The sequence below is a fragment of the Flavobacterium pectinovorum genome (assembly GCF_022802975.1).
Classification (GTDB): domain Bacteria; phylum Bacteroidota; class Bacteroidia; order Flavobacteriales; family Flavobacteriaceae; genus Flavobacterium; species Flavobacterium pectinovorum_B.
The window spans coordinates 1-115343 of sequence record NZ_JAFEVZ010000008.1; the positions used below are offsets into that span (position 1 = coordinate 1).

At 33.5% G+C, this 115343-nt stretch carries 92 protein-coding genes (1 of these 92 running past the window's edge); 27 read left to right on the plus strand and 65 right to left on the minus strand.

The genetic code is table 11. The annotated features are described in order from the left end of the window. Positions 1–128: 128 nt before the first annotated feature. The 4 genes from FLV_RS12535 to FLV_RS12550 all read right to left on the minus strand — a co-directional run bounded on the left by FLV_RS12535 (position 129) and on the right by FLV_RS12550 (position 2731). A complete protein-coding gene (locus tag FLV_RS12535) occupies positions 129–434 on the minus strand; it encodes a hypothetical protein (protein WP_243234229.1) in 306 nt (101 codons plus the stop codon). A gap of 4 nt (positions 435–438) precedes the next feature. After that, positions 439–891, minus strand: coding sequence for a ubiquinone biosynthesis protein COQ4 (locus tag FLV_RS12540; protein WP_243234231.1), 453 nt, complete (start codon positions 889–891; stop codon positions 439–441). A gap of 249 nt (positions 892–1140) precedes the next feature. Continuing rightward, positions 1141–1629, minus strand: coding sequence for a TlpA family protein disulfide reductase (locus FLV_RS12545; protein ID WP_243234233.1), 489 nt, complete (start codon positions 1627–1629; stop codon positions 1141–1143). Between the two features lie 271 nt (positions 1630–1900). After that, on the minus strand, positions 1901–2731 hold the full coding sequence (locus FLV_RS12550) for a polysaccharide deacetylase family protein (protein WP_243234234.1): 831 nt from the start codon (positions 2729–2731) through the stop codon (positions 1901–1903). A 161-nt stretch (positions 2732–2892) separates the two neighbouring features. Between FLV_RS12550 and FLV_RS12555 the strand changes: the two genes are divergently transcribed. Beyond that, positions 2893–3924 carry a LacI family DNA-binding transcriptional regulator gene (locus tag FLV_RS12555; RefSeq protein WP_243234235.1) on the plus strand — a complete coding sequence of 344 codons (1032 nt, stop codon included), beginning with the start codon at positions 2893–2895 and terminating at the stop codon, positions 3922–3924. Between the two features lie 177 nt (positions 3925–4101). Here the strand turns inward: FLV_RS12555 and FLV_RS12560 are convergent, their stop codons facing one another. The 4 genes from FLV_RS12560 to FLV_RS12575 are packed head-to-tail and all read right to left on the minus strand — an operon-like array spanning position 4102 to position 9387. Next, entirely contained in the window at positions 4102–5109 is a 1008-nt protein-coding gene (locus FLV_RS12560) for an FAD:protein FMN transferase (RefSeq protein WP_243234239.1), read from the minus strand. Between the two features lie 13 nt (positions 5110–5122). Next, positions 5123–7306: a PepSY domain-containing protein gene (locus tag FLV_RS12565; protein ID WP_243234241.1), complete on the minus strand. Its 2184-nt coding sequence runs from the start codon at positions 7304–7306 to the stop codon at positions 5123–5125. 27 nt (positions 7307–7333) lie between these two features. Next, positions 7334–7819: a DUF2271 domain-containing protein gene (locus tag FLV_RS12570; RefSeq protein WP_243234243.1), complete on the minus strand. Its 486-nt coding sequence runs from the start codon at positions 7817–7819 to the stop codon at positions 7334–7336. A gap of 59 nt (positions 7820–7878) precedes the next feature. Continuing rightward, positions 7879–9387, minus strand: a complete 1509-nt coding sequence (locus tag FLV_RS12575; RefSeq protein ID WP_243234245.1) for an ankyrin repeat domain-containing protein — start codon at positions 9385–9387, stop codon at positions 7879–7881. A 278-nt stretch (positions 9388–9665) separates the two neighbouring features. On the opposite strand from FLV_RS12575, the gene FLV_RS12580 reads away from it, so the two are divergent. Continuing rightward, complete coding sequence (locus FLV_RS12580) at positions 9666–10892, plus strand: PQQ-dependent sugar dehydrogenase (RefSeq protein WP_243234246.1); 1227 nt, start codon at positions 9666–9668, stop codon at positions 10890–10892. A gap of 143 nt (positions 10893–11035) precedes the next feature. Here FLV_RS12580 and FLV_RS12585 read toward each other — a convergent pair whose 3' ends face one another. Beyond that, positions 11036–15097: a pectinesterase family protein gene (locus tag FLV_RS12585; RefSeq protein WP_243234247.1), complete on the minus strand. Its 4062-nt coding sequence runs from the start codon at positions 15095–15097 to the stop codon at positions 11036–11038. Positions 15098–15681: 584 nt separating this feature from the next. On the opposite strand from FLV_RS12585, the gene FLV_RS12590 reads away from it, so the two are divergent. The 4 genes from FLV_RS12590 to FLV_RS12605 all read left to right on the plus strand — a co-directional run bounded on the left by FLV_RS12590 (position 15682) and on the right by FLV_RS12605 (position 20605). Next, the gene (locus FLV_RS12590; protein WP_243234248.1) at positions 15682–16086 is read left to right on the plus strand and encodes a hypothetical protein; all 405 of its coding nucleotides are present in this window, start codon (positions 15682–15684) and stop codon (positions 16084–16086) included. A gap of 106 nt (positions 16087–16192) precedes the next feature. Further along, a complete protein-coding gene (locus tag FLV_RS12595; protein ID WP_243234250.1) occupies positions 16193–17848 on the plus strand; it encodes a peptidase domain-containing ABC transporter in 1656 nt (551 codons plus the stop codon). A 2-nt stretch (positions 17849–17850) separates the two neighbouring features. Continuing rightward, positions 17851–19206 carry an HlyD family secretion protein gene (locus FLV_RS12600; protein ID WP_243234251.1) on the plus strand — a complete coding sequence of 452 codons (1356 nt, stop codon included), beginning with the start codon at positions 17851–17853 and terminating at the stop codon, positions 19204–19206. After that, positions 19187–20605: a TolC family protein gene (locus FLV_RS12605; protein ID WP_243234252.1), complete on the plus strand. Its 1419-nt coding sequence runs from the start codon at positions 19187–19189 to the stop codon at positions 20603–20605. The genes FLV_RS12600 and FLV_RS12605 overlap by 20 nt, the downstream gene beginning before the upstream one ends. Before the next feature lie 58 nt (positions 20606–20663). Here FLV_RS12605 and FLV_RS12610 read toward each other — a convergent pair whose 3' ends face one another. Together FLV_RS12610 and FLV_RS12615 are read right to left on the minus strand one after the other, a co-directional pair. After that, a complete protein-coding gene (locus tag FLV_RS12610) occupies positions 20664–21023 on the minus strand; it encodes a hypothetical protein (protein WP_243234254.1) in 360 nt (119 codons plus the stop codon). A 110-nt stretch (positions 21024–21133) separates the two neighbouring features. Next, positions 21134–22009, minus strand: coding sequence for an NAD(P)H-binding protein (locus FLV_RS12615; protein ID WP_243234255.1), 876 nt, complete (start codon positions 22007–22009; stop codon positions 21134–21136). 78 nt (positions 22010–22087) lie between these two features. Between FLV_RS12615 and FLV_RS12620 the strand changes: the two genes are divergently transcribed. Further along, the gene (locus tag FLV_RS12620) at positions 22088–22465 is read left to right on the plus strand and encodes a winged helix-turn-helix transcriptional regulator (RefSeq protein ID WP_243234256.1); all 378 of its coding nucleotides are present in this window, start codon (positions 22088–22090) and stop codon (positions 22463–22465) included. Positions 22466–22633: 168 nt separating this feature from the next. On the opposite strand, the gene FLV_RS12625 is transcribed toward FLV_RS12620, so the two are convergent. Further along, complete coding sequence (locus tag FLV_RS12625; RefSeq protein WP_243234257.1) at positions 22634–22978, minus strand: hypothetical protein; 345 nt, start codon at positions 22976–22978, stop codon at positions 22634–22636. A gap of 427 nt (positions 22979–23405) precedes the next feature. Between FLV_RS12625 and FLV_RS12630 the strand changes: the two genes are divergently transcribed. The 4 genes from FLV_RS12630 to FLV_RS12645 all read left to right on the plus strand — a co-directional run bounded on the left by FLV_RS12630 (position 23406) and on the right by FLV_RS12645 (position 30605). Beyond that, the gene (locus tag FLV_RS12630; protein WP_243234259.1) at positions 23406–25826 is read left to right on the plus strand and encodes a sugar-binding domain-containing protein; all 2421 of its coding nucleotides are present in this window, start codon (positions 23406–23408) and stop codon (positions 25824–25826) included. 129 nt (positions 25827–25955) lie between these two features. After that, positions 25956–27326 carry a glycoside hydrolase family 27 protein gene (locus FLV_RS12635; protein WP_243234260.1) on the plus strand — a complete coding sequence of 457 codons (1371 nt, stop codon included), beginning with the start codon at positions 25956–25958 and terminating at the stop codon, positions 27324–27326. Then, on the plus strand, positions 27326–29893 hold the full coding sequence (locus tag FLV_RS12640) for an alpha-L-arabinofuranosidase C-terminal domain-containing protein (RefSeq protein ID WP_243234261.1): 2568 nt from the start codon (positions 27326–27328) through the stop codon (positions 29891–29893). Before FLV_RS12635 ends, FLV_RS12640 begins: the two co-directional genes overlap by 1 nt. Positions 29894–30203: 310 nt before the next feature. Then, complete coding sequence (locus tag FLV_RS12645) at positions 30204–30605, plus strand: lysozyme inhibitor LprI family protein (protein WP_243234262.1); 402 nt, start codon at positions 30204–30206, stop codon at positions 30603–30605. Positions 30606–30814: 209 nt separating this feature from the next. Here FLV_RS12645 and FLV_RS12650 read toward each other — a convergent pair whose 3' ends face one another. The 5 genes from FLV_RS12650 to FLV_RS12670 form a co-directional block, all read right to left on the minus strand. After that, entirely contained in the window at positions 30815–31543 is a 729-nt protein-coding gene (locus FLV_RS12650; protein WP_243234263.1) for a hypothetical protein, read from the minus strand. Then, complete coding sequence (locus FLV_RS12655) at positions 31533–32648, minus strand: AAA family ATPase (protein ID WP_243234264.1); 1116 nt, start codon at positions 32646–32648, stop codon at positions 31533–31535. Before FLV_RS12655 ends, FLV_RS12650 begins: the two co-directional genes overlap by 11 nt. A gap of 645 nt (positions 32649–33293) precedes the next feature. Then, a complete protein-coding gene (uvrA, locus tag FLV_RS12660) occupies positions 33294–36125 on the minus strand; it encodes an excinuclease ABC subunit UvrA (RefSeq protein ID WP_243234271.1) in 2832 nt (943 codons plus the stop codon). Positions 36126–36254: 129 nt separating this feature from the next. Further along, positions 36255–36509, minus strand: a complete 255-nt coding sequence (locus FLV_RS12665) for a hypothetical protein (protein ID WP_243234272.1) — start codon at positions 36507–36509, stop codon at positions 36255–36257. A 63-nt stretch (positions 36510–36572) separates the two neighbouring features. Then, positions 36573–36788: a hypothetical protein gene (locus tag FLV_RS12670; RefSeq protein WP_243234274.1), complete on the minus strand. Its 216-nt coding sequence runs from the start codon at positions 36786–36788 to the stop codon at positions 36573–36575. 115 nt (positions 36789–36903) lie between these two features. On the opposite strand from FLV_RS12670, the gene FLV_RS12675 reads away from it, so the two are divergent. Beyond that, positions 36904–37824 (plus strand): WYL domain-containing protein, encoded by a 921-nt coding sequence (locus FLV_RS12675; protein WP_243234275.1) that lies wholly within the window; start codon positions 36904–36906, stop codon positions 37822–37824. A 44-nt stretch (positions 37825–37868) separates the two neighbouring features. On the opposite strand, the gene FLV_RS12680 is transcribed toward FLV_RS12675, so the two are convergent. From FLV_RS12680 to FLV_RS12705, 6 genes are all read right to left on the minus strand, one after another. Beyond that, positions 37869–38984: a GTPase gene (locus tag FLV_RS12680; protein ID WP_243234283.1), complete on the minus strand. Its 1116-nt coding sequence runs from the start codon at positions 38982–38984 to the stop codon at positions 37869–37871. 323 nt (positions 38985–39307) lie between these two features. Beyond that, entirely contained in the window at positions 39308–42304 is a 2997-nt protein-coding gene (locus FLV_RS12685) for a histidine kinase (RefSeq protein WP_243234285.1), read from the minus strand. After that, the gene (locus FLV_RS12690; protein WP_243234291.1) at positions 42288–43043 is read right to left on the minus strand and encodes a LytR/AlgR family response regulator transcription factor; all 756 of its coding nucleotides are present in this window, start codon (positions 43041–43043) and stop codon (positions 42288–42290) included. The genes FLV_RS12685 and FLV_RS12690 overlap by 17 nt, the downstream gene beginning before the upstream one ends. A gap of 54 nt (positions 43044–43097) precedes the next feature. Next, positions 43098–44051 (minus strand): Fic family protein, encoded by a 954-nt coding sequence (locus tag FLV_RS12695; protein WP_243234295.1) that lies wholly within the window; start codon positions 44049–44051, stop codon positions 43098–43100. A 63-nt stretch (positions 44052–44114) separates the two neighbouring features. After that, positions 44115–45899 carry a chloride channel protein gene (locus FLV_RS12700; RefSeq protein ID WP_243234297.1) on the minus strand — a complete coding sequence of 595 codons (1785 nt, stop codon included), beginning with the start codon at positions 45897–45899 and terminating at the stop codon, positions 44115–44117. 208 nt (positions 45900–46107) lie between these two features. Next, positions 46108–46692: an ACP phosphodiesterase gene (locus tag FLV_RS12705; RefSeq protein ID WP_243234299.1), complete on the minus strand. Its 585-nt coding sequence runs from the start codon at positions 46690–46692 to the stop codon at positions 46108–46110. Positions 46693–46899: 207 nt separating this feature from the next. Here FLV_RS12705 and glmM point away from each other — a divergent pair, with 207 nt between their 5' ends. Beyond that, a complete protein-coding gene (glmM, locus tag FLV_RS12710; RefSeq protein WP_243234304.1) occupies positions 46900–48288 on the plus strand; it encodes a phosphoglucosamine mutase in 1389 nt (462 codons plus the stop codon). Positions 48289–48370: 82 nt separating this feature from the next. On the opposite strand, the gene FLV_RS12715 is transcribed toward glmM, so the two are convergent. The 7 genes from FLV_RS12715 to rsfS form a co-directional block, all read right to left on the minus strand. Continuing rightward, positions 48371–49150: a superoxide dismutase gene (locus FLV_RS12715; RefSeq protein WP_243234306.1), complete on the minus strand. Its 780-nt coding sequence runs from the start codon at positions 49148–49150 to the stop codon at positions 48371–48373. 7 nt (positions 49151–49157) lie between these two features. After that, on the minus strand, positions 49158–49427 hold the full coding sequence (locus FLV_RS12720) for an acyl-CoA-binding protein (protein ID WP_243234308.1): 270 nt from the start codon (positions 49425–49427) through the stop codon (positions 49158–49160). Further along, a complete protein-coding gene (locus FLV_RS12725) occupies positions 49428–50081 on the minus strand; it encodes a phosphatidylserine decarboxylase family protein (RefSeq protein ID WP_243234310.1) in 654 nt (217 codons plus the stop codon). Next, a complete protein-coding gene (locus FLV_RS12730) occupies positions 50071–50961 on the minus strand; it encodes a phosphatidate cytidylyltransferase (RefSeq protein ID WP_243234312.1) in 891 nt (296 codons plus the stop codon). Before FLV_RS12730 ends, FLV_RS12725 begins: the two co-directional genes overlap by 11 nt. A gap of 1 nt (position 50962) precedes the next feature. Further along, positions 50963–51568, minus strand: coding sequence for a lactate utilization protein B/C (locus tag FLV_RS12735; protein WP_243234314.1), 606 nt, complete (start codon positions 51566–51568; stop codon positions 50963–50965). 114 nt (positions 51569–51682) lie between these two features. Continuing rightward, on the minus strand, positions 51683–53608 hold the full coding sequence (ftsH, locus tag FLV_RS12740) for an ATP-dependent zinc metalloprotease FtsH (RefSeq protein ID WP_243234321.1): 1926 nt from the start codon (positions 53606–53608) through the stop codon (positions 51683–51685). An 18-nt stretch (positions 53609–53626) separates the two neighbouring features. Continuing rightward, positions 53627–53998 carry a ribosome silencing factor gene (rsfS, locus tag FLV_RS12745; RefSeq protein WP_243234329.1) on the minus strand — a complete coding sequence of 124 codons (372 nt, stop codon included), beginning with the start codon at positions 53996–53998 and terminating at the stop codon, positions 53627–53629. Between the two features lie 93 nt (positions 53999–54091). Between rsfS and FLV_RS12750 the strand changes: the two genes are divergently transcribed. Then, positions 54092–54820 (plus strand): biotin--[acetyl-CoA-carboxylase] ligase, encoded by a 729-nt coding sequence (locus tag FLV_RS12750; protein ID WP_243234336.1) that lies wholly within the window; start codon positions 54092–54094, stop codon positions 54818–54820. A 182-nt stretch (positions 54821–55002) separates the two neighbouring features. Here the strand turns inward: FLV_RS12750 and FLV_RS12755 are convergent, their stop codons facing one another. The 3 genes from FLV_RS12755 to pyrE form a co-directional block, all read right to left on the minus strand. Beyond that, a complete protein-coding gene (locus tag FLV_RS12755) occupies positions 55003–55671 on the minus strand; it encodes a hypothetical protein (RefSeq protein ID WP_243234344.1) in 669 nt (222 codons plus the stop codon). A gap of 323 nt (positions 55672–55994) precedes the next feature. After that, positions 55995–56387 carry an SRPBCC family protein gene (locus FLV_RS12760; RefSeq protein WP_243234345.1) on the minus strand — a complete coding sequence of 131 codons (393 nt, stop codon included), beginning with the start codon at positions 56385–56387 and terminating at the stop codon, positions 55995–55997. A gap of 60 nt (positions 56388–56447) precedes the next feature. Then, a complete protein-coding gene (gene pyrE, locus FLV_RS12765; RefSeq protein ID WP_243234347.1) occupies positions 56448–57092 on the minus strand; it encodes an orotate phosphoribosyltransferase in 645 nt (214 codons plus the stop codon). A 7-nt stretch (positions 57093–57099) separates the two neighbouring features. Here pyrE and FLV_RS12770 point away from each other — a divergent pair, with 7 nt between their 5' ends. The 3 genes from FLV_RS12770 (at position 57100) to FLV_RS12780 (ending at position 59920) form a co-directional block, all read left to right on the plus strand. Then, on the plus strand, positions 57100–57702 hold the full coding sequence (locus FLV_RS12770; protein WP_243234355.1) for an NUDIX hydrolase: 603 nt from the start codon (positions 57100–57102) through the stop codon (positions 57700–57702). Positions 57703–57897: 195 nt separating this feature from the next. Then, entirely contained in the window at positions 57898–59247 is a 1350-nt protein-coding gene (locus tag FLV_RS12775) for a DEAD/DEAH box helicase (protein ID WP_243234357.1), read from the plus strand. A 223-nt stretch (positions 59248–59470) separates the two neighbouring features. Beyond that, positions 59471–59920, plus strand: a complete 450-nt coding sequence (locus FLV_RS12780; RefSeq protein WP_243234358.1) for a hypothetical protein — start codon at positions 59471–59473, stop codon at positions 59918–59920. A gap of 81 nt (positions 59921–60001) precedes the next feature. Here the strand turns inward: FLV_RS12780 and FLV_RS12785 are convergent, their stop codons facing one another. The 3 genes from FLV_RS12785 to FLV_RS12795 form a co-directional block, all read right to left on the minus strand. After that, the gene (locus FLV_RS12785; RefSeq protein WP_243234360.1) at positions 60002–60517 is read right to left on the minus strand and encodes a DUF421 domain-containing protein; all 516 of its coding nucleotides are present in this window, start codon (positions 60515–60517) and stop codon (positions 60002–60004) included. Positions 60518–60622: 105 nt separating this feature from the next. Beyond that, positions 60623–61990, minus strand: a complete 1368-nt coding sequence (rimK, locus tag FLV_RS12790; RefSeq protein ID WP_243234367.1) for a 30S ribosomal protein S6--L-glutamate ligase — start codon at positions 61988–61990, stop codon at positions 60623–60625. A gap of 138 nt (positions 61991–62128) precedes the next feature. Further along, complete coding sequence (locus FLV_RS12795; RefSeq protein ID WP_243234369.1) at positions 62129–64675, minus strand: ATP-dependent Clp protease ATP-binding subunit; 2547 nt, start codon at positions 64673–64675, stop codon at positions 62129–62131. A gap of 258 nt (positions 64676–64933) precedes the next feature. Here FLV_RS12795 and gyrA point away from each other — a divergent pair, with 258 nt between their 5' ends. Together gyrA and FLV_RS12805 are read left to right on the plus strand one after the other, a co-directional pair. After that, a complete protein-coding gene (gene gyrA / locus FLV_RS12800; RefSeq protein WP_243234371.1) occupies positions 64934–67582 on the plus strand; it encodes a DNA gyrase subunit A in 2649 nt (882 codons plus the stop codon). 46 nt (positions 67583–67628) lie between these two features. After that, the gene (locus tag FLV_RS12805) at positions 67629–68897 is read left to right on the plus strand and encodes a tetratricopeptide repeat protein (RefSeq protein WP_243234374.1); all 1269 of its coding nucleotides are present in this window, start codon (positions 67629–67631) and stop codon (positions 68895–68897) included. A 541-nt stretch (positions 68898–69438) separates the two neighbouring features. On the opposite strand, the gene FLV_RS12810 is transcribed toward FLV_RS12805, so the two are convergent. From FLV_RS12810 to FLV_RS12850, 9 genes are all read right to left on the minus strand, one after another. After that, positions 69439–71058, minus strand: coding sequence for a hypothetical protein (locus tag FLV_RS12810; RefSeq protein WP_243234381.1), 1620 nt, complete (start codon positions 71056–71058; stop codon positions 69439–69441). 216 nt (positions 71059–71274) lie between these two features. Continuing rightward, complete coding sequence (locus FLV_RS12815; RefSeq protein ID WP_243234384.1) at positions 71275–71781, minus strand: hypothetical protein; 507 nt, start codon at positions 71779–71781, stop codon at positions 71275–71277. A 191-nt stretch (positions 71782–71972) separates the two neighbouring features. Continuing rightward, on the minus strand, positions 71973–73802 hold the full coding sequence (locus tag FLV_RS12820) for a hypothetical protein (RefSeq protein ID WP_243234387.1): 1830 nt from the start codon (positions 73800–73802) through the stop codon (positions 71973–71975). 82 nt (positions 73803–73884) lie between these two features. Continuing rightward, a complete protein-coding gene (locus FLV_RS12825; RefSeq protein WP_243234389.1) occupies positions 73885–74985 on the minus strand; it encodes an AI-2E family transporter in 1101 nt (366 codons plus the stop codon). A gap of 154 nt (positions 74986–75139) precedes the next feature. Then, a complete protein-coding gene (locus FLV_RS12830) occupies positions 75140–75670 on the minus strand; it encodes a mechanosensitive ion channel family protein (RefSeq protein WP_243234391.1) in 531 nt (176 codons plus the stop codon). 10 nt (positions 75671–75680) lie between these two features. Next, positions 75681–76265 carry a Maf-like protein gene (locus FLV_RS12835; RefSeq protein ID WP_243234394.1) on the minus strand — a complete coding sequence of 195 codons (585 nt, stop codon included), beginning with the start codon at positions 76263–76265 and terminating at the stop codon, positions 75681–75683. After that, positions 76258–77184: a geranylgeranylglycerol-phosphate geranylgeranyltransferase gene (locus tag FLV_RS12840; protein ID WP_243234397.1), complete on the minus strand. Its 927-nt coding sequence runs from the start codon at positions 77182–77184 to the stop codon at positions 76258–76260. Before FLV_RS12840 ends, FLV_RS12835 begins: the two co-directional genes overlap by 8 nt. 178 nt (positions 77185–77362) lie before the next feature. Beyond that, the gene (locus FLV_RS12845; RefSeq protein WP_243234399.1) at positions 77363–77890 is read right to left on the minus strand and encodes a KdsC family phosphatase; all 528 of its coding nucleotides are present in this window, start codon (positions 77888–77890) and stop codon (positions 77363–77365) included. Further along, entirely contained in the window at positions 77874–78635 is a 762-nt protein-coding gene (locus FLV_RS12850; protein ID WP_243234401.1) for a Rossmann-like and DUF2520 domain-containing protein, read from the minus strand. Before FLV_RS12850 ends, FLV_RS12845 begins: the two co-directional genes overlap by 17 nt. A gap of 255 nt (positions 78636–78890) precedes the next feature. Here FLV_RS12850 and ccsA point away from each other — a divergent pair, with 255 nt between their 5' ends. Then, positions 78891–82106, plus strand: coding sequence for a cytochrome c biogenesis protein CcsA (gene ccsA / locus FLV_RS12855; RefSeq protein WP_243234410.1), 3216 nt, complete (start codon positions 78891–78893; stop codon positions 82104–82106). Between the two features lie 338 nt (positions 82107–82444). Here ccsA and FLV_RS12860 read toward each other — a convergent pair whose 3' ends face one another. The 7 genes from FLV_RS12860 to glyA form a co-directional block, all read right to left on the minus strand. Then, complete coding sequence (locus tag FLV_RS12860; RefSeq protein WP_243234411.1) at positions 82445–82819, minus strand: DUF4258 domain-containing protein; 375 nt, start codon at positions 82817–82819, stop codon at positions 82445–82447. A gap of 36 nt (positions 82820–82855) precedes the next feature. Continuing rightward, the gene (locus tag FLV_RS12865) at positions 82856–84055 is read right to left on the minus strand and encodes an alanine dehydrogenase (RefSeq protein WP_243234412.1); all 1200 of its coding nucleotides are present in this window, start codon (positions 84053–84055) and stop codon (positions 82856–82858) included. An 85-nt stretch (positions 84056–84140) separates the two neighbouring features. After that, the gene (locus FLV_RS12870; RefSeq protein ID WP_243234418.1) at positions 84141–84614 is read right to left on the minus strand and encodes a GNAT family N-acetyltransferase; all 474 of its coding nucleotides are present in this window, start codon (positions 84612–84614) and stop codon (positions 84141–84143) included. 90 nt (positions 84615–84704) lie between these two features. After that, positions 84705–85112, minus strand: coding sequence for a tRNA (adenosine(37)-N6)-threonylcarbamoyltransferase complex ATPase subunit type 1 TsaE (tsaE, locus tag FLV_RS12875; protein WP_243234420.1), 408 nt, complete (start codon positions 85110–85112; stop codon positions 84705–84707). A gap of 75 nt (positions 85113–85187) precedes the next feature. After that, positions 85188–86741 carry a bifunctional response regulator/alkaline phosphatase family protein gene (locus tag FLV_RS12880; RefSeq protein ID WP_243234422.1) on the minus strand — a complete coding sequence of 518 codons (1554 nt, stop codon included), beginning with the start codon at positions 86739–86741 and terminating at the stop codon, positions 85188–85190. Between the two features lie 115 nt (positions 86742–86856). Further along, entirely contained in the window at positions 86857–87450 is a 594-nt protein-coding gene (locus FLV_RS12885) for a tRNA-(ms[2]io[6]A)-hydroxylase (RefSeq protein WP_243234424.1), read from the minus strand. A gap of 130 nt (positions 87451–87580) precedes the next feature. Continuing rightward, positions 87581–88855, minus strand: coding sequence for a serine hydroxymethyltransferase (gene glyA / locus FLV_RS12890; RefSeq protein WP_243234426.1), 1275 nt, complete (start codon positions 88853–88855; stop codon positions 87581–87583). 108 nt (positions 88856–88963) lie between these two features. On the opposite strand from glyA, the gene fahA reads away from it, so the two are divergent. Beyond that, a complete protein-coding gene (gene fahA / locus FLV_RS12895; protein ID WP_243234428.1) occupies positions 88964–90247 on the plus strand; it encodes a fumarylacetoacetase in 1284 nt (427 codons plus the stop codon). 360 nt (positions 90248–90607) lie between these two features. Here the strand turns inward: fahA and FLV_RS12900 are convergent, their stop codons facing one another. Next, on the minus strand, positions 90608–91648 hold the full coding sequence (locus FLV_RS12900; RefSeq protein ID WP_243234430.1) for an agmatine/peptidylarginine deiminase: 1041 nt from the start codon (positions 91646–91648) through the stop codon (positions 90608–90610). Positions 91649–92219: 571 nt separating this feature from the next. Between FLV_RS12900 and FLV_RS12905 the strand changes: the two genes are divergently transcribed. Beyond that, on the plus strand, positions 92220–93482 hold the full coding sequence (locus tag FLV_RS12905; protein ID WP_243234431.1) for an OmpA family protein: 1263 nt from the start codon (positions 92220–92222) through the stop codon (positions 93480–93482). A gap of 83 nt (positions 93483–93565) precedes the next feature. On the opposite strand, the gene FLV_RS12910 is transcribed toward FLV_RS12905, so the two are convergent. The 4 genes from FLV_RS12910 to FLV_RS12925 form a co-directional block, all read right to left on the minus strand. Further along, a complete protein-coding gene (locus FLV_RS12910; protein ID WP_243234433.1) occupies positions 93566–94453 on the minus strand; it encodes a carbon-nitrogen hydrolase in 888 nt (295 codons plus the stop codon). A 159-nt stretch (positions 94454–94612) separates the two neighbouring features. Further along, entirely contained in the window at positions 94613–95674 is a 1062-nt protein-coding gene (locus tag FLV_RS12915; RefSeq protein ID WP_243234435.1) for a hypothetical protein, read from the minus strand. Beyond that, positions 95658–96194, minus strand: coding sequence for an anti-sigma factor (locus FLV_RS12920; RefSeq protein ID WP_243234438.1), 537 nt, complete (start codon positions 96192–96194; stop codon positions 95658–95660). The genes FLV_RS12915 and FLV_RS12920 overlap by 17 nt, the downstream gene beginning before the upstream one ends. Continuing rightward, positions 96191–96748, minus strand: coding sequence for an RNA polymerase sigma factor (locus FLV_RS12925; RefSeq protein WP_243234439.1), 558 nt, complete (start codon positions 96746–96748; stop codon positions 96191–96193). The genes FLV_RS12920 and FLV_RS12925 overlap by 4 nt, the downstream gene beginning before the upstream one ends. Positions 96749–97033: 285 nt before the next feature. On the opposite strand from FLV_RS12925, the gene lon reads away from it, so the two are divergent. Continuing rightward, complete coding sequence (lon, locus tag FLV_RS12930; protein WP_243234440.1) at positions 97034–99487, plus strand: endopeptidase La; 2454 nt, start codon at positions 97034–97036, stop codon at positions 99485–99487. Positions 99488–99581: 94 nt separating this feature from the next. Here the strand turns inward: lon and recQ are convergent, their stop codons facing one another. The 5 genes from recQ to aroB all read right to left on the minus strand — a co-directional run bounded on the left by recQ (position 99582) and on the right by aroB (position 106058). Then, entirely contained in the window at positions 99582–101693 is a 2112-nt protein-coding gene (gene recQ, locus FLV_RS12935; RefSeq protein ID WP_243234441.1) for a DNA helicase RecQ, read from the minus strand. A 105-nt stretch (positions 101694–101798) separates the two neighbouring features. After that, on the minus strand, positions 101799–102209 hold the full coding sequence (locus FLV_RS12940) for a DNA primase (RefSeq protein ID WP_243234442.1): 411 nt from the start codon (positions 102207–102209) through the stop codon (positions 101799–101801). A gap of 7 nt (positions 102210–102216) precedes the next feature. Then, on the minus strand, positions 102217–103185 hold the full coding sequence (locus FLV_RS12945) for a deoxyhypusine synthase family protein (protein WP_243234443.1): 969 nt from the start codon (positions 103183–103185) through the stop codon (positions 102217–102219). A gap of 105 nt (positions 103186–103290) precedes the next feature. Beyond that, a complete protein-coding gene (locus tag FLV_RS12950; RefSeq protein ID WP_243234444.1) occupies positions 103291–104694 on the minus strand; it encodes an arginine decarboxylase in 1404 nt (467 codons plus the stop codon). A gap of 296 nt (positions 104695–104990) precedes the next feature. After that, on the minus strand, positions 104991–106058 hold the full coding sequence (gene aroB, locus FLV_RS12955) for a 3-dehydroquinate synthase (RefSeq protein WP_243234558.1): 1068 nt from the start codon (positions 106056–106058) through the stop codon (positions 104991–104993). A gap of 303 nt (positions 106059–106361) precedes the next feature. Here aroB and FLV_RS12960 point away from each other — a divergent pair, with 303 nt between their 5' ends. Further along, positions 106362–107531, plus strand: coding sequence for a proline dehydrogenase family protein (locus tag FLV_RS12960; protein WP_243234445.1), 1170 nt, complete (start codon positions 106362–106364; stop codon positions 107529–107531). Between the two features lie 65 nt (positions 107532–107596). Here the strand turns inward: FLV_RS12960 and purU are convergent, their stop codons facing one another. The 3 genes from purU to FLV_RS12975 form a co-directional block, all read right to left on the minus strand. Continuing rightward, entirely contained in the window at positions 107597–108451 is an 855-nt protein-coding gene (gene purU, locus FLV_RS12965) for a formyltetrahydrofolate deformylase (RefSeq protein WP_243234446.1), read from the minus strand. 114 nt (positions 108452–108565) lie between these two features. Then, positions 108566–109285: a DUF4197 domain-containing protein gene (locus FLV_RS12970; protein ID WP_243234447.1), complete on the minus strand. Its 720-nt coding sequence runs from the start codon at positions 109283–109285 to the stop codon at positions 108566–108568. Between the two features lie 264 nt (positions 109286–109549). Further along, positions 109550–110659 (minus strand): polysaccharide lyase family 1 protein, encoded by a 1110-nt coding sequence (locus tag FLV_RS12975; RefSeq protein WP_243234448.1) that lies wholly within the window; start codon positions 110657–110659, stop codon positions 109550–109552. Between the two features lie 238 nt (positions 110660–110897). Here FLV_RS12975 and FLV_RS12980 point away from each other — a divergent pair, with 238 nt between their 5' ends. From FLV_RS12980 to FLV_RS12990, 3 genes are all read left to right on the plus strand, one after another. Further along, positions 110898–111467 (plus strand): Crp/Fnr family transcriptional regulator, encoded by a 570-nt coding sequence (locus FLV_RS12980; RefSeq protein WP_243234449.1) that lies wholly within the window; start codon positions 110898–110900, stop codon positions 111465–111467. Between the two features lie 203 nt (positions 111468–111670). Beyond that, entirely contained in the window at positions 111671–115111 is a 3441-nt protein-coding gene (locus FLV_RS12985) for a methylmalonyl-CoA mutase family protein (RefSeq protein WP_243234450.1), read from the plus strand. Between the two features lie 149 nt (positions 115112–115260). After that, positions 115261–115343 carry the beginning of a hypothetical protein gene (locus tag FLV_RS12990; RefSeq protein WP_243234451.1) on the plus strand. 1627 nt of this gene lie beyond the right edge of the window, so the window shows 83 of its 1710 coding nt (coding positions 1–83); it begins with the start codon at positions 115261–115263; its stop codon lies off the right edge, out of view.

Here is a 115343-nt window from a genome sequence, read left to right on the forward strand (position 1 = left end):
CTATTAAACAAAAAATTGATATAATTTTGTCTTTACAAAGCATTGGTGAGGTTTATTGGTTCGCAAAACAAATTTACTAAACCTCTGCTTTGTTTTTTTATGATATCCAAACTAGCAACTTGAATTAATTATGATTTTATCGCAATAATATAATACAAAAACGCAATAGGAATATTGCTTAACAGCAGCAAAATCTTAATCGCTATATCTTTTCGTTCATCATATAGTTTTATAAAACGGCCTGTTAGATGAAACAACATGATTCCGTTTAGAAGTAAAGTCGAAACAACAAACGGAAAAGCGAATACCAAAACATTAGCGTTTTTGTTTGTAAACATATAAAACGCAAATAAGACAGTGCTGATTATAAAAGTACCAATTACTAATTCAATAGACTGGGTTTCCTCTGAAAGTTTTTTATGGATCGTTTGCATAACTTTAAATATTAAAAATGTGTTGAATCGTTTTAACGGGTACAGAAAGCATATTTGAAAAATTCAGGTAATAAAAAGAATGTGCTTTTTTGCCTCTTTTGTATTGTGCAATAAAATACAGGATCTGTTTAGGGTAGAAGGGAGTACCAGAAAAAATCACCAAAAACAAATACAAACTTCTTTTTCCGTTTCCCAAAAGGTAATATTGCATCCCGATTTCATTTACCACAGAAACCCCAGTATTCGTTAAAACATGAATCACATCATGATCTTCTAATTTGGGCTGCATATCAAAATGATTTTTATCAAGAAAATTTCCTAAGCCCAACCCTAAGCTGCCTTCCGGATAGTTCAGGAGCGTTGCTTTGTCAACTTTCCAGGGTTTGTTTCTTTTAAGGAATTTTTGATAAGGTACTTTGGTGCATTCATAAAGTTTTTCGATTAGATAGTCTTTCATAGTTTTATACTTATAAAGTTCTTTGAATTTCAAAGTTTAAAAATAAATAAAAAAGATTCTGAATATAATTGTAACCAATAGGTGTTTTTACTCTTCATAATGTTTTTTATTTAAAAGTACTTTGAAATACAAAGTAATTAATAAAAAAAATAACTGCCAAATATATTGACAGCTATTTTTGGAAATATAATAAAAGTCGTTTTTAGGTTTAAAATTCTCCTGACAGTAATTATCTGAGAAAGAACAAAATTAATTCCCGGTTAATTCTTTCACCAATTCGTTTAATTTGGTACCATGAATATTTTTTGCCACTATAATTCCGTTTTTGTCCAATACTAAATTATGAGGTAAAGCCTGTACCATATAATCTGCAACAGTAGGGGAACTCCAGTATTTTAAATCACTTACCTGTGTCCATGGCAGTTTCAATTTTGCAATTGTTCCTGCCCAGACTTGTTTTTTGGTATCAAGAGAAACTCCATAGATCGAAAGTTTTTCTGAATAAGTATGGTGTAATTTTAATAATTCCGGCTGTTCTTTGATACAAGGACCGCACCAGGAAGCCCAAAAGTCAATCAATACGATTGTGCCTCTTAAAGAGGAAAGCGCAACTTTTTCTCCTTTGGTATCCGGAAGATCAATTTCAGGGGCAATATCACCAATTTCCAGACCTACAACTTGTGCTTTGATCGTATTGATGCAAAATGTCAACAAAGCAATAAATAATACTTTTTTCATATTCAGTAATTTGGGGATGAATCGTGCAAATATAAATAACACGATTTGAATTTTCTCAATAAAAATCAAGTGTTTCAGCATAATTTTGCGTCAAATATCAAATTTTATTGGTCTCAAAAATAGTTTAAAACTATGTACTTTAGTGCATTTCACTTTCACTTTCTAAAAAAGTTTTTATACCACAAACTGACAAAAATAATTCGTGAAAATTTGTGCAATTTGTGTTTAAAATTAAATTCTTCAACCTTGTATACTTTCATGCCATTGGGGTTTAGTTGTTTTGATTTTCTCTGATATATTTCGCTACATCAACCATTGTGGCAACCCAAATATCTTTTTTTCTTTTCTTTAAATATTCGAGTAATTTTTGGTGTTCTTCCAAATCAATATTCAAAGAATGTTCACCACCAACACCGTGAAACATAAAAACAATAAAAGAACCCATTTTTTCGGCTTCTTCAACTTGAGCAATCATTTGTTCAGCCGTGCTTCCATTTTGAAAAAAGGAATTTACATTAGAAAAATCTACTTCTTTCCTGTTTAAATAGCCGGGTGCAACGCCTCGGGCAGCAACAAAGTCATTCTTTAAAAAATTATAAAAAAGTGTATCCTTAATGGTTAAATCTCCGCAGGGATAGGCAAAAGTACGTTCGGATTTGCCGTCTATAGCTTTTAGTAAAGTATTCGTAATTCTGGTTTCATTGACGGCTCTGGCAATCGTATATTTAGATAAATCAGTTTCTGAGGTTACAAAATCTCTTCCGGGTAAACTGCCGTCACAAGGATGGTTTAAAGTATGATTTCCAAGCTCATGTCCTTGTTTTGCTGCGGTTCTCCATTCTTCAATTCTCTGTGAAACAACAGGCGAGGAGCCTATCAGATAAAATGTCCCTTTAAATTTATAGGAATTCAGCATTGGAATAACCTTGTCCAGATGAATATTTAAGGCATCGTCATAAGTGAGTACAATAGCACATTTTTTACCATTCCAGTCCCTGTTTTGCGTCTGGGCAAAAATGGCAGCAGAAAACAGATAAACAGTTATTAGGGCAATTATATTTTTGAGTTTTTTGTTTGATAGCTGATAAAGAGGACTGGTCATGTTTGTGTGGTTTTATTTGTTGGTTTTCAATTATTTTGATTGGAAATATATAAAAAAAACTTTAGGTAAAGGGGCAAATGGAATTGTTTTACTTCTTCGGTTTTTGAAAGATTGCATCAAACAGAAAATAGCTATATTTACATTTATTTATTATTTATTTCATGGAAGAAAATAAACATGTAACGATATATGATATTGCCGAAAAGTTAAATTTGGCTACTTCAACAATTTCAAGAGCTTTAAAAGATCATCACACCATTAGTGATAAAACAATAAAGAAAGTAAAAAAAACGGCCGAGGAAATGGGTTTTGTGCCTAATACTCTGGCAGCAGGTTTACGCGGTAATAAAACAAAAACCATAGGTGTTTTGATTCCGACAGTTACCCAGCCATTTTTATCTTCTCTGATTAGTGGTATCGAAATTGCTGCTCAAAAATCGGGTTATACGGTCATTATTATGCAGTCGCATGACTCTTCTGAAGAAGAAGCTAATATGGCTAAGTCATTATACAGCAATCGTGTTAGCGGTGTTATTTGCTCATTGGCAATGGAAACCAGGGATACTTCACATTTTAAACAATTTTCAAATAATAATATTCCGCTTGTTTTTGTCGACAGGGTTCCTAAGGATTTTAATACTTTCAGAGTAATTATTGATAATTATTCGGCTGGTTATAAGGCTACTAAGCATCTCATCGAGCAAGGCTGTACCCGAATTGCGCATTTAACTGCGGGATCTGAATTTGGTAATTTATATAATGAAAGAAAGAGAGGCTATACTGAAGCCCTAAGAGATCATAATCTGCCCGTTGATGAAGAACTGATTGTGAATTTGAAATCGGTTACTTATGAAGACGGCGTGAAGGCGAGCAATAAATTATTTGATTTGAACCCAATTCCGGATGGCATATTTGCATCTGGGGATATTATTGCCGTAAGTGCTGTTCAGACGGCTAAAAAGAGAGGAATCAAAGTTCCGGAGGATGTTGCTGTTATTGGTTTTAATAACGACCCTATTTCGCAAATTATTGATCCAAATTTATCAACCATAACACATCCTGCAGAAAAAATGGGTAAAGCCGCCGCCGAAATTATTATTAAAAACCTAAAATCGGCTAAAAGTGATGAGGTTAAAGAAATTACTTTTTTAAATACGGAGGTTTTGGCACGGGAGTCTTCGGCAAGGAAATAATCAAGGGCTATGCTTTCTTAAATACATAGAAACATAGTTTGTAAGAATGCTTAAAGGCGTTTCAATTAACATCAAGTCATATAGCTTTTTGTTTTTTAGATAAGTGAAACGCCTTTTGTAGGTTATAAATAGCTATTATCTATGTGTTTAATTTTTTAGTTCTCGCCTAACAAAATTCTATTTCAATTTAGAATCAATTTTACTGATTTTAAAGTTCTTAGATTTAATGATTTTACCATCATCTGTAATCATGATACAGCTGTAATCAGGGTATTTATTGATGTAATCCATTCCTAATTTTCTTCCCATCACCATTAATGAGGTACTAAAACCATTTGCAATTTCGGCTTTAGGACCAAAAACGGTTACGCTGCAAAGTCCTGTTGCGGGATATCCTGTCGCCGGATTGATGATGTGTGAATACCGTTTGCCATTAAATTCAACAAATTTTTCATAACTGCCTGATGTCGTAACAGCACCTCCTTTTAAAGGAACTTTTGCGAAAATTTTCTCAGGTTCAAAAGGATTTGTAATACCAATATTCCAGTCTTTTCCGTTAGGCTGTCTTCCCCAGGTTGTCATATCGCCGGATGCATTTACGATTCCGGATTTTATACCTTTGGCTAGCATTAGATCCCTGCATCTGTCGGTTGCGTATCCTTCTCCCAAAGCACCGAAACCAATTTTCATTCCTTTTAGTTTTAAGAAAACTGTTGATTCAATACTGTCTAAAAGAATGTTTTTATAGCCGACTTTCTCTACCGATTTTTTTATGGCTTCCGCCGAAGGCATCTGGTTCATGGAACCGTCAAATTTCCAGATTCTGTCCATTGCGGCAAAACTGATGTCAAAAGCGCCATTGGTCAGTTGGGATAATTTTAGGGCTCTTTGTGTTAATTTAAAAACTTCCGGATCAACTTTTACGGGTTTGATTCCGGCATTCTGATTCACTTCAGAAACCTGAGAAGTAGGTTTCCAGTCTGAAATAAGGTTTTCGATTCGGGTTATTTCTGCAATTACTTCGTCTATACTTTGTTCTGCTGTAAGAGAATCGCTGGCAACAATACTAATATCAAAACGGCCACCCATTAGCAAAGTGGTTCTTTTGCGCAGCAGTTGTGAATGTCCTGAAATACTCCAGAAAATTACAAAAAGGAACAAAATTTTAAAATGAGATAACTTCATGGATATAAAATGATTAGTAGCAATCTGTTAATAATTGTCCGTTTTTCTTATAATCATAAAGATTTTTGATGCTGTTTACCAGACATAATTCGTTTAAAATTGCTTCAACATCTTTTTGCATAGCAAGTGAACCACAAATCATAATAATTCCGCCTTCCTGTAATAAACTAATAAAAAATGATGCATCACGTTTTATTAAATCCATCACATAAATATGTTCAGCTTCACGCGAAAAAGCCAGATGAAAACTCGTAAGTTTTTGTTTCCGGATCATTTCATCTGAAAATTTTTTATAGCCTGAAACAGTTTCAGTTTCTATTCTAAAACCGCAGTACAAGTGAGTTTCTGTTTTTTTTCTGTTTTGTTCAATCATTCCAAGGAAAGGAGCAATTCCGGTTCCGTTTGAAATTAGTGCCACTTTTGAAGCTTTGGCAGGAAAATGAAAAGCCTTGTTGTTAATGATTCGGGCTTTAATTGTGTTTCCTGCTTCGAGTTTATTTAAAAATCCGGAGCCTAATCCGTTTGGATGCAGTTTTACAACCAATTGTATGTTTCCGGAATGATTTCCAATAGAGTAGAGGCGTTCGCGGGAATCGTTTACCGGATAAACAGCCAGTAAATCTCCGGAAGCAAATTTCGCCCTTGAATTGGCTCTTAAGGTTAGTATAAAAGTATGTTCAGTATCAGTAATAGCTGTTTTGTCTAAAACCATGAGTTTCTGAAGTCCTTTTGGAACATGGTTGTATAACGATGGAGTAGTGGCCAAAGCAATTCCGGTTTTATCACTCCATAATTTTACCCAGTTTACAAATTCAACAGCCGATTTGTCATTAACCGTTTGTAATTCCAGAACGCGTTCCGTCCAGTTTTTAGTTTCTAAAAGCTGATCGATTTCTATAGCAAATCCGCAAAAATCAGGATATGATTTTGAACCAAAACCTACTACCGAAAAACTGATTTTTTGATGTTGTTGCTGCTTTTGTAAAAGTGCTTTAAATTTATTGGCGTTTGAAGGAGCATCTCCCAAACCGTGTGTCGAAGAAAAGACAATAATATGCTCAGCCTTCGGATAAGCAGAGAAACGATTTAATTCAGTTATAAAAGCCTTGTGTCCCTGATCGTTTAATTGTTTCAGAATGGCATTGGCAAATCTAAAAGAACTTCCGTTTTCAGAACCTACTAAAAGAATTATACTGCTTTCATTGGCGTTAAATTTATTTTTTATACGGCTTGATCGTCGTTTTAAAGTAATGGCAAATCCCGAATAAATAAAGAAAAGGATGTTGATGCAGGCCAACCCCAGAATAATTGCCCAGACACCATTGATTCTTCCGGTATGAAGATCAAGGCTCAACGCCGATAACTGAACCGTTACAGGGGAAAGTTTTTCTGAAACAACAGCACCGGTAACCTGATTTACTTCAACTTCACGATCTTTTAATTCGATAATATAATATTCTTCGGGATCATCCGTAAAAGGGAATTCTATTTTTTTTACGTCTGATAAAAGTGTATTTTTAAAAATTGAAGTTTTTTTGGCTTCTGCCGAAAGTTCCGTTTTTACAGGTTTGGCTTTTTTTTCACCCATAAAAAAGTTAAACCTTTCCAGTGAAAGATAAGTTCCTGTAAGTGCAATAATAATAATCGGAATTAAAGCCAGTCGTCCCAAAACAACATGGTAATATTGGGCAAAATATTCCTTGATTACTTTCGAAAAGAAATTTCGGATGCCGCGTTGTCTTTTTAAAACAAGCACGAAACCCGAAATTGATATTAATACTAAACAAAAAGAGATTACACCAACAAAAAAACGCCCTGTTTCATGAAGAAATAAAGATCTGTGAAAACCCGTAATCCATTGAATAAATTCACTTTTTTTTAAAGGTGTACCTAATGTTTTACCGGTTTTTGGATCGATATAAGCATTGATGTCATTTCCTTCTTCATCAATTGCCTGAAGCGTTATAAACTGATTATAATCGATGCTCAGTTCTGTAATTTCCGGGTACGTTTTTTTTAATACAGGCAGTGTTTCAGCCAGTGTTATCTGATCAAAATTTATTGCTTTGTACGGCAATGTTTTTTCCTGTACCGCATCGACTGCCAGAATTATTCCGGTTACCGAAGCTAAAAGCAAAAAAATCGAAGAAAATAAGGCTAAAGCCAGATGTGCGTAACGCCAGAAAGAAAGAGTCATTGCGTATATTCTAAAAATGTAATCGTATTATATTTTGTTCATTCTTACGTATTTGATATACCCTTTGCCATCAGTTTTATTTGCAAGACCTTCTGTAGTAAGTGGAATTTCAAGATCGTTTACATAATACTTCTGATCTTCAACAGCCGATTCAAAACGTAATTTGTATCCTTTGTTTATTTTAGAGTTTTCAATTGTTATAACGGTAACACTTCTGTCTCCACCTGTAACCGAAGCTCCGGTTTTGGCACTAATATCGTCTGATTTTTGAGCTGCGTGAAAAGTATTCCATTCTTTTAATGATTTGTACCATTTTTTATCGCCTCCCATTACATAAAGTGTTTTTTCATACTCTCCTTTAGCATTAATTAACGACACCACAATATAGGCTCCCTCACCTATGTAATTGTCCATTTGAAGCATGCATTTGTATTTTGATGACTGTGCGTTTATATTAAAAGAAACAAGGCATATAAGGGCGCCCGTAAGAGCAGTTTTAATTATAGATTTCATTTGAAATAGATTTATTTTATTGGAATATGGAATTAAAAAAATTGAGATTTAATGATGGTTTACTTTAAAAATTCAACAGAAATATTACTTTTTACAAGCAAATTATTTTCTTTGGCTAAAGCATAAGCACTTTCATCAAATTCTGTTGTTATATCTTTTTTGGCACCTGCAGAGATAAGATATTTTAAAATTACATCGTCTTTGGCAACCATTGCAGCTTTGTGCAGAGCTGTTAATCCGTCTTTGTTTTTGGCGTTGATATCGATGTTTAAATCAGCTATTTTTTTAAGCAGGGTTAAATCATTTTTGATAATTGCCAAATGGTATAAAGTGTTTCCGTCTTTTTGAGGAGCAGAAAGGTTAAGTCCTTTGTCCTGTAATAATTTTATTTTGGCAGCAAAAGGATCTTGTTTTGTGTTAGTTCCTTCCTGACCGCGACCCATCATTTGAGGACGGTATGATTGTATTAGATAAACCCCCAGATTATTACCGTCTTTATCTTTTACGTTTGCATCGGCTCCTTTGGTTAAAAGTAAACTTACAGCTTCTGGAGTTCCAGATTTTACCGCATTTGTCAATGCAGATTCACCTTTTACATTTTGGGTATTTACATTTTTTGCAGTAGGAAGCAAAAATTCTAAAACAGAAGTTTCTCTTGCAGAGGCAGCAACCATTAAAGGGGTAGTTCCTTCTTTATCTGCTTTGTTAGGATCAACTCCTTTGCTGATAAAATATTTGATGATTTCTATCTGGTTTGGTTTTCCTGCCAAAATATGCAATACATTTTGCCCGGAATTGTTTTGCGCAGTAGGCTTAATTTTAACTTCTTCAATCAGATATTTATAGGTTTCGATTGTATTGCTTTCTCTGCGGCTTCCTTGTGCAGCAGTAAAAAGTGCATTATCATTTGGTTTAACTCCTTTTTCAATAAGTTTTTTCAAAAGCGGAATATTTCCGGATCTTGCAGTATAGGTAAAAGCAGTATTTCCTTCGCTATCAGTGTCTTTTAAAGACATCCCTTTTGTAGCAAAATAATCGGCAGCTTTTAATTCTTTGTCAGATGAAATTGATAATAACAATAAGTTAGCACCGTTTTGGTATTTTTTCTTTGGGTCTATTCCGGCTTTAAAAAAAGTTTCGTAAATCTCTGTATTGTTTTGACCGCTGCTGGCTGCTGCTGTTATAGGAAACGAGCCGTGGCTGTCTTCTAAGTTAATATCAGATCCTTTGGCTATCAAATATTTAATGATTTCCAGATTTCCTTTTCCCGCCGCCCAATGAAGGTAAATTCGGTTATCGTGAGTTGGTTTGTTTACTTCATTACCCGGTTGTTCTAATAAGAATTTGATTGTTTCTGTAGGAGCGTCATTATTAATTGCCATAACAACCACATCAAAAGCATTAGATGTTGCTGCAGATGGGCTGTTGCCTTTTGCTATTTCTGCTTTAACAGCGTTTACGTCTGGGGTAGTTTTCCAAAAGGATTGTTCTAACAGGGTGTTTTTTTGCTGTGCATTTACGAATAATGTAGTCACTAAAGCAAAAGAAAGAAGAAGATTATTTTTCATAAATTTTGTGAAGTAGTTATTAATAGAAATGATAATTTATTTTAGATTCAGATATTCTAAAAAGGTTTAAAGTTAAACTAAAATTTAAATTATTTAGAATAAATAAAAATAACGCAAATATAAAAATAAATACTAAATACCCAATGTTTATTTGCAGTTTAGGTGTTTTTATTTTGAAATTATATAATTTATACAATAAATTTTGTAATTTTTTCTGGTTTAAATTTTAGACTTTTGAGTTATTAGCTAAGAGTTATTATTTTTTTAATCCAAACGCAATGAAAAACACAAATTATATTTTAATTTTTTCGAGTCTCTTATTAACGCTATTTAGCTGTTCGAATGATAAAGATTCTAATAATGATCCGGGGACAGCAACTGATCCGGTTGAAACTAATCCGCCAAATACAAAGTATTCCTCTGCATTCGAAGGCCAGACCCGCATAAGTGGTGTGCAGACAAATACAGCTTATGAAGCAAAAGTTATTACTACAGCCTTAACAAGTCCTTGGGGTATAAAAATGCTTCCTGATGGCAGGCTTTTGGTTACACAAAAATCTGGAAACATGCGTATCGTTAAAATAACAGGAGAGGTAAGTGCTGCTATTACAGGTATTCCCGCTGTTAATGCATCTGGTCAGGGAGGATTGTTGGGTTTATGCCTTGATCCTGATTTTTTAACTAATCGAATGATTTACTGGGTTTTTGCTCAATCGGTAACAGGTGGAAATCTTACGGCGGTTGCGAAAGGAAAATTATCGAATGATGAAAAAACAATAGAAGGAGCAACTGTAATTTATCAGGCCAACCCCGCTAATCCTAGTGATAATCATTATGGCGGACGGATACTTTTTGATAAAACTAGTAATCTTGTGATTAGTACTGGGGAACGTTCTGTAATTCAAACCAGACCTTTGGCACAATCGGTGTCTGGAAGTTTAGGAAAAGTTATCAGAATTACCAAAGAGGGTCAGCCTGCAAATGGTAATCCTGTTTTTAGTCAAACAGGTGCATTACCGGAATTATATTCTTATGGACACAGAAATCCTCAAGGTCTGGCACTTCATCCTGTAACGGGCGAGATTTGGCTAAGTGAACACGGACCGCGAGGAGGAGATGAAATTAATCGATTAAAAGCCGGTAGTAATTACGGATGGCCTGTTATTACGTACGGAATTGAATATGATGGACAAAAGATAGGTGACGGAATCCAGCAAAAAGAAGGAATGGAACAGCCTGTCTATTATTGGGATCCTGTTGTAGCGCCTGGTGGTATGACTTTTTATACGGGTGATCGGGTTCCGGAATGGCAAAACAATCTTTTTATAGCCGCACTAAGTGGTAAGCATATTGTAAGACTTGTTATCGAAAATAACAGGGTTATTGGCGAAGAGAGGTTTTTAGCTAATGAAGATCAGCGATTTAGAGATATTACTCAGGGAAATGACGGAGCTTTATATGCTGTTACCGATGGAGGAAGGCTTTATAAAATTGATAAGAAGTAATAATCTATTTGGTACGAAATTATAATGTAGCAATACAATGCCATTATTCATTAAATAAATGATGTAGCTGAAAAATTAAAAACCCTATCAGAATTTTTAGTTTCTGATAGGGTTTAATGTTAAAAAGTACTTAGGCTAGAAACTTATTCTTTGATAATGGTTTTATTTATAACACCATTTTCGGTAATTATTTTAACTACATATATTCCTGCACTTCCATTAATATTCACTTTTACTGTAGGATCAGGAACTTCGTTTATTGCATAAATCTGTTGTCCAAGCATATTGAATACCAAAATCTGTTTGACTTTTCTAATAGTACCAAGATCTATGTAAAATTCATTTTTAAAGGGTACAGGATATATTTTCACTTCAGTCTTTTCAGCAACAGACTCGTCTATTGTATTATTAGAAAGAGCCATTTTAGATGTACTGCCACAACTAACAGCGATAGGATTAATTCCTTCAACTTCTATTTTATCGATGTTGGCCAAACCTGATGATGTTGTTGCTTCTAATCTGATAGTATGATTACCAGCGGAAAGTGCTACGGTAACTAAAGAACTTGAATTCTCAGCCCAGGTAGTCCAATTAGTTGTAGCGTTAAAGTCTGCAGTAGCCAATGTAAGACCATCAACGATTACTTTAGCAGTTCTTACAGTAGTACCTCCATTAGAATATTTCCAACGAAGTATGTAATTTCCGGAAGAAGTATTCACAGACCAATTGATCCCTGCACCAACTGCATTATTTGCGTTGGCAAAACCATTTCCTTCAAATCCTACATTATTACTGTCAATCGTGCCATCAACAGAGCAGAAGCCTGTTTGATTTTCATTAATAGTAATCTCGGAAATAACAGCATTAACAGTAATTGTACCTGATACAGATGCATTTATTGAGCCTCCGGTAGTAGTAATTGTGAAGTTGAATGTTCCTGCTTGTGTAGGTGTTCCGCTTATGGAAATAGTTTTTGCTGTAGCGTTAACTGTTGCAGTAACCCCGGCAGGTAATCCTGAAGCAGTTGCAGAGTTAGCGTTCGTCCATGAATAATTAAAACCAACTATTGGTGTATTTACATTTACAGTTTGATTTGATGAACCTGCACCATGTTTTACAAGAGTAGCAGTACCAGTCGATTCTGTGTAGTTAGGAGTTCCATTTTGATTTTGATTAGTTGTAATTGTTCCTACTAATCCATTAATGTAAACCTCTAAATTAGTATAGGTTGAGCTCAGTGTATATAATATTCCATCAGAGGCGTTATTACTATTTAAGCCATTAGCACTTTCCCAGCTATTAGGCATTCCGTCATTATCTGTATCTGTTGGTGCTGTAGTGGAATTATAGGCTGGCCATCCTCCAACATCAGATTGTGTGTCTATCAGACCTTTTGTGCTTCCGTTTGAACCTGTGTAAGTAAAGGTTCCATTAGTGGCTTCTGATACGATTCTGTTATCTACCGCATCACGCTTAAGACTGGCTCCAACATAGGCCAATACTCTATTATAGGCATTTGCTGCAGAATGAGTAGTCATTTCACCAAAGTTATATTCAGTATTAACACGAAGTTCCGTTTTGCTTTTTGATGATGGATTAGGGTCAACTCCATTCCAGTTATTACCTGTAGTAGTGGAGTTTGCTGTTGTATGATTTCCATTAACGTAAAAACTGCCCCAAACACCTGCAGACTGATTGTTAGATCCATCATCCTGACCAGGAGATATAATTCTGTCGTTTACGCCAGAACCTGTAGCTGGACCAGCTTTATAATAATTATTGGTAAAGTTGTAGGATCCTCCTTCAGCAGCATAAGCACTATTACCTCCCCAGTTATAAATAACATTGTTTCTAAAATCAACCTGTTCAAGATTGGCAAGTCCCGAGTATCTGCTGCCACAAAAACGGGCATTTCGGCTATCATGGTGTGCTAACATATTGTGATGAAAGGAAGCTTTTTTTCCTCCCCAAATTCCACCATAACCATGGGTTCCCTTACCATGAACAGACACACGTAAACTTTCAGACATCATGCACCATTGCATAGTAAAATTCTCATTATCATAAAATGAAGCACATTCGTCTGTACTCCAGCTCATAGAGCAGTGATCAATGATGATATTCTTATGGTTTCGTCCACCTATAGCATCGCCTTCATGCTGTGTCTGGTCACCCATGCGGAAGCGGATATATCTAATAATAACATTATCAGCATCTATATTTACTGAATAATTTTTAAGGCAGATTCCGTCGCCCGGAGCAGTCTGACCTGCAATGGTGATATTCCCATTGTTGATTCTCAAATCTGAATTAAGCGCAATGATTCCGGACACTTTAAACATGACCGTTCTGGTTCCCGTTGCCGTAACTGCTGCTCTTAAACTTCCTGTACCTGAGTCATTCAGATTGGTAACGTAGATTACTTGTCCGCCACGGCCACCACTGGTATAGCGTCCAAAACCTTCGGCACCCGGAAACGCTGGAGAAGTAACCGCCAGAGCAGCAGTAGTCTTTTGAGTAGAAGCAACTTTTTGGGTTGATGCGGTTACTGTTAAAGTGCCTGATTTTGTTGTATTTGTTGAGCCACCAACTGTTGTAATAGTATAGTTAAAAGTACCACTCACAGTTGGTGTTCCGCTGAAGGTTACAGTTTTTGCTGTATTGTTTATGGCAGCATTGATCCCTGATGGTAATCCTGATACACTTACTGTGGTAGCATTCTGCCAGGCATAATAAAATCCTGTAATAGCGGTATTTATTGCTACTGTTTGACTCGATCCTCCAGCTCCATGTTTTGTCAATGTAGCTGCTGTCTGGGGTACAGAAAAATTGATATAATTAAGATTGTATAAATAGCCGCTTCCACCCTGAAAAACAAGATAGACATCGTGAATTCCTGAAACCTGAGTTACCGGACATGTAAAATTTGTATAGGTTTGCCATCCGCCCGTTGGTGTAATGGTACAAGTTCCGATAAGTGTGCCGGATGTTCCTCCTAATCTGATTGAGATAGTTCCTCCGGTTCCGGCTGTTGCAGCTCTTGCCAGAAAACTACCTGCTCCCGAGCCAAAGTTTATGTCTTCAAACATAATCCAGTCACCGTTATTGATATATCCTACATTATCAGTGCCTTCGGAACTGGCTTCAGTCTGAACGCCTGATTGGCTGTTGTAATTTTCGGCCTGAATGGTCTGGAAAGCAGTTCCTCCACCTGTAACGGAATTAATGATTGTATCCGGATTCCAGTTATCAGTAACCTGAGGATTGGCATTATTAGCTTTTAAAACATTTAATTTTGTGTAAGAAGCGGCCTGAGAAGCGGTTAATTTTTTTGCCCATGAAACTCTGGACGCCGGAACATTTCCTGCTCCTGAGTTATTATATTCTGAGAAACGTGCTGTTCCCTGATTGGCAGCATTCCCCCAGTCATTCCATCCTGCTGGCTTAATTGCATTGGTCATACTGGTGTTCATATAAGTAACCGAGGCATATCCTCCCCAAGGGCGCCCCAAATCTGTAATATTGCTTCCTGAACCTGTAATCTGGCAATTATTGAATACAAATCCATAAGCCAGATGAGATGGAGTATTAGCTGCAGTTACAGAAGTTCCCCCTTTAGTATAAAGCTGGCAGTTTTGAAAATAGGCAATGGCTCCTCCAAAAATAAAGTCTGTAGTGCCTTCGAAATAGCAATTTTCATGATAAGATCTTCCACTGTGTGGGTAATAAGTATCCTGATCTCCTAAAAAACGGCAGTTCTTAAAAACAGCCTTATCTGCTGTAGAGCGAACTGCTACAGCTTGACCTACAGGTCCTGATGAGTTGGCAAATGTAAGATTCAGTGCGTAAAACCCTGCGCCATTTATGAAGATACTGGCTGAATTTGAGGTTCCATAAGCGGTTCCGGTAGCCGGATTGATTTTGGAGGCATAATTATTATAGGTTAAAATCGTTTCGGTCGAACTTTGACCTATGAATGTCAGATTGGTTTTATTTGAAGGAACCGTAATTACTTCATAATAAGTACCGTTTTTAATGTAAATTTCAGTTCTGGCCGAACTGTTAGAAGGAGCTGCATTCACAGCTGCCTGTACCGTGGAATAATTACCACTGCCATCCTTGGCAACTACGATATCGTAGGTTTGTGCTTTCAGCGGCATCGAAGAGAAAGCTAAAAATGTCCATAATAAAATTTTTTGTTTCATGCTTTTTGGTTTGGTTGAGGTTAGTAAATAATTCAACAAGTAAACTACTTTTCTTGTTAAAGTAAAACTATGGAAATCAATTTCTAACGCAGTAGACATATTGCTATTAAACAGGGGAAAAAACACTATTGGTAATTGTTTAAAAATCAACAAATTATTATAGTCTACCCGTTGGGTGAAATTGATAAAAAAAAATGACTTGATTGTAAAAAGTATAAAATTGGTAGTAAAACATGATTATTGCTTAAGGAATCGATGTTATCCTGAGCGAAAACGAATGGACTCAGCGTGACACTGATTCTTAATTTCATCCAACAGGTTGTAATTTATAAAAAAAACGTTTTAATAAAATATGTGGATGACAGTAGTTACTGCTAATTTGCCTATTTGTATCTCTAAGTCTAACAAATAGATTCAATGAAAAATTATTCCTAATTTGAAATAATCATAATCTGAAGATTTTCTTTCTGCTGATTTTGAGTTTCTGTTAAGAAAAAAATAACAGAACAGTCTCCAATTCTAATGTTATTTTAATGTTGACCATAAAATTTCGACCTAACTTGCGCCCTTTAAACAGAGGGAAAATGTTGAGCAGAATTAAAAATAGTATCTTATGTAAATGCCTTCAGGCGTTGCTAATCGGGTACTTTCTAATCAGCAGTATTAATGTGTCTAATAGCTTTGGGCGTATCATAGCCGATAATGCCGAGACAAATACAGTTAAAGGCATTACCTGTAATTTTCTGAAAAAGATATTAAAATGTGACGGTATTCCCGAAGAACTGGACGATTACGAAACAAAAGAATCGAAAACAGCCAAACTCGCAAAAGGTGTTCCTTCATTAGATTATCTCATACCTTTAAATACTTCATTAACTGTTTTGTACTTTAAAATTAGTGCAAAAAGAAAAAACTATGTTGATAATCAAATATTCTCATTTGTTTTTCATGGTAAAATTCATTTACCGCCTCCTGAATTTATAGCATAAATACTGTTTTTTTTTTGAGGGTTAGAAGAAATTCTAATATCCTTAATACGGTTTTTGCCGTATAATTAGTATCTATATATTAATTTTGTATTTATAATATAAATTCATGACACCATTAAAACGTTTTTACAACTTACTTCACCTTGACAAGCGCGATGTATATCAAATCATTTTTTATGCTGCTTTTGCCGGTTTGGTAAATCTTTCACTGCCTTTAGGAATTCAGGCAATTATTAATTTTATCCAGAGCGGACAGCTAAGTGTTTCCTGGATTGTATTGGTAATTTTGGTTACAATTGGAGTTGGTTTTGGCGGAATTCTGACCATTTTGCAGCTTCGAATAGTAGAAAATCTCCAGCAGCGAATTTTTGTTCGTTCTTCATTTGAATTTGCTTACAGAATGCCTTTAATTAAATTCAAGGAAATGTATTCAGAATATGCCCCTGAAAAAGCCAACCGTTTTTTTGATACTTTAACGGTACAGAAAGGAACGGCAAAACTTTTACTGGATTTTTGTACCGCTTTTTTACAAGTTGGTCTTGGTATTATATTATTGGTTTTGTACCATTCTTTCTTTACGGTAATAGGCCTTTTGTTTATCGTGATTTTGTATATCATTTTTAAATTTTCGTATAAAGACGGATTGGAAACCAGTCTTAACGAATCAAAATTTAAATATAAAGTAGCGGCGTGGCTTCAGGAAATAGCCCGTAATCGTGATAGTTTTCGCAAAAAAGGAGGTTTCGAATATGCATTGGAAAGAAATGACGGATATGTAAGTAAATACGTTAATTATCGTGAAAAGCATTTTCAGGTAATGAAAAAACAATACATTCAGCTCACTATTTTTAAAGTTATTGTTACGGCTGCCTTATTGTCTATTGGTGGTTTTCTGGTAATTCACCATCAAATGAACATCGGGCAGTTTGTAGCAGCTGAAATTGTGATCGTTTTGCTGATTAATTCGGTTGAAAAAATCATTTTCGGACTGGAATCTTTTTATGATGTACTAACTTCATTAGAAAAAATAGGTCAGGTGACAGACATGGAAATTGCATGTGTTCCTGAAACATCGGCTGTAACTGAAACAGGAATCAATATTGAAACAGAAAGTGTGGTTTACAATTATCCGGATCACAACAAAAAATCGCTCAAAAATATTAACCTGAAAATAAATCAGGGCGAAAAGATAATTTTAAGAGGAACAAACGGTGCCGGAAAAAGTACCTTATTGCGTTTGTTGTCAGGTTTGCTGGAACCCGAAAGCGGTGCTATGTATGTGACGGATAATTACATGAACCGTTTAACAGAAGATGCATACAGAGCACAGGCCGGAACTTTTTTACAGGGAGATACGCTTTTTGCCGGAACTATTAGAGAAAATATTCTTTTTGGAAACGAAGCATTGAATAATGATGATTTGAAATGGGCTTTAGACAATGTTGGCCTGACACCGGATATCAAAACATTCCCGAACGGTCTGGAACATCAGGTACATCCTGGAGGCTATGAACTTTCGGCTTCAGATATCCAGAAGATTCTTTTGGCTCGTAGTATAGTTCATAAACCTAATATATTATTTCTTGAAGATCCTGTTGATAAAATGGACGAACTGACTTCTGGTAAAATTGTAGACTTTTTACTTTCTGAAGAAAATGACTGGACGGTAATTGTAACTTCTAAAAACGATATCTGGAAGAACAAATGTGACCGTATGATAACGATCGATGACGGAAAAATTATTAACGACATAAAGCTTTAATCATGCTCAATATATCTAAAGATAATAATGTACTTATAACTCCGGGCAAATACAAATCTATTACCAGCGTTGCCCGCAGACCGCATTACAAGATTTTAAACAGAGTTATAATCGGTTTCTTGATTTTTTGTGTAGCCTGTCTTTTTCTGCCATGGACACAAAATATCTCCGGAAGTGGTTCAGTGACAACCTTAAAACCGGATCAGAGACCACAAACAGTGCATAACGCCATTGCCGGAAGAATCGAAAAATGGTACGTGCAGGAAGGTGATTATGTGAAAAAAGGAGATACCATTGTTTTTATTTCTGAGGTAAAGGAAGACTACCTGGATCCTAATCTTGTTGGAAATACAAAGCAACAGGTCGATGCAAAAAAAATGGCTGTAGAATCATACGGAGACAAAGTAAATTCGCTTGAAGTTCAGGCACAATCGCTTAATACGGAAAGAGAATTAAAATTGCAGCAGGCCCAGAATAAAATTAAACAAGCGCAGCTGAAAATTAAGAGTGACAGTATGGATCTTGAAGCGATAAAAACGCAATTAAGAATCTCCAAAACCCAATTTGACCGTTCTACAGCATTGAATAAGGAAGGGTTAAAACCGCTTACCGATGTGGAGCAAAAAAGACTGAAACTTCAGGAATCTGAAGCCTATATAGTGACGCAGCAAAACAAACTTTTGAGCAGTAAAAATGAACTGATAAATGCAAGAGTTGAAATTAACCGAATTACTGCTGAGTACTCGGAGAAAATTTCGAAATCAAGAAGTGATAAATACACCGCTTTGAGTACGCAATACGATACAGAAGCTCAGGTAAACAAATTGCAGAATCAATATGTAAATTACAGCCTTAGAAACGGTTTGTACTACATTACGGCTCCGCAGAGCGGTTATGTGAACCGTGCTTTACTGGCAGGTCTTGGAGAAACAATTAAAGAAGGAACTCCAATTGTAAGCATTATGCCATCGAGCTATGATATTGCGGTAGAAACCTATGTTGATCCTATTGATCTTCCATTGGTACACCGTGGTGCAAGAGTACGTGTCTGGTTTGACGGATGGCCAAGAATTGTATTTTCGGGCTGGCCGGGATTATCTTACGGAACGTATGGCGGAAAAATCGTAGCAATCGAAAACTTTATCAGTTCCAACGGAAAATACAGGGTGCTTGTTTCACCTGACGGTCCGGATAATAAATGGCCGAAAGAACTGAGTATCGGAGCAGGAGCACAGAGTATCGCCTTACTCGAAACCGTTTCTGTATGGTACGAAATATGGCGTAACCTGAATGGTTTTCCACCAAATTATTATATGTCAGATGAAAAAGAGGCTAAGGATGGTAAAGACAAAAAATAAATTAAAATATGCTGTAACGCTATTTTCTCTTTTATTTTTATTCGGCTTTTCTAATGTATACAGTCAGGATTTTAATAAAGAAGAATTGAGTTACAGCGAGTTTTTGGGATACGTAAAAAAGTATCATCCGCTGGTAAAACAGGCCAATCTTGAGATTAGTACTGCTCAGGCGGCTCTGATGCTTGCTCGTGGAGGTTTTGATCCTAAAATTGAAGTCGATTACAATAAAAAAGAATTTAAAGGAACAGAATATTATTCGCTTTTAAACAGCAGCTTTAAAATTCCCACCTGGTACGGAATCGAAATTAAAGCAGGTTTTGATCAGACAGACGGACAGTATTACAATCCGCAGAATCGTACTCCAGATGCGGGACTGACTTCTTTGGGAATCAATGTTGCCTTAGGTCAGGGAATGTTTATCAACCAGCGAATGGCAGATGTCAGAGAAGGAAAATTGCAGGTAAAATTGAGCGATGCACAGCGAAAACTAAAAGCGATAGAGGTTTTGTATAAAGCCAGCGAAGCGTATTTTGAATGGAGAAAAAGCTACAATGAAGCTGAGCTTTATAAAAAATATTTAGGCTTTGCCAGTACTCGTTTTCAGGGCGTAAAAAAACTGATTGAACTGGGCGATTCGCCTGCAATTGACAGTGTAGAAGCCGGAATCACAGTGCGAAACCGTGAATTAAACGTTGAAAACGGAAACCTGAAATTAGCGAAAGCAAAATTGTATCTTTCGAATTATTTATGGATCGAAAATGTTCCTGTTGAACTGGATGATATCGTTAAACCGGAAGAAAATTTAATTAAAACGCTCGAAGAAACACTGCGGACTGATGCCATGATGGTGAATGTTGAAACTTTGGATTCCCATCCGAAAATTCAGGCTCTGGAAACTAAAATGAATATGCTGGAAATCAGCAGGGAACTGAAAGCGAATTCATTGCTTCCAAAGTTAAATGTGGGGTACAATTATATTTCTGAGCCTTCTTATTTTAATTCTTTTAATGCCGACGATTATAAGTTCAATGTCGATTTCAGTATTCCTATTTTTTTGAGAAAAGAACGCGGAAGCTTAAAACTGGCAAAACTTAAAATTCAGGATTTAAAATATGATATTGATCAGCAGCGAGTGGAACTAAAAAATAAAATCAAAGCACAGCAAACCGAAATTGCTTCTTTAAAAAGGCAAAAAGGTGTTATAGATAATCTGGTAAAAGATTATCTAACAATGCTAAATTCTGAAGAGAAACTCTTTTCGTTTGGAGAAAGTTCTATTTTTCTCCTCAATTCAAGGGAAAATAATCTGGTGAGTGCCAAACTATCACAAATAACTATCGAAAACCAGTTTTACATTTCAAATGCCGAATTGTTCAAAATACTAGCAAATCCTGATTGATATTTTTTTTCTTTTTCAAGCCACTTATTTATTCAGGTAAAATAAGTGGTTTTTTATTTTAGTTCAGCCTTTCAGAAGTTGCTGTTCGAAGACAATGCTCGGTTCCCAGAAAGAGTGGGTTTCCATGTTTTTCAGACCAAAATCCTTCCAGTAAATCTTTGGTGATACATCGGTAAACAGCTACTCCTTTGTATGTTTTTTTGTCTTCTCCTTTATAACTAAAATTGATTACCAGAATATTGTCTTTAAAAAAGCCTGACCCTTTTTGTTCCTGACTATTATTGATAATCCATTTGGCTTTAATCCGGTTGTTTTCGTCAAGAGAAAGTGTCAGTGTGCCTTTATAAGTCATTTCATCTGAATCGTCCTGATTGCTTCCTGAGATGGAATAAGTGCCAATTAGATCCTGTATTATCATTGTTTAGGTGTGGTTTAAAAAAGAGAACAAATATATCAAATAATGAGAGAAGGTTAATAAACAAAAAAGCCGTAATTTTTTTTACGGCTTTTGTTTGGTTTGTAAAAGATTTAAAAGCTGGATGCAAATTGTTTTGCAAAATCTTCCAGTTTAATTTTTCCATCGACACTATAATTATTTGTGATGAAATCATTTGCAATTTTTCCGTTGCGCAAACCTGTACCCATTTCAGTATATAATTTTGCAATTTCTTCAGGTATTCCTGCCTGAGTCATCCCCTGAAGCGATTGTTCGTCAGTAAATTCAATCCACGGCAAGTCAGGTTTAGCAATTGCAATTCCTAAAGTAGTTGCAATCTCATTTGGAGTTCTGACATCGCTTATGATGTAACGAACATTTTTACCAGATGGAGTTTTTATTATTTCTTCTGCCGCAGCCTGAGCAATATCTTCAGGATGAACCAATGGTATTTTTACATCTGATGGGAAATTGCCTCCCATAATACCTGCTCCCTGAATCATTGGGACATCATTATAAAAGTTGGTATAAAAATAACCGGCTCTTAAAAAAGTAATAGATGTATTTAATTCATTATACAATTTTTCGATATGATAAAGTCCTGCGATCGGTCCGTTTCCGGTGGGCAAATCAGCCCCAGTACTGCTTAACATGACAACACGTTTAATCTTTGTTTCTGATATCGCTTTTGCGAACGCACGACCGGCTTCAGTTGTGTTTGCAATGATATTTTGACCTCCTAAATTAGGTGGTGTCATTGCAAAAAGAGCATCGGCACCTTTTAATGTTTCAGTCAAAAATACAGCGTCACTTACAGAGCCAATGGCAGCTTTTGCGCCCAAATTTTCGATTGTTGTTTTTTTGTCTGAATCACTGCTGATTACCGTTACGTCGTGTCCTGAAGCAATAAGACTCGTTGCCAGAGGTTTTCCAATGTTTCCTAAAGAACCTGAAATTATAATTTTCATACTATATTTTTTTATTTGTTGAGACAAAGGTATCTTTGTACTTACTTTTATACAAGTACTTACCCTAAAGTATGTATTATGACAGCGATTAAAGAATCATCGACTATTCAGGAAAATAAGCAGTATGCTTTAGAAAAATGCCCGGTTACATTTGTAATGGAAAAAATTGGCGGTTACTGGAAACCTATAATTTTGTATCAATTATCGACTGGGCATAAGCGTTACAGCGAATTGAAAAGAGCCATTCCGGCCGTGACAGAGAAAATGCTGATTCAGCATTTAAAGCAATTAGAGGCTGATGGTCTTGTGATAAGAGAAGCAAAACCGGTTGTACCGCCTTTTGTAACTTACAGGCTCAGTAAAGCCGGAGAAGGGCTGATACCTGTTATTGAGGCCGTGGCTTCCTGGGCTTTTAAGATGAAAGACGGGGTTTTTGATGTAGAATCTTTGGAATAAAGAGTAATACAAAATTTCTCTTTAAGGAGAGGCATTTTGTAGGATAATATCTGTTTTTGTGAGATTATAATTGGTATCGAATTAAATTTATAATCAATTTTGCTTATGTGATTTATTTTAGGATCAACATTCCTTTTTAAATAATATTTATATTTCCTTCTATTTTTGTTATTCAATTTCTATGTATTCAGATTTTCCTTTTTCGTTTCCATTTGTTAGCCATTCCCAATCTAAACTCAATTTCATTTTTCCATTATCTGTTAAAGAAATTTTGGCTATTGCTTTTCCAGCTTTCAATATATTATCTGTCGTTAAACATTGATATAGCATGTTTAATTCATCTCCATTTAAGTCAGCAATAATTTTTCCGTATTTTATTGTTCCGCCAAAGTAGTCAGCAGTTACAAGATTACGATCTTGTTTATATTCAAAAACAGTTTCCGAGTTTACTTGTCCACTTTCCGAGTTTTGAATTAGTGCAAATTTCTTGTTGTTAAAATTGTAATTATTCATTTTTGTCTTTTTTTATGCAGTTTTAATTTTCGAAATATATCGGATAATTAAATGATTATAAGATTTAATTTCGTTATTCCGGTTTTGTGAAAATAATCAAATTTATTTCTTTTTTGTGTCTTTGATTAAACTTTTAAAGAATAGATGTGAACCGTTATTTTATTAGTTTTTTGTTGTGATTTTTAAAAATATTGATAGTTTTATTGTGTAATTATATCTTTCATTTAAACCAAATAAAACCTGAATACTTTTTTTATAAAGTTAATTTAATTTGTAAGTTTTTATTTGTTTTTTTATTAGAAAAGATTCTGGTAGAATTTTTAGCTGCAGAAGCGTTTGTGGAAGAATTACAATATTTTAAAAAATAAGTTCCAGGTTTCAGGTTTTAAATGAACCTGAAACCTGAAACAAAAATCAACTAAAAAACATGTTTACAAAAAAGCTTTTATTACCTGTTTTACTCTTTTCGTCAGTCACAACTTTCAGCCAGATTTCGTTTGGAGATTCTAAAAAAATTAACGACAACTGGAAATTCAATCTTCAGGATGTTTCAGAGGCAAAAAATACAACTTTTGATGACAGTAAATGGCAAAAAATAAATGTGCCACATGACTGGAGTGTAAAAGGACAGTTGAGTCCAACACTGGCAAGCTGTACAGGATACTTGCCTGGAGGAATTGCCTGGTACCGAAAATCAATCAATATTCCGCAGAGCAAATCTGGCGAAAAAGTGTATTTATATTTTGAAGGCGTTTATAACCGAAGCGAAGTTTTTATCAATGGGCATTCTTTAGGCAAACGCCCAAATGGTTATATTTCTTTTGCTTATGATGCAACTCAGTTTGTAAAATATGGAGGAGAAAACACCATTTCAGTTCGTGTAGATCACAGTCAGAGTGCCGATTCAAGATGGTACACCGGTTCTGGGATTTATAGAAATGTCTGGGTTGTGTATGCAAATCCGGTTCATATTGCACAATGGGGGGTGTACGCTTATCCTGAAGTAAAAAAAGGAACAGGAACATTAAATGTTGAAGTAGATGTAGAAAATGGTTCGTCAACAAAAAGCGTTCTTACCGTAATAAACGAATTGTTTTCAAAAGACGGAAAATCAGTGGCAAAAGCTTCTTCTAAAGTTGATGTTGCGTCTAAACAAAACGGAAAGATTTCGACTAAATTAAATGTCAAAAAACCACAATTGTGGGACTTAGACAATCCGAATTTGTATCAGCTTAAAACAACAGTTTTAAAGGACGGAAAACAAATTGATGAAACAGTTACCAAAACAGGTTTCAGGGATTTTACTTTTGATCCCAATAATGGTTTTGCCCTTAACGGAAAATGGATGAAAATGAAAGGCGTTTGTCTTCACCACGATGCAGGAGTGTTAGGGTCTGCAGTGCCTCGTGAAGTTTGGCAAACCCGATTAAAAACATTGAAAGAAATTGGTGTAAATGCAATTCGTACGAGTCATAATCCTCAGGCACCTGATTTTTATGAACTTTGCGACGAATTAGGATTACTGGTTTTGAACGAAGCGTATGATGAATGGGAATTTCCAAAGCGTAAATGGATGACAGGATGGAATGTAGGTACTCCTGAATTTCAGGGGACATCTGATATTTTTGCAGATTATGCAGAAAAAGATCTTGAAGATTTTGTGCGACGTGACAGAAACCACCTTTCGGTTTTTGCATGGAGTATTGGTAATGAGGTAGATTATCCAAACGATCCGTATTCTCATCCGGTTCTGGATAAAGGTAAAGGAGGTTTTGGACAGGCCAATTATGGAGGTTTTAAAAAGGACGCACCAGATGCCATGCGTTTGGGAGCAATTGCAAAGCGTTTGGTAGCAGCCGTTAAAAAATACGATAAATCACGCCCAACAACAGCAGGATTGGCAGGTGTAGCGATGTCTAACGAAACCGAATATCCGGGAGCTTTGGATATAGCAGGCTATAATTATACCGAAAGTAAATACCAATCGGATCATGAAAAATATCCAAACAGAGTGATTTACGGCAGTGAAAATGGTCACGATAGAGAACCCTGGCTGGCGGTAAAAAATAACAAACATATTTTTGGACAGTTTTTATGGACAGGAATTGATTATTTAGGCGAATCAGGAAGATGGCCATCAAGAGGATTTTACTCTGGTTTGGTCGATTTTGCCGGAGTAATCAAGCCAAGAGGATATTTCCGTCAGGCATTATGGTCTGATAAACCAATGGCTTACATTGGAACTTATCCTTTAAAAAATGAAAAAGATATTTCGAAAGATGCCTGGGCAATCTGGAACTACGAATCAGGACAAAAAATCCGTGTGGTTTGTTATACCAATGCTGCAAAAGCTCGTTTGGAATTAAACGGAAAAGTTGTAGGCGAGACTAAGTTATACGACGAAAAAACCGGAATTATATATTGGGATATTCCTTTTGCTTCAGGAAAATTAGAAGTAATTGGTTTAAGTAATAATGATAAAGAAGTGAGTAGTTATGCAATTACGTCTACTCAACAACCTGTAGAATTAACTATTACTGAAAAAGATATCACAATTAGCAAAGACAAAGGTGTTGCCAAAATAATGATTCAGGTAAAAGATCAAAACGGATTGCCGGTAATGCTTTCAGATAATGAAGTAATCTGCACAATCAGCGGTCCGGGAGTTTTATTAGGTCTTGAAGCGGGAAACAATAGTGATATGACGGATTATACTGATAACGTTCAGAGAGTGTATCACGGTAATCTTGTGGCATATATTCAGGCAACCGGAGAAACACAGCCTATAAAAGTTACTTTTACAAGCCAATGGCTAAAACCGGTAGAGGTTACTGTGAATGTAAAATAGAGCAGTTCTTTTTTCTGAAATTATATAATTAACCTGTTTGTTTTTTTATTAAGCAAGCAGGTTAATTGTTGTTATGTCTAAAAGTTTATTATATTTGAAGTGTGATATTGACACTTGTTTTTAATGAATATGAAAATAATAGGCATAAATATTTTAGTATTAGGGATTTTTTTAACATCATTTTTTTTAAATGCTCAAAAATCAGTTTTTAAGAAAGATGAATTCAAGCAATGGGCACAAACTCCTCCTATGGGCTGGAACAGCTGGGATTGCTACGGTCCTACAGTAGAAGAACATGAAGTAAAAGCTAATGCCGATTATATGGCAAAAGAACTGAAAAAATATGGTTGGGAGTATGTAGTGGTTGATATCAGATGGTTTGTAGAAAATGATAAAGCAGGAGGTTACAACCAAAAAGACCCACGTTACGTAATCGATCAATACGGACGATATTTGCCGGCTGTAAACCGTTTTCCATCTGCAAAAGACGGTCAGGGATTCAAGCCTTTGGCAGATTATATTCATAAAATAGGATTGAAATTCGGAATTCACATTATGCGTGGAATCCCGAAAAAAGCAGTTGAAGATAAATTACCAATTAAAGGCGCAAACGGTGCTACAGCCAATCAGATTTATACTACAGCCTTGCAGTGCGAATGGTTAAAAGATAATTATACAATTCTGGCAGATAAACCGGGAGCTCAGGAATATTACGATTCTATTTTTGAATTGTACGCACAATGGGGTGTAGACTTCATTAAAATTGACGATTTGTCAAGACCGTATCATGAAGGCGAAATCAATTTAATCAGAAATGCAATCGACAAATGCGGACGTAAAATCGTATTGAGTACTTCGCCTGGAGAAACACCAATATCAGCAGCTCCGCACGTAACAACACATGCCAATATGTGGCGTATGGTCGATGATGTTTGGGACACCTGGCCGCACATTACACACCTTATGGATGTTGCTCAAAATTGGTATCCGCATATTACTCCGGGCACATGGCCGGATTGTGATATGATTCCGCTTGGCCGCATTTCAGTAAGGGGAGAAAGAGGAAAAGACCGAATGACACGTTTAACAAAAGACGAACAATATTCCTTAATCACTTTTTTCAATATTTTCAAATCGCCTTTATTCTTTGGTGGAGATTTGCCTAGTAATGATGCTTTTACTTTATCATTATTAACAAATAAAGAAGTGGTAAAAATGCACAATGAAAGCACAAATGTAAAACAGCTTTTTCATAAAGACGGAAAAATTGCCGTGACTTCAAAAAATCCAAAAGACGGAAGTGTATATCTGGCATTGTTTAATATTTCGGATACTGATTCTCAAAAAGTTTCCGTAAATCTTTCGGATCTTGGTATTGCCTGTTTTGCTGATGGTATAAATATGTGGACAGGCGAAAAAGGGAATGTTTCTTCCAAAGAAGTTTCCGTAACATTAAAACCTCACAGTTCAGTTCTTTATAAACTAAAAAGCAAAAAATAATGCAGCAATTTTTGAAATATCCTTTTTTTGCTTTGGTCTTGTTTTTTGTATTATCGGGTTTTATTTTGAAACCAACAATAGAAAAACCTGAGAAAGTATATCTTTTTGCTTATTCAACAGTAAAAAATAATGGTAAAAACGGACTCCATTTTGCATGGAGTTCCGACCACAAAAACTGGTTTGCCATTGGACCTGAACATTCTTTTTTAAAATCAGATTATGGAAGTTGGGGACCTACAGGAAAAACTATGTCCGAAGCTTTTTTGTTTAAGGATGATGCCAGTGTTTTTCATTGTTTTTGGAGTGTAAAAGACGATGTTTTGGCTCACGCTTCAAGTAAAGACCTAATCAACTGGAAAAGTCAGCGTTATGTTCAAGCCATGAAGAATCTGAGAAAAAAAACGGATGAAAAACCGGTGATTCAAAGTATAACAGTAAGTGAAAAAGGCAGTCAGTACAATATCCATTGGGTTGTAAATAATACAGGATATTACAATACGACCAAAGATTTTGAAAATTATACTGAGGCAAAAACAGATACAGGCACATCCTCTAAACTCATTGAAGTTACAATACAGGGCGACATTCAAAAAGGTACAATTACCGAAGTTAACTGGAGTTTAGTAGAAATACTGACCAAAACAATGGAATCTGTAAAGTTTAAAGACAAGCAAAACAATACATCTCCAAAAAGTGACAGTTTATTATTTACGGGTTTAAAACCTGTTACGGCTCAAATTAGTATTAATAGCCAGCAGTCCAAAAAAATTAGTAACATGCTTACCGGTGTTTTTTTTGAGGATATTAATTATGCAGCAGATGGCGGTTTGTATGGAGAATTAATTCAGAATCGTGATTTCGAATATGCCGTAAGCGATAAAAAAGGCAGGGACGAAAAATGGAATGCGACGATGGCATGGAGCGGTGATTTTAAAATTGCAAAAGAAAACCCAATTCATTCTAATAATCCTAATTATGCAGTAATTACAAAAGAGACCATCAGCAACACAGGATTTGATGGAATTGCCCTGAAAGCTAATGAAAAGTATGATTTTAGTGTATTTGCGAAAGGAGAAAAATGTATTGTAAAACTAAAAGGAGCTAACGGAGAAACTTTGGCGGAAGCCGTATTAAAACCAACCGCTTCGTGGAAAAAATTAAGTGCAGTTTTAAAACCTTCGAAAACCGTAACCGATGCACATTTAGAAATCAGTACAACTGGAGAAACAGCTGTTGATATGATTTCGCTTTTTCCTCAAAAAACGTTTAAAAACCGTAAAAATGGTCTTCGTGCTGATCTTGCAGAAGCCATTGCAGACATGCATCCTAAGTTTGTACGTTTTCCGGGTGGCTGCGTAGCACATGGTGACGGACTACACAATATTTACAAATGGAAAAATACCATTGGCCCATTAGAAAACCGAATTTCTTCACGAAATATCTGGAATTATCACCAGTCGATGGGATTGGGCTATTTTGAATATTTTCAGTTTTGCGAAGATCTGGGAGCAGAAGCTGTTCCGGTTTTAGCAGCCGGTGTTCCTTGCCAGAATTCCTCTGATGGAGGTGCCGGACAGCAATTCGGAATCCCGATGCAGGAAATGGACGAATATGTTCAGGATGTGTTGGATTTGATTGAATATGCAAACGGAAGTGCAACTAGTGCCTGGGGTAAAAAACGTGCCGAAGCAGGACATCCAAAACCTTTTAATTTAAAATATATCGGAATCGGAAATGAAGATCTTATTAGTGATGTTTTCGAAGAGCGTTACAGAATGATCGTAAAAGCCGTGCAGAAAAAATATCCTGAAATCATTGTAATTGGTACTGTTGGTCCGTTCAATGAAGGAACCGATTATAACGAAGGCTGGAGAATAGCCAATGATCTGAAACTGCCAATTGTAGACGAACATTATTACCAAAGTCCGGGCTGGTTCATCAATAACCAGCATTTTTATGACAGTTACGACCGTTCAAAATCAAAAGTATATTTAGGAGAATATGCTTCACGTGGGAATAAATTTTATAATGCTTTGTCCGAAGCGCTGTATCTTACAGGTGTAGAACGCAATGGAGATGTGGTTGCCATGGCATCTTACGCACCATTATTAGCCCGTGAAAAGCACACACAGTGGAATCCCGATTTGATTTATTTTACAGGAAGCGAAGTAAAACCAACAGTAAATTATTTTGTACAAAAACTATACGGACAAAATCCGGGAGATGTTTATTTGCAAAGCACAGTAAAACTTTCAGATGCTAATAATGAAGTCAGTAAACGAATTGGTGTGTCTGCAGTTCAGGATAATGCCTCTGAAGATTTGATTATAAAATTGGTGAATTTGCTTCCTGTTGCGGTAACTCCGTCAATAGATTTGGTGAATTTTTCAACTGCTGAAAATACCGCTTACATTTTAATGTCAGGCAATCCGGAAAAAACAACCGCCAGACCAGTGACTCAGAAATTATCTGCCAAAGAAGCATTTTCAAAAGAATTGCCTCCATATTCTTTCGCAGTTATACGTGTTAAGATGAGTTCGAAAACACTTTTAAATGAAACTTTTTAAAATTTTGATTTACCATTAGAATGTAAAAACAGCACAATAAAATCAATTGATGATGAAGAAAATATTTTCTAAAAATGTTACAAAAGCCATCTACAATACGAATTTGATTATCGGCAGATAGGGCATCTTCTTAACTAGAAAAATGCATTTGTTGATGGGAAACCCATGATATGTTGCATTCTTGAAAATACGAAAAATCCTGTTTTTAAAACAATACTTTTCTATATTTGTTAGAAACAAAACAGCAGTTTTTTTTACAGACTGGCGTTATGTGACATAGTGCCAAAATTAGGAAAGCAGAAAACAATTTATGATATCAAAATCAATATTATTAATCATTATTACACTTTCATTTAACAGTAATTCGCAAACGATAAAAACAATCAATAAAATAGAATCATCTTATCAAAACTGTTTAGACAAAGGAGATAATATGAAAGGTTGTTCAGTTGAGTATTACTTGCAATCTGACAGTTTACTTAATGTTGTATATAAGAAATTAAAACTGAAACTAAACTCTGAAGAAAAATCAAAATTAAAAAAGGAACAATTGGAATGGTTAAAAAAACGTGACAAATATTTCCAAAAAGTCTATTCAGAAACTAAAAAAAGTGATTTTATAGAAGGAAGTGATGATTTTGACATGATTGTACTAGACAAGAAGGCAGAATTTGTTTTTGAAAGAGTTAAAGAGTTTATTAATAGCTTATAAAATACGTCACATAACAGTTATAATTGGCTTAATAGAAATTTGGTTTTGTATTTGGAAAATTAGTGTGTAACCGAAAAATCCCGCATCTTTAATTCCCGGCCAAGCGCCAGAATTTTATGCCATAATTATACAAAATCGAGATATATAACATTTTGGAGGTCAAACTCAAATGTAAAAATTTCAATCTTGTTAAGCTATTTACTGTAGTATTATATCTTTAATTTAGCAATAGTATTCTTATTACCGTAGTAATCGTGAATAAAAGGAGGAAAAGAACTCAAAATACTTACTTTATTTCCAGGAACAATATATCTCTCTAACTGATTAGTAAAAATTTCTAATTGAGAAATTAAAGTTTTAGGCAACTCATATGAGTTATTGCATATATAATTCATTTTTCTTAAATGTACTATGATTAAATTATTCCAAATATTAAAATCATACTTCGTAAAATCAATTAATTCTTTAATTGCCTCTTCCGAAACAACTTTTTTATATTTAATATTTTGTTTACATTCTATAGTTGAATCTTTAAAACTATCACAATCTGAAATATGTTTTAGAGCTTCAACCATTGGATAACTTATGTAAAGCTTGCCTTTTTCGGTTTCCTCATTGAAAAAATCTAAAAGTTCTTTTAATTTTTCATCATCAGCAATTATTGAATGTCCATCATAATCAAAAAACAAATATATTTCAGCGAAATCGTTTCTAGTATATTCTGCTAATATAGCTTCGTTTTCAGAACTACGTTCTTTAAGTAAATTAAAGGTGTCTAAATCTTCATCGTCTTTAATCTGCTTGAAAATTTGATATATTTCGCCACCATAAATGCAGTGTACATTTAAATTTTCATTAATGAAAAATTTATTCAGATTTTCAATAATCTGAACCTCAGTACTAGATCCTTCAAAAACAAATAAAATATTATTCGACATAGAAAGATCCAGCTTTATACATTTTCTCAATATTGTGAGCTTCTCTTAATTCTTTTGCTGTACTTTTAGAAAGAGAACGGATATTATGTTTACTCATTAAAAAATAGCAATCAGGTCTCAATAAATCGTTTGTGATAACAGAAGTGTTATGAGTTGTTAATATAAATTGAACTCCAGTTTCTTTAAGTTTTTCAATAATTAAAGCAGATAATGAATGATGATAAAAAGCATCAAACTCATCAATAAACACAAATGATACTTTAGAAGACTCTTTAATGTTTTGATACCAAAAATAAAATAAAGCCAATGCAGTTGTTCCTGTAGATGCTACTTCTGGAAATGGAATTTTTTTACCATCGAAATCAAAAGCAATTGTTTTTTTATCTATTTCGTCTACAATTGAAAGATTACATTCAATTCCTGCATTATTTAAAAATAATTCAAAATCTTGTACATTATTTTTTTTAACAATATCTTCAAATATAGGTTTACTGCCAATATCTAATCCAATATATGTTCGATCTAATAATGATCTAAAATATAGCATTTGCTCAACAAATGTAAACAATGACAAAAAAGTATTGTTTATATCATTATGTTCTAAGTCTGAATTATTTTTAATGAATTTTAAAATTGATAATTGATCATTATCAATTTCTGTTTTTAAAGTTTCAGTACCTTTTAAGTTAATTTTGGCTGAATTTTCAGAAATTCTATCAAATAAAATTCTCTCAACGTCATCTATTATTAGTTTCTCATAAATAATTGTCTTGTAATCAGATTTTTTATATTCATAAATTACAATTTTAGAATTTATATAGAATTCATAATAAAAAGAGGCGTATTCGGATTTACAATAAGCATTTAAATAGTTTTTATACGATATTTCATTGCGTTGTTTATCCGTAAGATGTTCAATAATATCAAAAATAGCTAATGCAAGATTTGATTTACCAACACCATTATGTCCATAAACTAGAGCATTATTAATAATTCCATTTTTAACGGAATCTTTATTAAACTCATATCCCTTAACTGCCGTTAAATCAAGTTCAAAGTCTTTTTCAAAACTTTTGAAATTTGAAACTTTAAATTTTCTAAGCATTTTGAATTTATTTTTTTCAAAGGTAAAGAAAAAAGCGTCCGTAAAAAAAATACGGCAACGATTTAAACCTTTTTTGTTAGTTTTACAGCTAATCGTAAATAGTCATTTCATAACACACGCTTCAAACAATTTGGGCAATTGCCTTAATAGGAAAATTGATTTGTATTTGGCACGATTTGCTTCGCCTGTTCGCTAAAGGCTCGGGTGGCAAATCAGAAGAATGGCTTAATTTATTCACAAACTGCTTGTAGTGCGGGAACTTCAGGCTGTGAAGAACCTCTTAAAATTGAGAAAGTATTCGTGCTGCCAAAGAAAAATTTCAAATATGAGATTCTTAAGAGGCTGATTTTAGTTTTTTCACAGACTGACGTTGGTAACAAGCGCATACCAAATCAAAACTTTAAAATATGAAGACTTTTAAAACATTTCTGGTTGTGTTATATCTCATTTCGATGCTATATTTATCAAATAATTTGTAACCAATCCCAAATCCCAAATTACCACCACTATCAAAATCTCGGGTAAACACGCCTGAACGGTCCGCCACTGATTTTTTTTTATAAATCTAAAATAATATTAGAATTTATAATAAAAAAACTGTAGCATATTTTGATTTGCTACTGTTTTTTTATTGGTATAATTTTTTTAAACTAATTCTTTTTTCAAAAATTTAGCTGTATAGCTTTTTTTGTTTTGAGCTACTTCTTCAGGAGTTCCTTTAGCAATTAATTGTCCACCGCCTTTTCCGCCTTCCGGGCCAATGTCTATGATGTAATCGGCTAACTTAATAACATCCATGTTATGTTCGATAACCAGAATTGTATTTCCTTTATCAACGAGTTTATTAATCACATCCATTAAAACACGAATATCTTCAAAATGCAAACCGGTTGTAGGTTCATCCAGAATATAAAACGTATTTCCGGTGTCTTTTTTAGACAATTCTCCTGCCAATTTGATACGTTGTGCTTCACCACCGGAAAGTGTTGTACTTTGCTGACCGAGCGTAATGTATCCTAAACCAACATCCTGAATCGTTTTTACTTTTCTGTAAATCTTCGGGATATTTTCAAAAAACGGAACTGCTTCATCAACTGTCATGTTTAATACATCCGAAATAGATTTTCCTTTATAGCGAATTTCTAATGTTTCTCTGTTAAAACGTTTTCCCTGGCAGGTTTCGCATTCAACATAAACATCCGGAAGAAAATTCATTTCAATTGTTCTGACACCCGAACCTTCACAGGTTTCACAGCGGCCGCCTTTTACGTTAAAACTAAAACGTCCAGCTTTGTAACCACGAATCATACTTTCTGAAGTCATGGTAAACAGATTTCGAATTTCAGTAAAAACCTCCGTATAAGTTGCCGGATTCGAACGAGGCGTTCTTCCAATCGGACTTTGATCAATATCAATAACTTTATCAATATGTTCAAGACCTTCAATCTTTTTATAAGGTTGTGGTTTTTTTACGCCATTAAAATAATACGCATTTAGAATAGGGTAGAGCGTCTCGTTAATCAAAGTTGATTTTCCGCTTCCTGAAACTCCTGTTACACAAGTTAATTGGCCTAACGGAATTTCGATTGAAACATTTTTAAGGTTATTTCCTGTTGCTCCGGTTAGTTTTAAGAACTTTCCGTTTCCTTTTCGACGTTCTTTGGGTATCTCCAGTTTCATTTTACCATTCAGATATTGAGCGGTAATGGTGTTTGATTTTAAAGTTTCTGCCGGAGTTCCAATACTGATGATTTCTCCGCCGTATTTACCCGCTTTAGGTCCAATATCAATAACATAATCTGCTGTTTCAATCATGTCTTTGTCGTGTTCTACTACAATAACTGAGTTTCCAATGTCACGTAATTGTTCCAGCGATTTAATCAGTTTTTCGTTATCTCTTTGGTGTAAACCAATACTGGGCTCGTCCAGAATATACAAAACGCCAACCAATTGTGAACCAATTTGGGTTGCCAGACGAATACGTTGTGCTTCACCACCCGAAAGTGATTTTGAACTTCGGCTTAAAGCCAGATAATTCAACCCAACATTCATTAAAAAGTTCAAACGGTCTTTAATTTCTTTGACAACTTCTGATGCAATTAAAAGCTGTTTGTCTGTTAAATGATTATTTAAATCCTGAAACCAAGCAGTTAAATCAGAAATATCCATATCACACAATTCGGTGATATTTTTTTCATTTACCCTAAAAAACTGAGCTTCTTTTTTAAGACGGGAACCTTCACAGACCGGACAATTAATTTCGTCCATGAAATCTTTTGCCCAACGTTTTAAAGTTGTCGAAGAACTTTCGTCGTATTGATTTTTGATGAAATTTGAAATTCCCTCAAAATCAATTTTATAATCTCTTGTAACGCCAAGATCTTTTGAACTTACGGTAAATTTATCTTTTCCACCATGCAAAATCATTGTCATGGCTTCTTCCGGAATTTTCTCAATTGGATCAGTAAGCTTAAATCCGAATTTTTCTCCAATGGTTTCCAATTGTTTAAAAATCCAGGAAGATTTGTATTCGCCAAGCGGCGCAAAACCACCCGCTTTTATAGATAATTTCGGATTCGGAATGATCTTTTTTATATTGATTTCGTGAACTGTTCCCAAGCCGTTACAATGCGGACAAGCACCTTTTGGAGAGTTGAAAGAAAATAAATTCGGTTCCGGATTTTGATAAGAAATTCCGGTTGTAGGGCACATCAAATTTCTACTGAAATATCGTACTTCATTAGTATCCTGATCTAAAATCATTAATACATTTTCGCCATGATGCATAGCTGTATTAATACTTTCTGACAATCTTTTTTGAGTATCAGGATTACCTTCAATTAACATTCTGTCTACTACAATCTCGATATCATGAGTTTTATAACGATCCAGTTTCATTCCCGAAACCAAATCCTGAACTTCACCATTTACTCGAACTTTCAAAAATCCCTGTTTGGTAATTTGTTGAAAAAGTTCAGCATAATGTCCTTTTCTGGCTTTAATTACCGGAGCTAATATATTGATGCGCTTTTCATTATAATCCTGAATAATCAAATCCTTAATTTGCTCATCAGAGTAGGAAACCATTTTTTCGCCTGTGTTGTAACTGTATGCGTCAGCGCCTCGAGCGTATAAAAGTCTTAAGAAATCATATATTTCAGTAATGGTTCCAACAGTCGAGCGCGGACTTTTACTGGTTGTTTTTTGTTCAATTGCAATAACAGGTGAAAGTCCGTCAATTTTATCAACATCCGGACGCTCTAAACCACCCAAAAACTGTCTCGCATAAGCCGAAAAAGTTTCAACATAACGACGCTGCCCTTCGGCATAAATCGTATCAAAAGCCAAAGAAGATTTTCCCGAGCCTGAAAGTCCTGTAATCACTACAAGTTTTTCTCTCGGAATAGAAATATCGATATTTTTTAGATTATGAACTCTTGCACCAAGAACTTCAATAGTATTGTCTTTATCTAACATAATTTTGAGCAAAACGCAAAGTTACCACTTTGATTTGTTCTTTTAGTGCTACGGTGCAGAAGTTTATGTTAAAAATTGTAACAAAAAACGCTAATCGAAGTTAGCGTTTTTAAATACTTATTTTAGGTTTTACTCCATTCCCAATCCCAGAGTTTGTAAAACTCCAACTATCCATACTATAGGTTTCCAAAGTACAATAAAGCCTATTATTGATAAAACAGAAAAGACTGACCAATACCAAAAACCGCCATCATGTGCGAAAACAGGAAACCATTCGTTTAACAGCATATAAATTCCAAAAGGGATTGCTGCTAATACTAATACTATCCATACAATACATTTTATAATGAAAACAATAAAGTTTAATAATAATTGAAATAACATGATTGTGTAAGTGTTACGACTTTCGTCTGATTAATAATGATTTAGTTTAAATAATTGTGTAGATTAGTTTTTAGAATTAGGAATATAAACTTCATCTTCCAATGCAGTAATTAATCCGGTAACCAAGAGCGAAAGTCCAACGCCAATAAGCCCTCCCGTTTGAGGATTTTTACCAAGGTGATTTGCAATTGCCATTCCTGCGGCAGCAGATGTAGATATAATGGTACTTAAATTAGTAAAGTCCATTTCGGTGTTTTGCTTTTTAAAAAGATTTTTCATGATACTTGTTTTAAATTTAGGCTGTAAAAATATCATTCGTTACTGCCAATTTGTGTCAGTGTTAGATAAAGCCAAAGCGACAGTAATTGTCAGTTTGTTTTTCTATTTTTGAAGTATGAAAAATGAAAACAAAGAGCATAAACCTCTTAACTCAACACAGGTAGCACAAACCAGTATTTTGATTGATACCTTAACTAAAAGACCTTATCAAAAAATAGGACAATTAGTTATAAAGTTAGGTATTACAAAACCCAAGATTAGTGATCGCACTTTTTATAGACTTATTGATAAATTATTTATTATTTATGGAATAAAAATTACATTTGATTATAAAATTGGGGGGTATTTTATTGACGAAAAAGAAAGTAGTAATACGGAATCTTTTTTAAGTCATATTGAGATATTGGCATCAGCTGAGCTTTTTACTTCTAATTTTGAAGATAAAATAAATCCACTTTCTTTAATTGAATTTGAAACAAAGGCTATAACGGCATCTATTCACAATTTTAAAATTGTTTTAAAAGCTATTCAAAAAAGATTACCTATAAGTTTCATGCATGATAGTTTTTATCATCTTAAAAAAGAAGAGTATTTGCTTAAACCCTATTTCCTGAAACAATATCAGAACAGATGGTATGTAGTTGGCGAAACGGATAAAGGCTATCGAACTTTTGGAATTGACAGAATTGAAAATATCAAATTAGGGACTAAGAAGTTTAAAGCGAAAACTGACGAAGCAAAAGAGAAATTTAGAAATGTTATTGGGCTAAACTATGTTGATCATAAATTGCAAACTATAAAACTTTCATTTCATTTCTCGCAAAAACCTTACGTACTTTCACTTCCTATACATCATTCTCAAAAAGAAATCAATATGGATAACGTAGATACTTTTGATATTGAATTATACATTCATCCTAATTTTGAGTTCAGCCAGCAAGTTTTAAAATATGGAAGTTTGGTTAAGGTAATAGAACCAAAATGGCTGGCAGAAGAGATAAAAGAGGAGTTGAGGAAGGGGTTTGGGAATTATTGAAAAAATAAAAGGTTCAACTTGTAATATAGTTGAACCTTTAAAGTTTATCGTGTTATTTCATCTTGACTTTTAATTAAAATTTCTCTTACGAGTGCCTCTGATTCTTCAATTAGATCACAACCAAAGCTATCTGTCATTTTGTATCCTATTCCTGCTGCTGCAATTTGCCCAACAAATGGAATATATTTTAAGACTTCTTTAGACCCAATATTTACAGAAAGTCTTTTTAATAATATCATTATTCCTTCTCTAGCAATGAATTTGGTTGCATATTGCGCAACTTTTGCTTTAATGGCTGTAAAATTAGCAGTATTCCCCATTCTTTTCGATAGCTCATCAATACTCTTTTCATCTAATCCATATATATTTTGAATTTCCGTTGACATTTTTATTAAAATGGCAATGTCAAGCCCAATATCTAAACCTGGAATTGGGTTAATTCCATTTGCAGCAGCTGCATAAGCACCATAACTAACAGCTTTTTGCGCAACAATACTTTTTTCTTTTAAAACTTGTTCATTTAAAGGTGCAACATCAGCTATAAAGCGCTGTTTTTTTATTCCTGACAAGTTGTGTTGTATATCGATCAATAATTTTGACAAATCCATTTTTAAGGGTTCTCTGGAAGAAGTCAAATAAATACCTTTAATGTCAATATTTCCAATATTGCTTTTAATGTCATTTTTTACTTTTTCAAAGACTTCATATTCAGTCAAGTTATCGTCGTGCATTCCATCATTAATTGATGTGTCCATTTTTGTGCGAACTACATAAACAGGTCTTCCAATTCTAATCATTTCTTTAATTAGCCAAACATCATTTTCGTAAAAACGATTTGCGGTTACAACAATTACAGCGTCAAAGCTTTCTAAATTGCAATTTTCTAAATAAGTTTTAATCGGAAATTTTTCCGTACCGCAACCAGGTAAATCTGAAAAATGAATACCATTGCTGACATACTTTTTAATATTCAAAGTTGTCTCGGTAATTCCTACTTCTGCTACTTTTCGTCCAATAATAGCATTAATTAATGAAGATTTTCCGGCTCCACTTTGTCCGGATATTGCTATATTTACTGTTGCATTTTTTATTGAATCATATTCTTTTTTTAAATTTTCAATAATTTCAGAAATACTCAGGTTTTCAAATACTGTTTCCATTTTTTTGTTTTAAAGATTAATAATTAATTCGCAAATGTAATTTGTCAAACTGTCAATTCTTGTCAGTCCTAAATTATTTTAGATACAGGAATAGAGTTCCTCATTAAACGGGAGATACTCGAATTTCTGTACAACAGTATTTGCAATAAAAATTACAAGATTTTGTTTATGGGTTATTCTTCAAAAATAAATCATCACTAATTCCCTAATGGTTTTACCTTATAAACACCAATAAATTTAACATGAAACGATTCTTTTGGTTTATAAACAAAAAAGCACTCGTTAAATGTTAACAAGTGCTTTTCAATAAAGAGTATAATATATTAAACCAGTAACAAAATTGTTACAGTTGTACCCTGATTTTCTGTAAAGGCAATTTCGATTGAATCGGTTTTTAAATCCTGCAAAAGAGAAAGACGTTCTTTTGTTAACTGAATTCCTTTTGATTGGTGTAGTTTGCTTTTTTTAGCAGCATTTAAACTCATTCCGTTATCTATGATTTTGCATTCCAGAATATTTTCTGAAATCAATTGAAAGGAAATAATCAATTTTGGGGCAATACTAGATTCGTTGAAAGCGTGAACAAAAACATTCTCAACAAAAGGTTGCAAAAGCATTGTCGGGATTTTTGTAAAACAAGTATCGACTTCTTTAGAAATTTTAATTTCAAAATCTATCCGATTATCAAAACGCATATTTTCGATTGTAATATAGGCTTCGAGATATTCTATTTCTTCGTCAATCGTAATCAATTGTTTGGATGAGTTTTCTAGTGTTTTTCGAATTAATTTTGAAAATTCGCTTATGTACAGCAACGAGTTATCAATATCGTTGCTTATTATAAAATCCTGAATAGCATTCATAGCATTAAAAGTAAAATGCGGATTCATTTGACTCAATAATGCTTCAAGTTTGGTTTCTGCAATACGACGCTGAATAATCATTTTTTCATTCGATTTTCTTTTTATTCGAATAAAAATATAAATCAAAACTCCAGATAAAATAGTAATAGCTATCGTAATAAACCACCAGCTTAACCAAAAAGGAGGCTGGATTTTAATTTGCAGAATGCTGAAAAATCTTGATTTTCCGGCGTTCATATCAAAAACTTCAATGTCTAAATTATAGTTTCCGGAAGGAAGATAAGGCAAAAATAAATTCGTTTTTTCGCTGTAAGGGCTCCAGCGATTATTTTCGTTTAATCGATATCTGAATTTTAATTTGTTAGGAAATGAATGCCCTTTCGGAACAAAATCTATCGAAAAAGAATTGTGTTTATAATCTGAAATTAATTGTTTTGAATTGTATCTAAACCATTTATATGCTGAAGGTTTTAACTGAATATTATTGATTGCTATTTTGTTGATTTCGATTTCCGAGACAGTTAATTGTGCGGTAATCAAACGGTTTAAATCTATGTTGTAAAAACCTTTTTGCGTTCCTAGCCATAAGGTGTCGTCAAAAATTTGAGAAGTCGTAATCCTGCAATCTTTTAAACCTTGTTCTTTGTCAATTAGTCTTATAACGCCATCTTTATAAATATTGATCCCTTTTTCGGTACCTATCAAAATAAAATCTTTATAAGATTCCAGAAATAAAATAGTACTCCCGCTAATCTGCTTTTTTGAAATCGTTTTTAGGACTTTAAAAGATTTGGAATCGTCAACAACGAAAACATCACCAAATTCTGCCGCTAAAATGAGCTGTCCTTTGTTGTTTTTTGTAATGTGTTTAAACTTTTTTTCTTTCCAGATTCCGTCTGCTAAATACGATTGAAATTGCCCATTTTTATACACATACAAACCATTAAAAACAGATAAAAGATACGTTTTGTTTTTATTAGTTAGAATTTTTACGATGTATTGCGGTGTTTTTTTTTCGAACTTTGAATAATGAGTATTTTCCAGCGTTTTTAAATTTTCATAAACGCGGGTTCCTGCATAAGTAATAGTTTCGATTAGTTTGTTATCGTACGTAAACCCAATTTTTAAACTATGTTTGGGTAAATAATTAATTAGTTTGTAATTTTCATCAATTTCAAAAATTCCGATGTTGCTATTAATCCAGAAAGAATTTTGATTTTTTACAATTTCATAAAACTCAATTTCATTTGCCGGAATATCAAAATTCAATTCAAAATCTCTTGATTCTGCTGATTGTTTACTTAATATGTTTTTTCCTTTTTTGTAAAAACTCATTTCAGTTTTCTTAAAATCTTCGAGTGAAATTGATTTTACAATTTGCTGTTTTGAGTTTAGAACTTTGATTCCTCTTTTTTCTAAAATTAATTTATGATTATTGAAATTTTCAAAATCAATAATAGATGTATTTTCAAAAGAATTGTAGTTGATAATTTGATTTAATCTTACCTGATAAATTCCATTGTTGTTTGAACCCACATAAAGTATGTCATTAAAGTGATCGTAGACAACATTTAGTAATACTTTAGAATCAATTCCGTACGCAACAGAAACATCCGTCATCTTATTTTCTTCAATTGTATAAAGTCCTCCGTCAGGCGTATATACACCCCAAGCCGCAGCAAAAATGGTATGTCTTTTGTCTTTTGCAAATTGCCAGACAAAAGATTTTCCAAAATTTACAGATGATTTGTCTCCTTTTGAGATTTTATTGAAGTCAAATTTGTTAATATGACCTTCATTTCCGCTATAAAGGGTTGAATCAAAGAGACCTAACGAATACGAATTTTTATGCAAAATGACAGGTATAATACGAGGAATAACAGTTGATTCGTCAATTTTAAATAAACCTTGAAATGTAGAAGTAAAATATACTATACCATTATACGCAACAAAGGCTATAGAAATAAAATCTTCTTTATGTGCTGGTACTTTTGGAGTTATGAGTTTGTTTGTTTTAATGTCAATTATAGAAACGCCTTGTTCTGTACCAACATAAACTTTGCCTTTATAAGGAAAAACTTTTCTTGTTTTGTTAGCCAGAAGTCCGTTTTTGGTTGTAAAAACCGTAAACTTTTTACCATCAAATTTACTTACGCCGCCGCCATAACTGGCAAACCACATATTTCCGTCAGAATCTTCGTTAATATCCCAACAACTATTGTGGCCCAAACCGTTACTTTCGTCAATAGTGGTAAAAGTTCCGTTTTCCATTCTTGAAACGCCATTTTCAGTACCAATCCATAAAACATTTTTCGAATCTAAAAAAAGAGAACGAACCGCATTATTGGGCAAACCATCTGAGGTTGTGAAATTTGTAGATGGAAAATATTGACCAAAAGTAAATGATGTAATAAAAAGAAAAAAGAGCTGAAAAAAAATCTTATTTGGTGATCGCATCAATAAGCTCTTTTTTATTGAATGATTTGTCTGAAACAGGAATTTCATCGCCGGAAGTCATTTCTAAAATATAATCGTCAGATTTGAAATTCTTAACATATTCGGCATTGATCAAATAGCTTCGGTGTACTTTTAAAAATCGAATTTCAGATGCTAATAATTCACATACTTCTTTAAATGATTTTGAAGTATGATGCAGCGATTCTTTAGTGTGAATAATGGTATAAGATCCATCAGATTTACAAAAAATGATTTGATTTACATGAATTACTTCAAAACCTGTTTTGGTAGGAAATGCAATTCTTTGTTTTGCAGATGTTGGCTGATTTAAATTTTCAGCCAGTAACTGATATCGGTTTAAGTTGAGTTTGATTTCTAAAACAGATTCAAGTCTGTTAATTGCAGTTTTAAAGTCTTGTACATCAATTGGTTTCACCAGATAATCTAAGGCACTTTTGCGAATTGCTTCGATCGCAAATTCTTTATGAGCCGTTGTAAAAATGATTTCAAACGGAATATTTTCATATTTAGAAAGCAATTCAAAACCATTTTCATCGGGCATCTGAATATCCAGAAAAACAAGGTCTGGTGTGTTCTTTTTTATTGAAATTAAAGCTGAAGAAACAGAATTACACTCATCAACGATTTCGATTTTATCTGTGAAATATCTATTGCATAATTTTTTCAGAAAACTACGTGCATGAGATTCATCATCAACAATAATGGCTTTAATTTTCATGGTTAAAAATTTGAATTATAATCCTTTCAGGTTTTTAATTTGAAAGGATTAATTTTAGCGTTTTCTTTTTCGGGTTGCCATATATTCTTCAATAGCTTCTTTAGTAGTGTACCAGTTTCTGCCTTCTTTATAAGCATCAATTTTTCCGGTTCTGGCTAATAAGCTAACATATTCCTGACCGTACGGAGTTTGTGGTTCGCTAACAATATCAGAGATTTTTTGATAATCATAAACGCTTCCTGGCATTGCGCTTAAATAAATATTTAAAGTTCGCTCTAAAGCCTGGCACATCAAAAGTGTTAGTTTCTGATAATGACCATTATTTGCCTGATTGAGCGCTTCATAATATTTTTTCCTGTCATTTTTAAGAATAATAGCAGGCGGAAAACCACAACGCATTAATAACAGATTCATACTCAAACGAACTGTTCTGCCGTTACCATCAAAAAAAGGATGTATCCATACCAGTTTGTGATGATAAATTGTAGCGAGTTCTATATCATTTAAATGAAGTGGATTTGTATTAATAAAATCAATCAGTTCATCCAGATAATCTGAAACTTTGTTGGCATTTGGAGGCATAAAATTAGCTCCTGAAATTCTAACGCCTCCATTTCGTAATCGTCCTGCAAAATCATCTTCGATAGAACGCAAAACTAATCCGTGGATCGAAAGAATATCAATACTTCTAAGTTTGTAACTGTCATCTACTATCGAATACAAATAATCAATTGCTTTGTCATGATTATGGGTTTCAAAATGTTCTCGAAGCGATTTTCCTTTTATCGTTATTCCTTCCTGAATTACCATTTGGGTTTCTCTCAGACTCATCGTATTTCCTTCAATACTGTTTGAGTTGTATGTCCATTCTAAAGATAAACTTTCGCGAATTTTATGTAAAGCAATATTGGGCAATGGTCTGCTGTTTTGCAAATCCTGCCTTTTTTGATACAATCTGTCAAAAGTTGATTGAAATTCAGCTCTATATGTTAAGTCTATATCCCACATTACACTCCAAAGATACTTCTTAATATCGGATAAATCAAAAAAAACAACTATCCGATATTAAATTTATTCAATTGTCATTGAACGGAGTTTGGTTCTGTAGGCTTCAAGTGCTATAGATTTGGAAATGAAGCCATAATATTTATCATTTCGTATAACGGGAAGAAATGCCGATTTAGATTTTTCGAACTTACTCATTACAATTTCCATACTGTCAAAAGAATAAATGATAGCTGGAGGAGTCTTCATTACATCTTTGATTTGAGTGTATTTAACCCGATAAGTATTAAAGATAATTTCACGAATATGATTAAAATGCACAATACCAACGAGTTTTTTTTCATTGTTTACAACAGCAAAAACTACCTGATTAGAATGTGATATAAGATCAACCAGTTTGCTTAAATTATCATCAGGATAAACGGTTAAATAATCGCACTGAATTATTGTTTCAATGTCTAAAGTCGAAAGGATATTAGAGTCTTTATTGCTAGTGAAAGCGTGACCTTTTTTGGCAAGTCCTTTTACATCAAGCGAATATTTTTCAAAACGTTTTGAAATTGCAAAACTTATCGAAGACACAATCATCAAAGGGATCATTAAGCTGTAACCGCCTGTTATTTCTGCGATTAAGAATATTGCTGTCAGAGGAGCATGAAATAATCCACTCAATATTCCTGCCATACCAACCATAGTAAAATTAGTAATAGGTAATTTTGACAATCCAATGAGTGTAATAAATTTTGAAAAGAAATAACCTAAATAGGAGCCTAAAAACAAAGATGGGGCAAAATTTCCACCATTCCCGCCACTTCCTATTGTCAGTCCCGATGCAAATACTTTAATCATCATTGTAGTTCCAACAAAAAGAAGCAAAATCCATTGATTATTTCTGAAGTCTTCAAATAAAGTATTGTCTAATAATTTTCCAGGATCAGTTTCTGATAAAGTCCTGATGCTTTCATAGCCTTCTCCAAAAAGAGTAGGAAAAATAAAAATAAGTAAAGCCAGAATTGAGGAACCGAATAATGCTTTTTGATAAGCATTCATTTTTAATTTCGAAAAGTAATGCTCGACTCTTTGAAAGTTTCGGGCATAGTAAACAGCCATAAATCCGGTCAATATTCCCAAAAGAACATAAAAAGGAATGTTATGATAATCAAAAGCTTCTTGTTTTTTGAAAGATAGCAGAATGGTTTCATCTAATACAATGGCAGAAACCAAAGCACCGGTAGCTGCTGAAATCATAATAGGAGTGAAGGCAGAAATACTTACATCGACCAATAAAACTTCAATAGCAAAAAGAACTCCGGCGATAGGTGCGTTAAACGCAGCAGCAATTCCTGCTGCCACACCACAGCCAATAAGTAAAGTTCTGTCTTTATAAGGTAATTTATAGTTTTGTGCGAAATTTGATCCAAAGGCTGCTCCTGTAATTACAATTGGACTTTCAAGACCGGCTGAACCTCCTAAACCAACAGTTAATGAACTCGTAACGATTTGAGCATACATTTGTTTTTTAGGAATGATACTGGCTTTCTTGGCTACTGCATATAATATTTGAGAAGTTCCTTTTTCAATACTTCCGTTTAATATTCTATTGACAACAAAAACGGTAAGTACAATTCCGATAATTGGAAAAATACTGGGAATGAAACTTAGTTTTAAAATGTCATTGACATATGTAGCAAAAGAAAAAACACTATGGGCAAAAGTTTTTAAAACAATTACTGCAAATGAACAAGATATACCTATTAAAACACTTGATAAAAAAATAAACTGCTTTGGAGTCATTAAGGATTGAGCCAAAGAAATAATACTTTCTAATTTTCTAAAATATTTATTAAGCATTTTGTTTGTGAAAAATTATGGATATGATATAGCAAATTTAGGCTTTAACATTCAAATCCGGATGATTTAGTTATAAATCTTTGTAATAATTAAAATCCTGGATGGGAGGCTTAGAGGCTTCTTCTCTTGTAGAAAAAAGTAGTATATGATTTTTTTTTTTATTTTTTTCATAATGGGTAAATATTGGTTTTATAGAATCAATTTGATTTTATAAGGAAAGTAATTTTTGTTTGGATTGTTGTTGAATGTCTTCAAAAAAACTAGTGAACTCATCTTCAAAATCAGTATAAAATTCTTTTAATTCTTCGCTGGCAAATTGCATTTTGGATATGTTTTTCGATCTTCGGTCCATTTGAGTTAAAATCTGATGAATTCCTTCTACTGTACGGTAGCTCAGAAGCCAGTTTCTTTCGATCATGTAAGGCATTAAGTCCTGTGTTTTTTCAGTAAGTATAGCATAATTATCATGCAGTGAATTGTAAAAACGATTGATAAAATCTTCTAATTTTTCATCAGAATATTTTGTCCAGTTTTTAGCTAAAAAATGATCGTAAACAATGTCTACAATTACACCGGCATAATGATGGTATTTTTCGTGTAATCGTTTGGTACTTTGCCTGAAAATGTCATGAGAATCGGTATATGTATCGATAAATCGATGTAAAATAATTCCTTTTTGTACATCATAAGGAAAATGCTCAAATTGTTTTCCACGAATACCATCTGCCATGAAATTACCAATTTTAATTAAATCATTTTCACCGGAAAGGTATATATGGGCAAGAAAATTCATTGCTTTTGAGGTATTAAGATTCTAAGGAATTGAGTAGCTAAGATCGTCATTGTAAATGTATAAAAAACTTTTTAAATCATTTTTGTTAAAAAAATAGTAGTTTTTTGTCCTTAACATGTAATGATTATTTTAAAATCTTAATGCTATAACCTCTTAGTAACTCAGCAACTTTTTTATATTTGTAATAAATAACTATAACTCACAAAAATGACTTTAATAAAATCGATTTCAGGAATACGCGGAACTATCGGTGGAAAAGTAGGAGATAACCTGACTCCTGTTGATGCTGTGAAATTTGCATCGGCATACGGAACCTTTTTAAAAAATAATACTTCAAAAGAAAAATTAACCGTTGTAATTGGTCGCGATGCCAGAATTTCAGGGCCAATGATTCATAATCTGGTAGTAAATACGTTGATTGGCTTAGGAATTAATGTAATTGATCTTGGACTTTCGACAACGCCAACTGTAGAAATTGCTGTACCATTAGAAAAAGCTGATGGCGGAATTATTTTAACGGCTTCTCATAATCCAAAACAGTGGAATGCGTTGAAGTTATTGAATGAAAAAGGAGAATTTTTAAGCGGAGCTGAAGGTGCAAAAATTCTTGAAATTGCCGAAGCAGAAGCTTTCGATTTCTCAGATGTAGATAATTTAGGGGAAATTACAGTGAATGATGCGTATATGGATATTCATATCGACGAGGTTTTGAATTTGCCTTTGGTTGATGTTGAAGCTGTAAAAGCAGCAAAATTTAAAGTGGTTGTTGATGGAGTAAACTCTTCAGGCGGAATTATTATTCCAAAATTATTAGAACAAATGGGGGTTGAAGTCGTAAAATTGTATTGCGAGCCAAACGGACATTTTCCTCATAATCCGGAACCATTAAAAGAACATCTGACCGATATTTCAGAATTGGTAGTTAAAGAGAAAGCACATTTAGGAGTTGTAGTAGATCCGGATGTTGATCGTTTGGCATTTATCAGCGAAGATGGCGAAATGTTTGGAGAAGAATATACTTTGGTTGCTTGTGCAGATTATGTATTGAGCAAAACTCCAGGAAATACAGTTTCAAATATGTCTTCATCACGTGCGTTGCGAGATGTGACTAATTTTCATAACGGAAGCTATGAAGCCAGTGCGGTAGGCGAGGTGAATGTAGTGGAATTAATGAAGAAAAATAATGCTATTATTGGGGGAGAAGGTAATGGAGGAATTATTTATCCGGAATCACATTACGGAAGAGACAGTTTGGTTGGAGTAGCGTTGTTTTTGACGCATTTGGCTAATAAAAATATGTCAGTATCGGCATTACGCGCTTCGTATCCGGAATATTATATGAGTAAAAATAAAATTGAACTGACACCACAAATAGATGTTGATGCAATTTTAGTTGCCATGACTGAAAAATATAAAAATGAAGATATTACAACCATTGATGGTGTCAAAATTGATTTTGCTGCGGAATGGGTTCATTTAAGAAAATCAAATACAGAACCGATTATCCGTATCTACACAGAAGCTTCGTCTCAGGAAAAAGCAGATGTTTTGGCTCTTCGTATTATTGATGAAATAAAAGCAATTGCAGGAATTTAAGCTTTAGAATCCCTGGTACAAATAAAAAAGTTTGATGAAAATATTTTCATCAAACTTTTTTATTTTTTTAGATCGGATTTTTTTAATACTTTTTAACCTTAGTCAGAGCGGTTTTGTAATTTTCGTTTACTTTTTCCCAATTGATTAGTTTATAGAAAGCATCAATATAACTGCCTTTTCTGTTTTGATAATCCAGATAATAGGCGTGTTCCCATAGGTCAATTCCTAAAATAGGTGTACCTGGTATCAGGGCGTTTCTCATCAAAGGGTTATCCTGATTTTCGGTAGTTGTAATTTGCAATTTACCTGCTCTGTCTACAACCAGCCAAACCCATCCTGAACCGAATTGTTTAGTCGCCTCATTTTTAAATTGAGTTGTAAGATTACTAAAAGATCCAAATTCTTTATTGATTGAACCTGCTAAAGTATCTTTTGGAGTTTGTTCTTTTGGTGTTAAAATATCAAAATAAAGGGTGTGATTGTAGTATCCTCCTGCATTTTGACGAAGTTTTGCATTGTTCATATCCATTTTTTTTAGGATATCTTCAATGGGAGCATTTTCAAATTCAGTCGAAACAATTTCTTTATTTAAATTATTGGTGTACCCTAAATAATGTTTAGAATAATGGGTTTCTAAAGTCAATGATCTTATAGCAGGTGCTAAAGCATCATACGCAAAAGGGAGTTTTGTGAGAGCAAATGAACCCTCATCTGCTTTTACATCGGCAGGAATACCTATTGTGATTTTTTCTTCTTTTGTAGGTAAAGGAACTTCAACAACTTCGGTCAGTTTATTGTCATTACAGGAAAATAACATCAGTAATGAAGCTGTGAATGTAAAACGTATGATGTTTTTCTTCATGATTTAATTATTTTGATGTTAATGAATTAATTATTTCAATATAATTTTCTTTAGCTTCTTCAATAGATATATGACTAATTTGCATCCAGGCATTTGTTTTGAATGCATCGCGTAAATCAAAATTTTCAGATTGATTATATACTGCAGTTCCAAATGTAGCTTGTTTATAATATGCATAAAGTCTTAACTGCACATCTTGCGGCAGTGAAGCTTGTGTCATTTTCATAGCGGTTTCTACAGCTTCTGAAAAACGAATATCTAAGTCTTTTTTAGTCATTTAAGCTTTTGTAGCAATAATAGTTTTACCTCCAACTGCTTTTTGGTTTAACACCACATTAATTGGAGTACCTAAAGGTAAAAATAAATCTACTCTCGAACCAAATTTAATAAAACCGGCATCAGTACCCTGAATGACCTGCATTCCTTCCTGAGCATAATTTACAATTCTGCGTGCCAATGCACCGGCAATTTGTCTGTATAATATTTGTCCAAAAGAATCATTTTCAATTACAACAGTGGTTCTTTCGTTTTCTTCACTTGCTTTTGGATGCCAGGCTACTAAAAATTTTCCAGGATGATATTTGCTGAATTTTATAATACCATCCATCGCATAACGTGTTACGTGTACGTTAATAGGAGACATGAAAATAGAAACTTGCAAACGTTTGTCTTTAAAAAATTCACCTTCATAAACTTCTTCAATAACTACAACTTTTCCGTCTACCGGAGCAAGAATGTGATCACTATTTCTGATTGCAATTCTTTTAGGATTTCTAAAAAACTGTAAGATGATAATTAAAACTATAACACCAGCAATTTGCACAAGTATTCTTAGCCATGAAATATCAATGAATTTGTCAGCAATTAAAAGTACGGCAACAGCAAAAACAGTACCTAATAAAATGGATGGACCTCCTTCTTTATGAAACATAATATAAAATTTGATAAAATAAAAATATAACGGGTGCTACAAATATAACACTATCTAGTCGATCTAAAACACCTCCGTGTCCGGGCATTATGGCGCCACTATCTTTTACTCCGGCGATTCTTTTAAATTTAGATTCGATTAAATCTCCAATTGTTCCAAAAATGCTGGCAATTAAAGCAATAATCGTCCAAATTAAAATAGATCTGCTACTGAAATCAGGATTGGGCTGAATGTATAATTTTGAAATCAGGAAACCTGCAAAAGCAGCAAAAACTACTCCGCCTAGAAAACCTTCTATAGTTTTTTTTGGCGAAATGCGTTCGAATAATTTATGTTTTCCAATGGATTTTCCAACTAAATAGGCAAATGTGTCATTGGTCCAAATCAAAATAAACAAACCAATTATAATTTTTGGATTGTAATCATTGGTACCAAAGGAAATTTTAATGATAAATAAAAAAGGCAAAGTAACATATCCCAGTAAATACAAATATTTTGATGAAATACTTACTTTTTGCACGTTGTCATAAAATAAAAATAAAATACATTTTATTGAGATTACAAGAGTAACAGCAAGCAGGATTAAATCTAATTGTTGGATATTGGTGTTTAAATTTAATTTTGAATTAAATGTGTCTTCCAAAAATAATGTGGTCTGTTTGTTATAATGACTTATTAATATAATACCTGAGTATAATATAATACCAAAAAGAATTGAAAATGTTTTATTGAGGTTGACTAAATTGCAGAATTCATAAATAGCAATAATTAGAAAAATACCAAAAAGAATAATAAAGCTTTCGGTCGAAAACAGAATAGAAGTTAGTAATAAAGCGATATAAACAGCACCAGAAATGGTTCTCTTGAGTGTTTCATTCATCTTAAAGGTCCTCTAAGAGTAATAAGTATAAGTTTTTTGCAACACTTCCGTATTGAGTAAAATCTTCTTCTTTTGCTTTTTCGAAATATTTAATTGTGGTAATATTCGTAGGGTAATCTCTTTCGTATTTTCTTTTAATAGCGCTTAAGCCGTCACTTTTCATAGGTAATATTTGGCTTGTAGTTGCTATTATAACAATATTAGCTGGCAACTCGTTAGGTTTGTCTTGTCTAATTTGTTTTGATGAAAATAAAATGGATCCTTCATCAGCAATAAGATTTTCACAGGAGGCTAATAAAAACTTTGGGCTTTTTGGTGAAATATAGAGCAGTTTATTTTCTTCTAATAATTGAAAAAGCCCTGGTTCATAGCATAAAGCTTCACTTTCAAACCAGTCATTTTCTTCTAAAATATTTTCAAATTGTTCTTCAACTTCTTGTTTGTTTTCGCAATACAAAAATTTCCCTCCATTCTTTTTAAAATTAAAAATGAATTGTTCATCTATGGATAAATGACTGTTTGGAGCAGAATTGTTTCCATACTCGCTTTCATTCTCTTCATCAGATGAAGCATTGGCAGAACCAAATATTTTTTTGAAAAAACTCATTTTATATGAAATACTTTACATGTTAATTGAAAACGTTCAAAGATAAAAAAATCTTAATTCAAAAGAGGTTTTTGAATTAAGATTTTAAAAAATATTAAACTTTTCCTTGAAAATTTATGAAACTACTTCTCCTAAATTTTTGTCAAAAGTACGTTTTCCAAATATAGTTTCTAAGTCATCTTTAAAAATAACTTCTTTTTCAATCAATATATCGGCAAGTTGATTTAACTTGTCTTTGTTGTCTTCTAAAATTTGAATGGCTCTTTGGTATTGACCTTCAATTAATTCTGAAATTTCAGCATCAATAATTTTTGCAGTTTCATCAGAATATGGTTTAGAGAAATTATATTCGCTTTGTCCTGTCGAATCGTAATAAGTAACGTTACCAATTTTATCATTCAAGCCATAAATGGTTACCATTGCACGAGCCTGTCTTGTCACTTTTTCCAAATCGCTTAATGCACCGGTTGAAATTCTGTCAAAAGTTACTTTTTCAGCAGCTCTTCCACCCATTGTTGCGCACATTTCGTCTAGCATTTGGTCAGTTCTAACGATTTGTCTCTCTTCAGGTAAATACCATGCGGCTCCTAAGCTTTGTCCACGAGGAACAATAGTTACTTTAATAAGAGGAGCAGCGTGTTCAAGCATCCAGCTTACAGTTGCATGTCCTGCTTCGTGAATTGCAATTGCTCTTTTTTCTTCAGGAGTAATGATTTTGTTTTTCTTTTCAAGACCTCCAATGATTCTGTCAACAGCGTCTAAGAAATCTTGTCTGTCTACTGCAGCTTTGTTGTTACGGGCAGCAATTAAGGCGGCTTCGTTACAAACATTTGCAATATCTGCACCTGAAAATCCCGGAGTTTGTTTTGCTAAGAAATCTAAATCAAGACCTTCTACTTTTTTGATAGGAGCTAAGTGAACTGCAAATATTTCAGCTCTTTCACGAATATCCGGTAAGTCAACAAAAATTTGTCTGTCAAAACGACCAGCACGCATTAAGGCTTTGTCAAGTACATCAGCTCTGTTGGTTGCGGCTAAAACAATTACGTTAGAGTTTGTACCAAAACCATCCATTTCTGTTAGTAATTGGTTTAAAGTGTTTTCTCTTTCGTCATTTCCGCCAGACATATTACTTTTTCCTCTCGCTCTACCAACAGCATCAATCTCGTCGATGAAGATAATAGCAGGAGATTTTTCTTTTGCTTGTTTGAATAAATCACGTACACGTGAAGCACCCACACCAACGAACATTTCAACAAAATCAGAACCTGATAACGAGAAGAAAGGCACCTGAGCTTCTCCTGCAACAGCTTTTGCAAGTAATGTTTTACCAGTTCCCGGAGGTCCTACAAGTAAAGCGCCTTTTGGAATCTTACCTCCCAAATTGGTGTATTTTTCTGGGTTTTTAAGAAATTCTACAATTTCCTGGATTTCTTCTTTTGCACCTTCTAAACCTGCTACATCCTTAAATGTTGTTTTGATGTCTGTTTTTTCATCAAAAAGTTTAGCTTTAGATTTTCCAATGTTGAAAATTTGCCCGCCTCCGCCAGCACCTCCGCCGGACATTTTACGCATAATAAAAATCCATACACCAATGATGATGATGATAGGAAGTAAACTAACTAAAATATCGCTCCAGTTGCTTGCTTCTTTAAAGTCATAATCGACTAATTTTTTTTCTGCCTTAGCTTTGTCAAGTTTTTCCTGAAAAGATTTTAGATCACCAAATTTAGTAGTGTAATGAGGCCCTTTGTTGGGGTTGTCAAACATATCTTTGGCTACTTTTTTATTCGCAGGGTCTTTTAATGCTGCATCTGAAAGGTAAATTTCAGCATCTTTATTATTGAAAATAATAACATTTTTTATTTGCCCTTTGGCTAACATGTTGTCAATGTCAGACGATTTTAACTGAGCAGGTTCGCTTAAATTAGAACCTCCTGTTGCAAAACTTATAAATAAAAAAACCAGAAGTATTGCAGTGTATATTAACCAGGGACTTATTTTAAATTTACTCGGATTTGGATTATTATCTTTAGCCATTAGTAGAGAAAGTTTCTTTTAGTATTTGTTTTCGATCGTAGTTATTTTGGCATCACCCCAAAGGCTTTCGATATTGTAGTATTCACGAATGTGTTTTTGAAAAACATGTACCACGATATGTACATAATCAATAAGAACCCATTCGGCATTATCGGTTCCTTCTACATGCCAGGGCTTATCTTTTAAGTCTTTAGATACTGTTTTTTGAATTGAGTTTACAATGGCGTTAACCTGAGTATTTGAACTTCCGTTGCAAATGACAAAATAGTCACAAACTGCCGTGTCTATTTCTCTTAAGTCAAGAATATCGATATCATTTCCTTTTACTTCTTCAATCCCTTTGATTATGTTCGCCAATAGAACATCATTATTAATAGTCTTTTTCGCCATGAATTATTTTATATGAATTTGTAAAGTTACCAAAATTTGTGGTTATTTTTGAACCTTAACAAAATATTAAATTAAGTTATTTAAATTATTTAAATGAAACTAATCAAACTCGATGCCATAGATTCAACAAATGACTTTCTTAAGGCGTTATCAAGTCAGGATGAACTGGATAATTTTACAGTGATAACGGCTGAAAATCAGACAAAAGGGAAAGGTCAAATGGGGGCGAAGTGGGAGTCTGAATCAGGTAAGAACTTAATTATGAGTGTCTTGGTTAAGGATTTTTTGTATGATAATGAACAGGTTTTTAATATGAGTATTATAGTTTCATTAGCTGTAATTGAAACATTAAAAGCATTAAATATTCCTGATTTAAGTGTAAAATGGCCAAACGACATTATGTCATATAATAAGAAAATTGGTGGCATACTTATCGAGAATACCATTAAAAGTGATGGCAGAATCGTGTCAGTAGTTGGTTTGGGGCTAAATGTTAATCAGACTAATTTTCAATATTTGCCCCATGCTTCTTCACTTAAAGTAGTTTGTAATGTTGAATTTGATAAAAATTCTCTGCTTTTTTTAATCGTTGAAAAAATAAAAAGAAATATAGAATTGTGGGAAACCAATTCTACTGCCTTTTGGAAAGAATATTTCAATACCTTATTTCGAAAAGGAGTTCCAATGCCATTTAAAAACCTGGAAAATCAAAACTTCATGGGAATCATTCAGGGAGTTTCTTCTATTGGAAAATTACAGATTTTATTAGAAAATGACTCAGTATCGGAATTTGATATTAAGGAAATTCAGATGCTTTATTAAAAAGGTTCTAAGTTTCGGAAGTCTGAGTTTCTAAGATTTTTTAATCACGAATTTTATAGTTTCAAACCGTTTTATACGGATTTTTTTTAAACAGCAACCAATGTGAGGCTGAACGTCCCGAAGCTTCGGAAGATGTCCTTTTAAATTAAAAAAAAATATGTCTTTGTGAGAGATATTTAGCATTAATTTCTTAATACATTTTCTTGTTGATGTTTTTTCTTCGGACTTAATTTTTTACTCCAATAAAAAGTATAAATTCCGCCTAAGATACCAGGCGCAATCCAAACAATTAAATTCGAAATATTAAGACCGGCAACAATAAAAGCAGTTATAGAAGCAGTAAAAGCACCTGTCATCATTCCGGCATGTTTGACCAGCCATTTTTTATTGTTGACTGAAAAATTCTTATAAAAAATAAAATCTTTAATACTCAAATATGCTCCAATTGCTCCAAAAATTGTAAAAAGAATTCCGTTTACAATATTGTTTATTTGACTGTAAGCGCCAAGCAAAAGCATGATTAAAGAGAAAAATAACATACTTCCTGAAAGTAATTTGTCAATCCATTCGGCATTGGTTTGAAATCTGTAATTGAGAGCTCGATTTCCGGAAAGAACCAGATAAATGGTAAATATTCCAATAAGGAAAAGAAAAATGTTCTGATGTTTTGGCATCCAGCAAATCGGAAGAATAATCAAAGAGTTCACTATCATCGAAACAGAAAATATTTTACCTGCTTTTTGATGTAAAACGTTTCCTTTTTTTAGTAAAATGCTTGCCATTCCGGCAACAAGTCCAATTCCTCCAAAGAAGGCGTGGATATAAATAAAGATTCGGATAACTGTTTCCATTTAGGTTTGTTTTAGTTTAATGATTCAAACTTCTCACAAAAAATTGGTTTGATAAAAAAATCCTGACTCAATTGTGTTTTTCTGAGGATGAGTTGTTTTTTTGGAGGTTCATAGTTACAAAGAGAGATACAGATTTAAAGTTTTTTTGTGTATCGTTTTTCAGGCTGATCGTTGCAATGTTTCGTGAGAATGCTTTATTAAAATTCTAAATTTTGCGCTTTTGTGTTCTTTGTGAGAAATAAATCTGCAACAATCAAAAAAAAAGTCCGATTCGAAAATCAGACTTTTGATATAATTGGTAATTCTCAAATCAAAATGGATAATTACAGTTTGGTCATGTTGTTAGCCAAAGTTTCAATAAACTTACTTATTGGTCCTTTAATCATCATAGCCATCATGGCATTAAATTCTCCTTCAAAAAATAACTGAACAGCGCTTTCTGAATCAGAAACACTATCAATATTTGAAACTAAAGTAAAAGGAAGTTTATCACTTGCAGCTCCCAAAACAATTTTGTTTGGAGCTATCTTGTCTTTCATTTTAAGTTTTATCTCCGGCATCCCTTTTAGTCCAAAAATAAAAGCATCTTCGCCAATTACTTCAAATTTAGCAATATTATCAGGCATTAATTTTTCGAAATTCTTTACATCAGACAGTAAATCAAATAATTCCTGAGCTGATTTCTGAACAGTAACTTTTGGACTTTCTAAGTTCATATGTTTTATTGTTTTTTTATTGTTTTCCAGTAAAGTGACTAAGGTTGATTTAATTATAAACTATTCCTGTCTCCAAGTTGACGGACTAACGCTCCAATCTTGTAAAGCCGTTTGCTGGTCTTCGCTGATGTATTGTTTCTGAACAGCTAAATTAAGTAAATTCTCGTAGTTGCTTAAGGTAAATAAATCAATATTAGCATTCTTGAAGTTTTCTTCGGCAACACCAAAATCGTAGGTGAAAATAGCTGCCATTCCTTTTATATTGGCACCTTCATTGCGTAAAGCCTCTACAGCCATCAAGCTGCTGTTTCCTGTACTGATTAAATCTTCTACAACAACAACGTTTTGACCTTTTTGTAAAAAACCTTCAACTTGGTTTTGTCTTCCGTGTTTTTTAGCCTCAGGACGTACGTAAACAAAAGGCAATCCAAGGCTTTCGGCAACAAGAATTCCAATTCCAATGGCTCCTGTGGCAACTCCGGCAATAACATCTGGTTTTCCAAATTGTTTTTCTATGTTTTTCGCAAATTCATCACGAACGTAATTTCGGATGACAGGAAATGAAAGAATTAACCTATTGTCGCAATAAATAGGTGATTTCCATCCGGAAGCCCATGTAAAAGGATTTTCTGGATTCAATTTAATTGCATTTATTTGCAAAAGCAATTCTGCTGTTTTTTCGGCGGTATCTTTATTAAAAATCATAGTACAAATGTATAAAGTTTTTGTGAACGACAAACCACTTTTTTTGACAAATGAAATCTCAAGAGAGACTAATTTTCAATTATTCTTGTTAGAAAGTATTGATATAGAGCAGCTTATTGTGAAAATATTTCAAAATAAAATTCAAAAGGCATATTTGTACCATCCTGACGAAAAGGAAATCATGAAGACTCTAAAAGCCAAAATACCTGTAAATAAAGCAGGGGGAGGTTTTGTGTATAATAAAAAGGGAGAGGTTTTATTTATTTTTAGAAACGGAAAATGGGACTTGCCAAAAGGCGGAACAGAAAAGGGAGAAGAGATTGAAAATACTGCCATGCGGGAAGTTGAAGAAGAAACCGGTGTCAATCAACTCCGAATTACAAATAAACTCCAAAAAACGTATCATGTTTTTAAACGCAACGGAAAATACAAACTAAAAATCACGCATTGGTTTGAAATGCACACCGATTTTGAGGGAACTCCACAAGGCCAGCTTGAAGAAGGTATCGAAAAAGTAGCCTGGCTGAATCCTGAGCAAATCAAAGAGGCATTGAAAAACTCTTATGAAAACATTAAATTGTTATTTGAAGAAGAAAGTCAATTGAAATAACAATTACAAAAATCAATGGCAATGTCAAATTCCAAATTTTGAATATTTTAATTTTTTGAATATTTAATGAAATTGATTTTTTAATAAAGTCAGACAGAGATTTTATAAAAAATATTTGCACATTTTGCTCTTAAAAATCCTGAAAGCAAGAATAACCTTAAACTTGAAACCACTTTTTTTAACTATTTTTGCAAAATGAATAAAAATCACCATTCCAATAATATACTTTCGAATTTAGGAATTAACAGTCTAAACGAAATGCAGGATGCAGCACATGATGCTGTTTTAAACGAAAATAATGTTCTATTACTTTCGCCGACAGGATCAGGAAAAACACTGGCTTTTTTATTGCCGGTTTTAGAATTATTACAGCCTGAAATCCTTTCTGTTCAATGTTTAATTTTAGTGCCTTCGCGTGAATTAGGTTTGCAAATTGAACAAGTTTGGAAAAAAATGGGAACCAGTTATAAAGTAAATATTTGCTATGGCGGACATTCAATTGATACTGAAACTAGAAATTTAAGCAATCCGCCAGCCGTTCTGATAGGAACTCCGGGTAGAATTGCAGATCATATTGACAGAGAAACTTTTCGTACAGATAAAATTCAGACTTTAATTCTGGATGAATTTGATAAGTCACTCCAATTGGGGTTTCATGAGCAAATGTCATACATAATTGGGAAACTTACGAAATTGAATAAACGTGTTTTGGTTTCGGCAACTTCAGATATCGAAATTCCAAAATACACACGAGTAATCAATCCAACAGTTTTAGATTTTATTCCTGAAGAAGAGGAAAAAACGAATCTTTCGATGAAAATGGTGGTTTCGCCATCAAAAGATAAATTGGGAAGTTTGTTCAATTTGATTAGTTCTTTAAAATCTCAGTCGGCTATTATATTCTGTAATCATCGTGATGCCGCAGAGCGTATTAGTGATACGTTAAATGAAAAAGGGATTTACGCTACTTATTATCATGGCGGAATGGATCAGGAGGAGCGTGAACGTGCATTGATTCAGTTTAGAAACGGAAGTATAAGTTATTTAATTACTACAGATTTAGCTGCCCGTGGATTAGATATTCCAGAGATGAAACACGTAATTCATTATCATTTGCCTTTAAAAGAAGATGAATTTACACATCGTAACGGTCGTACAGCACGTATGCAGGCTTCTGGAACAGCTTATATTATTGTTCATGAAAGTGAAAAGCAATTAGATTATATTGATTACGGAATGGAAGTCCTGAATGTAGAAAACGCCACGACTTTACCAAAACCACCTGAATTTCAGACGATTTATATTAGTGGAGGAAAGAAAACAAAACTGAATAAAATTGATATTGTTGGATTCTTTTCACAAAAAGGAAAGTTAGAAAAAGGTGATTTAGGTTTGATTGAAGTAAAAGATTTTATTTCGTTTGCAGCAGTAAAATATAATAAAGTAAAAGACTTGCTTAAGAATATAAAGGACGAGAAGATGAAAGGTAAAAAATTTAAAATTGAAGTCGCCCGTAAGGTTGTTAAGAAAGAAGAAGAGCGTTAATGTTGATAATTTTTTTGATCTTTTGATAAAAAAAATAAAGCATTCTGTTTGGTTTTTAAATTGTAATTTATTGATTTTTAAAAAGTTGCATTTTTTTTGCTTTAAGATGAAATAAATTTGAATAAAAATCACAATTTAATGTTAATGAAAGAGTGATTTTAGAAGTAATTTTTCATAATTTCGGCGTTCATTAATAGTAGAAAAAATTAACCCCAAATTCATTATGAAAAAGATTATTACCCTTGCCGTTTTGCTTTTTAGTTTTGTTTCATTTGCACAAATTAAAGTACTTGAAACTGTTCCAGTTGAAAAATTAGGAAAAGTAAATAACAACTATATTCAAAAAATTGGAGATGAATATACTGTTTATTATACTAGTATTGTGAGCGATGATGAAGATTCTTCAAGTTTAAGAAAATTCTCTTTTAAAAACGTTAATAACGATTACGCAAGTCTTTACAGTATCATTATGAATGGTTTTAATGCAACTCCATTATATGATATTAAATTAGAATTGCCTAACAATTATATTTGGTTGCATTACACAGGAAGTACTTTACCTGAAAAATCTACTGTTCAGTTTATGGTTTCAAGCAAAGATGCTTCTTCTGGTTCAAGCAATGTTTCTGAACCTTTCGTAAAAGATCAGATTAATAAATTATTTCAAAAATAATTTACTTAAAAACATAGAGTTAAAAAAGGCTATTCAGTTTTATGAATAGCCTTTTTTGTATCACATGAAATTTTAGAAATATCATTTTCTAAAATTTTTATGATTATGTTTTCGCTTGTAATGAGTTTGTTTCAGATGTTTTTTATCTTCAGAAATAACGCTAATTGTGCCGTCAATTTCAAGCATGCACAGCTTTACATCTGTAAAATGCTCTAAACCATGTTCTCGCATAGCTTCTTTCAATTCGTCTTTAGAAATGTCTAATTTAGTTAAAGCTTTGAAATCTAACTTTCCATCATGAATTAAGACTTCTGGTTTGTCTAAAAGCAAATCGTTGAGGATTTTATATTTGTGCGTCAGTTTTTTGATTATAAAGTTAATCATGAACAAAACCAAAGCAGCTACCAAACCTCCCCAAAGACTGGTATCAGGACCAACCATTGCATTTTGAACGGAGTTACTAATCAGTAAAATCAGGATAATATCAGCAGTGTTTAACTGAGAAAGTTCTTTTTTGCCAAAAATTCGTAAAGCAATTGTCATGAAAAAATAGACGGCAGCACTTCTTAAAATAATGTCTAAATAAGGAAAGATCATGTTTTTGTTTTAAAGTTAAAAAAAAGCTTCATCAAAATATGTTTTTTGATGAAGCTTTTAAAAATGTAATGTTGAAATTTTGATCTTTAAGTGATTAAATTGATTCTATAATTTGAAATTCTTTTCAATTGCCTTTATCATTTCTCCGGCAACATCTTTATTGGTAGCACCTTCAATTCCTTCAAGACCAGGTGAAGAGTTTACTTCTAGTAATAATGGTCCTTTTGAAGAACGAATAATGTCAACACCGGCTACTTTCAAATCCATCGCTTTTGCAGCTTTAATCGCTATCTTTTTTTCTTCTGGAGTTACTTTGATTACTGATGCTGTTCCGCCAAGGTGAATATTTGCTCTGAATTCACCCGGCATTGCTTCACGCTGAATAGCAGCAACCACTTTACCATCAATCACAAAACAGCGAATATCTTTTCCGTTTGCTTCTTTAATGAATTCCTGAACTAAAATGTTTGCATTTAAGCTTTTAAAAGCATTGATCACACTTTCAGCGGCTTTTTTGGTTTCTGCCAAAACAACTCCTTTTCCTTGTGTTCCTTCTAATAATTTTACAATTAAAGGCGAACCTCCAACCATTTTAATTAAATTATCTGTATCCAGCGGAGAATTGGCAAAACCTGTTGTCGGAATATCAATCCCGCTATTTAAAAGCAATTGTAATGAGTATAATTTGTCACGTGATTGTGTTATGGCTGTAGCCGAATTTAAACAAAAAACTTTTAAAGCTTCAAACTGGCGTGTTAAAGCACAGCCATAAAAAGTAATACTTGGTCTAATTCGTGGAATAATAGCGTCAAACTGATTTAATATTTTTCCGCCTCTGTAATGAATTTCAGGTGTTTTGGCATCGAGTTTCATGTAACATTCCTTAATGTTAAGGAAGTGCATTTCGTGGCCTCGCATTTCGCCTGCTTCCATGATTCTTTTATTGCTGTATAATTCGGGATTACTTGCTAAAAGTCCAATTCGCAAACCGGAACTTGCTTTTTCTGAATTTTGATATAATTCTTTTAATGCCTCGGTAGTGGGTTGTCCTAATAGGTATTTTTGTTCTGGATCGACTAATACACGTCCGCTCATGGCTTCACGACCTAAAAGCATTCGGAAACCCATTGAGTCACGATTAGTCAAGGTCATTTCGATTGGCCATTTTGCATCACCAATTTTCAGACTGGTCTGAATGACATAACGATGTTCTCTAAAACCACTTGAGCTTTTTACAATTCTTTTATCAACTAACGGAGCTTCGCAATGAATGATGGTTTTGATATTATTCTGAATTGGATTAATATCGAATTTTACCCAATTTGCATCATTTTTTATAAAAGGAGCTATGTTTATAGCGTGCATTGCCGAAGTTTTGGCACCAGAATCTACACGAGCCTTAATTGTAGGGATTCCAAGTTCTGGAAATGAGCACCATTCTTCACTGCCTAAAATGACTTTGTTTTGAAGCATACGTTGTTTTTATTATAGAATTTAATAGCCAAAAATAGCTATTTGCTTTTACTAAAGATAGTAAATTGTCTAAAAAAAATTCCCGTTATGTTATGAAAACGTAACGAGAATATTATTTTGTTATAAATTTAAAACAATTTATTGATTAGTTGGCTCTTCTGCTTTGTGTATTTCTACTGAAAGTTCCTGAGAGTCATCTTTTAAATCCATTAAGATTTCATCACCTGAATGTATTTTAGAAGTGATGATTTCTTCAGCTAATAAATCTTCAACATATTTTTGGATGGCTCTTTTTAGAGGTCTTGCTCCAAATTGTCTGTCAAAGCCTTTTTCTGCAATAAATGCTTTTGCTTTATCAGTAAGGCTTAAATTGTATCCAAGTTCAGAAATACGTGCATAAAGTTTTTTAAGTTCGATTTCGATAATCAAATCGATATCAGCTTTTTCTAATGCATTAAATACAATTACGTCATCAATTCTGTTTAAGAATTCAGGAGCAAAGGTTTTCTTCAATGCATTTTCAATAATGCTTTTTGAATTTTCATCGGCCTGAGCTACTTTCGCAGCAGTTCCAAAACCAACTCCTTGTCCGAAATCTTTCAACTGACGTGCACCAACGTTAGATGTCATGATAATAATAGTGTTTTTAAAGTCGATTTTTCGTCCTAAACTATCTGTTAAATATCCATCATCTAAAACCTGAAGCATCATATTGAATACATCCGGATGCGCTTTTTCGATCTCGTCTAAAAGCACAACACAGTAAGGTTTTCTACGAACTTTTTCAGTTAACTGACCACCTTCTTCATAACCAACGTATCCCGGAGGTGCACCAACTAAACGAGAGATCGCAAATTTCTCCATGTATTCACTCATGTCAATACGAACTAAAGCATCTTCAGAATCGAATAATTCTTTTGCTAAAACTTTTGCTAATTGCGTTTTACCAACTCCAGTCTGACCTAAGAAAATGAACGATCCAATTGGTTTGTTAGGATCTTTAAGTCCGGCTCTGTTACGTTGTATAGAACGTGCAATTTTTAAAACAGCTTCGTTTTGTCCAATTACTTTATTTTGAATTAGTTCCGGTAATTTAGCTAGTTTGTTGCTTTCTGTTTGTGCGATTCTGTTTACAGGAATTCCGGTCATCATGGAAACAACATCAGCTACATTATCTTCAGTAACTTCAATTCTGTTGCTTTTAGAGTCCTCTTCCCATTGTTCCTGAGCAAGAGCTAAATCTTTTTCGATACGTTTTTCATCATCGCGAAGTTTGGCAGCTTCTTCATATTTTTGCTTTTTAACTACCATGTTTTTATTTTCACGCACTTCTTCTAACTGACGCTCTAAATCCAAAATTTGTTTTGGAACATCAATATTGGTGATGTGTACACGAGATCCGGCTTCATCCAGAGCGTCAATAGCTTTGTCTGGTAAAAAACGCTCAGACATATATCTGTTTGTTAATTTTACACAGGCTTCAATGGCTTCCGGCGTATATATTACATTGTGGTGATCTTCGTATTTGTCTTTTACGTTGTTCAAAATAGCAATTGTTTCTTCAACAGAAGTTGGTTCTACAATAACTTTTTGAAAACGTCTTTCAAGAGCACCGTCTTTTTCAATATATTGTCTGTACTCGTCAAGAGTAGTAGCACCAATACATTGAATTTCACCTCTCGCCAAAGCGGGTTTGAACATGTTTGAAGCATCAAGAGAACCAGTTGCTCCACCAGCTCCTACGATAGTGTGAATTTCGTCAATGAAAAGAATGATATCGTCATTTTTTTCAAGCTCGTTCATTACCGCTTTCATTCTTTCTTCAAACTGACCGCGGTATTTCGTTCCGGCTACTAAACTTGCCAAATCAAGGGTTACCACACGCTTGTGAAAAAGAATACGGGAAACTTTCTTTTGGATAATACGTAAAGCGAGTCCTTCTGCAATGGCAGATTTACCAACTCCGGGCTCTCCAATAAGAAGCGGGTTGTTCTTTTTTCTACGGCTTAGAATTTGAGAAACACGCTCAATTTCTTTTTCGCGTCCTACTACAGGATCCAGTTTTCCTTCTTCGGCCATTTCTGTTAAATCTCTCCCAAAATTATCTAATACAGGAGTTTTAGATTTTTTATTTGACTTATTGGCTGGATTATTAAAACTGCTTTCTTTTAAACTGTCATCTTGTCCTGAATCATCATTGTATGATTCGTTTTTTGGCAAGTTTTCTAAGAATTCTTCTTCGTTTGGAGTCATATTTAAGTATTGTTCTTTAGCTATATCATAATCTATTTTTAGTTTATTCAATAGCTTGGTTGTTGGATCGTTTTCGTTTCGTAAGATACATAAAAGCAGGTGTGCCGTACTAATCGACGAGCTTTGAAATACTTTGGCCTCAAGAAAAGTGGTCTTCAGGGCTCTTTCTGCCTGTCGGGTAAGATGAAGGTTTTTCTTTTCGGTATTTACTTCAATGCTGTGGTTGGCCGGACTCAGTATTTCTACTTTCCTGCGTAAATGATCTAAATCGACTGCCAGGTTATTAAGTATATGAATAGCTTTTCCGTTACCATCTCTTAAAATGCCCAGCATTAGATGTTCAGTGCCAATAAAGTCGTGACCCAAACGCAAGGCTTCCTCTTTACTGTAGGTAATAACATCTTTTACTCTTGGTGAAAAATTATCATCCATAATATATAATTGGTATTGTAAATTTAATGAATTAGAGTTTGAAAAACAAAAATCGTACCCTTTGAGAACTCCTGTCAGCTAATAGACAAAAAAAATAACAATAACAGCGTTAAAAAACGCTTAATTTATTAACTAAATGGCAAAAAAAAGTTGTTAATAAATCATTGAAATATCTGTAAGGAAATAGCTGAAAAAATTTCAAAAAAACGTATCTTGGCACGCTTTGAAAACTAATATAATTATTTAATATAACAATTTATGTCTGAAGGAGAAAAGTTAATTCCTATTAACATTGAAGATGAAATGAAATCAGCTTACATCGACTATTCGATGTCAGTAATCGTATCAAGAGCACTTCCAGATGTTAGAGATGGCTTGAAACCAGTGCATCGAAGAGTTCTTTACGGAATGTATGATTTAGGAGTAACATCAAGATCAGCCCACAAAAAATCGGCGAGAATTGTAGGGGAGGTTCTGGGTAAGTATCACCCGCACGGAGATACTTCTGTTTATGATGCAATGGTTCGTATGGCTCAGGAATGGAGCATGCGTTACCTTTTAGTCGATGGTCAGGGTAACTTTGGTTCTGTCGATGGAGATAGTCCGGCAGCAATGCGTTATACCGAGGCCAGAATGAAAAAGATTTCGGAAGAGATTATGGCGGATATTGAAAAAGAAACGGTTGATTTTCAATTGAACTTTGACGATACGTTATATGAACCTAAAGTAATGCCTACCAGAGTTCCTACCTTATTAGTGAACGGAGCAACAGGTATTGCGGTTGGTATGGCAACCAATATGCCACCACATAATTTAACTGAAGTTATCAATGGTACTTTAGCATACCTTGATAATAATGATATTGAAGTAGATGAATTAATGACACATATTAAAGCTCCGGATTTTCCAACAGGAGGTATAATATATGGTTATGAAGGTGTTCGTGAAGCATTTAAAACAGGTAGAGGCCGTATTGTGATGCGTGCTAAAGTTGGTTTTGAAGAAGTTGACGGAAGAGAATCGATTATTGTTACTGAAATTCCGTATCAGGTTAATAAAGCTGATATGATTAAACGTACTGCTGATCTCGTTAATGAAAAGAAAATCGAAGGTATTGCTAATATTCGTGACGAATCAGACAGAAACGGTATGCGTATCGTTTATATCTTAAAGCGTGATGCTACGCCAAACGTAGTTTTAAATACCTTATATAAGTTTACACAACTGCAGTCTTCTTTCAGTGTAAACAACATTGCACTAGTAAAAGGACGTCCTCAAATGCTGAATCTGAAAGACATGATTCACTATTTTATTGAGCACCGTCATGATGTTGTAGTTAGAAGAACTCAGTTTGAATTGCGTAAAGCAGAAGAGAGAGCACATATTTTAGAGGGATTAATTATTGCTTCTGATAATATTGATGAAGTAATTGCAATAATAAGAGGTTCTAAGAACACAGAAGAAGCACGTGAAAAATTGATTGAGAGATTTAATTTATCTGATATTCAGGCCCGTGCTATTGTTGAGATGCGTTTGCGTCAGTTAACAGGTCTGGAACAAGATAAGTTAAGAGCTGAATTTGAAGAATTAATGAAGTTAATTGAGCATTTAAAAGCTTTATTAGCTGATGTAAATTTGAGAACTAACTTAATTAAGGAAGAGCTTGAAGAAATTCGTGAGAAATATGGAGATGACCGTCGTTCTCAAATTGAATATTCCGGTGGAGATGTAAGTATCGAGGATTTAATTGCTGATGAAAATGTAGTAATTACCATTTCACATGCAGGTTATATCAAACGTACAAACTTAACCGAATACAAAACTCAAAACAGAGGAGGAGTTGGGCAAAAAAGTGCAGGTACAAGAGATCAGGATTTCCTTGAACACATGTTTGTTGCTACCAATCACCAATATATGATGTTCTTTACGCAAAAAGGAAAATGTTTCTGGATGCGTGTTTATGAAATTCCGGAAGGAAGTAAAACAGCAAAAGGAAGAGCAATCCAGAACTTAGTGAACATTGAAAGCGATGATAAAGTAAAAGCTTTCATTTGCACGCAAGATCTAAAAGACAAAGATTATATCAACAGCCACAATCTTGTAATGGTTACTAAACAAGGACAGGTAAAGAAAACATCTTTAGAGAAATATTCTAAACCTAGGGTAAATGGTGTTGCAGCTATTACAATCAAAGAAGGTGATGAGTTGATGGGCGCACAGTTAACCAATGGTGAAAGCCAAATTATTTTAGCAGTAAAATCAGGTAAACTGGTTCGTTTTGAAGAAACAAAAACCCGTCCAATGGGAAGAACAGCATCAGGAGTTCGCGGGATTACTTTAAAAGATGATACCGATGAAGTTATTGGTATGGTTACTGTTGATAAAAATGATATCAATGATTCGCAAATTTTAGTTGTTACTGAAAACGGTTACGGAAAACGTACCAAATTGGTTGATGATGATGGTGAAGATGTTTACAGAATCACGAATCGTGGAGGTAAAGGTGTTAAGACACTTAATATTACTGAAAAAACTGGAAAATTAATTTCAATTAACGCCGTAACTGATTCTGATGATTTGATGATTATAAACAAATCTGGATTGACAATCAGAATGGCTATTGAGGATTTACGTGTAATGGGACGTGCAACTCAAGGTGTTAGATTGATAAATTTAAAAGGAAAAGATTCTATTGCAGCAGTTACAAAAGTAATGAAGGACGATGTAGGGGAAGTTGTAGTTGATGAAGAAGGCAATGTTATTGAATCAGTTATTGAAAGAGTTAAACCGGATTTAGAAGTTCTTGAAGACGATGGTGTTGTGGAAGATGATGAGGACGATGATGCTGAGGAAGAAGTTGAAGACGAAGAAGGAGACGATTCTGAAGAAGAAGAATCTGAAGAATAGATAAGTTAACCACGCAAATTAAAATTAAATATACAAATTGAATATTATGAAAAGTAAATATGTAATACTTGCATCAGCATTATTGATTTCAGTAGCTACTTTTGCTCAAAAAGATCAGATAAAAAATGCTGAAAAAGCGTTAAAAGGAGGTGATGCTCAGGGAGCAATCGCACAATTAAAGGATGCAGAAAATCTTATTGTAAATGCAAAAGATACTGAACAGGCACAATATTACTTTGTAAAAGGAAATGCTTACTTAGATTTGGCAAATAAAAAAGTAGAGGAGGGAACAAATTTATCTCTTGCTGCTGAAAGTTATCAAAAATTAATTGAAATTGAAAAAGCATCCGGAAAGTTAAAGTTTTCAACACAGGCTGCAGCTTCAATTACTCAAATAAAAGGATTGTTGATTAATTCAGCTATTGCTGATACTCAGTCAAATAAAGCTGCAGTGGGTGCGAAAAAATTGTATGATGCCTATTTATTAGATAAAAAAGACACTATCAATTTATATTATGCAGCTTCAACGTATGTAAATGCACAGGATTATGATGCAGCGTTATCATTGTATGAGGAATTAAAAAAACTAAATTATTCAGGAAAAGGAACCAGTTACATAGCTGTCAATAAAGCTTCTGGTAGCGAAGATGGTTTTAATAATGCAAAAGACAGAGATTTGGCTGTGAAATTAGGAACCCATGAGAATCCTAAAACAGAAGCGATTCCTTCTAAAAGAGGTGAAGTTTATAAAAATTATGCTTTGATCTTGCTTCAAAAAGGAAGAACTGAAGATGCTAAAAAAGCTATAGCTGATGCAAGAAAAGCTAATCCCGAAGATTCATCATTAATTCTTTCAGAAGCTAATTTATATTTAGAAACTAAAGATTATGATACCTATAAAAAGTTAGTTGGGGAAGCTTTGCAAAAAGACCCAAATAATAAAGAATTAATTTTTAACCTTGGTGTACTTAGTGCAAATGCTAATAATGCTGCAGATGCAGAGAAATATTATTTAAAAGTTATCGAAATAGATCCTAATTATGCAAATGCTTATCTGAATCTTGCTGCATTAAAATTAGAGGCAGAAAAACCAATTATTGATGAAATGAATAAATTGGGTACATCTGATAAAGATATGAAGCGTTATGATGTTTTAAAGAAACAAAGAGAAAATGTTTTTAAAAGCGTAATTCCTTATCTTAAAAAAGCAAATGAATTAGATCCTAAAAACCAAGATGTTGCTAAAACATTATTAGGGGTTTATAAAGCACTTGAAATGACTGCAGAAGCAAAAGCATTAAAAGCTACAATGTAATCTGAAAAATAGTTTATAAAAACCGTCTAAAAATTATTTTAGACGGTTTTTTTTATGGTTAACTAAATTGTACTGTGATTAAAAGTTATTAAAAGGATCTTGAAGACTATGTTTTTTTACAATAGTTAAAAGAAAACATATAGCTAACCCGTAGTGTAATTCGTTTTGATGATAATTTTTCGCCAGTTCAAGTGAACCCGATTTTTCATCGGGATTATATAGAGAACAGAAAAATTAGTATTAAAACGGTTCTCGATACATTTTTTGTTTCCGTTTCTCTATACAAAAAACACTACCTATGACGTTTTTGTTTAACTAGGGTTTCGACTCCGCTCAGCCTGACAAAACAAACGTCATCTTATATTGTTTTTTTTGTAAAAAAAATTAAAGCTCGAAATGACGTTTTTAATAATTACACCCAGTTTATATGCTATATAAATTGTTATTGGTTTGGAACAACATAGAGGAGTTCAAAAAAAGAGAGGCTTGTTATTATAAACAGCCTCTCTTTTTATTTTGGAATTGCAATGTAAACGCTAAATTATTTCAATTTATTTTCAGTATCTGTGTAAGTGCCTGTAATGGTTACACCACTATTTTTAGTTACTTTTCCGTAAATTGTTATTGAAGAATTATTTCCAATAAAATTAATTTTTGCTCCACTGTTAAGTCTTAAATCTCCCCAGATTACAACAGACCCTTCAACTTGTAATACAGCATTGCTGTTAATAATAAGTTCTGTAGGGTTTGACTGTTGGTATTTGCCTTGAGCCAGGCTTCCTCTCATGTTAAAAGTACCTCCACTGTTAAGGATTAAACCATTTTGAATGGATATTGAACCACAATGTGTTAATACACCTCCTGAGTTTACTATAACAGAATTAATAGCAGTAGATCCGGCATATGATTTTTTCTCATTTGAATTTAAAATCAAATCTTTGCCCTGATTGTAGGTTCCGTATTCAGAACAGCTTGCAAACGTGGTGTTTGGTTTTTCCATTTTGATGATTTTTAAACCACCTGTTCCACTTGCTACATAAATATAATTACCACTGGATTTAACATAGTTTGATGATCCTGAAATTCCCAAGGTACCTAATAAACTAAGTTGACTTCCGGTTTGATAAACATTAAGTCCTGCTGCACCATTTGCAACGAAAGCATACCCCTCATTTACAGAAACGGCATTTGTAACATTGTCTTCTCCTGCTGTAGTTATGTTTATGGTTTGCAATTTTGAGCCACTATTGATATCGTAAACGCCCAGACCATTATATCCTTCTGAGACTAAAAGTTTTGTTCCGTCAACTTCCATTGTTCTTTTAGCACCGCTTACATCTGTAGTTGTACTAAAGTTTTTTTGCAGAGCCAGATTTGACTGATTGTAAACATTTACTCCTTTGGTTCCGCTTAAGGTTATAACTTTATCACTGCTTAATGCTACAGAGCGTAAATCAGCTACAGCTACTTTTGCTGTAATTACTCTAGTTGAGCTATTTAATTTAAATAAGCTTCCGGTGTCACCTGTTACAGCGAAATAGGATGAAGCATTTGCGGCAACATCTGTCGTTACTCTGCTTTCTAAATAGTTAATTTTAATTTTATCAGTAAGTAAACCAGAACTCAGTTCCATGTTGATTACTATAGAAGGATTTACTAACAATGGATCAGTATCTATATCTTTTGCTGCTCCAATGATTAAATTTCCATTAGAATAGGTAAGTGATGTAATATCAGTATTGGCAATTAAAGCCGAGGTTACTAATTTTGGTTTATATGGATCCGAAACATCTATAACATCAATTGCACCTGAATAAACATCTCCTCTCATAACATAAGAAACATAAGCGTAATTTCCGTTTACAGTAACGTGACTTGCTTGTAATGTTCTTCCGTTTTTATCTACCGGTGGATTTATTTCTGCAATCTGTACCAAAGGAAGTGTTGCAGCAGTATTTGTGCTTGATATTTTTCCAGTAGTAGTATTGTTTTCAATTGAAATTACTCCGGAATTGGTATAATCAAGTCTTGTGTTCAAAGAGGTTTGATCTGAATTAATTGAGATACTGTTGATTGATTGATTGTTATTATCATCGTTATTGTCACATCCTATTAAAAGTGACATAGCCAAAAATGAAAATAAATAAACATTCTTTCTCATAAATTTATTGTTAGTTTTTAAAATTTGGTGCAAAAATAAGTTATATTATAATATTAAAATGGGTAATAATGTTAAATTTTGCCTGTTAAACTAATTGTTTTACAGGAGTTTATGTTTGTTTGTAGTTTAACGGTTTTTTCTAACATTTTATCGTAAAAAAAAGAGAGTACCAAATTTTGATACTCTCTTTTAGTCGAAATTTATAATACTATTTTATTATCTTCTATGATCATGGTCATCGTATCTGTCATGTCTATTATGCTTATTATGTTTGTCATGTTTATCATAATGTTTGTAATTTTTATGATTATCATGTCGTCTGTCATTATAGCTATAAGATGGTCTCGGTTTGTATGGTCTCTGAGGTGCACCATGATATCCTTTATAGTATTTTGTTCTGTGTCTGTCATAATACACGTATGGAGTTCTTCCGTGATAATCATTCAATACTACTTTGTAACCTGAATATAAATCATAGTTTCTGTATTGTCTTGGTAAGCGGCTTGATCTTACCCAGGTTCCTCCACCGAAATAAATAAATTGAGAGGTTCTTACATCATAATAAGATTGAATATCGGGTAAATAATAATATTCCATGTTAGTATATCCTACAGGTCCCCATACTGGAGGTGTTCCTATATTTACATTTACTGATACCTGTGCTTGCGTGGCATTTGCAACAATTAGAAATAATCCAACGATTGCTATTTTGATTGTTTTCATCTTTAATATTTTTTAAATGTTAATCTGTATGAGGATATCCATATATTGTGCCAAAATAATTTCTTTAAAAGTATTTGGTCTATAAAAAAGGATTTTATAAAAGGAATTTTTTTTATAGATTTCTGATTATTAGCTTTTTATTAGAATATTTGTATAAAATAAATTTGTTGTTAAAATAGAAAAAAGAAAGATTATTTGTATTCTACAATTTTAGGTTTTCCTAATTCAAAAGACTGAATGCCGATATCCTGAGTTTCAAAAGTATTTGTTTTAAAGATATTTTCACCTTGAAACGGGATAGTTGGATAATATGAAATTGAAAGCTGAAATGTACTAAATACCAGATAATCATTACTTATCAAAAGTCCCAGACTGATTTTTGAATAATATTTATTTTGAAGTAAACCAGAAGTGCTGTTTCCTAATACAGCTATTGAATAATTAAAATAAGGATTTAGCCTGAAGCCTAAAACCTCTTCGGGTGCATAGGTTTGAGTTTGTAATGTTAGTACCATTTTACTTTTACCATAGTGTGCTGCATTAAATCCAGGAAGTCCGTAATTTTCGTTTATTGTAAGCTGGTCGCCTATAGAATTTTCTCTATTGATTCCTATAATCATTTCAGGTTTAATGAATTGTCTTAGTTTCCAATTTCCTAATGTCAATAAATTTGTAAAATAGTTAGCTTTCAATGCAATAGAAGTCTGATAAGTTTTAGCGTCATGAAAAAAACTGCCAATCTCAAAATTAGTACTCAAAAAGCCCCATTTATAATAGTCCCCAAAAGATGCCTGAGCGCCTAAATAGGGTCGCCATGTTTTATTTTTATATTGATACCCGACAGTTATTCCATAGATTCTCCCAATAGGAACGTCTTCAGTAAATCCATTTCTAAAAATATAATTGTCTTTTACGAATTCTCGTGTATTCATTCCAAAGCCCATCAAAATTTGTTTTTCATCGGAAAAAAAATTAACAGGATCAAATGCAATTTCAGGTTTTTCAGTATAATCGATGTTTAAAAAACGTCCTGATACAATAAAATTGGTTGTTCTCTCTTCTTTTGGATTTTCTCCTGTTATATCAAAGGCTTTAGCTGCCCAGAGGTCATGAGAATTATATTTAAATGGCTGGAATTCATATTTTAAAGTTGCATCCTGTAAAGTGTCCCGTCTAAATTGCTGTCCTAAAAGAATACCGCCTGCCCATTTTGTTAACGGTGAATAAAAGGGCCGTTCGATAGAAATGCTTTTAATATAGTTGTCGTCTAAATCATTGTAATATTTGAATTTAGTGCTAATAAAAGTATTTTTGATGTTCGGGATAGTGTACAAAGCATCATGAGCATTGTGCCCGTCATCAAATCTGTTGGTAAATTTATATTCAAGCTGCTGTCCGGTACCAACAATGTTACGATCATTAAATCCAACACCAACCCGGGAACTCGATATTGAAAATTTTGGAAGTATGCTCCAGGAATCGAGAACACGAACGACAACATCAATAGAGTCATTGCTTGTGCTAACCAACTCTTCAGATATATTTACTCTGCTTACAAATTTTTGTGATCTGATAATACGTTCCGTCTCTTTTATTTTATAACTGTCATAAACAGAATTTCTTCTAAAAAGTAATAAATTCTGAATAGCAAATTTTTTAGTTTTGATGTGTAATTTATTTCCGGTTCTTTCTCCCCAATTTTTAGGAACCATTGTAGAATCGGTATCTGATTGTCCAAAAGGATCCAGGGTTATGATTTTGATATTGCGAATAATTTTTCCATCAACATCAGGCAGGTGTTCTTTTTCAACTAAAGTTTCATTTTTCTTTTTAATTTTTGAAGGCTTAAAAATTATTTTCTTTAAAAAAGTTGTGAATTTACTTTTTTCTGAAAGCTTTTTAATTTTGTGATATTTCTCGATACTATCTTTTTTAGTCTGTTTTTCTTGTGAAAAAGCGCTTTGGGAAAAATTCCAAAGGAAAAGAAAAACTAGAAAGATTTTTATAAAGTTTCGAAACATGCTAATAAAGTTAGCGTAAATTATTGATGATTCTATAATGAAGTGATTTAAAATAATAATATACTGAAGAAAAAAAAGTATTTTAATTTTCAGTTTTCAATTTTTTAATTCGCCATGTAAATCTTTTAGGCATATGATTTCCCATAACATAGCCCCAGGGTTCTAAAGATTCGATTCTGTCAAAAATAATTTTTAAAATCGCTAACAGCGGAATTGCTAAAAACATTCCTGAAATCCCTGCAATACCACCGCCAATAATAATTCCAATTATTGAAACAAGGGCGTTAATTTCAACTTTCGAATTGATAATTAAAGGTACAAGTATATTATTGTCGATTAGCTGTACAACAATATTTACAATTAGAATACTTATAATTATAGATATATCCGGAGTTCCGGTAAGTGAGGACAAAATGGTTACAATACCTGCAATCATGATTCCTATATATGGAATCAAATTTAAAATCCCGGTTATTAGTCCAAGCAGAATAAAATACTTAGCTCCAATGATCCATAATCCTAAGCCTGTTAAAATAGAAACCACAAACATTTCAAAAATAAGTCCCAGAATATAGTTATTGATAGAAATTTTTATCTGTGTAACAATGTCTTTTAATTTAGCATGGTCTTCATTATTAAATAATTTGGCAAGAAATAGAATAAAGTGAGTTTTGTATAATAGAAATAAAAATGTAAAAACAACCACGAGCATACTGTTAAATAATATATCGCTCAAAGAACCTATAGCAGTTCCTAATGTCCCGGGGCCATTTTGAACAGAATCGTTAGTTACTTTTTCTATATATTTTTTTTGTTCCCATATACTTATTTGAAATTTTTCATGAATATAGGACTGAATGTTATTGAAAAAAGAGATAGAGTTTTTCTTTATAACGTCAAAATCATCTGCAATGTCAGTTATTTGGTAAGAAAGGAATGCTAAAATTGCAGCAATACAAAGCACAAAAAAAACAACAGATACAAAAGAAGCCAGGTACGTGGGAAAACGCAATTTTGTGAGAAGAAAAGTATGCACAGGAAGTAATAAAACGGTAAATAAAAAAGCAAGCATTACCAGTGTAATTATCTCACTTCCAATATAGGTTATAGCACCAATACAAAGTAAAATTAATAATACACAAGTCAATTTTGCGTAAAAAGGTAATTTTATTGATTCATTCATTTCTTTTGAATTTTGGTAAACTTAATGTCACACAAAATTGAAACATAAATCAATTTAATATGTTCTAACTTCTTTCCTTTAGTTTATAAAATTCCCATAACAGTTATTTTGTAAAAACTTGCTTTGTTTCGCTCCAAAATACTTAAAAGAACCCTTAGTCAAAAAACTCTCTTTCTTCATATTGAGATGGCATAATTGAAATTCCTTTTTGTAATAAAAGATTATTTGGAAAAATAATTTTTTCGCCTTCTTTTGTTCTCAAATTAACATGAAAAGCACTGATATCCTCTATTTCAGCTTCAATAGGAAAATCTTTGTCGTGAATTTTTATGGTATCACCAATTCGGAAAGGAAATGAAAAGAATAAAATCATTCCGGATGTAATGTTGCTTAAAATTGACCATTGAGCAAACATAGCAACGCCAATTACGGTAGCTATTGAGGAAACAGTTATAAAAATATCTTTAGTATCAACACCCCAAATAACGATTAAACTTATAACAACCAGCGTATTCATCAATAAATGAATGTATTTGATGATTAAGTTTGTTCTGTGTTCAAGTCTTTCACTGGTTTTTGCAAATTTCCGAATTAGTTTTGCTACAATAATTCTAAGCAACATTAATACTATAAAAAGGATTATTGTTGCTATTATTTCTTTTGAATATTCTTTGAAAGAAAACATAAATTAATTTTTATTCTAAGATACTCAAATATTCATAAACTTTGGCGGTTGGCAGTCCCATAACATTGGTGTATGAACCTTCGACTTTGGCAACAGCCATAAAACCAAACCATTCCTGTATGCCATAAGCTCCGGCTTTGTCGTAAGGTTTGTAATTTTCGATATAGTATAAAATAGCTTCGTCTGATAAATTATTGAATGTCACTTTTGTAACATCGCTCAAGAGAGTAGAAGCAGAAATGGTCTTAAAACACACTGAGGTAATAACTTCATGCGTTGTTCCCGACATTGATTTTATCATCTCAAAAGCTTCTTCAGCATTTTTGGGTTTGCCTAATGCTTTATTTTGGTGCCAGACAATGGTGTCGCTGGTTACTAAAATTTCATTTTCTTTTAATTCACCTTCAAATGCATTTGCTTTTAACAATGCTAAAAAGTCTGTAATTTCAACCGCTTTTAATTCAGGAGGATATATTTCTTCAACATCTTTCAGTTGAATTTCGAAGTCTAAATCCAGATCTTTAAAAAGTTGCTGTCTTCTGGGTGAACCTGTAGCTAGTATTAAGCTGTATTTTTTTAGTTTTTCTTTAAGCATTGTATTGGATGTTTAAGGTAATAACCACAATAGATAAAATTCCGAAAAGTAAAATTAACTTCAGGACACTGCTTAAATGATGAAAATCTTTTTTTGATTTGGCAGAAAAAGCTTTAACCATAAAATAAAGTAGCGGTGCCAGAACTAAAGCAAATGAATATAAAGTGGCTATATAAAGTCCGTTTTCCAGAAAATAATTTTTAATGTAAAGTATTGATAAAATAAAGGGAATAATAGAAAGTACAGAAACAATCTTCGCTGTTCTGCTAATTCCAATTGCAATAGGCAGAGTATTCATTCCCTGGTTATAATCTCCGTTAACATCTTCAGTATCTTTGACTATTTCTCTGATAAAATTAATGATAAAAGCAAATATGGCATAATCGGTTAAAATAGAAAACAAACTCGCCATTTGTGCTTTGTTTTCAGCTATTATTGCAGGAAAAACATCAAAAACACCAATAATCAGAACGCTCATTGCCAGTAATAAAGCTACAGCAAAGTTTCCTAAAAGCATAATTTGCTTTAAGGTAGTAGAATAAAAATAAAGTAATGAAGCTAAAAAAATGAATATAGTTGCAAATCCGGGTCTTTGGATAACATTTGACAAATAAAAGCCAATTGCAACACCAATGATATTTAATGCAATATAGATGTTATAACCCATTGTTTCTGTAATCCCTCTGCCTATTACAACCTCTTTGGGTTTGTTTATTGAATCCGTTTCTGTGTCAAAAATGTTATTAATTACATATCCTGCTGCTGCAATTAAAACCGTGCTTAAAACCAATAATCCATATTGCCAGTCTGACAAGGCTAAAGGTATATTTTGTTCTTTAAAAAAAGCATAGCGGAATAAAACCTGCATAAAAGCAAGCATTAATAGGTTTTGATAACGAATGAGTTTGAGGTATTTCATTTTTAAGTTACTAAGGTTCTGAGGGGCTAAGATTCTAAGTTTTTAGGTTCAAAGAGGCAGAGGAGCAAAGGGACAAAAGGTTTTTTTAGGTTCTAAGCTTTTTTTGAAATCTTTGTCAAAGTTTAAAACTTTGACAAGATGACGTTAAGCTCATTCACCATTAACAATTCACAATTAATTAATCGTGTTGTCCGTTAAAATATTCCATCCATTTTCCCTGTACTTTCATAACCTGTTCGATTACGTCACGTACAGCACCTCTTCCGCCTTTAACGTGCGAAACATAACTACAAATATTTTTAATTTCAGGACTTGCGTCTTGTGGACAGGTTGGTAAACCTACCAGTTTCATAACGTGAAAATCAGGAATATCATCTCCCATGTACAAGACATTTTCAGGTTTAATATGGTAAATGTCTGTGTATTCTTTAAAAGTTTCAACTTTGTTTGGAGTTCCTAAATGAATATCAGTAATTCCTAAATTTTGCAACCTTATGCGAACGCCTTCATTGCTTCCGCCAGAAATAATACATACGTTAAAACCACTTTCTACAGCTGCTTTCATGGCATAACCATCGCGAATGTTCATTGTACGAAGCATTTCGCCTTCGTTGGTTACAAAAACTGAGCCGTCTGTAAGCACGCCATCAACATCAAAAACAAAGGTTGTGATGTCATTCATTATTTCTTTAAAGTGTTTTGCCATTGTGCTGTATAGATTGTGTTAGGATTTTATAAATATCTTTTTGAGTCTGATTCGTTAAATAATTCAAATGCGCTTCTATGGTAGTAGAATCATGGCGTTTTGCCGGGCCTGTTTGGGCATCAATGGGTTTTAATGTCTTTATTTTATCTGCTGTTTCCTCAATCAGGGGTTTTAAAATTTCAAAAGGAACCTGATGTTCTTCACAAATTTCCTGTCCGATTTGATACAAATGATTCGTAAAATTATTGACAAAAACTGCCGAAACGTGCAAAGCTTTTCTTTGTTCTGAACTGATTGAAAAAACGGCATTCGAAATACTTTTGGCAACCGTTTCTAAAATGGTGTAATCTGCTTCACTTTCAGCTTCCAGACAAATCGGAATAATTGAAAAATCAACTGGTTTGGCTTTAGAAAAAGTCTGTAAAGGATAAAAAACACCTCTGCGGTTTTTTGAATTTAAAACAGCAATAGAAGAGGTTCCTGATGTATGAACCACTAATCTATTTTGAAAAGGTAATTGTGCTGAAACCTCAGAAATTGCATCGTCTGTAATAGCAATAACATATAAATCGGCGTCTATTAAATCTGAAACATCAGTTACAATTTTATCAGAATCAACTAAGTGCAATAATGATTCTTTTTTTCTTGAAAACACTTGTCCAATTTCTATTCCTTCACTTTTAGCGAAAGTTTTTATTAAATGCTGCGCAACATTCCCGGAACCAATTAGCGTTATTCGAATCATATCGCAAAATTAGCATTATTTTTTTAGTGATTGGCACGCATTTCAGAGATTAAAATCAATTTGTCTGAGAAATCTGTTCTGAAAAGTTGTAATAAAAAGTTATGGTTCAACTTTTTTCTAAATTTTGACAAACGATATTGAGGATATCATTAAAATAGATTTCTTTTTTAGTTTTAATTAACAAAAGACAAATAATACAACTCAACATTTTTAAGTACTTTTGTGCCACTTTTATACACAGTAATTCCTTCAAAAATGGATAAAAAAATATTCTCTTTTTTGTTTTCTACACGATTAATGGCCGTTCTTTTTTTAACATTTGCACTTGCAATGGGTATTGGAACTTTTATCGAAAGTAAATACAATACCGATACAGCCCGAATTTTAATTTATAACACCTGGTGGTTTGAGGCTATAATGGTATTTTTTATGATTAATTTTTTCGGAAACATTAAACGTTATCAATTATTGAAAAAAGAAAATTGGGCAACTTTATTGCTGCACGTTGCATTTATTTTTATTCTTTTAGGAGCATTTATTACACGTTATATCAGTTACGAAGGAGTTATGCCAATTCGTGAAGGTAATACAGAAAATCAGATTCTTTCTGAAAAAACATATTTAACCATTTTTGCAGATGGTGAATATAAAGGAGAAATGAAGCGCAGGGTTTTTGAAGAAAGTCTTTTGCTGTCTCCTGTAACCAATAATGATTTTACCATTTCAGGTAAGTTTGATGACACTCCTTTTAAAGTAGAATATTCAAATTATATCATGGGTGCCAAAGAAATGGTAAAGCCAGATCCAAAAGGCATTTTATATCTAAAATTAGTTGAAGCCGGAGCAGCAGGCCGTGAAGAACATTTCCTGAAAGAGGGAGAAGTTCAAAATATTCACAATGTATTATTTGCTTTGAATAAACCAACAGCCGGTGCGATCAACATTAATACAACTGGCGAAAAATATACCATTCAGACTCCTTTTGAAGGGGAATTTATGCGAATGGCAGATCAGTTCAAAGGTAAAGTGACCAAAGATAATGTTCAGCCTTTAATGATGCGTTCTTTATATAGTATCGGTGATATCCGAATTGTTTTTCCGGATCCTGCAATGAAAGGAAGCATCACTTATGAATCGAACAATGATTTTAAAGCCAAGACTCATAATGATGCATTGATTGTAAAATTGAAGGCAGAAGGACAGGAAAAAGAAGTCACACTTTTAGGATCTAAAGGAAAACAAGGCGAGCCTAAATCTGTTAAAATTGGCAATATTGATTACACTTTCTTCTACGGAAGTAAAGCTTATACAACCCCTTTCAAAATTAAACTGAATGATTTTATTGCTACAAAATATCCGGGAACAGAAAAAAGTTACTCGGCTTTTGAAAGTAAAGTAACTGTTCAGGATTCATCAGAAACTTTTGATGCAAGAATTTATATGAACAATGTTTTGGATTATAAAGGATATCGTTTTTTTCAAGCAGGATTTGATCCGGATGAAAAAGGTACGATTTTGTCTGTTAACCATGATTTCTGGGGAACTTCAATTACCTATTTTGGTTATTTTATGTTGTACATCGGATTAATGGCCATCATGTTTACAAAAGGTTCCCGTTTTGCTGATTTAAAACGCAAACTCGAAAAAGTAAAAGAGAAAAAAGCAAAATTGATTACTGTTTTACTTTTAATGCTAAGTTTTAACGGCTTTGCACAAGAACCACATGTGCATACACCGGGACACGCTCATAATCATACTCATAACGAAGATCCTAATGATCATGCCAATCATGTAACACGTCCGCCAAGCCAAAAACAGATAGATTCATTACTGAATATTTACAAAGCTCCGGAAGCTCATGCTGCCAAATTTGGTCGTTTGATTATTCAGGATGCGGGAGGAAGAATGAAACCTATTAATACTTTCTCGTCAGAATTATTGAGGAAAGTAAGCCAAAGCGATACATATAACGGAATGAATTCTGACCAGGTATTTTTGTCGATGACACAATACGGTCAGGTTTGGATTCAGGTTCCAATTATCCACCTGCGATCAGGAAATGATAGTATCAGAAAAATTATTGGAGTAGAAAAAGATGCAAAAAGAGCACCATTTGTAAAGTTTTTTGATGAAAATGGAAATTATAAATTATCTCCATATTTAGATGCCGCCTACAAAGCAGCAAATCCAAATCAGTTTGAAAAAGATTTTATCGAAACGGATAAAAAAGTAAATCTGATGGAGTCTGCCTTAATGGGAAGTATTTTAAAAATATTTCCGGTACCGAATCATCCGGGTGATAAATGGGTATCGTATTTAGAATTAGAGCATGCAGGATTAAAAGGAATGGATTCAACTTATACCAGGCAAATTCTTCCATTGTATTTTAGCGCATTAAACAATGGCTCTATTTCTAAAGATTTTAAAAGTGCTGATGATTTGGTTGAAAGCATCAACGGTTTTCAAAAGAAATATGGAAGTAAAGTGCGCCCGAGCGAAGAAAAAATTGATGCTGAGATTGCATATAATAAATACGATGTATTTAAAAAATTGTCTTACTGGTACATTACAGCTTCTATTTTCATGCTGTTTTTTACGATTTTAAACATCTTTTTCGAAAAGAAATGGATTCGAATTACGATTAATGGGTTTCATGTTATCATCGGATTTTTATTCGGATTACATACACTTGGCTTGATTGCCCGTTGGTATATTTCAGGTCATGCGCCTTGGAGTAATGCTTACGAATCGATTATTTACGTAGCCTGGTCAACTATGTTCTTTGGATTGGCTTTTGACAGAAAATCTAAATTAACCGTTGCATCATCAGCATTTGTCACCGCTATGATTTTAATGGCTGCTTATTTGAACTGGATCGATCCGGAAATTGCTAATCTGCAGCCGGTTTTAAATTCTTATTGGTTAATGATTCACGTAGCAGTAATTGTGGGTAGTTACGGACCAACTGCATTAGGATTTATTTTAGGTTTCGTTTCATTGTTATTAATTTTCTTTACCAATGAAAAAAACAAAGCCAAGATGGATTTAAACATCAAAGAAATCACTTATATTAATGAAATGGCCTTGACAATTGGTTTAGTTATGCTAACAATCGGAAATTTCCTTGGAGGACAGTGGGCCAATGAAAGCTGGGGACGTTATTGGGGCTGGGACCCAAAAGAAACCTGGGCTCTAATTTCTATTATGATTTATGCTTTTGTAATTCACGCTCGTTTTGTACCAGCTTTGCGCGGAAAATGGTTTTTTAATTTAATGAGTATGTATGCCTTTGTGTCGATTTTGTTTACTTACTATGGAGTAAATTTTCACCTGGTAGGTTTACACTCCTATGCAAGCGGAGAAGCGAAATCCCTAAGCTGGATCTGGTATTCACTGGCAGCTATTTCAGTAATAGGAGCTATAACATATCCTAAGAATAGAAAGTATTATAAAAAACAAGTAAAAAAGTAATAAAGGAGGTTCAGCTGAAAAGTTGAACCTTTTTTGTTTGATTAATTTTTAATAAAGAAGTTTGCTTGGAGGAGAACGAGGAGCTTGTTCCTGCTGTCCACTATATCTTTTGTGGCAAACCCTGCCACAAAAGGATGTCGTTTCCATCAGGGCTAGGGCTTCAGTTTTCATAATAATCCTTATGAAGTCAGAACAAATGTCAGGCTGAGTCCGTTCGGCTTTGCTCAGGATAAACTTAGTCGAAGCCCTTTTTTACTCAACGAGATAATTACTCCATATTAGGTATAAAAAAAAAGGACAGCATTTTTTGCTATCCTTCTCAAAACTATATAAAGTCATTATTTTTTTATAATCTCTTCTAAAACGGCTTTGTTTTCGTAGTTTGTCACTTTAAGAACAATTTCCTGATTTTTCACCGTTTTTCCTTCAATAACATACAATTTTCCTTTTTTATGAGGAACATTGCTTTGGTCAAAATCTACATCACCAAATTGTAATGTGTTTTTAATATCAGCAGTATCAATCCATTTTTCGTTCAGCGTTTGGATTGCTTTTTCAGAATATTGAAACGGTTTGGTTCTTAAACTATTCAAAACCCTGGCATTCGGAAAATAATTGCAGCGAGTATCTTTTCCACTAAAAACGAGTGCTACAAAAAAGCATCCCATAACTAAACCAACCAAATAATAAGCAAAACGATGTACGAATTTCATGAATTAATTTTTTTGCAAAGGTACGTTAAAGTTGCATTAGAAAACAAGTAAATTAATGTCGTTATCAGGTAAATCAAACCATTCGCCAATAGCTTTGTTGGTCAGGATTCCGTGGTATAAATAGATTCCGTTTTTTAAGCCTTTATTACATCTGATGGCACTTTCTAATCCACCATCTTCAGCTATTTGAAGCAGGTAAGGGGTTAAAATATTACTTATCGAAAGTGAAGCTGTTTTTGAGTATCGCGAAGGAATGTTTGGTACGCAGTAATGCAAAACATTACTTTTTATAAAAGTTGGTTTTTCGTGCGTTGTAACTTCTGAAGTTTCGAAGCAGCCACCGGTATCAATACTAACATCTACAATTACAGCACCTTTTTTCATGTGTTCAACCATAGTTTCAGTGACAACAATCGGACAGCGTTCTTTGCCTCGCATAGCACCAATAGCTACATCGCAACGTCTCAGGGCTTTAAGTAAGGCTTTCTGTTGAATTGTAGAGGTAAAAACACGTTGATTAAGATTGTTTTGTAAGCGACGTAATTTAGTAATAGAATTGTCAAAAACTTTTACGCTGGCACCTAAGCCAATAGCGGTTTTTGCAGCAAATTCGCCTACGGTTCCTGCTCCTAAAATAACAACATCAGTAGGAGGGACTCCGGTAATATTTCCAAATAAAAGCCCTTTTCCAAATTCGTCGGTAATCATCAGTTCAGATGCAATTAGTATAGAAGCTGTTCCCGCAATTTCACTTAATGATTTTACGGCAGGATAGGAACCGTCTTCATCTTTAATATATTCAAAAGCAAGTGCGGTGATTTTTTTTTGCGCCAAAGCTTCAAAATAAGCTTTCTTTTTTGTTTTTAACTGAATAGCAGATATGATTGTCGTTTCAGGATTAATCATTTTGATTTCTGCCAATGTAGGCGGTTCTACTTTTAGCAATAACGGGCAGCTAAAAACTTTTTTGGTGTCTTTGGTAACTTCTGCACCAGCATCACTGTATTCCTTGTCAGAATAACTTGAGCTTTCTCCGGCTCCTGATTCAATCATGATGCGATGTCCTTCGTAGGTCAAAGAATTCACTGCGTCCGGAGTCAGGCAAATACGACGTTCCTGATAACTTGTTTCCTTGGGGATACCTATAAAAAGTTCTTTTTTATGGCGGCCAATTTCAAGTTTCTCTTCTTGTGGCAACAATTGTTGTTTCGTAAATGGAGTTAGGGTTATTGACATGGGGTGTGCAAAATAATTAAGAGTACAAATTACGTAAAAAGTTTTAAAATGAATGTAAAAATTCTGCTAATACTAAAAGTCAATATTAAGAGATTGTTTTTTCCATTTTTATGTCGGCTCTTTCGTAGCTTACATTTCCCAAAGAAACTTCTGTAAAACCAAATTTTCTATATAAATGCAATGCTGGGAGCAAAATTCTGTTGGAGTATAAAAACAGTTTTTTAATATTATTTTCTTCTGCTACAGTCAAACAATGAGCTAATAATTTATTGCCAATTCCTAGTCCCTGCGCTTTATCTGAAACTGCCATTTTGCTTAATTCGAAAGTTGCATTATCAATTTTTATTAAGGAAACGGTTCCTAAAATTTCATTGTTATATTTTGCATAAAAAATTAGTCCGCCTTTATCTATAATTTCTTCTTGTGGATTTGAAAGTATCAATTCATCTTTTTCTTCAACTCTGAAATATTTTGTAAGCCATTCTATATTTAAAGTTTTGACAGGTTCTTTTAAATCTGATGAAAAGGAAATTATTTCTACGGTATTTTGGGTGTTCATTGTTGCTATTTTGTTTTACAGAGATTCACAGAGATTTCGCAAAGTTTCATAAAGTTTTTTTTAAAATATTTTTTGCGGTTCTCTGTGGAATTAAACCAGTTTTAATTCTCGTTGTCCATTCTCCAATAACTCAATTGTAGCTACAGAATGTTCGTCAGGAATCAAACTTGCAATTTTTTCAGACCATTCGATAAAACACCAGTTTCCAGAGTACAAATAATCGTCAACACCCATGTCTAATGCTTCAGTTTCTTTATTTAATCTGTAAAAATCAAAATGATAAACAATTTGATTATTCGAAGTGTAATATTCATTCACTAAAGAAAAAGTAGGACTGCTTGTGGCATCTTCAACTCCTAAAGTTTTACACAATTGCTTAATTAAAGTAGTTTTTCCAACGCCCATTTCTCCATTAAAAAGAATAATTTTTTTTGGATTTTGTGCAATAATTTGTTCGGCTACTTCCTGAATCTGATCTAATGAAAAAACGATATTCATTGTTTTGTACTTCTTTAATTTTAAAAAATCAGCCCCGAAATTCTGTAATTAAAGAATCCGGGACTGAAATTATTTTTATTTTGGGTTAAATACCAAAAACGGAATAATCATTTCTTCGAGTGAAATTCCGCCATGCTGGTAGGTGTTTTTGTAATAACTTACATAATGATTGTAGTTGTTTACGTAGGCTAAAAAGAGATCGTTTTTTGCAAAAATAAACGAACTGCTCATGTTTATAGCTGGTAAACCAATAGTTTTTGGCTCCTTTACAACATACACATCTTTTTGTTCGTAGGTTAAACTGCGACCTGTTTTGTATCGCAAATTCAGACTTGTATTTTTATCTCCAACAACTTTCGACGGATTTTTTACATTTATAGTTCCGTGGTCAGTTGTCAGGATTAATTTGAAACCTAAAACCTGTGCCTGCTGGATGATTTCCAGCAAAGGTGAATTTTTAAACCAGCTTAAAGTTAGGGAACGATAAGCTTTATCGTCTGAGGCAAGTTCTTTTACGACTTCCATCTCGGTTTTGGCATGCGATAACATGTCGACAAAATTATAAACGACTGTTACGAGATCATTTCCTTTTAAAGCTTTGAAATTTTCCGCCAGTTTTTTTCCGCCAGTATAATTGGTAATTTTAAAATAATCCTCCTTTATATTTAAACCCAAACGCTTTAATTGTGCAGTAAGAAATTCGGCTTCATAAAGGTTTTTTCCGCCTTCTTCCACATCATTTTTCCAATATTCAGGAAACTGTTTTTCCATTTCAACGGGCAGTAAACCTGAGAAAATAGCATTTCTTGCATATTGTGTAGCGGTTGGGAGTATCGAAAAATAAGGAACTTCTTTTTCTAATTTATAATAATTGGATACAACGGTTTCAAAAGCTTTCCACTGATCGTAGCGTAGATTATCTACTACGACAAATAAAACAGGTTTGTCTTTCTTTTTAAGTTCAGGAACAACTAATTCTTTAAATAAATTGTGAGATTGAATTGGTTTGTCAGCTTTTGGAGCAAACCAGTCTTCGTAATTTCGCTCAATATATTTACCAAATTGCGAATTTGCTTCTACTTTTTGTGATTCCAGAATTTCGATCATCCCCTGATCGTTAATGTTTTCTAATTCTAATTCCCAGAAAATTAATTTTTTGTATAATTCAATCCAGTCTTCAAATGAATTAACCATAGCTAATTCCATTGAGATTTTTCTGAATTCCTTCTGATAATCTAAAGTAGTTTTTTCAGAAATTAATCTCGAATGATCCAGATTTTTCTTTAAACTTAGAAGAATTTGATTCGGATTGACAGGTTTTATCAGGTAGTCGGCAATTTTAGAACCAATTGCTTCTTCCATGATGTATTCTTCCTCGCTTTTGGTAATCATAATCATTGGAGTAGCGGATTTTTTTTCTTTCATTTCAGAAAGTGTTTCCAGACCGCTCATTCCGGGCATATTTTCGTCTAAAAAAACGATGTCGAAATTTTCCTCTTCAAAAAGACCAATAGCATCCAATCCGTTGTTACAGGTAGTAACTGCGTAATTTTTTTTCTCCAGAAATAGTATATGAGGCTTTAAAAGATCGATTTCATCGTCGACCCAAAGTATTTTTATCTTATCCATAATCATAATTGACTTTAATTTTACTGCAATTTAAAAGTCTATAACTTAAAAAGTATTAAAAATAGTATAAAGTTAAATAGCCAGTTGTAATTATTTAGTTTAAGAAATAGAAAAGCTATCCGTGAATGGTTTCACCTTTGCCGTAATTTGTAATAATAGATTCTTCAAAAGCCAGCCATTCTCTCCAGCGTTTTTCAACATCAATTCCGGTTCCGTATTTGCGTGCGTATGTAATGAAAGTAGTGTAATGCCCGGCTTCGCTTTCCATTAATTCTCTGTAAAAAACAGCCAGTTCTTCGTCCTGAATATTTTCAGAAAGTACTTTAAAACGTTCGCAGCTTCTGGCTTCGATCATGGCCGAAAATAATAACCTTTCAACAAGACCTGAAACACGGCTTCCGTCTCCGCTTTTTTTCATGTACTGGTATAATTCATTTACATAATCATCTTTACGCTCACGCCCTAATTTCAAACCTCTTTTGATGATAATGTTATGAACCTGTTCGAAATGGTCGATTTCTTCTTTGGCTAAAGCCAATAAATCCTGTACCAAATCCTGATGTTCAGAGTTATTGGTGATAATTGTAATTGCGTTTGTAGCAGCTTTTTGTTCACACCATGCGTGATCGGTCAGGATTTCCTCTATGTTTTTCTCAACAATATTTACCCATCTTGGGTCGGTTGGTAATTGTAATCTAAGTACACCCATGTTTTTAAGTCTTAAAGTTGTAAAGTCGAAAGTTGTAAAGTCAAAAAAGTCGAAGATCAAAACTAAAATAGAATTTTACATTCCATTTAAAGACTTTCGACCTTCGACTTTAAGACTTTATGACTAATTTTTAGTAAACGAAAATTGGTCTTTCGCTCATCATTTCGTCCACTTCATTAGCAACTTCTTCGATAACTGCTTCATTTGTATGATCAGTTAATACTTTATCGATTAAAGCTACAATAGTTTCCATGTCTTTTTCAACTAAACCACGAGTAGTGATTGCAGCTGTTCCAACACGGATTCCAGAAGTTACAAATGGTGATTTATCATCAAATGGAACCATGTTTTTATTTACTGTGATTTCTGCTTTTACCAATGCATTTTCAGCATCTTTACCAGAAATGTTTTTGTTTCTTAAGTCGATTAACATCATGTGGTTGTCAGTTCCACCAGAGATAATGTTGTATCCTCTTTTTACGAAAGCATCTGCCATAGCATTAGCATTTTTTTGCAGTTGCATCGCATAAGTAAAGAATTCATCTTTTAAAGCTTCACCAAAAGCTACGGCTTTAGCAGCGATAATATGCATTAAAGGCCCACCTTGATTTCCAGGGAAAACAGCTAAATCTAATAGAGATGACATCATTCTGATTTCACCTTTTGGAGTTTTTAATCCCCAAGGGTTTTCAAAATCTTTCCCCATTAAAATCAAACCTCCACGTGGTCCGCGTAATGTTTTGTGAGTTGTTGTAGAAACGATATGACAATGTGGAATAGGGTCATTCAATAAGCCTTTTGCAATTAAACCTGCAGGGTGAGAAATATCAGCAAACAAGATTGCTCCAACGCTATCAGCGATTTCTCTGAAACGTGCAAAATCCATATCTCGGGAATAAGCCGATGCTCCTGCGATGATTAATTTTGGCTGTTCTTTAGTTGCAATTTCCAGAATTTTATCATAATCTAATCTTCCGGTTTCTTTGTCTACTCCGTAAAATACCGGATTGTAAACACGTCCTGAAAAGTTTACAGGAGAACCGTGAGTAAGGTGACCACCGTGTGATAAGTCGAATCCTAAAATTTTATCTCCAGGCTGTAAACAAGCATGAAAAACAGAAGCGTTAGCCTGAGAGCCAGAGTGAGGCTGTACGTTTGCATATTCAGCACCAAATAATTCCTTTGCTCTGTCAATTGCAATTTGCTCAATAACGTCAACTACTTCGCAACCGCCATAGTATCTTTTGCCAGGATATCCTTCAGCATATTTGTTTGTTAAAACTGAACCAGCAGCTTCTATTACTTCATCACTCACGAAGTTTTCCGAAGCAATAAGTTCTAATCCGTGAATTTGTCTGTCTTGTTCCTCTAAAATAAGGTCAAAAATTTGTTCGTCGCGTTGCATTTTTTCGTTTTTCGTTAATTTCCTGCAAAAATACAAAAAAACGTTTGTGAAACTGTTAGATTATGATATATTTGACATAGAATTTTTCAACAAATAATTAACATTCACATGCCAATAACCGCCAACGATACTAAAAGAAAATCATGGTTGGAAGTACCAGAGAATAGTGATTTTCCTATTCAGAATATTCCTTTCGGTGTATTTCTAACTAAAGAAAATGTCGTTACTGTAGGAACCAGAATTGGCGATTACGCTATAGATTTAGGAGCTTTACAACAATTAAACTATTTTGAAGGAATAGATTTAACAGATGATATGTTTATGCAGGATACGCTAAATGATTTTATTTCTGACGGGAAAAAAACATGGCGTTTAGTTCGAAACCGCATCGCTGATATTTTTGATGCAACTAACCCTCAACTTAGAGATTCCACAAAAGACAGAGAAATTGTTATTTTTGAAATTGATGACGTCGAAATGCAATTACCGGTTTTAATTGGTGATTATACCGATTTTTATTCGAGTAAAGAACATGCTACAAACGTAGGTAAAATGTTTCGTGATCCTGAGAATGCATTACTGCCAAACTGGCTTCACATTCCGGTAGGATATCATGGTAGAAGTTCTACGATCGTTCCCTCAGGGATTCCGGTGCACAGACCAATGGGGCAAACTCTGCCGGTTGGTGAGAAATATCCGGTTTTTGGTCCTTCACGATTAGTGGATTTTGAATTAGAAACCGCTTTTATTACAACAGATGTAAATGTAATGGGCGAAAATATTTCGACTTACGAAGCCGAAGATTATATTTTTGGAATGGTTTTACTGAACGACTGGAGCGCTCGTGATATTCAAAAATGGGAATACGTGCCGCTTGGACCATTCTTGGCCAAAAACTTTGCTACATCAATTTCTCCGTGGATTGTAACTATGGATGCCTTAGAACCTTTTAGAACTAAAGGACCTAAGCAGGATCCAACTCCGCTTCCGTATTTACAGACAAAAGGAAAAAAAGCGTTTGATATTCATCTGGAAGTTGCTCTTAAGCCTGAAGATCAGGAAGAAACTATTGTTTCGAGATCTAATTTTAAATATTTATACTGGTCAATGACACAGCAATTGGCACATCACACTTCAAACGGGTGTCGTGTGAATTCTGGAGACATGATGGGTTCAGGAACTATTTCAGGACCAACTCCGGACAGTTTTGGTTCGATGTTAGAATTGACCTGGGGAGGAAAAAATCCTTTAAAATTAAAAGACGGAAGCGAACGAAAATTCATTGAAGATAATGATACGGTAATCATTAGAGGTTTCTGCGAAAATGCAGAAGTTAGAATTGGTTTTGGAGAAGTAGCGAGTCAGCTTTTACCTCCGTTTATCAGACAATGAAGAGCAGATAAATTATCTGAAGAGATATAGAAAAATAAAAACCTTGGTTATCGCCAAGGTTTTTTTATGCCGTTAAGTTTTTAATTTGGCTTATTCTGAATGTTTTGAATCTAACAAAGTTGCGAACCGCAAAGTTTTTTGAGTTGCCTCCAGTTTTAACTGGAGGTTTGTATTTTGCAAGAAAAAAGGCTTTAGCCAAAAATCGATTTTGGCTAAAGCCCTTATGATTGTTGGCTTTATTTTTTTTATCCAGTTAAAACTGGAGGCTATTCAATAAATATAAACTTTAAAAACTTTTCGGGCTTTAACTCCGTTCAGCCTGACAAAACAATTCAAAAAGCAACTTGGTGACAATCAGATTTAAGCAGGAATCTGTTGGCTTAAGCAATGTAAAGTTCCGAATCCCCAGATAAAATCAATACAGCTTATTCCGATTATTTCTCTATCCGGAAAACATTCTGATAAAATGTTTAATGCTATGCGGTCATTACTGTCATTAAAGGTAGGAACTAAAACACAGTTATTTAAAATTAGGAAATTGGCATAACTGGCCGGTAATCTTAAATCTTCAAAATCAACACGTTTTGGCATTGGCAGTGCTACAATTGTTGGCGATTTCCCATCTTCTAATTTTGCGTTTTGCAAACGTTTCAAATTATCCTGTAAAGGTTTGTAGTTTGAATCGTTTTTATCTGTTTCAACTATTGTTACTATAGTGTCTTCATTCACAAATCGGCATAAATCGTCAATATGACCGTGAGTGTCATCACCTTCAATTCCGTCTCCTAGCCAAATTACGTTGGTAACGCCAAGATATTCTTTAAAAACAGCTTCGTAATCTTCTTTTGTAAAGCCCTCATTTCGAACCTGAATTGTAGGATGCATCAGGCATTCTTCAGATGTCAGTAAAGTTCCTTTTCCGTTTACATCAATTGCTCCGCCTTCAATAATTACCGGTTTTCCTTTATAAGTTACCTGAGTTAATGGTACATCAATAAAATCAGCTATTTTACCCGGAACAAATTTATCTAACTGATAGTTTTTATATTTTGCCCAACCGTTGAAATTAAAATTTAAGGCTTCTCTTTTTGAACCGTTTTTTACAATGATTGGTCCTGAATCACGCATCCAGCTTCTGTTTGTTTTATGAATGATAAAAGAAACATTGGCGATATTTACACGTGCCCTTTCTAACATTTCGGCTACTTTTTCTTTTAATTTTTCATCGGCTACGACCAAAAAAACAGTTTCAAAAGTGGCTACTTTTTTAATAAATTCAATAAAAGCCCATTGAACTGCTTCGTATTTTCCCGGCCAATCATTTCCATTATGAGGAAAACATAATATAACTCCCTGTTGTTTCTCCCATTCTGCCGGAAATCTTCTGCTATTTGCTGTCATAAAAAGTTTCTGAATTAAAGGTTGCAAAGATAATCATTCATTAGGATTATGAAACAGTATGAGAAACTTTGAAGTCTTTTTAGAGTTTAATTTTTAATAACAGAGAAAATAATTAAAAAAAGGCGTCTTAAAATTGTAAAATTTATAAATAATTATTTATTTTGTCTTTTTTGTTAGGATTTTATTAATATTTAGAGAGAATTTTTAATTAATAAACAGGTTAATTTTAAAAAAAATACATTAATTTTAGCTTTTAATAAAATAACTAATTTTTAATAGAATCTCAAGATTTTTATGTTAAATTTTGTGATAAATAAATCTTTTTTTTAAGATTAAATAAGTTAGTTAATAATTAAAAATATCGCCCCAAGTTGTTTTAAAAAAGGCTGAAAATTCATTAATTCTCATTAAAACCTAATGAATGGGAATTATATAAAAATTCAGAAAATGAATGGAATGCTTTTTTTACGTCCTTAATATAAGTTTGTTGTGAGTTTTAAAAAAAATAGATTCACAATATTACTACTTATTATTAAAGCTTAAAATGTAAAATTTAAAACACTTAGATATCATGAAAAAAAAATTAGCTTCCTTAACACTTTTAGTATTGTCGTTTTTTGCAAATGCGCAGAATGGGACAGTACCTTCAACTGAACCTTACAATGATAAATCAGCATATGACAAATGGTCTGTCGAATTAAATGGTGGTTTAAATAATCCAATGAGAACAATGACTCCTGGTTATTACACAACTGGTCTTAATCCTTTTCACGCTGATTTAGGTGTGAGATATATGTTCAGTCCTAAATTTGGTTTTAAATTGGATTTTGGATACGATCAATTTAAAGATGGGGGAAATTCTCCTGAATTTGACAGCAAATACCTGAGAACAAGTTTGCAGGGAGTTATAAATCTTGGCAGGGCTCTAAACTTTGAAACTTGGACAAATACCTTTGGATTATTACTTCATGGTGGATTTGGTGCTGCGCAAATAAGCAGTAAAGATGGCTTAGATGGTGAAGATTACTTGGCACATGGAATTCTTGGTTTAACAGGACAAATAAAATTAAGCAACAGTGTTGCGTTGACAGGAGATCTTACCGGTATTGTTAATACTCTGCAAGATTTTAATTTTGATGGAATGGCTAAAACCAGAACTGCTACTCTTGACGGTGTTTTGCTTAATGCTTCTGTAGGATTGACATTTTATTTAGGTAAAAATAAAGTACACGCTGACTGGGTTGGTGAAGATGACAAATATGATAGTTTAGAAAAAAGGGTAGCACTTATTGAATCAGGCGCTTTGGATAGTGATAAAGACGGAGTGGCTGATATATATGATTTAGAGCCAAATTCTATTGCAGGTGTTACGGTAAATACAAAAGGACAATCAATCGATAATAACCAAAATGGAGTTCCGGATGAATTAGAAAGTTATTTAGAGAAAACTTATGGACAAAAAAGCGAAGGTATTGCAACAAATACTACTGTAGAACAATTAATTAATGATGGATACGTAAATGTTTACTTTGATTTTAATTCTACTAAACCAACAAATGCTTCTTTATCAGGGATTGATTTCTTAGTGAAATATTTGAAAAACAACCCAAATAAAACAGCAGATGTAGTAGGATATGCAGATGAAATTGGAAGTTCAAGTTATAATATTGAGTTGTCAAGAAAAAGAGCTGAAGCGGTGAAACAAGTAGCGATAAATGCAGGAATTGATGCTTCAAGACTAAATGTAGTTGCTAACGGAGAAGACACTTCTGTAAATAAAAAATCAAAAGAAGCTCGTCAAATTGTGAGAAGAGTTTCTTTCAAGGTAAAATAAAACTTAAAAATAAGTGCTAAAAAGGGCTGTTTCTATAATAGAAACAGCCCTTTATTTTATAAAAAAATCAATTCGATCTAATTCTAATCGATAGCTCTTTTTGTAATATCGCTAAAAGCATCAATTCTTCTGTCTCTGAAAAATGGCCAGTTCTGACGTACATTTTCCTGTAAATCCAGATCAACTTCGGCAATTAAAATTTCTTCCTGATCGTGTGAAGCCTGTGCTAGGATTTCACCCTGAGGACCTGCAATAAACGATGCTCCCCAAAACTGGATTCCTTCAGTTCCTTCAATATATTTTTCTAAACCAATTCGGTTTGCGGCTGCGACAAAAACACCATTTGCAACAGCGTGTCCTTTCATAACATTCATCCAGGCACCATATTGATTTTCGCCATATTGTTCTTTTTCTTTAGGATGCCATCCAATTGCTGTAGGGTAGAATAATACTTCTGCACCTTTTAAAGCGGTGATACGGGCTGCTTCAGGATACCATTGATCCCAGCAGATAAGTGTTCCGATTTTTCCTTTTTTTGTTTCAATGGCCTGAAAACCTAAATCTCCGGGAGTAAAATAGAATTTTTCATAAAAATGCGGATCATCCGGAATATGCATTTTACGGTACAAACCTGCTTCTGAACCATCAGTATCAATAATGTAGGTACTATTGTGATAAATTCCTGCCATTCTTTTTTCGAAGAAAGGAACAATAATCACGACTCCTAATTCTTTTGCCAGTTCGCTAAAAGCAATAAATGAAGTACTGTAAAGTGGTTCTGCTAATGCAAAATTATCTACATCCTCGCTCTGGCAAAAATAATGACTGCTATATAATTCAGGTAAAAGGATAACTTCAGCACCTTTACCGGCAGCATCTTTTACCCAGCTGATGCATTTTTTAAGATTATTTTCGGCAACGTCATTAAGGTTTAACTGAATAACGGCTATTTTATATTTTCTTTTTGGCATGACATAAAATTTAGAGTGCAAAAATAGTAATTTTTAAAGGAATGACAAAAGCGGTACGGTTCCTGAAAAAACTAAAATGTCTTTATGAGTTTATATGAATAAAAAAAAACACCAATACTAATACCGGTGTTTTAATGATTGAGAAACTGTTCTAAAATATTATTGTTTTTTGATTAAGCTGACATTTCCGTAATTCGAATTTACAGTAACTTTATTTTGGCCTTTTTTCTTGTAATAGCCACTTATTTTTTTTGAAGTAGATTTGTTTTCGGTTGATGAAACATCTAAAGAATTGTCTTTTTTTATATTTCCGTATTTGGTATTTATATTAAAATCAAATGTATAATTGGTATCATAACCAAGATAAACATCAGAATAACCGGAATTGATATTGACATTATTGGCTTTTTCTGTAATCATTCCAACATTTATTTTGCTGTAATTGGCATCAATATTTATATTATTTGAAATTTCGGCAACATTGATTGTAAGGTAATTACCGGATCCTGAAAGGGAATTAATTTTTTGAAATTTAAAATTTCCGTAATTACAGTCATATTTAACCGTTTGACCATCAGAAATAACTAAATCGGTGTAGTTTGTATCTAGAATTAAATTTCCGGAATCATTTATTTTTAAACCAGAATAATGCGCCTGAATAATTCCGTTTTTAATGTAATCAATAGCAGAGTTTTGGCAATATTCAATCTGAATACGATTGTTTGGCCCATTTAATTTTCCAAGAATAATTTTTCCGTATTTGCAGGAAATATCAGTAGTTGATTCTAAAGCGAGAGCAGTGATATTACCGTATTTATTATTTAGTTTTACAGTTCCGTTTTTAGGGATTTTAATTACATAATTAATTTCAAAGCTGTTACTGCTTCCTTTTCCTTTTAAAGTAGAGCTTCCAATTTTAGTGATCGCTGTAACCATCGATTTAAGGGCAGTAATATCAACATCTATGCTGTTAAGTTTTTCATTTACCCAATTTTCGTTTCCGCCTGTAACTCTTATGGTAATGTCCAGATCGATTTTATCTTCATCCCATGTCGATACGGTTATGTTTCCGTATTTGTTGTCAATATCGATTCCTGCATTCGAATTAACGATATAGGTTTTTTTGATGCTTTTTTGTTTTGAAATAAAAGTATCATCATTTGAAAAACCTAAAAAAGGAATTAAAGTAAATAATATCAGTATGTTATAGTATTTCTTCATGTGTGGTATTTTTTAATTTTTCATTTTCTTCAATGCGCTGTAAAACCGTTTGTAAAAAAGATATTCGGGTTTGCAGGTTGCTGATCATGGCGTAAATAATTTGTTTGTTTTCGCCGTTTTTTTGAACTTCTTTTATGATTTTTTCATAATCTGCATCAAAAACTTTCATTTGTTTTAAGGCATCGTTTATGATTTGCTCATTTTCCGGAGAACTTTTTTCTTTCAGTTTAACCAGTTCATTTTCAATTAAAATGCTGAAAATAGAATCGGTTTGTTTGGTTTCTTTTGATGTAAATTTGAATTCCTTAGGCTTTTCATTATTGTTGTAAAAAACCGATACACCTAATAATATCACTATTGAAGCAGCAATGGACCAAACAGCATATTTTTTTTTCTTTGGCTGTTTTTGGTTCAGTTTATTTAAGAAATCTAATTGATGGTTTGTATTCATTTCCTGAACATCCCATTGATTTTCAAATTTTTTAAATAACTCGTCTAAGTTGTCATTTTTCTTTTTCATATATCTTCTTCTAATTTTTTTCGCAAACTTTCTTTAGCTCTGCTTAATGTGGTTCTGCAGTTCGCATAACTGATGTTTAAGATTTCGCTAATTTCTTCCTGATCATAGCCTTCAATATAAAAGAGCGTCAACACCATTCGGTAATTATCTTTTAAAGCCGAAATGGAATCCAAAACCTGTTTTACTTTAAGCGAATTCAAATCGATATTTTCAGAAAAAAAAGTATCATTTTCTTCCATTTTGTAAAGTGTTTTGTTCAGGTCTTCCATCTGAAAAGCATTGTTTTTTTTATAAAAATCAATACTGTAATTCACAATGATTTTTTTAAGCCAGGCTCCAAATGCAACTTCCTGTTTATAATCGTTAATTTTGGTAAAAGCTCTCAAAAAGCCTTCCTGCATGACGTCTTGTGCAAAATGTTCGTCTTTTACAATTCTGTAAGCCACATTATACATTGCCTTACAGTAACGATTGTAAATTTCGAATTGTGCTTTTTGATTATTCTCTTTACAAAGTTTGATTAACTCTTCGATATTTTGATTGATTGTGTTCAATTAATGATTGCTGGTTTCTTATAAGGACTCTGCTTATTTAGGTTTGTTACAGTTTTGATAAAATTAATTGTAATTTTTTTAGAATGCCCGTAAATCTTGTGTAAAGTAGTTTTTAAAATAAAATTTCAACTGTAATGTCTTTGTTTTTGGCATAATGATTGTCTATTTTTATGACCTGATTTTCAAAGGCAATTTTCAGCATGTTTTTATTCAAAAATGATGTTTTTTAGCTTGTGTTTGAGATCAGGACTAAACTTTTAATGACAAAACGACTTATATATTATTATGTCAAATCATAAAATACTTACTATTGACAATCTGTCACTTCAGGAATTTGATTCAGAAGCAGAATTAATTCCATTATTAACTCCGGAAGATGAGGAGGAAATGAACAATGAAGAACTTCCTGTTTCACTTCCAATTTTACCTTTAAGAAATACGGTTTTATTTCCTGGGGTTGTAATTCCAATTTCTGCAGGACGAGATAAATCAATCAAATTAATTAACGATGCCAATGCCGGTGGGAAAATTATTGGTGTAGTTTCTCAGATTAATGAAGAAGACGAAGATCCGTCAAAAGATGATATTCACAAAATTGGTACTGTTGCGAGAATCCTGCGCGTTTTAAAAATGCCAGACGGAAATGTAACTGTTATTCTACAAGGAAAAAAACGCTTTGAAATTGATGAAGTTGTTACAGAAGAACCATATCTGACTGCAACAATTAAAGAAGTTTCGGAAGAACGTCCAACAGAAGATGATACTGAGTTTACAGCTATTTTAGAATCTGTAAAAGAATTGGCTATTCAGATTATCAAGGAAAGTCCAAACATTCCATCTGAAGCTACTTTTGCGATTAAAAACATTGAAAGCCAATCGTTTTTAATCAATTTTGTTTCTTCAAATATGAATTTATCTGTAAAAGAAAAACAAGGACTTCTATCGATAAACGGATTGAAAGAACGTGCGTTGGAGACGCTTCGTTATATGAATATCGAGCTTCAGAAATTAGAACTGAAGAATGATATCCAGTCAAAAGTGCGTTTTGATTTAGATCAGCAACAGCGTGAATATTTCCTTCACCAGCAAATGAAAACCATTCAGGAAGAACTGGGAGGCGTTTCGCAGGAAGAAGAAATGGACGAAATGGGGCAGAAAGCGAAAACCAAAAAATGGGACGAAAAAACGCAGAAACATTTCGAAAAAGAATTGTCAAAAATGCGCCGTATGAATCCGCAGTCGCCTGATTTTGGAATTCAGCGTAACTATTTAGAGTTGTTTTTGGAATTGCCCTGGGGCGAATATTCTAAAGATAAATTTGATTTAAAATTTGCTCAGAAAGTATTAGATAAAGATCATTTTGGACTTGAAGAAGTTAAGAAAAGAATGATTGAGCATTTGGCAGTTTTAAAATTGCGAAATGATATGAAATCACCAATTATCTGTTTAACAGGGCCTCCTGGAGTTGGTAAAACTTCTATTGGACGTTCTGTTGCAGAAGCTTTAGGCCGTGAATACGTTCGTATTTCGTTAGGAGGTTTACGTGATGAGGCTGAAATTCGAGGACACAGAAAAACCTATATCGGTGCAATGCCTGGGCGAATCATTCAGAGTTTAAAAAAAGCCGGAACTTCAAATCCTGTTTTTATTCTGGATGAAATCGATAAATTGTCAAACGGAAACAGCGGTGATCCGTCTTCTGCCTTATTAGAAGTTTTAGATCCGGAGCAAAACAGCGCTTTTTATGATAATTTCCTTGAAATGGGTTATGACTTGTCGAAGGTAATGTTTATTGCAACTTCAAATAATATGGCTGCTATTCAGCCAGCTTTGCGTGACAGGATGGAAGTAATCAAAATGTCAGGTTATACAATTGAAGAAAAGGTAGAAATTGCAAAACGACACCTTTTTCCAAAACAATTAGAAGCGCACGGATTAACGGCTAAAGATTTGACAATTGGAAAAAAACAATTGGAGAAAATTGTTGAGGGTTATACACGTGAGTCTGGTGTTCGTAACTTAGAAACAAAAATTGCTCAGGTAATTCGTAACGCTGCAAAAGCAGTTGCGATGGAAGAAGAGTACAATAAAAAAGTTACTGACGAAGATATTGTAACTGTTTTAGGTGTGCCAAGATTAGAACGTGATAAATATGAAAACAATGATATAGCCGGAGTGGTTACAGGTCTTGCCTGGACAAGTGTTGGTGGTGATATTTTGTTTATAGAATCTTTGATTTCTGAAGGAAAAGGAGCCTTGAGCATTACAGGTAATCTTGGTACAGTAATGAAAGAATCGGCTACAATTGCTTTAGAATATATTAAAGCGAATGTTAAAAAGCTTGGGCTCGATTCAGCCTTATTTCAAAAATACAACATTCACCTGCATGTTCCGGAAGGAGCAACACCAAAAGACGGACCAAGTGCGGGTATTGCAATGTTAACTTCTTTGGTTTCTTTGTTGACCCAAAAGAAAGTGAAGAAAAGTTTAGCCATGACGGGAGAAATTACCCTTCGTGGAAAAGTTTTACCGGTTGGCGGAATTAAAGAAAAAATCTTAGCAGCAAAAAGAGCAGGCATTAAAGAAATTATCTTGTGTCACGAAAATAAATCTGATATTGATGAAATTAAAGCAGAATATTTAGATGGCCTGACTTTTCATTATGTGAAAGAAATGAGTGAAGTTCTGGCTCTGGCTTTGACAGATCAGAATGTAAAGAATGCTAAAACTTTAAAATAAATTTCAAATTTTAAATTCTAAAAATATAAATTCCAAATTCCAATCTGATCATTCAGTTTGGAATTTGGAATTTTTTTATTGTTTATTTTAATTTTTATTGATTGTTTTTCTCCAGGACAGCAAGGCCAAATCTAATTTTTTCGTAACCCATTTTTTCTTCAAAATGTTCAAAATAAGGTTTTAAGGCGTTTGGATTTTCAAGTTCAATTTTGGCTTTTTGTAATTGCTCAACTTCTTTGTCAGAAATAAATTGGCTTGTGTCAATATCAATTCCATCCAGATATAATTTTGCCAAATGTGAAATTATAGTTGAAATCCCTAAGTTTCTTGTCTCGGCAATTTCTTCAACACTAGCTCCGTTTTGAAATAATTCTAAAGTTGCTTTATAGGTATTGCTTTCTTTTTTAGGCTTTGTATTTGTTTTTTTATTCTTTTGAAATTCTATAATGGTATTTATAAATTCAGAACCGTATTTTTCTAGTTTTGCTTTTCCAACTCCGTCAATGGCAAGAAATTCTTCGTCACTAATGGGGCGTAAAGTTTCCATTTGTCTCAATGCGGCATCACTAAAAATGACATAAGCCGGAATCTCGTCTTTCTGGGCAATTTCGTAACGTAATTTTCGTAGCGTTTCAAAAAGAGAGTTTTTTACTGTTTTTGTTTTGGTCTCTTTAATTTCGTTTTTGTCAATTACTTTTTTAACCACGGTTGTCAATTTTACTTTTTCACCTTCAAACAGCACTTTTTTTGCAAAAGGCGTCAGTAAAATTTTATTATGCTGATGAAAGGCAATTTCACAATATCCCAGATTAATTAACTGAATGAGGTATTGATTCCAGTCGTACCAGGATATGTCTGCTCCAATTCCGTAGGTTTTTAATTCCTGATATTTTTTTTCGTAGATGTAAGCATTTTTTGAACCTCTTAAAAAATCAACAATTACAGCTAAAGGCTCAGATTCCTGTAGTCTTGTTATAGCTGACAATGCTTTTTGTGCCAAAATTGTTCCGTCAAAAAATGTTGGCGGATTTTTGCAAATATCACAGTTACCACAATTTTCGGTTACCAATTCGCCAAAATAAGAGAGTAAAATTTTTCTTCTGCAGCTCAATGCATCGGCGTATTGTTTCATCCGGTCTAATTTTGCCAGCTGTACATCAGAGTTCAAACCTTCGGAGGCAAATTTCTGAAGCTGAATTACATCGGCATAACTTTCGAACAAAACAGTTTCTGCTGGTAATCCATCCCGGCCGGCACGACCAATTTCCTGATAATAACCTTCTATGTTTTTTGGTAAATTATAATGAATCACCCAACGAACATTCGATTTGTCAATCCCCATTCCAAAAGCAATAGTGGCACAAACTACCTGACAATCATCATTTATAAATTCATCCTGTGTTTTTGCACGAATTTTATTGTCTAAACCGGCGTGATATGCTTTTGCTGTGATGCCGCTTTTTTTAAGTTTCTCAGCTAATTCTTCCGTTGTTTTTCTACTCAGGCAATAAATAATACCGGATTCATTTGGTTTGTTTTCTACAAAATCAATTATTTGTTTCACCCGGTCAAGTGCCGGACGAACTTCAAGGCTTAAATTTTTCCTATCGAAAGAAGCAATAAAAGTTTTGGAGTTTTTTAAATTTAATTGTTTTGTAATATCGGTGCGGGTTGCTTTATCTGCGGTAGCGGTCAAAGCGAGAATTGGAGTAGAAGGGAAGCGGTTTTTTAAATACCCTAAATTGGTATAAGCCGGACGAAAATCATGTCCCCATGATGAAATACAATGCGCCTCATCAATGGCAATCAGACTGATTGTTAATTCGTTAAATACTATATCCAGATAAGACAAACTCTCCGGAGCTATATAGACCAGTTTAAAAGTATTCGATTTTAAATTATCAATATAAAATTGCTGTTCCTCACTGGATTGGCTGCTATTAATGTAACAGGCTGAAATTCCGTTGGTTTTTAAACTGTCGACCTGATCTTTCATCAGGGCAATTAAAGGAGAAATAACAATTGTAATTCCGGGTAAAACCAAAGCGGGTAATTGAAAGCATATTGATTTTCCTCCTCCGGTTGGCATAATGGCAAGCGTATCCTGACCAGAAAGTATCGTATTTATTATATTTTCCTGATTAGGTCTGAATTTTTCAAAACCAAAATTTTCTTTTAGTCTGGCATGTAATATTTCTGAATTCATTTGGCATATATTTTTTTCAAAGATATAATAAAAATAATATTTTTCTTATAAATGAAAAAAAGGAACCCGAATTGAGTTCCTTTAATTTATTTTGAAAGAGATGAATTAATCTTCATCGTCTTCATCATCATCTTCGTCTGCAATATCATCCGGATCTCTGTCATCATCCTCTTCATCTCCGCCGTCTGTATCAGGTTTGTCTTGATTATCATCCTCGTCATCATCATCATCACTATCGTCATCAAGATCAATTCCTTTTACAGGTTCGATTGTGTCAACATCAAGATCGATATCGTCATCTTCATCATAATTTTCGATTCTGTCTGCAAGTTTAGTACTAATTTTTACTAAATAAATAGTGTCTTCAGTACGAACTTCAACAGCTTCGACTAATTCGTTTTTAGCATTTCTGAAACGAATAACATCCGAATCATCATAACCGTCAGGAAATTTTTCTACCAAAAGGTTTAAAATTTCGTTCGTTAGTTTGGCGTAGTCTACTATAACTCTTTTCATAAATATACTATAAATCTAATAAATAAGCAAAAATTAGCGGAGCAACAATTGTAGCATCCGACTCAATAATAAATTTAGGGGTGTTAATGTCTAATTTACCCCAAGTAATTTTTTCATTTGGAACTGCTCCTGAATAGGATCCATAACTGGTTGTCGAGTCAGAAATCTGGCAGAAATAACTCCAAAACGGAACGTCATGCATTTCCATATCCTGGTACAACATTGGTACCACACAAATAGGGAAATCTCCAGCAATACCACCACCAATTTGAAAGAACCCAATTCCGTTTTGACTGTTTTTGGTGTACCAGTCAGCAAGGAATGTCATGTATTCAATACCGGATTTCATGGTAGAAGCTTTTAATTCTCCTTTGATTACGTATGATGCGAAAATATTACCCATTGTACTGTCTTCCCATCCCGGAACAATAATTGGTAAGTTTTTCTCAGCAGCTGCATACATCCAGCTGTCTTTTAAATCAATTTCGTAATACTCTTCCAAAACGCCTGACAACAACATTTTGTACATGAATTCATGTGGAAAATAACGTTCTCCCTTGTCATCTGCATCTTTCCAGATTTTGTAAATGTGTTTTTGCAAACGTCGGAAAGCTTCATGTTCAGGAATACAGGTGTCAGTAACACGATTTAGTCCTCTTTCAAGTAAAGCCCATTCGTCTTCCGGTGTTAAATCACGATAGTTTGGCACTCTTTCATAATGAGAGTGTGCTACTAAGTTCATGATGTCTTCTTCTAAGTTAGCTCCGGTACATGAAATAATCTGAACTTTGTCCTGTCTGATTATTTCGGCAAAAATTTTACCAATTTCTGCTGTACTCATTGCGCCAGCCATACTTACCAACATTTTAGATCCATTTGCTAATTGTTGTTCGTATGCTTTTGCAGCATCAACCAGAGCAGCAGAGTTAAAGTGCAAATAATGTTTTTCAATAAACTGACTGATTGGTCCTTTCATTTTTTTTGTTTTTTTGTTTTTTTTTTTGAATTAAAAGTTTAACCTTTTGGGTATACTGCAAATTAATAATTTTATAATTACCAATTTTTAATTTGCCGATTTTTTTTATGCTTTTTTAGTGTAACCTAAAATCTTTAAAACATCGTCAGAAGTTTGTTGTTCTGAGAAAACTTCGGTTGCTAAAATTCCGTTTTCGTCACGATCTATCAAAATGTGTTTTGGCTGTGGAATCAAACAGTGATGCAAACCTCCGTAACCTCCAATCGTTTCCTGATACGCTCCCGTGTTAAAGAAACCAATGTATAATGGTTTTTCTTTATTGTATTTAGGTAAATAAATTGCATTCATGTTTTGTTCTGAGTTGTAATAATCATCACTATCACAAGTTAGTCCTCCTAATAAAACCCGCTCATAAGTATCATTCCAGCGGTTTACCGCCAGCATAATAAAACGCTTGTTTATGGCCCAGGTATCAGGTAAAGTGGTAATGAAAGACGAGTCAATCATGTTCCATTTTTCTCTGTCATTTTGTTGCTTTTGATATAAAATCTGATAGATAGCACCACCGCTTTCGCCTACTGTGAAAGAACCGAATTCTGTAAAAATGTTTGGTACATCAACTTCAGCTTCGTCACAGGCAATTTTAATCTGATTGATAATTTCATCAATCATATATTGGTAATCGTATTCGAAAGCCAATGAGTTTTTAATAGGGAATCCGCCTCCGATGTTAAGTCCATCCAGAGTAGGGCATTCTTTTTTAAGTGCAATATATACTTTGATACATTTTACAAGTTCATTCCAGTAATATGCCGTATCGTTAATTCCGGTATTAATGAAAAAGTGAAGCATTTTAAGCTCTAATTTATCATTTTCCTGAATTTGTTTTTTGTAAAAAGATACAATGTTTTTATAACCAATACCTAACCTTGAAGTATAAAACTCAAATTTAGGTTCTTCCTCCGCAGCAATACGGATTCCTATTTTGAATTTTCCTTTAATTTCTGCCTGAAGCAAATCCAATTCTTCGTAATTATCAATAATAGGAATCGTGTTTTTATGTCCATTATTAATTAATCTTGCAATATTGGTAATGTATTCGTCTCTTTTGAAGCCATTACAAATGACATAAGTACTTTTGTTGATTTTACCGTTTTCAAGTAAATTCTCCACAATATTAATGTCAAAAGCAGATGAAGTTTCAACATGGATATTATTTTTGAAAGCCTCATTCATGATGTATTCAAAATGAGAGCTTTTTGTGCAATAACAATAATAATATTTTGCTTCGTATTTATTTTTTTCCATTGATTTTCTGAACCAGGCTTTTGCCTTATTGATGTTTTCAGAAATCTGTGGTAAATAGGTGAATTTTAATGGTGTGCCGTATTGTTCAACCAATTTCATCAAATCTATATTGTGAAATAATAAGTTGTCTTTGTTCAGTTTGAACTCCTCCTGAGGGAAATAATAGGTTTGATTGATTAGGTCAGAATATTTTGTATTCATTTAGCTTTCAATATTTAGAATGTATTTTTAAATTTAGTAAACGTCTCTAAATCTTAAATTCAAACCCTGATATTGGCAAAGATAATTTCCAGTTTTTCATGCTCTGCCTTTGAACATAAAAAAACGTCAAAACAAAACGGACTTCTGCTATTGTAAAAACGGTTCAGCATCCTTAATAAAGAACTATTGAGGCGGTTTCTGTAAGAGCTGAAATGTCTTTGTTTGCTGTTTGTTTTCATTGTGGCAAATGTAAAAAATAATATATACCTAATGCAACGCTTTTCCTTAAAAAAAGTTTAAGACTTATAATCCTGAAACGCATTCAGAATTAATTTATTTTCAACAGATTGATTGATTTTGATCTTTCCGATACCTTCAATAAGGGCAAATTGAATTAAACCATACTCGTTTTTTTTGTCGTGAACAAGCAATTCTAATATCGGGTCGATGTCATTTTCTTCAAATTCCACATCATCATAAATGCCTTTAATTGCTGATTTGATTTCTGTAAATTCTTCTGCTGAAATAAGGTTTTTGTGTAAAGAAATATAACTTTCAAGAATCATACCCACAGCAATTGCTTCTCCATGCAGCAAGGTCGTTTTGTGTTCGCTTTCTAAAAAGTAACTTTCGATGGCATGTCCTAAGGTATGTCCAAAGTTTAATGCTTTACGAATGTTTTTTTCTGTTGGATCCTGTATTACAATTTCATTTTTGATTTCCACAGAACGATAAATCAATTCATCAAAATCGGCATAATCAATTGATTGTAAGTCTAAAAACTGTTTCCAATAAGAAGCATCATAAATTAAACCGTGTTTTAACATTTCTGCAAGTCCGGAACGCATTTCGCTTTGTGGCAAAGTTTCAAGGTATTGTGTGTCAATTAAAACCATTTGTGGTACATTAATTACGCCAATCTGGTTTTTGAGATTTCCTAAATCAACACCTGTTTTTCCTCCTACAGATGCATCGACCATTGATAATAAGGTGGTTGGGATGTTAATAAAATCTACACCACGTTTGAATGTAGAAGCAACGAAACCTCCTAAATCGGTAACGACACCACCTCCAAGATTTATGACTAATGATTTTCTGTCGGCACCTAATTCAGTAAGAACATTCCAGATTTGAATACAGGTCTCAATATTTTTATTGGCTTCGCCTGATTCAAATTCTATAATTTCAAGAGTTAAATCGGTTTCCAGTAAAGGCAAAAATTTAGGCAAACAATATTCATTGGTTTTATCATCGACAATGATAAAAACATTAGAGTATTTGGTTTCTTTTAAATGATTGTTTAAAGCTTCGTATGCATTTTGGTTAAAATGTACTAGATAATTATTTGCTTGAATAGACTGCATAATTCTTCGGTTAATTGAATCGGCAAAATAAGGCATTTTTAACTAAATAATATTCAAATAACGGTTCTAATTTGTTTTAAAAATGAGTTTTTATAATGATTAAAAATAAATTCTTAGGTTTGATTTTTTAACAATTTTCATTTTTTTTTAAGTTGAGAATTTCTTCTTTTAATAATTTTCAGACTGAGAATTCCTTTGACTGATTTTGTATTGCTGTAATAATGTTATGAATTTTTAAAAATATCCTTCTTTTGTTAAATAATATTCAAAACACTCTTTATCTTTGTCCAAAAACTAAATTTAATGGAAAAAATATTCGACAATACTCAGGTTGCCTTTTCGTTAAAAAGCGATACAGAACTTGACAGAGCTTATTTTCTTTTTAAAATGATTGACAGTGAACCCTTGGTGAGGATAGGGACTGCTGTTACCAATTTTGCTATTAAAGCACATCTTCCTGTAGAAGGACTTATACGTGCTACTGTTTTCGACCATTTTTGTGGTGGTGTAAATGAAGATGATTGTCTTACTGTTGTAGATAAAATGTTTACAAAAGGCGTTTCGTCTGTTTTGGATTATTCTGTTGAAGGTAAAGAAGAGGAAGAGCAGTTTGATGCCGCTTTAGAAATGACTTTAAGAACAATTGAATTTGCCAAAGAACGTTTGGCGATTCCGTTTGCAGTTTTCAAGCCAACTGGTTTAGGACGATTTGAGTTGTATGAGAAATTAGGTGAAAACCAAGTTTTAACTACTGCAGAGCAAGCAGAGTGGGACAGGGTTGTAACTCGTTTCGATAAGGTTTGCAGTGAAGCATACAAGAAAGATGTAGCCTTGCTTATTGATGGAGAGGAAAGCTGGATGCAGGATGCGGCTGATGATTTGGTAACCGAAATGATGCAAAAATATAATAAAGAAAAAGCAATTGTTTTTAATACTTTGCAAATGTATCGTTGGGATCGTTTGGATTATTTGAAAAAGCTGCATGAAAAAGCTAAAAAAGAAGGCTTTTTTATCGGAATGAAACTGGTACGTGGCGCCTACATGGAAAAAGAAAACAAACGGGCAGAAGAGAAAAACTATGTTTCTCCGATTTGTGTTTCTAAAGAAGCAACAGATGTAAATTATGATGCAGCAGTACTATATATGTTAGAGCATCTTGAAACCATGTCAATTTTTGCGGGAACTCATAACGAATTGAGTTCATATAGACTGATGGAATTGATGGAGCTAAATGGAATTGCCAAAAATGATAACAGAATCTGGTTTGGACAATTATACGGCATGAGCGACAATATCAGTTACAACTTAGCCGAAAACGGTTATAATGTTGCTAAATATTTGCCTTTTGGTCCTGTGAAAGATGTGATGCCGTACCTGATTCGCCGTGCTGAAGAAAATACTTCTGTTGCCGGTCAAACTAGTCGCGAACTCTCTATGATTAAGGCAGAGCGTAAAAGAAGGAAGGGAAAATAATTTTATGAATAATAAGTAAAAAAGGCAGTTTGTTTGAACTGCCTTTAATTTTTTTAGAATCGAATTTAAGAAAAAACAACTGTTTTATTACTGTAAACCATTGTTTTGCGTTCGGCATGCAATTTTATGGCTCTTGCCAAAACAATTCGTTCCAGATCGCGGCCTTTCATGATAAAGTCCTCAACAGAATGAATATGAGAAACACGTGCAATATCCTGTTCAATAATTGGTCCTTCGTCTAATTCTTCCGTAACATAATGACTGGTTGCGCCAATAATTTTCACTCCTCTTTTAAAAGCCGAATGATAAGGTTTTGCACCCGGAAAAGCAGGTAAAAAAGAATGATGAATATTGATAATTTTATTTTCGTAAAGCGAAATCAGACCTGGAGTTATAATTTGCATATAGCGAGCCAGGACGATAAAATTGATTTCATATTTATTTAAAAGCTCAATCTGTTTGGCTTCACCTTCTTCTTTATTGTCTTTGGTAAAAGGAACGCAATGAAACGGAATATCGAAACGTTCTGCAATAGAACGTAAGTCATTGTGATTACTGATAATTACCGGAATTTCAACATTCAATTCACCAGCACTGTATCTTCCTAAAATATCAAACAAACAATGATCGTATTTAGATACAAACAAAGCCATTTTAGGTTTCTGCTCCTGATTGTATAAATCCCAGGACATATCAAAATCAGTAGCAATGGTTTGGTTAAAATCGTCTTTTAGGTTTTCAATTGTAATGTGATGATTGGTTAATTCACATTCCAGTCGCATAAAAAATACATTTTGTTCTGTATCAACATGCTGATCGATATAAGTAATGTTTCCTTCAACTTTAGCGATAAAAGCAGTCACTGCGGCAATAATTCCTTTTTGGTCTTTGCAGTGAATCAGAATGGTGATTTTTTGCATTATAATTTATGGTTAATCGGTTATTTTTATAGATTAATTGTTTTAATCGAAATATTTGTAAAATTCAAGTTTAGCAGTTAGATGATTGAACAAATAAACTGTTAAACATAAAAATTATTTTGAATCCTGCATTGCAAAAACACTTTTTAATAGCGGAGTTGTTCTTGCACTAATATCGTTGCGGATTTCTTTTTCTTCTACGGCAATCATTTTAAAAACACCTGCCAAAGCCTGATTTGTTGTGTAATCTGTCAAATCCGGATTTACTTTTTTTACTAACGGAATCGTATTGTATTTTGTAATAATCTTAGTCCATACAACATCTGCACCAACTTTTTCAAACGAACTTTTAATTACCGGATTAAATTTTCCGTACAAAGCCGTAGATGTACTTCCTTGTAAGTAACTTGTTGCTGCGCTGTCATTGCCTAATAAAATATTTTTGGCATCCGTAAAAGACATGTTTTTAACAGCCGAAACAAATATTGGAGTAGCTTCTTTAACTGCGTCTTCTGCAGCACGGTTTAGTACTTTTATTCCTTCATCAGCAAGCGAACTAAGACCAATTTTACGTAACGTAGCGTCTACTTTTTGCAATTCGGCCGGCATTAGAATTTTTACAGCTTCGTTTTTATAGAAACCATCAACAGCAGTAAGCTTGCTAACTTGTTCTGTAATTCCTTTATTTAAAGCTTCTTTTAAACCCGAAGCAATATCTACACCACCAAGACCTGGAATTTGCGAAGATAATTGTGGTAACTGATTTAAAGTTTGTTGTACCTGTGCACAGGAGTTAAGAGAAAATGCTACGGCAAGAAGTAAAATCTTTTTCATTAAATGGGGTTTTATTAAGTTTCAAAAATACTACTTATTCAAAAACAAAGCCACAATTTTATTTCAGGAGCACAAACATTTTGTTTCATAATTAACTTTTGTCCCGCTGTCCACTAAATTCCGCGCAGAAAAAGCGCGGGATATCGTTTCCATCGGGGCTATTTCAGGAATTTTAGTTTTCAGAAGACTAATTTCCAAATTGAACAGAAACAAAAAAAAGCTACCCAAATTTGGATAGCTTTTCTCTAACAATTTTTATTATACTTAGAAAGAACCGCAAATATTACCAGAGAATGTAGCTCCGGCATTGGCAGAAATGTCAGCTTTAACAGCAGAAGCATTCAGGGTTACAATAGAGTAAGGCGGAGTAAATGCAGTGTTTTTTCCTGCTTTATTACCGCTTGTATTAGTGAAAACATTTCCTGAAGTAACCGTTACGGCAGTAAGACCTGTCATTAAATCAATAGGGTTTTTTACATTTTCGAAAACATTATTTTCAACTTTTATATTTGCTTCAAAACCGGCAGCAATACATTTATTACTAACAGAACTGTTGAAATAACTGTTTATGATATGTACTTTTCCAAATCGAACTCTAGGCATTCTTTCTTTACATCCGCTTGCCCACCAGCAACGCGCAAATGTGATTCTTAATTTTCCGCGATCAGCGGTAGCACCATCGCTTGAACCAATCAGGTTTGAGTATCTGTGGTCATCTGAACCTCCTGAACCTCCTGCTTTAGGTGGTTTTAAGTAAGTGAATTTTGTATACGAAACAGTTACAAAATCAGACTTGTTTTTAATGTCAAAATTTCCGTCAACACCGTCTCTGAATTCACAGTGGTCAACCCATACATTCTGGCAGTCATCAATAATAGCGTTATCCCATCCGTCAGTGTCGTATGCTCCTGGTCCTTCAAAAATAAGGTTTCTGATAATTAGGTTTTTACATCTTTTGATATTGATTATACCAGAACCATCTTTAGTCTGGTTTGTTGAAACCAGTTTTGCGCCGCTGGTACCATAAATAGTTTTTCCAGTCTGATCTTGTAATGATAATCGGGTAGTAATGTTAATAGTCCCGGAAATCTTGATTACTTTAACAGAACTGTTTTCAATAGCAGCTTTTAAATCGGCATAATTGGTTACTGGTTTTTCAGTAGCACTTCCTCCACCTGTTGTTCCTCCGTTTTGAGAAGCCCATCCCGGAACTTCTGAGCAAACTCCTACTTTTGAAGTCGAAGGAGAAACTTCCTGATTGGTACTTAAAGCAGCTTCATCTGCATTTTGTTCAGTTGTATCATCTGTGTTACAACTTGTAAAAGCCATAGCAATCGTAAATAATGAAATGGCAAATTTGGTTTTAAAATTCATGATAGTTTTTGTTTGGTTATTACTAAATTTTATAGCGTTGCAAATATGTTTATTAATTCTTACAGAAAAATTGAACTTGTTCAATAATTTTGTAATTAATTTAAGTTTTTGATTTTTTTTGATTAATTAATTTAAATATAATATAATTTTTATATTTTTGCGTAATCGATTACATTGCTTGAATTCACTCCCAAATTTTAAGAAATTGAGAAGTTTTAATTAAGAAATAATTAAAAATATGTACGAAGAACTAAGGTTAAATATCGAAAGGAAAATCACCCTTACAGATGAAGAGTGGGGATTTATACTTGAAAAAACAGAGTTCATTAAATTAAAAAAGAATGAATTTTTGCAAATTCAGGATTCTAATAATGCTTATGAAGGTTTTATTCTGAAAGGCGCTTTTAAGACTTATATTTTAAATGAAAACGGAACAGAAAGCGTTATTTTCTTTTCATTTGAAAATGAATGGATGTGCGATTTAGAAAGTTTTTATTATCAAAAGCTAACTAAATACAATATAAAAGCCATAGAAGACAGTGAGATATTAGTAATTAATAAGTCAAATAAAACACTCTTGTTCAAACAAGTACCTAAATTGATTCAGTTTCATATCTTGATGGTAGAAAAGGCAAATATCGCAATACAGGAAAGGCTTTTAGATGTTTTAAACAAGACTTCAAAACAACGATATATCGAATTTGTTAAAAAATATCCTCAAAAAACTCAAAAAATAAATAACAAAAATTTGTCTTCTTATTTAGGAGTAACCCATGAATTTTTGTCCAAAATTAAAAAGAGTTTTTAATCTCAAACTCAAAGAACTAAATCTTTTTTTAGTTTACTAATAAAATTAATTGTCTTAAAATCAATGTTGTCTGAAAATATATTTTGGATGATAGGGATTTGTATATCTGTAAAGTAAATATTTTTTGTTAACATAAAACTATCGTTTCATTGAATTATTAAAATATTTTGTAAATTGCATTATAAAATTATCATATTCGTAAAATGGAACAACAAAAAACATATATTCCTAAAAATAAAGTAAGAATTGTAACCGCTGCTTCGCTTTTTGACGGACACGATGCAGCCATTAATATTATGCGCCGTATTATTCAGTCCACCGGAGTCGAAGTAATTCATCTTGGTCATGATAGAAGTGTTGAGGAAGTAGTAAATACCGCCATCCAGGAAGATGCCAATGCTATTGCAATGACTTCTTATCAGGGAGGACACAACGAATACTTTAAATATATGTATGATTTGCTTCATGAAAAAGGAGCGGGACACATTAAAATTTTCGGAGGCGGAGGAGGCGTAATTCTTCCCGGCGAAATTTCAGAATTACATGAATATGGGATTACCAGAATTTATTCTCCGGATGATGGACGTTCGTTAGGATTGCAGGGAATGATTAATGATTTGGTACAGCGTGCGGATTTCCCTATTGGAGATAAACTGAACGGAGAAATCGATCATATCGAAAATAAAGTTCCAACGGCAATTGCGCGTTTGATTTCTTCTGCAGAAAATTTCCCTGAAATTGCGAAATCAGCTTTTGATAAAATTCACGAAATAAATTCCGATTCTAAAATTCCGGTTTTAGGAATCACAGGAACGGGCGGTGCCGGAAAATCTTCTTTAGTAGACGAGTTGGTTCGCCGTTTTTTAATTGATTTTCCGGAAAAGACAATCGGATTAATTTCTGTCGATCCTTCGAAAAGAAAAACCGGAGGAGCACTTTTAGGAGACAGAATCCGTATGAATGCCATTAATAATCCTCGGGTTTTTATGCGTTCGCTGGCGACTCGTCAGTCAAATTTGGCTTTGTCTAAATATGTAGCCGAAGCAATTCAGGTTTTAAAAGCCGCAAAATACGATTTGATTATTTTAGAAACTTCAGGAATTGGGCAGTCGGATACCGAAATTATGGATCATTCTGATGTTTCTTTATATGTCATGACACCTGAGTTTGGAGCGGCAACACAATTGGAAAAAATCGACATGCTTGATTTTGCCGATTTAGTAGCTTTAAACAAATTTGATAAACGTGGCGCTTTAGACGCTTTGCGCGATGTAAAAAAGCAATACCAAAGAAACCATAATCTTTGGGATAAAAATCCGGATGAAATGCCGGTTTTCGGAACGATTGCTTCGCAGTTTAACGATCCGGGAATGAATACGCTGTACAAAGCGATTATGGATAAAGTGGTAGAAAAAACGACTTCAGATTTGAAATCGACTTTTGAAATCACTAAAGAAATGAGCGAGAAAATCTTTGTGATTCCGCCACACAGAACACGTTATTTATCTGAAATTGCAGAGAATAATAGAAGTTATGATGAGACAGCCATTTCGCAGCAAAAAGTAGCGCAGAAATTATACGGAATTTTCAAAACCATTGAATCGGTTTCCGGAAAAGTTCCTCAGATTACTAAAGCAGGAATCGACGATTCTACAGTTTTGCCAAGCGGAATTGCAGAACACGACGAAAACAGAATCTTTTTAAATCTTTTACTAAATCAATTTGATAAAGTGAAAATGGATTTAGATCCGTACAACTGGGAAATTATCCTGAATTGGGATGAAAAAGTGGCTAAATACAAAAATCCAGTTTACAGCTTCAAGGTTCGTGATAAAGAAATCAAAATCGCAACACATTCTGAAAGTTTATCGCATTTACAGATTCCGAAAATTGCTTTGCCTAAATACGAAGGTTGGGGCGATATTCTGCGTTGGAATTTACAGGAAAATGTTCCAGGTGAATTTCCTTTTGCTTCGGGATTATATCCGTTTAAGCGTGAAGGCGAAGATCCGTCAAGGATGTTTGCGGGCGAGGGCGGACCGGAAAGAACCAATAAACGTTTTCATTATGTAAGTGCCGGAATGCCAGCAAAACGTCTTTCAACCGCTTTTGACAGTGTTACTTTATATGGAAATGATCCAGATTTACGACCAGATATTTACGGTAAAATTGGAAATGCAGGCGTTTCAATCTGCTGTTTGGACGATGCTAAAAAACTGTATTCAGGTTTCGATTTGGTTCATGCTTTGACTTCGGTAAGTATGACTATTAACGGGCCAGCACCAATGCTGTTAGGTTTTTTTATGAATGCGGCAATCGATCAGCAATGCGAATTGTACATTAAGGACAATTATCTGGAAAAAGAAGTTGAAGCCAAAATCAATAAAATATATAAGGAAAAAGGAGTAGAGCGGCCGCATTATCAGGGCGATTTACCAGAGGGAAATAATGGTTTGGGATTAATGCTTTTGGGTGTTACGGGAGATCAGGTTTTGTCTTTGGATATTTATAACGAAATAAAAAGCAGAACCTTATCACAAGTTCGTGGAACGGTTCAGGCTGATATTTTAAAAGAAGATCAAGCACAAAACACTTGTATTTTCTCAACTGAATTTGCTTTGCGATTAATGGGAGACGTTCAGGAATATTTTATTACTAAAAACGTTCGTAATTTTTATTCGGTTTCGATTTCCGGATATCATATTGCAGAGGCTGGAGCAAACCCAATTACGCAATTGGCATTTACGCTTTCGAATGGTTTCACTTACGTGGAATATTATTTGAGCCGCGGAATGAACATCAACGATTTTGGACCAAATTTATCGTTCTTCTTCTCAAATGGAGTTGATCCAGAATATTCAGTAATTGGTCGTGTGGCGCGTAAAATCTGGGCAAAAGCCATGAAAAACAAATACGGAGCCAACGAAAGAGCCCAAATGCTGAAATACCATATTCAGACTTCAGGACGTTCGTTGCACGCACAGGAAATTGATTTCAACGATATCAGAACGACTTTACAAGCTTTGTATGCGATTTATGACAACTGTAATTCATTGCATACCAACGCTTACGATGAAGCAATTACAACACCAACAGAAGAATCGGTACGTCGTGCCATGGCGATTCAGCTGATTATCAATAAAGAATTAGGTTTGGCGAAAAACGAAAACCCAATTCAGGGTTCATTTATCATCGAAGAATTAACCGATTTAGTAGAAGCTGCAGTTTTACAAGAATTCGACAGAATTACTGAAAGAGGAGGAGTTCTAGGTGCAATGGAAACGATGTACCAACGTTCTAAAATTCAGGAAGAAAGTTTGTATTACGAAACCTTAAAACACAACGGAGATTTCCCAATTGTGGGTGTAAATACATTCCTGAGTTCAAAAGGTTCGCCAACGGTAATTCCTGCAGAAGTTATCCGCGCCACCGAAGAAGAAAAACAATACCAGATTACGATGCTGGATAATTTGCATCAATTTCACGAAGAAAAAGTAAACGAGCATTTAAATACCTTACAGCAAGCCGCTATTAAAAACGAAAACTTATTCGATCATTTAATGGAAGCTACAAAGGTTTGTTCTTTAGGTCAGATTACTTCGGCGTTGTTTGAAGTGGGTGGGCAGTATAGAAGGAATATGTAATTTTTTTATTTTTTAATGATATGGAAAAAACTCTCAAGATTTGGGAGTTTTTTTGTTTAAAAAAATAGATTTTTTTTGACTTTACGGATTGCTGTAACTTTGGAGGAATTTGTTTTGATATCTTAGCTGAGATATTTAAAAGAAATAAAATGGAGGAACTAAACTTATCACAATATCGTTTTTATAAGCATCTAAAAAATGACACTCTGCCTAATTTTGATTTAATTGTTGA

Excerpts from the sequence above, each read along its gene's own strand:
- FLV_RS12715 (WP_243234306.1), bottom strand. The coding sequence starts at position 49,150 with ATGAAGAAAAACATCATACGTTTTACATTCACAGCTTCATTACTGATG.
- purU (WP_243234446.1), bottom strand. The coding sequence starts at position 108,451 with ATGCAAAAAATCACCATTCTGATTCACTGCAAAGACCAAAAAGGAATT.
- FLV_RS12535 (WP_243234229.1), bottom strand. The coding sequence starts at position 434 with ATGCAAACGATCCATAAAAAACTTTCAGAGGAAACCCAGTCTATTGAA.
- FLV_RS12885 (WP_243234424.1), bottom strand. The coding sequence starts at position 87,450 with ATGGGTGTACTTAGATTACAATTACCAACCGACCCAAGATGGGTAAAT.
- FLV_RS12975 (WP_243234448.1), bottom strand. The coding sequence starts at position 110,659 with ATGAATTTTAAAACCAAATTTGCCATTTCATTATTTACGATTGCTATG.
- FLV_RS12920 (WP_243234438.1), bottom strand. The coding sequence starts at position 96,194 with ATGAAAAAGAAAAATGACAACTTAGACGAGTTATTTAAAAAATTTGAA.
- ftsH (WP_243234321.1), bottom strand. The coding sequence starts at position 53,608 with ATGGCTAAAGATAATAATCCAAATCCGAGTAAATTTAAAATAAGTCCC.
- FLV_RS12560 (WP_243234239.1), bottom strand. The coding sequence starts at position 5,109 with ATGAAGTTATCTCATTTTAAAATTTTGTTCCTTTTTGTAATTTTCTGG.
- FLV_RS12585 (WP_243234247.1), bottom strand. The coding sequence starts at position 15,097 with ATGAAACAAAAAATTTTATTATGGACATTTTTAGCTTTCTCTTCGATG.
- FLV_RS12785 (WP_243234360.1), bottom strand. The coding sequence starts at position 60,517 with ATGATCTTTCCTTATTTAGACATTATTTTAAGAAGTGCTGCCGTCTAT.
- FLV_RS12630 (WP_243234259.1), top strand. The coding sequence starts at position 23,406 with ATGTTTACAAAAAAGCTTTTATTACCTGTTTTACTCTTTTCGTCAGTC.
- FLV_RS12610 (WP_243234254.1), bottom strand. The coding sequence starts at position 21,023 with ATGATAATACAGGATCTAATTGGCACTTATTCCATCTCAGGAAGCAAT.
- FLV_RS12595 (WP_243234250.1), top strand. The coding sequence starts at position 16,193 with ATGACACCATTAAAACGTTTTTACAACTTACTTCACCTTGACAAGCGC.
- FLV_RS12845 (WP_243234399.1), bottom strand. The coding sequence starts at position 77,890 with ATGGCAAAACACTTTAAAGAAATAATGAATGACATCACAACCTTTGTT.
- FLV_RS12970 (WP_243234447.1), bottom strand. The coding sequence starts at position 109,285 with ATGAAAAAGATTTTACTTCTTGCCGTAGCATTTTCTCTTAACTCCTGT.
- rimK (WP_243234367.1), bottom strand. The coding sequence starts at position 61,990 with ATGCTTCAAAACAAAGTCATTTTAGGCAGTGAAGAATGGTGCTCATTT.
- FLV_RS12880 (WP_243234422.1), bottom strand. The coding sequence starts at position 86,741 with ATGGATAAGATAAAAATACTTTGGGTCGACGATGAAATCGATCTTTTA.
- FLV_RS12760 (WP_243234345.1), bottom strand. The coding sequence starts at position 56,387 with ATGAACTTAGAAAGTCCAAAAGTTACTGTTCAGAAATCAGCTCAGGAA.
- FLV_RS12795 (WP_243234369.1), bottom strand. The coding sequence starts at position 64,675 with ATGGATGATAATTTTTCACCAAGAGTAAAAGATGTTATTACCTACAGT.
- FLV_RS12870 (WP_243234418.1), bottom strand. The coding sequence starts at position 84,614 with ATGAACACCCAAAATACCGTAGAAATAATTTCCTTTTCATCAGATTTA.
- tsaE (WP_243234420.1), bottom strand. The coding sequence starts at position 85,112 with ATGAATATCGTTTTTTCATTAGATCAGATTCAGGAAGTAGCCGAACAA.
- FLV_RS12675 (WP_243234275.1), top strand. The coding sequence starts at position 36,904 with ATGAAAAATGAAAACAAAGAGCATAAACCTCTTAACTCAACACAGGTA.
- FLV_RS12635 (WP_243234260.1), top strand. The coding sequence starts at position 25,956 with ATGAAAATAATAGGCATAAATATTTTAGTATTAGGGATTTTTTTAACA.
- FLV_RS12705 (WP_243234299.1), bottom strand. The coding sequence starts at position 46,692 with ATGAATTTTCTTGCCCATATATACCTTTCCGGTGAAAATGATTTAATT.
- FLV_RS12730 (WP_243234312.1), bottom strand. The coding sequence starts at position 50,961 with ATGAATGAAACACTCAAGAGAACCATTTCTGGTGCTGTTTATATCGCT.
- FLV_RS12840 (WP_243234397.1), bottom strand. The coding sequence starts at position 77,184 with ATGAAATACCTCAAACTCATTCGTTATCAAAACCTATTAATGCTTGCT.
- glmM (WP_243234304.1), top strand. The coding sequence starts at position 46,900 with ATGACTTTAATAAAATCGATTTCAGGAATACGCGGAACTATCGGTGGA.
- FLV_RS12850 (WP_243234401.1), bottom strand. The coding sequence starts at position 78,635 with ATGATTCGAATAACGCTAATTGGTTCCGGGAATGTTGCGCAGCATTTA.
- ccsA (WP_243234410.1), top strand. The coding sequence starts at position 78,891 with ATGGATAAAAAAATATTCTCTTTTTTGTTTTCTACACGATTAATGGCC.
- FLV_RS12685 (WP_243234285.1), bottom strand. The coding sequence starts at position 42,304 with ATGCGATCACCAAATAAGATTTTTTTTCAGCTCTTTTTTCTTTTTATT.
- FLV_RS12550 (WP_243234234.1), bottom strand. The coding sequence starts at position 2,731 with ATGACCAGTCCTCTTTATCAGCTATCAAACAAAAAACTCAAAAATATA.
- FLV_RS12960 (WP_243234445.1), top strand. The coding sequence starts at position 106,362 with ATGGAAAAAATATTCGACAATACTCAGGTTGCCTTTTCGTTAAAAAGC.
- FLV_RS12690 (WP_243234291.1), bottom strand. The coding sequence starts at position 43,043 with ATGAAAATTAAAGCCATTATTGTTGATGATGAATCTCATGCACGTAGT.
- FLV_RS12625 (WP_243234257.1), bottom strand. The coding sequence starts at position 22,978 with ATGAATAATTACAATTTTAACAACAAGAAATTTGCACTAATTCAAAAC.
- FLV_RS12575 (WP_243234245.1), bottom strand. The coding sequence starts at position 9,387 with ATGAAAAATAATCTTCTTCTTTCTTTTGCTTTAGTGACTACATTATTC.
- FLV_RS12780 (WP_243234358.1), top strand. The coding sequence starts at position 59,471 with ATGAAAAAGATTATTACCCTTGCCGTTTTGCTTTTTAGTTTTGTTTCA.
- FLV_RS12865 (WP_243234412.1), bottom strand. The coding sequence starts at position 84,055 with ATGTCAATAACCCTAACTCCATTTACGAAACAACAATTGTTGCCACAA.
- FLV_RS12615 (WP_243234255.1), bottom strand. The coding sequence starts at position 22,009 with ATGAAAATTATAATTTCAGGTTCTTTAGGAAACATTGGAAAACCTCTG.
- FLV_RS12720 (WP_243234308.1), bottom strand. The coding sequence starts at position 49,427 with ATGACTAAAAAAGACTTAGATATTCGTTTTTCAGAAGCTGTAGAAACC.
- recQ (WP_243234441.1), bottom strand. The coding sequence starts at position 101,693 with ATGAATTCAGAAATATTACATGCCAGACTAAAAGAAAATTTTGGTTTT.
- FLV_RS12640 (WP_243234261.1), top strand. The coding sequence starts at position 27,326 with ATGCAGCAATTTTTGAAATATCCTTTTTTTGCTTTGGTCTTGTTTTTT.
- FLV_RS12820 (WP_243234387.1), bottom strand. The coding sequence starts at position 73,802 with ATGTTTCGAAACTTTATAAAAATCTTTCTAGTTTTTCTTTTCCTTTGG.
- FLV_RS12775 (WP_243234357.1), top strand. The coding sequence starts at position 57,898 with ATGAATAAAAATCACCATTCCAATAATATACTTTCGAATTTAGGAATT.
- FLV_RS12655 (WP_243234264.1), bottom strand. The coding sequence starts at position 32,648 with ATGCTTAGAAAATTTAAAGTTTCAAATTTCAAAAGTTTTGAAAAAGAC.
- FLV_RS12825 (WP_243234389.1), bottom strand. The coding sequence starts at position 74,985 with ATGAATGAATCAATAAAATTACCTTTTTACGCAAAATTGACTTGTGTA.
- FLV_RS12650 (WP_243234263.1), bottom strand. The coding sequence starts at position 31,543 with ATGTCGAATAATATTTTATTTGTTTTTGAAGGATCTAGTACTGAGGTT.
- FLV_RS12700 (WP_243234297.1), bottom strand. The coding sequence starts at position 45,899 with ATGCTTAATAAATATTTTAGAAAATTAGAAAGTATTATTTCTTTGGCT.
- FLV_RS12755 (WP_243234344.1), bottom strand. The coding sequence starts at position 55,671 with ATGGAAACAGTTATCCGAATCTTTATTTATATCCACGCCTTCTTTGGA.
- FLV_RS12750 (WP_243234336.1), top strand. The coding sequence starts at position 54,092 with ATGAAACTAATCAAACTCGATGCCATAGATTCAACAAATGACTTTCTT.
- FLV_RS12860 (WP_243234411.1), bottom strand. The coding sequence starts at position 82,819 with ATGAAATTCGTACATCGTTTTGCTTATTATTTGGTTGGTTTAGTTATG.
- gyrA (WP_243234371.1), top strand. The coding sequence starts at position 64,934 with ATGTCTGAAGGAGAAAAGTTAATTCCTATTAACATTGAAGATGAAATG.
- FLV_RS12545 (WP_243234233.1), bottom strand. The coding sequence starts at position 1,629 with ATGAAAAAAGTATTATTTATTGCTTTGTTGACATTTTGCATCAATACG.
- FLV_RS12645 (WP_243234262.1), top strand. The coding sequence starts at position 30,204 with ATGATATCAAAATCAATATTATTAATCATTATTACACTTTCATTTAAC.
- FLV_RS12670 (WP_243234274.1), bottom strand. The coding sequence starts at position 36,788 with ATGAAAAATCTTTTTAAAAAGCAAAACACCGAAATGGACTTTACTAAT.
- FLV_RS12600 (WP_243234251.1), top strand. The coding sequence starts at position 17,851 with ATGCTCAATATATCTAAAGATAATAATGTACTTATAACTCCGGGCAAA.
- FLV_RS12770 (WP_243234355.1), top strand. The coding sequence starts at position 57,100 with ATGTATAAAGTTTTTGTGAACGACAAACCACTTTTTTTGACAAATGAA.
- FLV_RS12910 (WP_243234433.1), bottom strand. The coding sequence starts at position 94,453 with ATGCCAAAAAGAAAATATAAAATAGCCGTTATTCAGTTAAACCTTAAT.
- FLV_RS12900 (WP_243234430.1), bottom strand. The coding sequence starts at position 91,648 with ATGACAGCAAATAGCAGAAGATTTCCGGCAGAATGGGAGAAACAACAG.
- FLV_RS12905 (WP_243234431.1), top strand. The coding sequence starts at position 92,220 with ATGAAAAAAAAATTAGCTTCCTTAACACTTTTAGTATTGTCGTTTTTT.
- FLV_RS12565 (WP_243234241.1), bottom strand. The coding sequence starts at position 7,306 with ATGACTCTTTCTTTCTGGCGTTACGCACATCTGGCTTTAGCCTTATTT.
- FLV_RS12945 (WP_243234443.1), bottom strand. The coding sequence starts at position 103,185 with ATGAAAGGACCAATCAGTCAGTTTATTGAAAAACATTATTTGCACTTT.
- uvrA (WP_243234271.1), bottom strand. The coding sequence starts at position 36,125 with ATGTTAGATAAAGACAATACTATTGAAGTTCTTGGTGCAAGAGTTCAT.
- FLV_RS12540 (WP_243234231.1), bottom strand. The coding sequence starts at position 891 with ATGAAAGACTATCTAATCGAAAAACTTTATGAATGCACCAAAGTACCT.
- FLV_RS12915 (WP_243234435.1), bottom strand. The coding sequence starts at position 95,674 with ATGAAGAAATACTATAACATACTGATATTATTTACTTTAATTCCTTTT.
- FLV_RS12665 (WP_243234272.1), bottom strand. The coding sequence starts at position 36,509 with ATGTTATTTCAATTATTATTAAACTTTATTGTTTTCATTATAAAATGT.
- aroB (WP_243234558.1), bottom strand. The coding sequence starts at position 106,058 with ATGCAGTCTATTCAAGCAAATAATTATCTAGTACATTTTAACCAAAAT.
- FLV_RS12985 (WP_243234450.1), top strand. The coding sequence starts at position 111,671 with ATGGAACAACAAAAAACATATATTCCTAAAAATAAAGTAAGAATTGTA.
- FLV_RS12815 (WP_243234384.1), bottom strand. The coding sequence starts at position 71,781 with ATGAAAACAATCAAAATAGCAATCGTTGGATTATTTCTAATTGTTGCA.
- FLV_RS12940 (WP_243234442.1), bottom strand. The coding sequence starts at position 102,209 with ATGAAAAGAGTTATAGTAGACTACGCCAAACTAACGAACGAAATTTTA.
- FLV_RS12725 (WP_243234310.1), bottom strand. The coding sequence starts at position 50,081 with ATGTTTCATAAAGAAGGAGGTCCATCCATTTTATTAGGTACTGTTTTT.
- pyrE (WP_243234347.1), bottom strand. The coding sequence starts at position 57,092 with ATGATTTTTAATAAAGATACCGCCGAAAAAACAGCAGAATTGCTTTTG.
- FLV_RS12805 (WP_243234374.1), top strand. The coding sequence starts at position 67,629 with ATGAAAAGTAAATATGTAATACTTGCATCAGCATTATTGATTTCAGTA.
- FLV_RS12590 (WP_243234248.1), top strand. The coding sequence starts at position 15,682 with ATGTTGAGCAGAATTAAAAATAGTATCTTATGTAAATGCCTTCAGGCG.
- FLV_RS12735 (WP_243234314.1), bottom strand. The coding sequence starts at position 51,568 with ATGAGTTTTTTCAAAAAAATATTTGGTTCTGCCAATGCTTCATCTGAT.
- lon (WP_243234440.1), top strand. The coding sequence starts at position 97,034 with ATGTCAAATCATAAAATACTTACTATTGACAATCTGTCACTTCAGGAA.
- rsfS (WP_243234329.1), bottom strand. The coding sequence starts at position 53,998 with ATGGCGAAAAAGACTATTAATAATGATGTTCTATTGGCGAACATAATC.
- FLV_RS12830 (WP_243234391.1), bottom strand. The coding sequence starts at position 75,670 with ATGTTTTCTTTCAAAGAATATTCAAAAGAAATAATAGCAACAATAATC.
- FLV_RS12570 (WP_243234243.1), bottom strand. The coding sequence starts at position 7,819 with ATGAAATCTATAATTAAAACTGCTCTTACGGGCGCCCTTATATGCCTT.
- FLV_RS12950 (WP_243234444.1), bottom strand. The coding sequence starts at position 104,694 with ATGAATACAAAATATTCTGACCTAATCAATCAAACCTATTATTTCCCT.
- fahA (WP_243234428.1), top strand. The coding sequence starts at position 88,964 with ATGCCAATAACCGCCAACGATACTAAAAGAAAATCATGGTTGGAAGTA.
- FLV_RS12810 (WP_243234381.1), bottom strand. The coding sequence starts at position 71,058 with ATGAGAAAGAATGTTTATTTATTTTCATTTTTGGCTATGTCACTTTTA.
- FLV_RS12555 (WP_243234235.1), top strand. The coding sequence starts at position 2,893 with ATGGAAGAAAATAAACATGTAACGATATATGATATTGCCGAAAAGTTA.
- FLV_RS12605 (WP_243234252.1), top strand. The coding sequence starts at position 19,187 with ATGGTAAAGACAAAAAATAAATTAAAATATGCTGTAACGCTATTTTCT.
- FLV_RS12620 (WP_243234256.1), top strand. The coding sequence starts at position 22,088 with ATGACAGCGATTAAAGAATCATCGACTATTCAGGAAAATAAGCAGTAT.
- FLV_RS12835 (WP_243234394.1), bottom strand. The coding sequence starts at position 76,265 with ATGCTTAAAGAAAAACTAAAAAAATACAGCTTAATACTAGCTACAGGT.
- FLV_RS12980 (WP_243234449.1), top strand. The coding sequence starts at position 110,898 with ATGTACGAAGAACTAAGGTTAAATATCGAAAGGAAAATCACCCTTACA.
- FLV_RS12680 (WP_243234283.1), bottom strand. The coding sequence starts at position 38,984 with ATGGAAACAGTATTTGAAAACCTGAGTATTTCTGAAATTATTGAAAAT.
- FLV_RS12695 (WP_243234295.1), bottom strand. The coding sequence starts at position 44,051 with ATGTGGGATATAGACTTAACATATAGAGCTGAATTTCAATCAACTTTT.
- FLV_RS12580 (WP_243234246.1), top strand. The coding sequence starts at position 9,666 with ATGAAAAACACAAATTATATTTTAATTTTTTCGAGTCTCTTATTAACG.
- glyA (WP_243234426.1), bottom strand. The coding sequence starts at position 88,855 with ATGCAACGCGACGAACAAATTTTTGACCTTATTTTAGAGGAACAAGAC.